The sequence below is a fragment of the Microbispora sp. CL1-1 genome, from assembly GCF_012034195.1.
Classification (GTDB): Bacteria; Actinomycetota; Actinomycetes; order Streptosporangiales; family Streptosporangiaceae; genus Microbispora.
In genome coordinates this window covers 345,361-430,151 of record NZ_JAATEK010000002.1, presented here as the reverse complement: position 1 = coordinate 430,151, position 84,791 = coordinate 345,361, and the positions used below count along the sequence as shown (strand labels likewise).

The following is an 84,791-nucleotide window of genomic DNA, read 5'->3' as shown; positions in this document are numbered from 1 at the left end:
TGGCCATCCAGAGGGTCAGCCGGGCTCGTCGTGCTGAAGCAGGGGCCGAGCCCGTGGGCCGACTGAACCACGGTCTGATGCGCGCTGTGGAGGATCCCGCGATGGCCGTGCCCGGCCCTGGTGGCCAAAAGTGCAGGTGGCGTAAATCAGTTGCCGTCCGCGATGCGCGTCGCCAAAGATTGCGGCCATGGCCACGACGCGACGAGCCGACATGTTCACTGCGGACGGCAAGCCGTCTGACGATGACCCACGTGAGAACGGACCAACGCTGGGCGATGAGCGCACGACGCTGGTCGAAGCCCTGCGTTGTGCGCGCCTCACGTTGGAGATGAAGTGCGAAGGCCTTGATGCCGAGGCCATGGCGCGGCGTTCCGTCGAGCCTTCGACGATGTCGCTCCTGGGGCTGGTGCGACATCTGGCAGAGGGGGAGCGTGCGACGTTCCGGGTGATGATGGCGGGACAGGACGTGCCCCGGCTTTTCACTTCGGACACCGACCGTGACGGCGATTTCGATGGTGCCGTTCCCGACCCGGAGATGGTCGCGGAGGCGTGGGCCGCATGGCGTGCGGAGGTGGACTTCGCCGAGCGCTTCGTAGCCGAGGCGCCCGGTCTCGATATCACCGGCGACGATCCCCTGAACCAGCATGGCAGCGGTGGAGGATCGATGTCGCTGCGCGAGGTGCTGGTCGGAATGATCTGGGAGTACGGCCGCCACATGGGTCACGTCGACCTGCTGCGCGAACGGATCGACGGACGCATAGGCCAGTAACGATCATATGCAGGGCCTGCCCGCGCGGGCCGTCATCGCCGTGAACGGGAACAGTGAACGGCATCAGGGTTGCCGGCCGTAGATATGCTCCCGGAGCATCTCTTCCGTTCCGAGGATATGGTCGACCACCTTCCAATACTCATTCAACCGAAAGGGAGGTCTGGAGCGGGATGGCCTGTCACCTTGTCGCGCTCTGCTTCGACGCGCACGACCCGCTCCGTCTCGCGCGCTTCTGGGCCGGTGTCCTGGGCTGGGAGATGGCCGACGATCCCCGGGAGGGCATCACGCTCCTGCCGGGCGATGACACCGGCTTCCGGATCCGCTTTGTTCCGAGTCAGGAGCAGAAGACCGGCCAGAACCAGGCGCACTTCGATCTGACGAGCACGTCCCTTGAGGACCAGCAGCAGACGGTGGCGAGGGCGCTCGAACTCGGCGCCCGGCACATCGACATCGGCCAGCGGCCGGACGAGGCTCACGTCGTGCTCGCCGACCCGGAGGGCAACGAGTTCTGCGTCATCGAGCCGGACAACCAGTTCCTCGCCGGCTGCGGATTCATCGGGGCGCTGGCGTGCGATGGTTCGCAGGAGGCCGGGTATTTCTGGTGCAAGGCGCTGGGCTGGCCGTTGGTCTGGGATCAGGACCAGGAGACCGCTGTCCGCTCGCCGCACGGCGGCCCGAAGATCACCTGGGGTGGTCCGCCGCTCATGCCGAAGACAGGGAAGGAGCGGCTGCATTTCGACCTCGCTCCACCCGCCGACGGTGATCAGCAGGCGGAGGTCGACCGTCTCATCTCCCTCGGGGCGACGCGCATCGACATCGGTCAGGGCGAGGTCGACTGGGTGGTCATGGCCGATCCGGACGGCCACGAGTTCTGCGTGCTGCCCCCGCAATAGACTCCGCGGCCCCTACCGCGCAGGAAAAACGGGTACGAACTTCGCCGGACCTGCCCTGCCCTCAGGCGGACCATTCCGGGCTGTCGTCGTCCGCGGTGACCTGCACCAGGCCCGTCTGATAGGCGATGACGACGAGCTGCGCGCGGTCGCGTGCCTGGAGCTTCGTCATGGCCCGCTGTACGTGGGCGCGTACGGTGAACGGGCTGAGGTACATCTGCTCGGCGATTTCCTGGTTGGACAGGCCGGTAGCGACCAGCGCCACCATCTCGCGCTCGCGCGGGGTGAGCTCGGCGAGCCGTTCGGACTGGCGGGGCCGACGTGCGGTGTTCTCCGGTGTCGCCAGGAAACGGGCGACCAGGGAGCGGGTCGCGGCCGGGGACAGCAGGGTGTCGCCGGCCGCGATGGTTCGCACCGCGTCCGCCAGGTCCTCGGCCCCGATCCCCTTGCCGATGAAACCGCTGGCCCCTGCGCGCAGCGCCTGCGCGACGTACTCGTCGGTCTCGTACGTGGTGAGGATCAGGATGCGGGAGTCCTGTAGCTCCGGATCGGCACAGATCTGCACGGTGGCGGTGATCCCATCCACCCCGGGCATACGGATGTCCATGACCACCACGTCCGGGCGCAGTTCCCGGGCGAGCCGGACCGCCTCCCGGCCGTCGGCCGCCTCACCGACGACCATGATGTCGTCGGTGCTGTCGAGCAACATCCGGAAGGCTCCGCGCAGCAGGGCCTGATCATCGGCGAGCAGGACGCGCAGCGTCATGCGACGTCCCCGCGCCGTGCGGCGTCGTCCGGCGCCTCACCGCTCGGCAGAGCTTCACCCGCCGGCCGTTCGGCGTCCGCCGTCGATCGAGCGGTCGCCGCCACACCCGTCTGCTCCCGGTCGACCGCCGCGGAACTTCGGGTCGTCTCCCGTGCCGGGCGAGGCAGTTCGGCGACGACACGGAATCCGCCCTCGGGCCGCCTGCCTGCGACAAGTCGGCCGCCGACCGCAGTGACACGTTCGCGTATCCCGATCAGCCCATAGCCGCCCGATCCCGCGGACGGGCCCGGGATCGTGTGGTCCCCCGGCCCGTCGTCGGTGATGGTGAGGGTCACGAGGTCGCGGGTCCAGGCCAGGCCCACCCGGGCCCGGCCGATACCGGCGTGTTTCGTCACGTTGGTCAACGCCTCCTGGATGATCCGGTAGGCGGTGAGGTCCAGGCCCGGCGGAAGTGTCCCCGCCGGCCCCTCCTCGTGCACCGATACCGTAAGGCCCGCACGGCGGAACGACTCGATGAGCGTGGGCAGCTGAGCCAACCCGGGCGCCGGTTCGGCGGGCTGGGCATGGTCCCCCGACTCGCGCAGCAGCCCGACCGTGGCACGCAGCTCGTCCAGCGCCTGGCGTGTCGTCTCCACCAGCTGCCGCAGGCTGGTGCGGGCCTGCTCGGGGCGGCTGTCGAAGAAGTGCGCGGCGACCGTGGCCTGTGCGTTGGCAAGGGTGATCTCGTGGGCCACGAGGTCGTGCAGTTCCCGGGCGATGCGCACCCGTTCCTCGGCCACGCGCCGGCGCGCCTCGCTCTCCCGGCTCTCCTCGGCCCGCAACGCGCGCTCCTCCACCGCCGCCAGGTAGGCACGCCGGTTCTGGGCCGAGTGCCCGAGCACGCCGGCCGCCAGCGGGAAGATGACCGTCGAGCAGGTCCTGGTGACCGTGGACCAGGACAGCGGTTGCAACACCAGCCCCGCTGCCATGAGGAGTGCGGCGGAGATGAGCAGGACCGCGGCCGTCGTACGCCGCTCGGCCCGGACCGCGATCGTGTACGCCGTGATCATGGCGGGGACCACTACCAACGGGGTCAGCATCAGGCCCGCGACCATCGCCAGCACGCTGCACAGCGTGGTGACCACCATGACGGGCAGCGGTGTCCTGTGCCGCAGCGGCAGCGCGGCACAGGACACCACGGCGAGCAGATACGCGGCGATCGGCGGCGCCGTCAGCGACTCGTCGCCCCGCACGACGCTGCCGAGCAGGAAGAGCACGAACGCCGCCGCCGTGATCACCGCCTCCCGCGACCGTTCTGCGCGCGGTCGCGGGAGAAAGCCCTTCAGGGTTGTCATGCCGGCTCAGCGTCCACCGACGGGGTTCGGGGTCGCCTCCTTGTCCGGCGCGGTCGTCTGCGGTGACAGGTAAGCGTCCAGCGACCGACCCTCGACATCGACGTTCGGAAGCACGCGTTCCAGCTTACGGGGCAGTTTCCAGGACCGGTCCCCGAAGAGGGCCAGCACGGCAGGGACGATGGCCATGCGAACCACGAAGGCGTCGAAGGCGACCGCGGCGGCCATGCCGAGACCCGTCGTCCGGATGTTGGTCTGGGCGATTCCGATGAACCCGGCGAAAACGCTGATCATGATGACGGCCGCCGCGGTGACGACGCGTCCGCTGTGCCGGAACCCGGTGACGATCGCGTCCTCGCTGGTCGCACCGTGCACGTACTCCTCGCGCATCCGGGAGACGAGGAAGACCTCGTAGTCCATGGCGAGTCCGAACACGACACCGATGACGAAGATCGGGATGATCGACATGACCGGTCCAGTCTGGTCGATGCCGAACAGGCTCGACGCCCAGCCCCATTGGATGACCGCGACGACGACACCGAACGCCGCACCCACGGACAGCAGGAAGCCGAGGGCCGCCTTGAGGGGCACCAGGATCGAGCGGAAGACCACCAGCAACAGGATCACCGCGAAGCCGATGATCACGGCCAGGTAGATCACGAGTGCACTGTAGATGGACTCGGAGACGTCGACGATCACGGCAGTACGGCCGGTGACCGCGATGGAGGTGTGCGTGTCGTCCTCCACGGCGTCGACGGCGCTGCGGATGTGATGCACCAGCTCCCTGGTCTCGGCCGTGTTCGGAGCGGACGCGGGGATCGCCGTGAGGACGGCCGTGTCCTTCGCCGGGTTGAAGACGGGGGCACCGACCGAGACGACCCCGTCCACGTCGCGTACGGTCCTGGCGACCGTGTCCGCCGCAGCCTGCGCGTCGGCGGCCCGCGAGGCGTCGACGACCACGGTCAGCGGCCCGTTGAAGCCGGGGCCGAAGCCTTCGGACAGCAGGTCGTAGGCCCGGCGCTGGGTGTTCGTCACCGGCTTGGACTCGTCGCCGGGGATGCCGAGCTCGAGACTGAACGCCGGTATGGCGATCACACCGAGGCCGATCACCCCCACCAGCAGCGCCGCGAGGCGTCGGCGCACCAGGAAGCGGGCCCAGCGGACGGCGATACCGGGCCGCTTTCCGTAAGCCGCGAAGGATCCGGCAGCCGCCGCGCTGGTGACGTCCCTGGCGAACGGTTCGTTCGCGACCGTGCCCCCGATGCCTGCGGACCGGCGGCCCCTGCCGCCGCGACCCACGCCCAGGCTCCTGCGGACCGCGCGAGGCAGCAGCCGGTCGCCGAGGAAGCCGAACAACGCAGGGACCAGGGTCAACGCGATGAGGACGGAGATGAGCACGGTGCCGGCGCTGGCCAGGCCCATCTTGGTGAGCTCGGGGATGCCGACGACGCTCAGTCCGGCCAGGGCGACGAAGACCGTCGCGCCGGCGAAGACGACGGCGGAGCCCGCCGTACCGACCGCGCGGCCTGCGGCCTCGGCCGGCTCCCTGCCCCGAGCACGCTCGTCGCGGAAGCGGGAGGTGATGAACAGCGAGTAGTCGATGCCGACCGCGAGGCCCAGCATGAGCGACAGGATGGAGACGGTGGAGGTCAGGCCCAGGGGCCGAGCCAGGGCGAAGATCCCCATGAGTGAGATGAGCACGCCGATGAGCGCGGTCATCAGCGGCAGGCCTGCCGCGATCACCGAGCCGAGCGTGAGGAACAGCACCACCGCGGCTACGCCGAGGCCGATGAGCTCCGTCGAAGCGCCTGTCTGCGGTTGCGTCAGCAGGGCCGTGCCGCCGAACTCCACGGTCAGCCCCGCGCCCCTGGCCTGATCCGCGGCGGCCTGGAGGGTCTGCTTGGCCTCCTGCGTCAGGTCGTCGGCGCCCACGGTGTAGTTGATCCGGGCGTACGCCATGGTGCCGTCCTTGCTGACGGCACCCGAGCTGAACGGGTCGCTGACCGAATCGACCTGGGCACTTCCCTCCAGCGTGCCGAGCGCCTTCTCGATGGCCGCCTTGTTCGCCCTGGCCGTCACCTGCCGGCCGTCCGATGCCTGGAACACCAGGCGGGCCTCGGCGGCCTCGGGGTTGGTCCCGGGGAACCGCTCCGCCAACAGGTCGAAGGCCTGCTGCGACTCGGTTCCGGGCATGCGGAGGGCCTCGTCCCCCGACGACGGTGCCCGCACACCGAGGAAGCCGACCACGAGGAGGACGCCGACCCACAGGACGCCCACGAGCCGGCGCCTTCGGAAGGCCCATCGCCCGACTCGGTAGAAGAAGACCGCCACCTGTCGTTCACTCCAGACATCGCTAGGCAGGTTGGGATATGCGTGCGATGCACGCGGCTTCCCACACTCGCTCGCGATGTCGGCCCGGACATCGTCTCCAGGACCCGTTCTCCCCTGGTGCACGCGGACCAGCACCGCACGGCTCCTGGTGCAGATGCACTACATGCCGTGCGGCCACGAGTTGTGTGTGCTGGCCCCGCGACAGCGCGAACGCGGCGTCCGGGTCCCTTCAGCGCAGGAAAAATGAGTACGAACTTCGCCGGATTCGCTGCGAAGCTGAGCGGTGTGGACGATACGCACACGGTGGTCCTCGTCGAGGGGCTCAGCGACAAGTCGGCCGTCGAGGCGCTGGCCGAGCGCCGGGGCAGGAGCCTCACGGCCGAAGGCATCGAGGTCGTCGCGATGGGCGGTGCCACGAACATCGGCGCGTACGTCGGAAAGTTCGGCCCTTCGGGCCGCGATCTCCGGCTGGCCGGTCTGTGCGACGCCGGGGAGGAGGGCGCCTTCCGGAGGGGGCTCGAGCGCGCCGGCTTCGGGTCCGATCTCACGAGAAGCGATCTGGAGGCGCTCGGATTCTTCGTGTGCGTGGCCGACCTGGAAGACGAGCTGATCCGCGCCCTCGGCACCGCCACGGTCGAACGGGTCGTGGACGCCGAGGGCGAGCTCCGTTCGTTTCGCACGCTGCAGAAGCAGCCCGGCTGGCGCGGGCGCAGCACCCACGACCAGCTCCGCCGGTTCATGGGATCAGGCGGCAGCCGCAAGATCCGCTACGCGAGCCCGCTCGTCGCGGCACTGGAGCCCGATCGCGTGCCGCGACCGCTGGACGCCCTGCTGGCCTACCTGTGAGTCCCCTCACGAACCGGTACGAGGGCTGATCGAGAAGCACGAGCCCACCACCGCGAGCGCAGCGTGGCACGGGAAGCGCATGGGGGCCGCCTGTACGAACGGCGGCGGAATTCCGGCCGTTTACGGATCGCCGGGGATGGGATCGCCCGGGAAGGGAATGAGCCCGTCGCCCCACACCGAATTCCCCATCAGCGCCAGCGCCAAGAAAATTCCCCCTCCGATCCCGGCGCCCAGCACGAGAGTCAGCACGACCAGCTTCACCAGCGCGTACGGAAAGCGCCGGGCCGTGCCCTGGGAATACGTCATATCGACAATCCTTCGTCATCGGTCCCGGCCGGTCAATCCTGCTCAATATCAACAGACCCTTGACCCGCGCTGATGCCGGGAGCGAAGACGAGGATGAAATCACAGGTCGATCGCGGTTTCGGGCGGGCTGATTCGCGCTGTCCCGATCCGGCTTCGCCGATGACGCTCGCGCCGGTCCCGGCCGGAACCGGCTTCGCTGACTTCTTCAAGGGCCTCGGACGGGGATAGGGGAAAGAATAACTCCGGAAAAGCGGTGTATACGGTGATTTTAGATGTTCATGGGGATCGTCACGGACCGGCTCGGGAATGCCGGAGGAGTGACCTCGCTCCGCCACCTCCGTGATTGTCTCGGCGAACTCGATGAGCTGGAGCGCGGCATCAAGCACGGCATCGACAGCATGTGCGGCAAGCTTTATCAGGCCATCGACTGGCAGCGGCGGTTCGAGGCCGATGTGTCGCACGAGCTGCGTACCCCGATCGCGGGACTGCGGGCACAGTTGGAGGAGGCCCGGCTGCATCCCGCCGAGATCGACGTGAACGGCCTGATCGAACGAGCGCTCAACGACGTGGAACGGCTGCATGCGCTGGTCGACGATCTCTACCTGCTGGCCCAGCTGCACGCCGCCGCGCAGTCGTCCGACCTGGCCATGCTCGACCTCGGCGATCTCGTGCAGAGCGAAGTGGCCCGGCGTACGGACAGGCACGACGTGAAGGTGCAGGCCGTGCGCGGGGCTCTGGTGCGCGGCGTGGACGCGCGGCTCCGCCGAGTGCTGTCCGAACTGCTCGACAACGCGCAGCGGCACGCCAAGTCGGTCGTGTTCGTCCATGTCCGGCGTACGGCCCACGCGGCGGAGCTTGTGGTGGCCGACGACGGCGACGGGATCGACGAGGAGGACCGGGAGCGCGTCTTCGATCGCTTCACCCGCCTCGACGCCGCCCGATCCCGCGACCGTGGCGGGACCGGCCTCGGCCTGGCCATCGTGCGGAACATCGTGAACGGCCACGAGGGCGAGGTGCACGTGGAGCGGTCATCGGCCGGCGGTGCCGCCTTCGTCGTCCGGCTCCCGCCGGCCTGACCGGTCGTCAGCACCACCCCCGCGTGTGTTCAGAAGATGTGGACGTGGCCTCCGGCGATTTCCGCGATGCGAACGGCCGCCTGGAAGGCTGTGCTCATGGGAGTCGTCACCGGCGCCGGGGCCGCGCGCCGCTGAAGACCGGCCCGTTCGAAAGGGAGCCGGCCCGCCGCGCCAAGCGGGTCGGCCCCCGGGCCGGCTGTGTCGCGTACCCTCCGGCAGCCCGAGCCGTCCGGGCTCAGGAGAACCGCTCGACGGTCACGGGAATCGGTCCCGCATGGCGCATCGCCGTCGTCAGCCGCCGCAGCAGCGGCCCGAGGACCTGGGCGGACGCGGTCCCCAGGTGGGCCGTGAGATCGAGGCAGCAGGCGACGCCGGGCCCTATGCGGCGCACCTCCCAGGTGAAGACGTCCGGGTCCGCGCGCAGTACGCCAGAGCCGACGATCCGGGTCCCCGGGTCGCCGGCCTCCCCGGCGGGCGTCACCACGTCCGCGAGGAGAGACAGGCGTGGCTCACCGGCGAACAGCACGCGGTAGACCCGCGTGTCGTGGAACCCGTCGGGGACGCTGGGCGGGGTGAGGCGCAGGGGAGGGGAGTCCGGCAGAGGCTGGTGGTCGCGGAACAGAGCCCGCAGCCGCGTCTCGCCGGGCAGTTCGCCCCCGCCGAGACCGTGGTAGGCGGCCTCGGCCTCGGGGCGGCTCACCGCGCGGACCCGGGCGCGCAGGCCGGGATCCTCGCGCATCGCGCGTCCGAAGGCAGCGGAACTCCACCAGTCGCCGGCGGCCGCCGTCCATCCGGCGGTGTCCAGGCCGATGGCCCTGAAGTCGTCGGTGAGCGTGAACTCCTCCACAACGATCGCCTCGGCCGGGGCTTCGTCCCCGTCCGCCGCCGGCGTGATCAGGTAGTAGTCGAGAGCCGCCTGTGCTTCGGCCGCGACGGTGACGGCCGCCCGCCCGCGCTCGCGTATGTCGCCGGTCATGGGCGCACCCTACTGACCTTCGGCCGTCGTCCGTACGGGCCTGGTCGGGCGGCCCGGCGTGCGACGGCGTACGGACGAGCCCGGTGCCTCACCGGAACCGTGCACGCGGGGGAGCGGGGCGGGAATCCCGCCCTCCCCATGTCTGAGTGGCCGCCCTCAGTCGGCACGGAAGGGGTCGTGCTCGGCGAGGAGCTTGTCGAGCCGGGCCTGGTCCACGCGGCTGAGGACGGTCGACTCCTCCTGCCGGTCCCGTACGCACTTGGCCAGCGTGAACGTCGAGGTCACCACGTACATCAGCCCGAGGGCGAGGAAGGAGCGCACCCATGTCGTGACCGGAAGGTAGAGGATGCCGACGGCCAGGCCCGCGACGGAGATCGCGAACGAGAGGATGGCCTGGACGTAGAAGGCGGTCGTCGTCGTGGGTTTCACCGGTTGCGTCATGATGCCATCGTCCGCGGCGTGCGGCTGCCGGACATGAGCGCCGATACTCAGTTACCGGTGAGTACGAGCACCCGCTCAGTGGTCCGGGTGCAGGGCGTTGCCGATGTACATGGCCGCGAGCATGGTGAACAGGAACGCCTGCAGGAACTGGATGAATATCTCCAGGCCGGTCATCACGACGGCCATGGCCACGCCGAGCAGGCCCACCGGGGCCCCGAGTGCCGTGGGCTGCTCGACGAGGAACCAGAATCCCACCGCGCTGAAGAACGCCAGCAGCAGGTGCCCCGCGAACATGTTCGCGAACAGCCGTACGGCATGCGTGAACGGCGCGGTGACGAACACGTAGAGCAGTTCGAGCGGCGCGTAGAGGACCAGGGCGAGCGGCTTCGGCAGGCCAGGCGGGAACATCAGGCTCTTGAGATATCCGCCGACCCCGTGGTGCCGGAAGCCGAGACAGAGCTTGATGACATACACGATCAGGGCGAACACCACAGGGAACGCGATGTGGGCGTTCACCGGGAACTGCACTCCCGGGACCACGCCCAGCAGGTTCCACAGCAGGATCACCGAGAAGAGGCTGAGCAGGAACGGCATCCAGCGCTCGGCGTCCTTGCCCAGGAACGGCCGGGCCACCTGGTCGCGGACGAACAGGTAGCCGTACTCGCCGAGGTGCTGCAGGCCGCGCGGCACGAGGGCCGGCCGCGCGAAGGCCCCCCACGCGAACGCGCACAGCAGGACCACGCCGACCGCGGCCAGCACCACGGGCTTGGTCAGCCAATATGGCGCGCCCGGCCAGAGCGGCGGGAAGTCGAACAGCTCGACACCGGGAGCCCTGAAGTCGTCCCTGGCGAGGATCGCGGGCATGGACAATCCCCTCGATGCGCGGCAAGAAACTGCGTATGCCGTACTCACTTTATCGAGGCGAGCCTACATACCGGGTACCGTGTACGCAATAGCGGCGACGACCCGCGAGACCTGCGACGATCCGGGACGACTGACGATGACGGGCCACGAGAACCTGTGGACGCGACCCGAGCGCCCTGCTCGCGGGCCGCGGCCGAGCTTCAGCCGCGCCGCCCTTGCCGATGCGGCGATCCGCATCGCCGACGCCGAGGGACTGGAGGCGATCTCCATGCGGCGGATCGCCGCCGATCTCGGCGCGGGCACGATGTCCCTGTATCGCTACGTGACGAGCAAGGACGAGGTGCTCGACCTCATGGTCGACACCGCGGTGCGGGAGTATCTGCCGGAGGACCAGCAGCCGCCGGATGACTGGGCCGAAGGGCTCCGCCTGCTCGCCTGGCAGGCCCGGCGCACCATGCTCCGCCATCCGTGGCTGGCGCCGCTGGCGGCCGCTCGACCGCAGGTCGGCCCGAACAGCGCACGCCTGATGGAGACCGCTCTCGGCATGCTCGACGGTCTCGGCCTGGGCATCGACGAGATGCTGACCTTCGTCGGCGCGGTCTTCGCGTACGTGAACGGCTACACCCAGGGCGAACTGGCCGAGGCCGAGGCGATGCGGCGGTCGGGGATGACCCTGCAGCAGCGGCTGGCGCAGCACATGTCCTTCGTGCAGTCGCTCATCGCGACCGGTGAGTTTCCCATGCTGGAGCGGATGACGAAGGAGGCCGGCCGGCGACTCCTGGGCGCCGACGACCGCTTCGCGTACGGCCTCGACAGGCTGCTCGACGGCCTGGCCGCCGGGCTGCCACCGCGCGGCGGCGCGGAAGACCCCGCAGGGTCACAGTGACACGGACGGCCGACCCCGGAGGCGGCCACGGTCTCGGACGCGGTTTCGCGATCGAGCGCGGTCGTGAGGGAGAGCGCGGTCGTGAGGGAGAGCGCGGTCGTGAGGGAGAGCGCGGTCGTGAGGGAGAGCGCGGTCGTGAAGGAGAGCGCGGCATCGGGGCGCGGGGGTCACGGGGCCGGGCGTGGTCCTGACGCGGCGGGGTCGGTCTCAGGGGGCCGGTTTCGGAGGCGGGCCCGGCCTCGGGGCGAGGCCTGCGGAGGTGCGGCTCAGTTCGGGGTGATCTCGTGGAGGCGGCAGACCTGCCGCCAGATGCGCGCGTCGAGCGTTCCCACCTTGTCCTGGAAGTCGCCGACGGGCACGCGGACCGGGCCGGTGAGGTCGAGGAAGCTGTTGTGGTCGGCGTCCGGGTCCCAGGTGCGGGTGGGGATCTCCACGTGGTCGGAGCGGTCGCTGCGATCCTGGCTTGTGATCTTCAGGACTTCGGCGCCGCCCCGGTGCGTCCTGAGCACCACGCAGGGGCGCACCTTGTGGCCCGGCCCGTCCTCGTAGGGCACGTCGGCCCACCAGATCTCGCCCGGACGCGGATCGGCCTGGGTGACCGCGCCGCCTGCGCTGCGCCCTCCACCCGGACCTCTGTCCGTGCCTCCGCTCGTGCCTCTGTCCGTGCCTCTGCCTGGGCCGCGACCCCGGCCTCCGTCGCGGGCCCCGGAGCCGGTGCCGGTGCCGCGCGTCGTGTGGGGGGCCGGACCGCCGCCGGGCCTGGTGCCCGGCCGCGTGGCCCCGGCCGGGGCACGCCCCCCGGGCGCCGTGGTCCGGCCGGCGCGGCCCGGCGAGGGACGCGAAGAGGGGCGCGGCGCGGACCGCCGCCGCGAGGTCCCCGGCAGGCGCCCGGTCATCCCGAGCACTCCCAACACGACCAGCACGGCCACGATCACACCCACCCAGATCATGGCCGACAGCCTACGGCTCCCCACGACCCCCTCCGCCAGGGGAGTCCACCGCCCCCGCCCGGCGCGCTCGGTTTCGCCTCCGCCCTGGGCGAGCCCGCTCCGGTAGCGGACTCGCCCACCCTCGCCCGGCGCGCTCGGTGTCGCCGTCGCTTCGGCTGAGCCCGCCTGGGCGGTGCGGGCGAGCGCGCGGCCTGGCGCCCACTCCCACCCGGCCGCAGGGTGGTCGAGGTCAGGAGCGGGCGTCCCAGGCGGCGAGGATGCGGGCCTCCTTGTCCGGGTCGATGCCGTGGCGCATCCGGCCGCCGAAGCTGCGCCGCTCCTCGGGGATGTCCTTCAGCCACTCCCAGGTGTCGCGGACGGTCTCCCGCACCGGCCTGCAGGTGAGACCCGCGGCGATGGCCTTGGCGGAGGAGTGCGTCCACACGCCCGGGTTGTCCGCCTCCGGGGCCCACAGCGGCAGCTCGGTCCACATCTCCACGCCCTGCTCCACCAGGAAGGCGTCGTCGACCCACACCAGCTCCGCGTCCGAGCCGGTGGCCTCCACGCAGTCGTTCAGCCAGTCGCCGTACGTCGTGTTGCCCTGCACCCCGCCCGTCATGTAGCGGCCGGTGGTGCCCTTGGCCGCATGGTCGAGGGCGAACGCCGCGATGTCCCGGGCGTCGATGAGCTGCATCGGGAAGGCCGGGTTGCCGGGTGCGAGCACCCGCCCGCCTCGGGAGATGCGGGTGAGCCACCAGGGCAGCCGGCCCACGTTCTCGTGCGGGCCGAGGATCAGGCCGGGCTGGATGACCAGCGCGCCGCCGTCGAAGTGCTGCTCGACCGCCCGCTCGCACCCGGCCTTCAGCACGCCGTAGTCGCCGAACTCGGCGTCCGCGTCCGGCGGGCACTCGTGGCGGGGGAAGGTCTCGTCGACGCCCGGCTTGCCGGGCCAGTCCGGATAGGCGGAGATGCTGGAGATGAACGTGTAGTGCGGAGCGTGCCCCGACAGCGTCCGTACGGACTCCAGGACGACGCGGGGAACGAAGCCGCACACGTCGATCACCGCGTCCCACTGCCTGCCGTCGGCGAGCCGCCGCAGGTCGTCGGTGCTCTCGCGGTCGCCGCGCACCGCTTCCACGCCGGGCAGGTCCGTCCCGCTCCTGCCCCGGTTGAACGTCGTGACCTCATGACCGCGCCGCAGCGCCTCGTCCACGATGGCGCGTCCGAGGAACACCGAACCGCCGATGACCAGAATTTTCATACGGTCAATCCTTGGCCCGCCCGCGTCGCACCTCCGCCCGGTTTCACGGTCGGCGGACATGATCCGCTGACAGCGAAGCCGGGCCGCTCGGCCCGGCCCGGCCCCGCCGTGACTCAGCCGGCGCTTAGCCGGAGCTCAGCCGGTGCGCAGCTCGGGGACCGGCGTGAAGCGTTCCTGCTCCAGCACGTGCACCCGCGCCGCGCCGATGTCGAAGTACAGGCCGGTGAGGTCCAGCTTCCCGGCCTGTACGAGGGTGTCCACGAACGGATGGGTCCGCAGATTGTCGAGCTGCTGGATGACGTTGATCCGGCAGAGCCGGTCGAGCGGCCCGGTGTCGTCGTCATGCGGCTCGGCGGCCACGAACCTGGCCAGGCTCTGCCGTCCGTGCCGCAGCCAGCTCCGCAGCGCGGGCAGGTCGGGCACCTCACCCAGCAGGGCGGCCATCGCGCCGCATCCCGAGTGCCCGCAGACCGTGATCGTGCGTACGCCGAGCACCTTCACGGCGTACTCGATCGTGGCCGCCACCGAGTCGTCGGCCGGGACGGCGCCGGCGCGCGGCACGAGATTGCCGATGTTGCGCAGCGTGAACAGGTCGCCGGGGCCGCTCGCGGTGATGATGTTGGGCACGATGCGCGAGTCGGCGCAGGTGATGAACAGGTGCGACGGCGACTGCTTGCGGGCCATGCGGTGCAGCACCGGGCGGACCATCGGCGCGGTCCTGCGCTGGAACTCCCGTGTCCCCTCCAGCAGATCGGGCACGCCCTGCGGCTCGCAGAGCATGGAGATGTCGTCGTGCTTCCCGCCGTCGGCGCCGATCACCGCGTAGGACCCGGCCGTAGCCAGGGAACGGGAGCGGCGCCGGTAGGCCCAGGGCAGCCACCAGCGGTCGTGCCGGGGCGGAATCCTGGCCGGGAACAGGCGGACGCCGTTGATCGCGGCGGAGTACCACTCGGCGTGCGGCTCGTCCACGTCGATCACGCCGCCGGTGCGTTCGTGCTCAAGCCGCCAGGCGTGCAGCGCCTCGAAGGCGGCGTTGTCCATGAAGTCGAGGTGCAGGTCGAGCTCGACCGCGGCCCCCGCGGGGATGCCGCGCAGCGCCTCGGTCAGCCGGGGCACGCCGAGGAACGTCAGCGACCCGGTGACGACGACCCGCCAGCGCCGCTCGCCCGTGGGCCGTACGTCGACGGAGACCCAGGCCAGGCGGCGCAGGGCGAGCAGGGCGGCCAGCCCGAGGCCGATCGCCACGCCCTCGGCCAGGCCGATCAGCACGACACCGGCCATCGTCACGAAGTAGACCGGCACCTCGCGGTGGTTGTGCAGGTTGCGGACGTGCCCGAGGTTGACCATCTGCACGCCGATGAACAGCAGCAGCGCCGCGAGCGCCTCCAGGGGGATCAGCGCGATCATCCAGGCGAAGAGCGCGGTGAAGAGCAGCACCCACACCCCGTGGAGCACCGAGGACCAGCGGGTGCGGGCGCCCGCCCGCGCGTTGGTGGTCGTGCGTACGACGACGCCCGCGACCGGAAGGCCGCCGAGCGCGCCGGACACCATGTTCGCCACGCCCTGCGCGGTGAGGTCGCGGTCGAGGTCGGCGCGGGGACCGTCGTGCAGGCGGTTGGACGCCACGCAGGTCAGCAGCGACTCGACTCCGGCGAGGAGGGCGACGAGGAGGACGGCTCCCGCGATCGCGTGCCAGTCGCCCTGCGGCATCACAGGTCCCTGAACGGAGGCGAACCCGCCCTGGAGGTCCACCTTCGTCAGATCCCAGCCCGACACCGCGGCCGTCAGCGTGGCGATCATCAGCGCGGCGAGCGGCGCGGGCACGGCGCGCAGCCGGGGGATCCGGCCCCACACGAGCAGGACCCCGATCGTCAGCACGCCGATCATGACGGCGTGCGTGTGGTTGTCGAGGATCTGGGCGGGAAGTTCGAGCACGTTCTCCAGCGCGGAGCGCCGCGGGGAACCGCCGAGCACGATATGCAGCTGGGACAGCGCGATCACCACGCCGACCCCGGCGAGCATGCCGTGGACGACCGCGGGGGAGACCCCGAGCGCCGCCCGCGCGACCTTCAGCCCGCCGAGCGCGAGCTGGAGCAGGCCGGCCATCACGGTGATGGCGCACGTGGCACGCCAGCCGTAGGTGTGGACCAGCTCGGCGACCACCAGGGACAGACCCGCGGCCGGCCCGCTGACCTGGACGACGGAGCCGCCGAGGGCGCCGGCCACCACGCCGCCGACCACGGCGGCGACGAGCCCGGCCGCCACCGGCGCACCGGACGCCACCGCGACGCCGAGCGACAGCGGCACCGCCACCAGGAAGACCACCAGCGATGCGGGCACGTCATGCCGGAGTACGGACATCCAGTTACCCGGCGTAATCGTCTCGTCACTGATTGTCATGGGCTGACAATAGGTCAGCCGCGGAGACGGTCACCAGGCAGGCAACGGGAATATCACCGGTAGTAGTCGGGATAATCGCTTTCCGGGTCGCGGTGGCGGCTGCCCCGCCGCCGCCCGCTCGCCGAGGTGGGGGCGTCGCCGTAGACCTCGTCGTAGGCGGGCCAGCTTCCGCCGGCGGCCGGCTGCTCGGGCCACGAGGGATGGGTGCCGCCGTATCCCTGCTGTTGCTGCTGGTCGTAGCCGTACTGGCTCTGTCCCGACGGCGCGTCATAGCCCGCCGACTCGTACGGCGAGGCGGTCGCGGAGCCCGGACCGGTCACCGTGTCGGAGGCGTCGATCGTCGCCCAGCCCGTGCTCACCTCGTACGACGGGGTGGAGGGCGCGGCGGGTGACGGCGGCTGCGAGCCGGCCGGGTAGGTGGACGCGTAGCCGTCGTAGGCGGGGGTCTGGTAGGTCTCCGCGTTCGGCCACGAGGACGCGCCGCGCGGCGGCTCCGGGTCGTCGAGCACGTCGCGGGCGTTCGGCCAGGAGGAGGAGCCCGTCGTGGGGGCCGCGGCGACCGGCGGGTAGCTGCCCGCGACCGGCCAGCCGGGGTCGGTGCCGCCGGTCTCGGGGCCGGTCACCGCCGGGTCGGGCGGGTACGACGCCGAGGCGTCGGCCGCGCGGAACGGGCCCGTCGCGGTGCGGGACGCGTCGTAGGCGTCGGACCGAGGGGTCTCGTAGCTCGTCGCCGCCCAGGCGTCGAAGGAGCCACCGGTCGCGCGGGGCGCGGGGTCGGCGAGGGCGTCGGCAGGAGAGGCGGCGGGCGTCGCGGCCTCGAACGCGCCGCTGGTGCGGGCCGGGTCGTACGAGCCGGTGGCGAAGGACCCGGTGGCCGGGATGGAGGAGGACGGCGTGTCGTAGCCGCCCGTCGCACGGACGTCGGAGGAGCCCGCGCCGCCCTGCGTGGCGAACGGCCCGGTGGCCGCGGGCGAGTCGTAGGAGGGAGCCCCGAACGGGCCGGTGCTCGCCGAGATCCCCAGGGGATCGGCGGCCGGCTGCGTGCCGTACGAGCCGGTCGCGGGGGTCGAGGGGAACGAGCCCGTGGAGCGCCGGGTGTCGTAGGAGGTGCCCGTCTGACCGGTGTCGCCACCGGCGGCCGAGGCGGCGGCGCGGCGGGCCGCGGCCCGCGACGACCGGCCGGACCTGCTCGGCCTGCGGGTGGACGCGCCCGGCGTGCCCGCGGCGCCCGGCGTGCTGGGCTGGGGCCCCGCGGCGGCGAAGGGATCGCTCGCCGCGGACGCGGCGGCGCCGCTCACGGCGGGGGAGTCGAACGGGCCGGTCGCGCGGTTCGCGTCGAAGGGACCGGTCGTGGGGGAGCCGGCCGGAGCCGCGGACGCGTCGAGCAGGTCGGGCGTCGGCGCGGAGAAGGTGACGGTCTTCTGGTCGGCGATGGCCGAGGCGGGGACGGGAGCGGCGGGACGCGCGGGCTCGTCGGCACCGGCGCGGCGGGGGCGGTTCGGACGGGAGGGCAGGGGAGCCTGCACGGTCGCGGCGTCGGGGTCGGCTCCCCGGGCCGTCGCGCCGGGCGCGCCGGTGGGCTCGTCCACCGGCCGGGGGGCGGCCATCTTCGCGGCGATCGTCCCCCCGAAGCCGCCATCGTCGGCGCGTACGCGCGACCAGTAGTCGTCGTCGTAGTCGTCGGCCTCGCCCCACTCGTCCACGCCGCGCTTGCCGCGGGCGGCGGCGGGCTGTTTGCCGCCGCGCTGAGCGGGACGCGCCGCCTGCCGCCCGCCGGGACGGGGGGCGGGACGCGGCGCGGGCTTCTGCTTCTCCGGCTCCTCGAAGGCGTCGAACCCCTTGGGGAAGCTCTCGAAGAACGTCTCCTCGGCGGGCCGCCGGGGCTTGGGGCCCTTGTTCTCGGCCATCGCCTTGATGCGCTCGGCGGAGAGAGCACTCTCCCTGCGGTTCATCGACCGCATGCCCAGCGCCACGACCAGCAGCACGAGAAGCACGACGGCGACAAGACCCGAAATGACCGCAGTCATAGCACCACCCTCAAGGCCATGGCCTTTCTGCGGCGCCGGTGAGATCGCGCGGCCATCGACGCGACCTGCCCCCTCTGGTCACCTGCGCTCAGCAATTGGATCCGATTCTGCTCGACCACAATGACCGTTGTCACACCCTAGGTGAAGATTGGTGTAGCACGACTACCTCCGGTGCTCAGCATGTCACTCGATCGTGTTCGCCGTGAGGCGCCCACGGGCGATGGTGTGACTCGCGATGCCCTCCAGGGTCTCCGCGAGGTCGGCGCCCTGCTTCAGGTCGAGCTTCGCGTTCAGTGCGTAGACAGTGAAACGGTAGCTGCCGTCGGCCCGGCATGGGGGCGCATAGCCCACCTTCCCGCTCGAGTTCCTGCCCTGCCGGGCCCCTCGGGGGACGTCGTTCATGCCCAGCTCGGTCGTCGCGGGGTCGATGTCGAACACCACCCAGTGCACCTCCGGGCCGCTGCGGGGACTGTTGTCGTCGACCACGAGGGCCACCGACTTGGCGCCCGACGTGCCCGACCAGCGGAGAGGCGGGTTGCCCTGCCCCCCCTTACAGGAGTAGTCGTCCGGCAGGGGGGCGCCGTCGCGGAACTGCGGGCTCGACACGTTGATGACGTCGAGGTTCCTCGGCGATCCCCCGCCCAGGATTCCGCAGCCCGACGCGGCCAGCGTGAGAGCCGTCACCGTGACGGCGGCTCGCGTGACCGCTGATTTTCTCGGCGATCCCATGCCCGATGATGCTACGCGGATTGGACAGGTGCCCCGACCGGATCGCGGTGATCCGTACCGATGACCGGCCTGTTGCGAGCCGCTGACCTCTGTGTTTGCCCGAATCGACTCGTACGGGTCGAGGACCGTCAAGTGGGGATGTGCGGCCCTGGGCGCCCTTATCCGCCACAATCTAGGCATGCAGGGGGACACGCCGGGATCGGGCATGAGCTTCGCCGTTCTGGGCCCCCTCGACGTACGGCGCGACGGGCGGCCGATCGAGGTCGGCGGGCGGCGGCTGCGAGCCCTGCTGACGCTCCTGCTGCTGGACGCCGGCCGCACCGTCTCCACCGAGGCGCTCGTGGCGGGGGTGTGGGACGACCGCCCGCCGAGCGGCGTGGGGAACGCCCTGCAGGCGCTGGTGTCCCGGCTGCGGGCCACGGTCGGCCGTGACCTGGTGGCCGGCGGGCCGTCCGGCTATCGCCTGGCCGTCTTCCCCGATCAGGTGGACCTCCATCGGTTCGCCCGCCTGGCGCGGAAGGGCGCCGCGGCGCTGGCCGCGGGCGATCCGGGCCGCGCCGCCGCCCTGCTGCGTGAGGCACTCGGGCTGTGGCGCGGCGCTCCGCTGACCGACCTGCCGTACGCCGAGGTCGAGGTGGCCCGGCTGGAGGAGCTGAGGCAGGCGGCGACGGAGGACAGGATCGAGGCCGAGCCGGCCCTGGGCCGGCACGCGGACCTGGTCTCGGAGCTGCGGCTGCTCGTCACGGCCCATCCGCTCAGGGAACGGCCGTAAGGGCAGCTCATGCGTGCTCTTTATGGGGCGGGCCGCCGGGTCGAGGCGCTCGCCGCCTTCGAAGAGGCCCGGTCGGTGTTCGCCGACCGGCTCGGGGCCGACCCCTCGCCCGCGCTGGCCGAGCTCCACCTCGCGATGCTGAGGGGCGAGCCCTCCCGGGAGGACACCCGGCCGCCCCCGGGTCTCACCCCCGCGTTCCAGGGACTTGCCGGGGTGGAGCAGGGGACTTCCCCCGTCGCGCAGGCGCCGCCGCGTGCCGCGCGCCGGGGCAACCTGAGGGCCCGGCTGACCAGCTTCGTCGGCCGGGACGACGAGGTCGGCAGGATCGGCGCGCTCCTCGCCGCCGACCGCCTCGTCACGCTGCTCGGCCCGGGCGGGGCGGGCAAGACGAGGCTGGCGGTGGAGTCGGCCGAGGCGATCGCCTCGCGGGTGCCCGGCGGCGTGTGGCTGGTCGAGCTCGCGCCGGTCAACGACGCGGCGGAGGTGGTGCAGGCCGCCCTCACCGCGCTCGGCCTGCGCGACACCGGCCTGGTGCCCGTGCGCGCCGTGCCCGCCATGCCGGGCGGGCCGGGCGGGGAGGCCGACCCGGTGGCCCGGCTCGTCGCCGCTCTGGCGTCGCGCGACACGCTGCTCGTGCTGGACAACTGCGAGCACGTGGCCGAGCCCGCCGCCGTGCTCGCCGACCGGCTCCTCGCCGAGTGCCCCGGCCTGCGCGTCCTCGCCACCAGCAGGGAGCCGCTCGGCATCACCGGTGAGAGGCTGTGGCCGGTCGGGCCGCTCGGCGCAGACCACGCCGTACGGTTGTTCGCCGAGCGGGCGGCCGCCGTACGGCCCGGCTACCTCGTGGACGGCGAGCGCGACGCCGTCGAGCGCATCTGCCGCGAGCTCGACGGCATGCCGCTCGCCGTCGAACTGGCCGCCGCCCGGCTCCGCACGCTGTCGGCCGGGCAGGTCGCCGAACGGCGCGGCGACCGGTTCCGCCTGCTCACCGCCGGGAGCCGTACGGCGATGCCCCGCCACCAGACGCTCCGCGCGGTCGTGGAGTGGAGCTGGGACCTGCTCGACGCCCGCGAACGCGTCCTCGCGGCGCGGCTGGCGGTGTTCGCGGGCGGTGTTCGCGGGCGGGGCCACGCTGGAGGCCGCCGAGCAGGTCTGCGAGGGCGACGTCGACGTGCTCGGCAGGCTGGTGGAAAAGTCGCTGGTCGTGTTCGACGGCGACCGCTACCGCATGCTGGAGACGATCAGGGCGTACGCCGCGGAGCGCCTGGCGGAGTCGGGCGACGAGCGGAACATGATCGGCTGCACGCTGAGGTCGATCAGCTCCATCGGGTTGTGCTTGATCTGCACCAGGCTGCGCCAGGCGAGCGTCGCCGTGTGACGCAGGGCCGCCCCGGCGCCCGGCCGGGAGGACACCGCGACAGCGGGCGTGGCGCGGGTGATCGTGGTCATCGTCTCTCCTCGTCGCTTCGTGCGTCCTGCGGCTCTCGTCGCGACCTCACGCCGCGGCTCCCGTGTCCTGCCCGTCGTCCGCCTCATCCGGGGCCTCGGCACGGTGGCCGGTCAGCGCGAGGTCGCGGACGACGCCCCACAGCTCTGTGCGGTTGCGCGGGTCGAGGCCGGTCGTCGGCTCGTCCAGGAACAGCACCTGGGGACGGCCCACGAGGCTCGCGGCGAGGTCGAGCCGGCGCCGCATGCCGCCCGAGTAGGTCTTGGCCGCCCGGCCGCCCGCGTCGGTGAGAGCGAAGCGGCCGAGCAGGCGGTCGGCCCGCCGCCGTGCCTCCGCTCTCGTGAGGCCCAGCAGGCGGCCGATCATCACCAGGTTCTCTACCCCGGTCAGGGTCTCGTCGACGGCCGCGTACTGCCCGGTCAGCCCGACGAGCGTACGCACCTGGTGCGCCTGCCGGACCACGTCGAACCCCGCCACGTGCGCCCTGCCTCCGTCCGGTCGCACGAGCGTCGCCAGGATCCGCACCGCTGTGGTCTTCCCGGCCCCGTTCGGGCCCAGGACGCCCAGGAGGCGGCCCCGCGGCACCTCCAGGTCCACTCCGTCGAGCGCCCTCGTCTCGCCGTACCGTTTCGTCAGCCCCTCGGCCTGGATCGCATATCCCATGGCGTCTCCTCCGTTCGTGTGCGCCTTCGCTGCGTCTCCGCTGCGTCCTCCACTGTGCGGAGCGGCGCTGACACCTCACTGAGGGCGGCCGCCGGCCGCTGACATATCGCTGACAGCGGCCGGCGGGCCTACGCGAACACGCAGGGGAGGGCAGCGAGGGGGTGCACGGCGTCGCCTTCGCCGCCGAGCTCACGCGGGCACACTCCGAGTCATGCGGGCGCGCTCCGCGCGGGTATGGCCCGAGCCATGCGGGCATGCTCCGCGCGGGTATGGCCCGAGCCATGCGGGCATGCTCCGCGCGGGTATGGCCCGAGCCATGCGGGCATGCTCCGCGCGGGTATGGCCCGAGTTCGCGGGCGTGCTCCGAGTCACGCAGGCGCGGCGCGCGTCACGCAGGTACGGGCTGCGCCGTTCCTCGCTTCGTGACCCCAGCGGGAAAGAGAGCGTGAGACGCGCGGTCCGCGCTGGTGCGATGAGCGCGCGTCCACGGGGGGACGGGAACCGGGCGGAAGAGGAACACCTGGTCGCGCTGCCCGGTGCACGACTGCTGGGCGAGCTCGGCGCCGGGGACCACGTCGGGCTCGCCGTACAGCGCTCCGAGGCACAGCCCGCTGTGCAGGGGGCGCAGTGCGAACCCCGCCCCGGCGGGCACCAGCACGAAGCGCTGGTGCCGGGCTCCGGTGCAGTTCTCGGGGGCGACCAGCGCGCCCGGGCCGCGCAGTGCCTCGTCGACCGTGAGGCAACCGACGCCCTCCTTGGGATGGTGCCACTGGATCTCGTAGGCGCCGCCGGCCGCCCGCAGATAGGTGTCGGGGACGAGATCCTGGCAGGGACGCTGCACGGCCAGTGGCCGGTCGGTCCTCCCGTTGCGTTCGCGTCCCTCCCCGAGGCACAGGTCACGGTCGGCGACGTGCAATGGGACGACGTGATACCACCCGTCGCGCGGGGGGCGCTTGCTTCCGGCCGTCGGGACGGCGAGGGAGGTGGCGGGCGGGGTGTGGTGCTCCTCGGGAGCGGCCGAGGGCCGCGCGTCGCCGCCGGCCCAGGAGATGCGCAGTTGCGCCAGGACCGCGCCCGTGGCGAGGAGCAGGACCGCGGCGACGGCCCCTGCCACGGTGAGCCGCCGCAGTGCCCGTGTCCCCAGCCGTACGGCTGCCGCGTCAGGTCCTGGCGGACCGCCCGCCCCGGCGGGTGCGGCGGGATCGGTCTGGGCTGTGGGATCGACCTCGCCTGCGATGTCGGCCTGTGCCCTGGGACTGGCCTCGCCTGTGGAATCGGCCTGGCCTGCGATGTCGGCCTGAGCCCTGGGACCGGCCTGGGCTCCAGGACTGGCGTCGCCTGGGGAATCGGCCCGCCTTGCGCGTTCCGCCTGGCGCGTGGAGTGGGCCCGCGCTGCGGGGCCGGTCCGGCCGGTGGGATCGGCTCGGGCCGTCGAATCGGCCTGGCGGGCGGTTCCGGCCTGGACCGTGTGATCGGCCTGGTCACGCTCGCCGAGACCGCCGGGGTCGGCGCTGCCGGCCTCGTCGCGCCGGACATCAGGGCGGGGCTTCTCCGGCGGTCCGGTCGGGCGGTTCCGGCCTACGGCCGTGTCGTGCGGATCGGCCGGGGGCACCATGCCTGCGGCCAGCCGTTTCCTGTGCGCCACCCAGCGCGCCGTCTCGGCCTCACCGAGCCCGCAGGCCCGTACGAAGGCAGCCACGAACTCCTCCCTGGGGAGGGTCGTGCGTCCGAGGGCCCCCGCGATCGTGCTGCTGGGCAGCACGTCTCCCGACGCCTTGGCTGCGGCCGTGAGCTGCCGGTAGGTCAGACCGGACCACTGGCGGAGACGGCGCAGCGCGGCGACGAATTCGGCGGCGGAGGCGAGACCGTCCGGCTGGGGAGGCGCGCTGAACGGCCCTGACACGACGATCCTCCCAAGCCACGCTTCGGCGTCGATCCGGGCGAAACACTAACAAAGATCTATGACGCGAGGCAGCCCCCCGAGTAAGCGCGCAGTCCGGAGAGCTGGAGGCGGCCCAGGAGCATGAGCAGGATCCTTGATGTCCTCGTCGGACATGTTCATCCCCGCGGGCGCGGGGCCGACTCTCACGCCATGGCGAAGAACGCCGACGTGCGCTGTTCAGCCCCGCGGGCGCGGGGCCGACGTCGTGGCAGTGAGCGACGCCCGCCCGGACCGGTGTTCATCCCCGCGGGCGCGGGGCCGACGCTCGTCCACCCGTTGAGCCATGTCCGCGGCCGTGTTCATCCCCGCGGGCGCGGGGCCGACACTTGCTGAGCTGCGGCTTGCTCTGTCGTTGTCCCCGGCCGCGCTTGGTCACGTACGGCTTGCTGCCGCCAGTGCCGTGGCCGGTGCCGACGACATGGTCGTGGTAGTGCCGGTAGCCGACGCTGCCGGGCTCGATGGTGCCGCCCGGGCGACGGCCCGGCGCGTGGGTGCACCAGACATGCGGCCTGTTGGCGCTCCGCGGCCGCCACGGGTCGATCGGCGAATCGAGCTTCGCCCCTCGGACGACGATCGACGCGTCGGCCGGCGCCATGGACATGAGGCCGAACGGCTCAGCCGTCCCGTTCTGCCGCAGCCCCTCCTGCCTGGCGACCGTCCGGGTGACGGTGAAAGGCCGCTCCGCCGGCCGACAGGTGCGCGGGCGCCTGCGGCGGTGGCCCCGTGACCGCCGCGTGCGCCGTCCGTGGAAGCGCGACCAGCGTGCGGGCGGTCACGACGGTGGTCGCCGGGATCACGCGTACGCGTGTCCACCGTGATCGTCGACGCAAGGTGAACCTCCATGGGGAAGGCCCCGAGCCCCGGCCGTACTCCGGAAGAGGGGGCGCAATACGGAAGATCCTCGATGGACGGGACACAGGACAAGATCCACGAATGTGCGGAACTGTTCCGGACGCCTCCACGCGGTCCGTGCCGCGTGGGATGCCACGAGGGGCGCGTCCGGTCCCGCCGCGAACCGAGTCTTCCCGGATACGAGTCCTGGGGGCGATGAGGACGCCGCGTGAAGAACATCCGGACCGGAACATGCGCCCGCTCAGGATCGTGAGCAGGGGCCCGGACAGACGGCGGAAGGCCGCTCGGCGAGTTCGCGAACCCGCCGACCGGCCTTCACACGTGGAGTCGTGACCACGCCGGTTCGGTGTGACGGCTCTCGATGTCAAGGAGAAGCGCCACGACCCGCCCGCGCACCAGCAGCAGGCTGTCGCGGATCAACCCCACGTGGGAAGCCCCCGTGTCCTGCGTGGTCAGTGCGCGGAAGCCACCGTGCCCTGTGCGGTCAGTGCGCGGAAGCGGCCGTGTCCTGCGCGGTCAGTGCGCGGAAGCGGCCGTGTCCTGCGTGGTCAGTACGCGGAAGCGGCCGAGTCCTGCGCGGTCAGTACATGGAAGCCGCCGTGTCCTGCGTGGTCAGTACGCGGAAGCCGCCGGGTCCTGTGCGGTCAGTCCTGCTTGCGCGCCCCGAACATGATCTCGTCCCAGGTCGGCACCGACGCCCGGCGTCCGCGGGACTTGCGGGGCCGCGGGGGAGCCGGCTTCGGCACGGGTGGCGCGGGCGTCTCGGGCTTGGTGTCCTTCGGAGCTTCCTTCTGCGTCTCCTTCGCCCCGTCCTTGGACGCGTCGCCGGTGCGCTGCGCCTTCCGCGCGTCCCCCGCCCGGGGCGCCGGAGCGGCGGCGGGAGCCTGCGCAGCGGGCTGTGCTGCGGGTGTCTGCGGCGCGGGCTGTGCTGCGGGTGCCTGTGCTGCGGGCGCCTGAGCAGCGGGCGCGGCCTCAGCCGCAGGCTGCGCGGGCGGCACGGCCTGTGCCGCTGGAACCTGGGCCGCTGGAACCTGGGCCGCCGGGGCCGCGGGCGTGGTGGCGTCCGCCGCAGGAGCGGCAGGCGCCGGAGTGGGCTTCGGTGTGGGCGCAGCAGTGGGCGCAGCAGTGGGCGCAGAGGCGGACGCCACGGTGCTTTCCGCAGCGCTCTCCGCAGGCGTGCTATCCGCAGGCGTGCTATCCGCGGGCGTGCTCGGCGCGGGCACGCTCGCCGCTGTCGCGTCGGCCGCGGGGCTCGCAGCGGGTTCCTTCGCGGACTCCGCCGGTGGAGCAGGCGCGGGCACGGTGACGGGAACGGCGGCGGCCGCGGACGCTTCGTCCCCCGCGTCGCCCCCGGCCGTGTCCGCGGCCGTGTTCGTGTCGGCAGCCATGACCGGGGCCGGGTCGGCGACCGGCTGCGAGGCAGGCGCGGCGGCCGGTCCCTCGGCCGCTGGCGCGGTCTCCGCAGGTGCGGCGGCCTCCACGGCGGCTTCCATGGCGGCTTCCACGGGAGCTTCCGCAGGGGCCTCTGCAGGGGCCTTCACAGCGGCCTTCACGGTGGCCTCCACGCTCTCGCGAGCGGCGGCGTGGGCCTCGGCGTTCTGGGCGGACGCCACAGCGGCCACGTCGTCCGTGGCCCCGGCGTCCGCCGTCCCCGAACCCACAGTCGGTTCGGCAGAGGTGCTCGTGGTCGTCGTCGCGTCCTCGGGAACCGCCCGCTCCACGGGTGCCGCCGGGGGCGCGGCCTCCTGCGCCTCATGGTGGGACGGCGCAGGAGCGACACCGGCTCCGCCGGTCACGGCGCCCTGCGCCGCATCCGCAGCGGCCTGCGCCGCGGCCTGCCGTCCCGCGATGTCCTGAGCGTCCGTACGGCCCGCGCCGTCCCCGGCGGGCGTACGCGGAGGAGCGGCCTCGGCCGCGGACGAGGTCTGGGCCGGGCTCTCCACCCTGGTCTCGGCGGCGGGCGGCGGGAGTGCCACATCGGGGCTCGCGATGAGCGACTGCGGCAGCCGGAAGGGCACCGGGGTCAGCTCGGGCCGGTACGCCGCGGGCTCGTCCGCGTACGGCTCGGGCCGCTCGGGGCGGCCGGTTTCCGCGCGCAGCGGCGGGCTCAGCCGCGGCGGCGGCACGGGCTCGGGAATCACGGCGGGCTCGGAGCGTACGGCGGGCACGCTGAGACCCGGCTCGTCGCGGCGGGGAGAGGGCTCCACGGGCAGCGGCGGCACCGGGGCGAGCTTGGACGCCAGGCGGGGCATGAAGGGACGCACGGTGGCGTCGTCCCGCTCGGGCTCGACGTATTCGGCGGCCGACAGGCGCATGGCCTCGTCGTCGTTGGGAGTGATGTGGCGGCGGCGCGGGTCGAAGAGCCACTCGGCGTGGCGGGTGTGGCCGTTCCAGACGAAGCCGAGCCGCACGCGCCACAGGTTGTCGTCGCGCTTCGCGGAGTCCCAGTCGATCTCGTCGGCGGGCACGCCGCGCCGGGTGAGCCGCTCGGCGACCAGGTCGCCGAGCGTGGGCCCGGGGGTCGTCTCGCCAGGCATGCGGACCGAGACCCGCTGGGCCTGCTGGGCCATGTATTCGCGTTCCTGGAGCACCGGCCCCTCGAACCAGCGGACTCTCTCCACCGGAATACCGGCGGTGGCCGCGATCTCCTCCGCCGTCTCGCCGGCACGAATGCGCGCCTGGATCTCCTTGGGACGCAACGGGCTCTCCACTTCGATCTCGTACTGGCCGAGACGGGAGAAGTTGCCGCGGACCGCAGCGCGGAGCCGGTCGTCGACGGGCAGCGTGAAGCGCGTGCCCCGCCCGGCCGTCGCCAGGACGAGGTACGTTCCGTCCTCACTTACCGCGACGAGACGGAGCTCCTGCATGCGAGTCCCTTCGTCGTCGTGCTCTGTCTTCCCCCGGACCCTTGAGTCTCTCGCGTGAGCCGGTTGCCTTCCAGCACCGTACCCGGCATGTCCGAACATCGCCTCGCCAGGGGGCGAGGCAGGTGTTGTGACGCCGGTCACATTTTTCGCGTTCACCTTTCCGCAACCTGTCGGTCGTGTGGGAGCGGCAGTCCGTGGACGGCGGCCGTGCCGCCGATCCGGCCCACAAGGCGAGAGCGAGGGTCGTGTCTCCTCAGGTGGTGCGCGCCCACCGCCCGTCCGTACGGCACGGGCGCGGCGCACGGCGACGTGACCGTGCCGTACGCCGTGCGGCCGGACCTGCGGGAGGGTCTCATTCCTGCTTGCTCCCTCGGGTTCGAGTGGCGCGCCGGGCTCAGGTGTGCCCGTGCTCCGCAATGTGCCTGCCCGAGGGCCGGCGCGGGCAACGCGACACGCGGAAGACGCCGGACCGTGGAGAGGGACTTTACGCGGGGATGGGGTCAGCCTTCCCGCGACGCGCCGAGCACCCGGTCGAGGTAATCGTTGGAGAACAGCCCGTCCGGGTCCATTTCGCGGCGGAGTGCGAGGAAATCGCCGAACCGCGGATAGACGCCGCGCAGGTAGTCCGCGTCGCGGGTGTGCAGTTTGCCCCAGTGGGGCCGGCCTCCCAGCCTGACCATGATCTCTTCCACGCCGTCGAAGTACGCCGGGTTGGGCGCCTGGCGGTAGACGTGGCAGGCGACATACGCCGAGGGCCTGCCGTACGCGGTGGAGAGCCATGCGTCCGAGGGCGGCGTGACCCGCACCTCGACCGGGAAGGTGATCGGCCAGCCCGCCCTCTCCACGAGGTCCCGCGTCTCCCGCAGGGCCTGGGCGAGGTGGTTGCGCGGGATGGCGTACTCCATCTCCAGGAATCGGACCTCGCGCACCGACGTGAAGATCTTGTAAGAGGTGTCGACGCACTCCGACGTGCCGAGCACGCGCGCGGAGATCCCGTTGATCGAGGGCACCGCGCCGGGGAAGCGGGCCCCGAGGGCGCAGGCCGCGCCGAACAGCGTGTTCTCCAGGAAGACGTTGTCGAGCCAGCGCTTGAAGGCGGCGGGCGGCCGGGCCGGGCCGGTGTCGCGGTTGTTGCGCTTGACCAGGCAGGTGTCGGTGTGGGGGAGCCAGAAGAAGTCGAGGTGGTCGTCGGCCTCCGTCAGGTCGTCCAGCGTGTCGAGGATCCGGCTGAGCGCCATCGGCTCGCGGCGGTTGCGCAGCAGGAACGCGGGCTCCACCCGGAACGTGACGGCGGTCAGCACGCCCAGCGCGCCGAGGCCGACCCGGGCCGCGTCGAACAGGTCGCCCTCGCGCACGGTCGTCACGGAGCCGTCGGCGAGCACCATCTCCAGCTCGACGACCTGGTCGGCGAGGCCGCCGACGTGCCTGCCGGTGCCGTGGGTCCCGGTCTGGATCGCCCCCGCGGCGGTCTGGGCGGTGATGTCGCCCATGTTGGCCAGGGCCAGGCCGCGCCGGTGGAGCTCCTCGTTGAGCGCGTGGAGCGGGGTGCCCGCGGCGACCTTCACCCACCCGTCGCCCGCGTCGAGGACGCCGGTGAGCGCGCCGGGCCGCAGGAGGATGCCGTCGGTGAGCGCGACCCCGGTGAACGAGTGCCCCGTGCCGGTCATGCGCACCCGCCGGCCCGTCTTCGCTGCGTCCCGTACGGCGTCGGCGACCTCGGCGGCCGACGCGGGGGTGCGGATCTCGGCGGGCCTCACGGACTGGTTGCGCGCCCAGTTGACGAAGGCGTCCATGCTCCTCCTCGCCCCGGCACAGTGCCCAAGGTGAAACTGTGCCCCGGGGGTGAACCGTGCCCCAAGGTGAAACCGTGCCCCGGGGCGAAACCGTAGCCCTGAGGTGAACATGAACACTACTCATGAGACGCCCCGCTGCCTACGGGCCGCTCAGTTCGTGTGCTGGTGACGCACCCGGACAAGCGCGGAGCCGGCGAGGCCCACGACCGCCGCGAGCAGCGCGCAGGCGTAGGAGAAGCCGTACGCGTTGGACGCCCCGAACGCGTCGGTCAGCCGTCCGCCCGCCCAGGAGCCCACGGCCACGCCGAGGTTGATCGAGGTGGTGACCCACGCCATGCCCTCGTTGAGCTGGGCCGCCGGGACCATGCGCTCCACCAGCGAGAACCCGGTGATGATGGTGGGCGAGATGGACAGGCCGGCGACGAACAGCGCCAGCGCCATGACCCGCACGTCGCGCATGAGCAGCACCGGTGTGAGCCCGGCGGCGAACAGCGAGAGCCCCCGGACGAACCGGGCGCGCAGGCTGATCTTCCAGTGCCGCGAGCCGTACCACAGGCCGGAGACCGCGCTGCCGCACGCGATCGAGGCGAGCAGCAGACCGGCCGCGCCCTTGCTGCCGTGCTCCTCCGCGAAGGCCACGGTGATGATGTCGACGGAGCCGAACACCGCGCCCATCGCCAGGAACACCGCCGACAGCAGCGCCACGCCCGGGATCGCGATCGGGGACCCGGCCGCCCCCCGGTGCCGTACGGCGGGCGGCTCGGTGCCGCGCATCGCGGCGAAGGCCAGCGTGCCCGACACGGTCAGCACGATCGCGGCGATCAGGCCCGCGTAGGGGTTGATCGCGATCGTGAGCGCGGTCACGAAGGCCGGGCCGCCGACGAAGATCACCTCGTCGGCCACGGACTCGAACGAGAACGCGGTGTGCAGCTTGGCGGGATCGGCGAGCACGTGCGACCAGCGGGCCCGGACCAGCGAGCCGAGCGAGATCCCGGTGGCCCCGGACACCGCACCGGCGGCGTACAGCGTCCACTCGGGCGTCCCGGAGTGGGCGCACAGCATCAGGGTGGTGAGCGAGCAGGCGTGCATCAGCACCAGCGGGACCAGCACCCGCGCCTGGCCGAACCGGTCAACCAGCCGCCCGGTGAGGGGCCCGGCCACGGCGACCGCGATCGAGAAGGTCGCCGCCACCGCCCCCGCCTTCGCGTACGAGCCGGTGATCGCGGTGATCAGCAGGATGACGCCGATGCCGAGCATCGACATGGGCGCCCGGCCGATGAACCCCGCGATGACGAAGCCCTTGACTCCGGGCGTGCCGAACAGCCCCCGATACGGCCCGACCATATTGTGTTTCCCCTTCGGCACTGTGCTCGGCACTGTCGTGCGTGTGCGTCCGGGCCGGCCGTACGACTGCGGCGGCGGCCCCGAGTGGTCCCGGGACACGCGGACGGCGTTTGTCTCCGGTTTGACCATCGCGTACCCGCTTATCATGAGGCAAGTGATTTTTCCGCACCGGGGGTGGAGGGTCTGAGGTGAGGTCGTCCACTCATTCCGCCTCCACACGGCTGCGCCCGATCGTGACCGGCCTCGCGGTCGTGATCTTCACTGTTATGGCCGCGGGCACCGCCTTTCTGGCCACCTGGCCGGGCGACGGCGCGCTCGCGGCCGGTGGCGGCCCGGCGGAGAAAGACCGCGCGCGGGGCGGCGATCCCCGTCCCGCCGCGCGGGCGACGGCGCAGAGCCTCGTGCCCGACCGCACGCTGCCGTCGAGCGCGCCCGTCATCGGCGGGCCCGGCGTGCAGGTCACGCTGCCGCACCTGATCGCGATCTCCCCCAAGCAGGTGCCGCAGAGCACGCTGTTGAAGATCGCCAAGCTGCGGCACGTGCAGAAGGTGGCGGTCGCCGACGGCGGCCAGGTGCGCGTGTCCGGCACGGCCCTGCGGCTGCTCGCGGTCGACCCGGCCACGTTCCGGTCGTGGACGCCGAAGAACGTGGCCGACCACCCGGAGGTGTGGAGCGCGCTGGCGCGGGGCGAGCTGGTCGCGGACCCGGCGGCGATCAAACGTCTCGGCATGGTGCTGGGCGCGGAATACCAGATCGACGGCGGCCCCAGGCTGCGCGTGGCGGCCTCGGCCTCGCTCGGGCTGCCCGGCGTGGACGGCCTGGTCAGCCGGGACCTGGGCCGCAGGCTCGGCTTCCCCTCCGGCGTCGTGGTGCTGGTGCACGGCGACGCGGCCAAGGTGAGCGACAAGTCGGTCGCGCGTCTGCTCGGCAAGAGCGCGCAGGTCGTGCGGGTCGGCGCGGCTGCCGTACGGCCGCGGCCGCAGGCGCAGGCGACCCCGGGACATGCCCTGGTGGGACGGCCCACGAGCTACCTGGACCTCTACCAGCGGTCCGCCACCGTCTGCCCCGGCCTGTCGTGGACCGTCCTCGCCGCCATCGGCCAGGTCGAGAGCGGCCACGGCCGCAACAACGGCCCCTCGTCGGCGGGGGCGCTCGGGCCGATGCAGTTCATGCCCGCCACCTGGAAGGCGTACGGCGTGGACGGCGACGGCGACGGCGAGGCGGACATCTGGAGCCCCTACGACGCCGTGCCGTCGGCCGCCAAATACCTGTGCGCCAACGGGGCCGGCGCGGGTGGCGAGAAGCTCAGGAAGGCCGTCTGGTTCTACAACCACTCCTGGGACTACGTGAACAAGGTGCTGTCGCTCGCCGACGCGTACGCCCGCGCGTACGCCTCCTGACGCGCGGGGGACCTGCGGGTCCTGACACGCGGGGGACCTGACGGACCTGCGGGCGGAGGGACCTGACAGCCCCTGCCGGCGGAGGGTCCCGCCGCGGCGGCCGCCACCGGCCGTTCCGTCGTGGAGCCGCTATTGGCCGGGGCGTGCGGCGGGCCGGACGGGGGCGGGGCAGCAGGTCGCCGCGCACGGGGCGGGCTCCGGCTCGGCGAGCAGCTCGGACACCATCGACACGAACCGCGGATGGGTGCCCGCGGTCGAGGCCCTGGTGAGGGCCATGCCGAGCTTCTCGGCCGTGGCCGCCGCCTCCACGTCGAGGTCGTAGACGACCTCCATGTGGTCGGAGACGAACCCGATGGGCACCAGGACGGCCGACGGCACACCCTCGGCGTGCAGCGCCTCCAGGTGGTCGCAGACGTCGGGCTCCAGCCAGGGCACCTGCGGCGGGCCGCTGCGGCTCTGCCAGACCAGGTCCCACGACCGCCCCTCGTCCACCTGCGCGGTCACCAGCTCGGCGGCCCGCCTGAGCTGGGCCTCGTACGCGCCCCCGGTGGGCCCGGCGGTGCGGGCCATGGAGACGGGGATGCTGTGCGCGGTGAACACGAGCCGTGCCTGCTCCCGGACGCCGGCGGGCAGCCGGTCGAGGGCCTGGCGGGTGTGGTCGGCCATCGCCGCGATGAAGCCGGGATGGTCGTAGTAGTGGCGGAGCTTCACGATCTCCGGAGCGCCGGGGACGGCGACACGGGCACGGGCGATGTCGTCGAGATACTGCCGGCACGACGAGTAGGAGCTGTAGGCCGCGGTGACGAAGGCCGCCGCCTTGCGGACGCCGTCCTCCTTCATCTGCCGGACCGTGTCCTCCAGGAACGGGTGCCAGTTGCGGTTGCCCCAGTAGACCGGCAGGTCGACGTCGAGCGCGGCGATCAGGTCGCGGCACTGCTGGTTGATCGGGCTGACGCCGCCGAACCCCTGGTAGTGCGCCTCGACCTCCAGCAGCCGCTCACGCGGCACGCCCCGGCCGCGCACGACGTTCTCCAGGAACGGCATGACGTCGTCGGGCTTCTCCGGCCCGCCGAAGGAGACGACGAGCAGGGCGTCGTATCCGTTGGTGCTCACCATGCGCCACACCTTACGCGGCGGGTACGACGGTTCCGTGCGCGCCTGACGGCTTGGGTGGTGCGTGCGTCAGAGAGTAGGTTCGAGCGGTGACCCAATTTCCGGACATCCGCGAATACACGGCTCTGCCGCGCGTGAACTCCCTGCGGCTGTCGCCCGACGGGACCCGGCTCGTGTCCGTGGTCCAGTCCCTCAACCCCGACGGCAAGTCGTACGGCACGGCGCTGTGGGAGATCCCCCAGGAGCCCGGGGGCGAGCCCCACCGGCTGACCCGGTCGGCGAAGGGCGAGGCGGGGGCCGAGTTCGCCCCCGACGGGACCCTGTTCTTCGTCTCCCGCAGGCCCGACGAAACGGTGAAGGAGAGCGGCGGCGAGACCGCCGCCCTGTGGCTGCTGCCCGAGCGTGGCGAGCCGGCGCGCGTGGCCACCCGCCCCGGCGGGGTCTCCGCTGTGCGGGCGGCCGGCGGCACGGTCGTCTACGCCTCCGAGGTGCTGCCCGGCGACGAGGCCACCGAGGAGGAGCGCCGCAAGGCCCGCGACGAGGCCGGGGTCAGCGCGATCCTGCACGAGGGCTATCCGGTGCGCTACTGGGACCACGACCTCGGCCCGGCGCAGACCAGGCTCTTCGCCGGCCGCGCCGGGGGCGAGGGCCTGGAGGACGTGCGCGACCTCACGCCGGAGCCCGGCGGCGCGCTGGACGGGCACATGTCGTTCGACGTCACCCCGGACGGCCGCACCGTGATCGCGACCTGGCGGGTTCCGCTGGGGAACGGCGACCTCCGCTGGGACCTCGTCGCGATCGACGCCGAAGACGGATCCCGGCGCACGCTCGCGACGTCCGAGGGGCACGACTTCATGGGGCCGATCAGGGTGTCGCCCGACGGGCGGCACGTCGCCTGCCTGCGGGAGCACCACGGCACCGAGGAGACGCCGATCGCGCTCGACCTGTGGGTGGTCGACCTGGCCACCGGCGAAGGGCGCGCGGTCGCCGAGGAGATCTTCCCCGGGTCTGTCGCGTGGGCGCCCTCCTCCCGGGAGCTGTTCTTCTCCGCCGACCACCGGGGCCGCAGGCCGGTCTTCCACGTCACCTTGGACGGCGACGTCACCAGGCTGACCTCCGACGACGGCGCTTACGCCGAGCTGTGCCCGGCGCCCGACGGTTCGGTCTACGCCCTGCGCGGCGCGATCGACTCGCCGCCGCGTCCGGTGCGCGTGGCCGCCGACGGGTCGGTGACCACGCTGCCCTCGCCCACGCCGCCGCTCGACCTGCCCGGCACGCTGACCGAGGTGACCGCCACGGCCGAGGACGGCACCGAGATCCGGGGCTGGCTGGTCGTCCCCGCGGACGCGACCGCCGAGAACCCGGCGCCGTTCCTGCTGTGGATCCACGGCGGCCCGGTGTCGAGCTGGAACGACTGGAGCTGGCGCTGGAACCCCTGGATCATGGCCAGGCACGGCTACGCCGTGCTGCTGCCCGACCCCTGCATGTCCACGGGCTACGGCCAGGACATGATCCGGCGGGGCTGGGGCGACTGGGGGCCGGTGACCCACGCCGACCTCATGGCGATCACCGACGAGTGCCTCAAGCGGCCGGAGATCGACGAGCAGCGGACGGCGGCGATGGGCGGCTCGTTCGGCGGCTACATGGCCAACTGGGTCGCGGGACACACCGACAGGTTCCGGGCCATCGTGACGCACGCCTCGCTGTGGAACCTCGACCAGTTCGCCGGCACCACCGACGGCGCCAACTTCTGGCAGCGTGAGTTCGGCGCTCCCGGGTCCGCCCGCTACGAGCGGCTGTCGCCCAACCGGTCGCTGGGCGACATCAGGACGCCGATGCTGGTGATCCACGGCGACAAGGACTACCGCGTGCCGATCGGCGAGGGCCTGCGGCTGTGGTGGGATCTTCAGCGCTCGGGGGTCGAGTCGAAGTTCCTCTACTTCCCCGACGAGAATCACTGGGTGCTCAAGCCCGGCAACGCGGTCGCCTGGTATGAGACGGTTCTGGCCTTCCTGGCGCAGCACGTCCTGGGCAAGGAGTGGACCCGGCCGCCGTCCCTGGGCTGACCGTTGAATGGCGGTACATCCTGGTTTGGGAGGATGTCACCCGTGCGGCCGGCGCCCCGCGCCGGCCGTTTCGGTGTGAGCACGTACGAGGAGGGGGCAGGCCAGGATGGACCAGCGGGAGGACCGGCATGACCGCGCGCGGGTGGAGGAGCTGCTGGAGCTGGCGACCGGCATAGCCGAGGAGGCCGGTCAGATGCTCCTTGCCAAGCGGCCCGCGCGACCGGAGGTGCTCGCCACCAAGTCGAGCCCCACCGACGTCGTCACGGCGCTCGACCGGGCCGCCGAGGAGCTGATCCGCGGCAGGATCGCCGAGGCCAGGCCGCACGACGCCGTCCTCGGCGAGGAGGGCGGAGACACCCCCGGCGAGGGCGTCGTCCGGTGGGTCGTCGATCCCATCGACGGCACCGTCAACTTCCTGTACGGCCTGCCCGACTGGGCGGTGAGCATCGGCGTGGAGGTGGACGGTGAGATCGTCGCGGGAGTGGTGCACAACGTGCCGCGCGGCGAGGTGTTCACGGCGTCGAAGGGCGGCGGCGCCTGGCTGAGGGGCGAGCGGCTGCGCTGCAACACCGGCGTCCCGCTGGCCAAGGCCCTCGTCGCCACCGGGTTCGGCTACGCGGCCGGCCGGCGCCGGGTGCAGGCCGAGGTGCTGGCGCAGGTGCTGCCCCAGGTCAGGGACATCCGGCGCGGCGGCTCGTGCGCGATCGATCTCTGCTCGGTCGCCGCGGGCCGGGTAGACGCCTACTACGAGCGCGGCACCAACTACTGGGACCACGCGGCGGCGGGCCTGATCGCCCAGGAGGCCGGGGCCCGCGTCGCCGGTCTGAAGGGCAAACCGGTCGGCCCGGACATGGCGCTGAGCGCGGCCCCGGGCCTCTTCGAGGAGCTGCACGACCTGCTCGTCCCCCTCGACCCCGAGCGCGACTGACGCGTTCACCCGGGCCGCGCCCTCTTCCCCGGCTACTCCTGCGCCCCGGCTTCTCCTCCGTACGAATGGCGACGCGGGAGCGGACCGGGGGGCGGGGAGCCGTCCGGGCATGGCTCGCGGCGGCCTGCCGGTCGGCCGCCCGGGCCGCTGTTCGATCGCGGCGCTCGACCGCGGCCTCGATCGCGGCGCTCGATCGCGGAGCTTGATCGCGTTGCTGCCTGGCGCCCGGGCCGGGCTCCGCGCGACGTCCTCGACCGCCGGCGTGAATTCGCGTCGAGTTCGAGAAGGGTTCGAGGAGAGTTCGGGGGAGTTCGGGAGAGTTCGGGGGAGTTCGGGGGAGTTCGGGGGAGTTCGGTGGAGTTCGCGGTGCGTTCGCCCTGGGTACAGGCGAGGGGGCCCGCCTTGCGGCGGGCCCCCTCGTCAGTTTCGGTTCCGGTCAGCGCTGGATGTCGATGCCGTGATCTTCGGCGAGGCGGTGCAGGTCCTCGATCTCGGCGGTGAGGGTGTCGGCGAGGAAGTCGTCCCCGCTCGTGGTGGCCTCTTCAAGACCCTTGTAGGCCTGGTCGAGCCTGGTTTCGATCGTGGTCGTGAACTCGCCCATCTCACCTTCTTTCTCAGGGGGCGAAACGTGTCACGGGGGCTCCGGCACGGATCCTGTGGAGAGGCGCGCCCGTCCCCGGCACACGACAATGGAGGGTGTCACGGGCTTTACCCATGTCCGGAGCGACCGTAAACCTGTGAATTTCTGTGCTCTACGTCACGTAGAGCGCGGGAACCGCTTACCGGCGGCTTACGCCGGGTGAGTCCACAATGAGGGGCCTCGTACCAGCTAGGAGGACTTGATGCGCGTGCTTGTGGTGGAGGACGAGCGGGTGCTCGCGGACGCGATCGCCACCGGCCTCCGCCGGGAGGCGATGGCCGTGGACGTCGCCTACGACGGTGCCGCCGCCCTGGAGAAGACCGCCTACATCGACTACGACGTGATCGTGCTCGACCGTGATCTGCCCAAGGTGCACGGCGACGAGGTGGCCCGCCGCCTGGTCGCCCAGCGGTCGGCCTCGCGGATCATCATGCTGACGGCCGCGGGCGACGTGGACGACAAGGTCGAGGGGCTGGAGCTCGGCGCCGACGACTATCTGGCCAAGCCGTTCGTGTTCATGGAGCTCGTGGCCCGGGTGCGCGCGCTCGGCCGCAGGTCCGCGCCGCCGCTGCCGCCCGTGCTCGAACGCGCCGGCATCCGGCTCGACCCCGGCAGGCGGCAGGTGACCAGGGACGGGGCCGAGGTCCACCTCACCAAGAAGGAGTTCGCGGTGCTGGAGGAGCTGATGCGGGCCGAGGGCGCCGTCGTCAGCCAGGAGGACCTGCTCGACAAGGCGTGGGACGAGAACATCGACCCGTTCACCAACGTGGTCAGGGTGACCATGATGACGCTGCGCAAGAAGCTGGGCGATCCACCGGTCATCGAGACCGTGCCCGGCGTCGGATACCGGCTGTGACGACCCGCGCCACCGCCATGTCCCGGGGGAGGGGGCCCTGTGAGCGAACCGCGTGACGCCTCCGAGAGGAGGACGCCCCAGATCCTTCCGCCGCCGGGGGAACCGGACGCCGCCGCGTCCTCGCCGGACGTGCCCCCGCCTGACCTGGCGGCTCCGGACGCGCCGGCTTCGGCCGGTGGCCCGGCCCCGGCGGGTCCCACCCGCCGGATGTCGAGCCCGATGGGCACCGGTCCCTACCGCAGCCAGGTGCCGCCGCCGCCCAGCGGCCCGCCCGCCTGGGACGGCCCGCCGCCCCTGGTCGCCCATCCGGTGCAGCGGGGCAACCTGCTCAACGAGATCAGGTCGCTGCAGAACCGCGTCAGCATCCGGTGGCGTCTGACCCTCACGTACGCCGCGCTGGTCTTCGTCGCCGGCGCGCTGCTGGTGATGGTCATGTACGTGCTGATCGGCCAGGCGATCGACATCGGCTGGCAGAGCGTGCCGCAGATCTTCCTGCCGCGCGGGAGCGTGCCGCAGGAGTGGATCGACGAGGCCAACCACCAGTTCGCCCAGTCGCAGGCGGAGGTCACCGCCGTGGCGCGGGCCGAGCTGCTGAAGCGTGCCCTGCTGGCCCTGCTGGGCGTGGGGATCCTGGCGCTGATGCTGGGCTATCTCGTGGCCGACCGGGCGCTGCGGCCCGTCATGAAGATGACGGCGACCGCGCGGAAGCTGTCGGAGACCTCGCTCGCCCACGAGCGCATCGCCCTCCAGGGCCCGGACGACGAGCTGAAGGAGCTGGCCGACACCTTCGACGCCATGCTCACCCGGCTCAACACCGCCTTCGACGCCCAGCGCAGGTTCGTGGACAACGCCTCACACGAGCTGCGGACGCCGCTCGCGATCAACCGTACGGTGCTGGAGGTGGCGCTGTCCGACCCCGAGGCGTCGGAGGATCTCAAGGTGCTCGGACGCACGCTGCTCGGCACCACCGCGCGCAACGAGCGGCTGATCGAGGGCCTGCTGCTGCTCGCCCGCAGCGAGCGTGAGCTGTCGGTGCGAAAGCCCGTGGACGTCCGGGAGGTGGCCAGGACCGCCGTGGAGCAGCTGGCCCCCTTCGCCGAGGAAGAGGGCGTCACGGTCGAGCACGACCTTCACCCGGCGGCCACGACGGGCGACCCCGTTCTCATAGAACGCTGCGTGTCCAACCTCATCGAGAACGGCATCAAGCACAACCTTGGCGAGTCCGGAAAAGTATGGGTCCGGACGGGAATTGTGGACGGGGGTGCCGTTGTTCAGGTCGCGAACACGGGACCACACGTTCCCGCGTACGAGGTGGAGAGCCTGTTCGAGCCGTTCCGGCGGCTGAATGCCGACCGGGTTCAATCCGCCAAGGGCGCGGGTCTCGGCCTGTCCATCGTGCGCGCGATCGTACGCGCGCACGGCGGAACGGTCGCCGCCGTCCCCCGCGACGGGGGTGGTCTCGTGGTGACGGTGCGTCTCTCCGGAGCCGGGGCGTCTCCGGGGACACCACAGTCGGCGCGCTGATGGAGCGTGCACGCCGTACATGTGGTTGGATGTGCCGTCGAACGCGGTGGGGATACCGCCGATACTGTGGTTTTCGCCATATTTGGCTAACCGCAGCCCCAGGTGGGATGCCCCTCGCGTGTCGGGAGGTTCAGTGTTCGTTCAAGCGGGTACCGAATGCACAATTTAGCGGCCCCCGCGGGCACAACACCGGCCTTCCGAGCGTTATCCACGCGCGACACAGGCGCAGGCAGATAGATGAGGGGGATGGAGTAGCAGATGGCTACCGACTACGACAGCCCGCGTAAGACCGACGACGATCTGAACGAGGACAGCCTTCAGGAACTCCAGGCGCGTAGGAGCGACAAGTCGTCGGGCAGCATCGACATCGACGAGACCGATCTGGCCGAGTCGCTGGAGCTGCCGGGGGCGGATCTGTCGAACGAGGAGCTTTCGCTGCGGGTGATTCCTCGGCAGGCCGACGAATTCACCTGCTCGCGGTGCTTCCTGGTGCACCACCGCAGCCAGCTGGCCTCGGAGAAGAACGGCCAGCAGGTCTGCCGCGAGTGCGCCGCCTAGGAGACCCTTGGGAGGGTCCGTGACTTCAGCAGCGGATGAATCGAACAACGAGGTAGCCGACCTTGTCGGCAAACTCGTCGCCCCTGAGGAGACGGACGGGGCCGAGCGGCGTCGGCTGCTCGGCCGCCTCAGCGGGGCCTTGGCAAGGTCCGCCGCGAAGACACGCGAACGCGGCGTCGGCCGGGGGCGATGGCTGGCCGACGTCTTCATGAACATCGCCCCGCGGTTACCGGTCAGGGACTACGAGACGCTGCGGGACCACCATTACGGGCTCACCGGCGAGCAGCTCGCCGACGATCTCGTCCGCACCGCGGCGAAGGCGACGACGGCGGTCGGCGCGGTCGGCGGAGCGCTCGCCGCGGCGGAGTTCGCCGCCCCGCCGCTCCTGCTCTCCGCGCCCGCCCAGATCGTGGCCGAGACGCTGGTCGTCGCGGCCATCGAGGTGAAGCTCCTCGCCGAGCTGCACGAGGTGTACGGCGTGAAGGTCCCCGGCAACGGAACCCAGAGGGCGGCCGCGTTCGCGCTCGCCTGGTCGAAGCAGCGGGGCGTCAACCCCCTCGCCCCCGGCTCGGCCACGATCGCACTCGGGACCGCCGCGAAGACCGCCCTGCGCAACCGCCTGATGCGCACGCTCGGCCGCCATCTCACCACCCTCGGCCCCTTCCTCACCGGCGCCGTGGCCGGCGGGGCGCTGAACCGGGCCGCGACCAGGAAACTCGCCGCCGCGGTGCGCGCGGACCTGCGCCGCCAGCGCACCCTGCCGCCGAGCTGACCGACGCCCCCGAACCGACCGTTCGAGGCCGTTCGAGGCCCCGTACCGACACCCGAGCCCGCGAACCGACACCTCCGACGCACCCGGGCCGACATCCCCGAGGCACCCGGGCCGACATTCCCGAGCCCGCGCAATCGACACCCCGGCAGACTTGGGCCGGCACCCCCGGCGCACCTCGCCGCCCGGCGGACGCCCCGGCGTCCGTCCCAATCGGCACTCTCCGGTCGCCCTGATCTTCCAGATAGAGAAGTGTCACCGATTGGTCTAAACCTCTTGGCGACCCTGTATGAGCTGCATGAGATCATTCTCACAGTGATGGGCGTGGATTGTGCATGTTCTTACGGGTATGGGGGGCACTGGTGACTTTCCGTATGGTGGTCACAGGCGACCACCTGGAGGGGATTCATGCGTGGCACCAGCTCGTTTCTGATCGTCGCGAACCGGCTGCCGGTCGATCGTGTGGGCGAGAACGAATGGCGGCGCAGCCCGGGCGGGCTCGTCACCGCCATCGCGCCCGTCATGCAACGGCGTGACGGGGCCTGGCTCGGCTGGACCGGGGCGGCAGGGGAGGAGCTGAAGCCCTTCGACCACGACGGGATGCACCTGATCCCCATCCCGCTGTCCCAGCTTGAGGTCGAGCTCTACTACGAAGGCTTCTCCAACGCCACGCTGTGGCCGCTCTACCACGACGTCGTCGCCACGCCCGTCTACTCGCGCGTGCTCTGGGACGCCTACCGGGCCGTCAACGAGCGGTTCGCCCGCGCGGCCGCGGACGCCGCCGCGCCGGGCGCGGTCGTGTGGGTGCAGGACTACCAGCTCCAGCTCGTGCCGGCGATGCTGCGCAGGCTGCGGCCCGACCTGAAGATCGGGTTCTTCCTGCACATCCCGTTCCCGCCGGGCGAGCTGTTCTACCAGTTGCCCTGGCGCAACGAGATCCTCGAAGGGCTGCTCGGGGCAGATCTCGTGGGCTTCCAGCGGCCGGGAGGCGCCCACAACTTCCTGCGGCTGTGCCGCCGGCTGCTCGGCCTGCCGCACCTCCGCAACGCGATCCAGCTCGAGGACCGGACGGTCCGCGCCGAGGCGTTCCCGATCTCGGTCGACTTCAGTGAGATGGACCAGCTCGTCCGCGAGCCCCGCATCCAGCAGCGGGCCAAGGAGATCCGGGCCGAGCTGGGCGATCCCGAGCACGTGCTGCTCGGCGTCGACCGGCTCGACTACACCAAGGGCATCGGCCAGCGGCTCAAGGCGTTCGGCGAGCTGCTCGACGACGGCGCGATCAAGCCGGACGAGGCGGTCTTCGTGCAGGTGGCCACGCCCACCCGCGAGCGGGTCGCCGAATACATCCGGCTGCGCAACGACATCGAGCTGAGGGTGGGGCGCATCAACGGCGAGCACGGCGTGCTCGGCCGCATGCCGATCTCGTATCTCCACCAGTCGTACAACAAGGAGGAGCTGGCGGCGCTCTACTGCGCGGCCGACGTCATGGTCGTCACGCCGCTGCGCGACGGCATGAACCTCGTCGCCAAGGAGTACGTCGCCTGCCGCCACGACCTGCGCGGGGCGCTCGTGCTGAGCGAGTTCGCGGGCGCGGCCGACGAGCTGCGCCAGGCGTACATGGTCAATCCGTACGACATCGCCGGCATGAAGCGGGCGATGCTGACGGCGATGCGGGCGACCCCGCACGAGCTGGCGCGCCGGATGCGCTCGCTCAGGCGCAGGGTCGCGACCTACGACGTGGACAGGTGGGCCAGCGACTTCCTGCAGGCCCTGGAGTCGGGGGAGCCTGCCGCCTCTAGGGAGTGATGTCCCGGGCGGCGTCCTTCCAGGAGCGCCACTTCTTCGCCGCCGAGCGCGTGACGACGATTCGTGTGATCTCCATGCCCAGGCCCATCACCACGGCGTACGCGATGGCCTCGCCGAGCCCGATCTCGGGGGAGTCGACGCTCGCCGGCGGCTTCTTGCCGGTCGCCCTCTCCCACGCGAACGCCAGAACCTTGCGCGAGCAGAAGCCGACCGCCAGGCCGAGCAGGCCGCCGACGATCCGCCACTGCATGTCGGGCTTGTCCGTCGCGCTGAGTTCGCGCTCGGCCTCCCGCGCCTTGTCCGCCATGATTCCTCCTCGATAACGACCTTAGTGTCTCCCCGCGGGGTGACGGTCCACGCCATACCATGTGGTGGCATGACCGAACAGCGACTCCACGCAGCCATGCCCGAGAAACCGACACTCGACGGCTTGGAAGCGGTATGGGTAGCGCGCTGGGAGGCCGAGGGCACCTACCGGTTCGACCGGTCCCGGAGCAGGGACGAGGTGTACTCCATCGACACCCCGCCGCCCACCGTCTCCGGGTCCCTTCACGTGGGGCACGTCTTCTCCTACACGCACACGGACACGATCGCCCGCTACCAGCGGATGCGGGGGCGCGAGGTCTTCTACCCGATGGGGTGGGACGATAACGGGCTGCCCACCGAGCGCCGCGTGCAGAACCACTTCGGCGTGCGCTGCGACCCCTCGATGCCGTACGACCCGGACTTCACGCCGCCGGAGAAGCCGGACGCCAAGCGGCAGGTGCCGATCTCGCGCCGCAACTTCATCGAGCTGTGCGAGCGGCTGACCGCCGAGGACGAGAAGGCGTTCGAGGAGCTGTGGCGCCGTCTCGGCCTGTCGGTGGACTGGTCGATGACCTACGCGACCATCGACGCGAACGCCCGGGCGGCGTCCCAGCGGGCGTTCCTGCGCAACCTCGCCCGCGGTGAGGCGTACGTCGCCGAGGCCCCGACCCTGTGGGACGTGACGTTCCGCACGGCCGTCGCCCAGGCCGAGCTGGAGGACCGGGAGTGGCCCGGCGCCTTCCACCGCATCGGGTTCGAGCGGCCCGGCGGGGAGATGGTCTGGATCGAGACCACCCGGCCCGAGCTGATCCCGGCCTGCGTGGCGCTGGTCGCCCATCCCGACGACGAGCGCTACCGGCCGTTGTTCGGCACCACCGTCCGCACCCCGGTCTTCGGGGTTGAGGTGCCGGTCGTGGCGCACCACCTCGCCGAGCCCGACAAGGGCTCCGGCATCGCGATGATCTGCACCTTCGGCGACGTCACCGACGTCACCTGGTGGCGCGAGCTCGACCTGCCCACCCGGCCGGTGATCGGCTGGGACGGCCGCCTGCTCCCCGAGCCGCCGCAGGGCGTGCCGGCCGAGCCGTACGCCGAGCTGGCCGGCAAGACCGTGCACAGCGCGCGCGAGCGCATCGTGGAGATGCTGCGCGAGTCCGGCCACCTGGACGGCGAGCCGCGCAAGATCCAGCGGCCGGTGAAGTTCTACGAGAAAGGCGACCGGCCCCTCGAGATCGTCACCACCCGCCAGTGGTACATCCGCAACGGCGGCAGGGACGCCAAGCTCCGCGCCGAGCTGCTGGAGCGCGGCCGGGAGCTGGAGTGGCACCCGCCGCACATGCGGGTCAGGTACGAGAACTGGGTGGAGGGCCTGGCGGGCGACTGGCTGATCTCCCGCCAGCGGTTCTTCGGCGTGCCGATCCCGGTCTGGTATCCGCTCGACGCCGACGGCGAGCCGGTCTACGAGGCGCCGATCGTCCCGCCCGAGTCGGCGCTGCCGATGGACCCGTCCAGCGACGTGCCGCCCGGCTTCTCGGAGGACCAGCGGGGCAAGCCGCTCGGCTTCGTCGGCGACCCCGACGTCATGGACACCTGGGCGACCTCGTCACTGACTCCGCAGATCGCCGGCGGGTGGGAGCGCGACGACGACCTGTTCCGCCGCGTGTTCCCGATGGACCTGCGGCCCCAGGCCCACGAGATCATCCGCACCTGGCTGTTCTCCACGGTCGTGCGGTCGCACCTGGAGCACGGCGGGCTGCCCTGGCGGCACGCGGCGATCTCCGGGTGGATCCTCGACCCCGACCGCAAGAAGATGTCCAAGTCCAAGGGCAACGTGGTCACGCCCATGGGCCTGCTGGAGGAGTACGGCTCCGACGCGGTCCGCTACTGGGCCGCGAACGGGCGTCCCGGCACCGACACGGCCTTCGACACCGGGCAGATCAAGATCGGCCGCCGGCTGGCCATCAAGATCCTCAACGCGTCGAAGTTCGTGCTCGGCTTCCGGTCCGAGGGCGGCGGCGAGGTCACCGAGCCGGTCGACCTGTCCATGCTGGCTTCGCTGGCGGCGGTCGTCGCCGAGGCAGGCGAGGCGTTCGAGGCGTACGACTACACCCGGGCGCTGGAACGGACCGAGCGCTTCTTCTGGTCGTTCTGCGACGACTACGTCGAGCTGGTCAAGGCCCGCGCGTACGACGGGGACGCCTCGGCCGTCGCGGCCCTGCGGCGGGCGCTCGACGTGTTGCTGCGGCTGTTCGCGCCGTTCCTGCCGTTCGTGACCGAGGAGGTCTGGTCGTGGTGGCGGGAGGGCTCGGTGCACCGCGCGCCGTGGCCGTCCCCCGAGGAGCTGCCCGAGGCGCGGCACGGCGATCCGGCGGTGCTGGAGGCCGTGGCGGAGGTGCTGCGCCGGGTGCGGCGGGCCAAGTCCGAGGCGCGGCTGTCGATGCGGGCCGAGGTCGCCCGGCTCACCGTGTCGGGCGCCCAGGCGGACCTCGTCCGGCAGGCCCAGGACGACCTGTGCGCGGCAGGCAACGTCGAGGAGTTCGTCCTCGAAGCCGGTGAAGGACCGCTCGACGCGGTCGCCGAGCTGACCTCGTGAGGCCGCCGAGCTGATCGTGTGAGGCCACCGCCGGCCGCCGTCGTCCCTCCGTCGGGACGACGGCGGCCGGCGAAGTTCTGGGACGTTCCAGGACGTTTCCGGGCGTTCCGGCACGTGCCCCGGGGGTTGCGTAGGGTTGAGGGCGAAACGACCGCCAGGCGCGCGTAAAACGGCTGCGCGTCCCGCCCGCCGACATGCCAGTCTGGATCCGTGATCCCGTCTAACCGCAGTACCACCGAGAGAGTCCCGCCGACGCTGGCGACGATGGCCGCGTGGAGCTGGCGGCTGCTGCTGCTCGGCGGGATGATCTACGTCCTGTGGCTGATCATCGACAGAATCAGCTTCGTCGTCATGCCGGTGGTCGTCGCGCTGTTGCTCGCGGCCCTGCTGCACCCGCTGACCCGGCGGCTGCGCGCCACCGGCCTCCGGCCGATCTATGCGACATGGATCACGATGCTGCTCGGCCTGGCGCTGATCGTCGGCATCGGGTTCCTGATCGGCGTGCGGGCGAACGAGGAGTTCCCCCGGCTGGTCCTGCAGATCCAGGTGACCGCGCGTAACGTGCAGGACTGGCTGCTCCACGGGCCGCTCCATCTGAAGGAGGCGCAGATCGCCGACTTCGTGGACCAGCTCAGCAGCCAGATCACCCAATATCGCACCCAGATCACCAGCACGCTGCTGAGCGGCGCCACCGCCGTCGTCGAGGTGCTCACCTCCATCGTGCTGATCCTGTTCGTCACCTTCTTCCTGCTGAAGGACGGCGACCGGATCTGGTCCTGGTTCCTGCGCGCCTTCGGCAGCGCCACGCCGCGCGTCGACGCCGCGGGCCGCGCGGCCTGGGCCACGATCTCCCACTACGTGCACGGCACGGTCGCGGTCGCGGCCATCCACGGGCTCGTGATCGGCGTGGTGCTCGCCGGGATGCAGGTGCCGCTGTGGGCGCCCCTCGCGGTGCTGGTCTTCCTGGCCAGCTTCATCCCGATCGTCGGCATCCTGTTCGCGGGCACCATCGCGACGCTGGTGACCTTCGGCTCCCGGGGCTGGTTCCTGGCACTGATCTTCGTGGGCATCCTCGTGGTCGAGCAGCAGCTGGAGAACCACGTGCTCCAGCCGCTCATCGTGGGCCGGGCCCTGGAGTTCCACCCGCTCGCGATCATCCTTGTCCTCGCGGTCGGCGGCGTGCTCGGCGGCATCGCGGGCGCCGTGGTGGCCGTCCCGCTCACGGCGGTCATCTATCGCGCGCTGCCCGAGCTGCGCCGCGGCCGGCCGCGCGCCATCGAGGCGGCCGAAGGCGGCCCGCCCGGCGCCGGGAAGCCGGGGACCGGGGAGCCGGGGACCGGAGAACCTGGAACCGGAGAACCTGGAACCGGAGAACCGGGTGCCGGGGACGAGCCTGCGCCCGAGGGCGTACCCCCGGGCCCGGAATCCGGCGCCATCGAGTCCGGTGCCGCGGAGAGCGGTGCCACGGAGCCCGGTGCCGAGGAGCCCGCGACCTCCCAGCCCGCCGCCTCCGACGAGGGCGGGCGGAAGCAGGAAACGGCGCGCCCGTCATCCGGCACCGGAGAGGCGGTGTCCCCCCAGCGCAACGGGTAGGGTCTTGCCTCATGAGCTGCCCTGCGCCGAACTCCGGACTGCCGAACTCCGGACTGCCGGGCCCGAGACGGGCCGCGGCCGCCGCTCGCGGGATCGAGGCCGCCCGATGAGCGTCGAGATCCTGATCCACCGGCTCGACCCGGACCTTCCGCTCCCGTCGTACGCGCATCCGGGCGATGCCGGGGCCGACCTGTACGCGGCGGAGGACGTGGAACTGCTGCCCGGCGAGCGGGCGGTCGTGCGGACCGGTGTCGCCATCGCGCTGCCGGACGGGTACGCCGCCTTCGTCCATCCGCGTTCGGGCCTGGCGGCCCGGCACGGTGTCACGCTGGTCAACGCGCCGGGCACGATCGACGCCGGCTACCGGGGCGAGATCAAAGTGACGATGATCAATACTGACGCGAAGGACCCGGTGCGGTTCCGGCGCGGCGACCGCATCGCCCAGCTCGTCGTCCAGCGGGTGGAGCGGGCGGCGTTCTACGAGGTCGACCGGTTGCCCGGCTCCGTACGGGGCACGAACGGGTTCGGCTCGACGGGGAGCTGACACCCCGGGGCCCGGGAACACCGGGCCACGATGCGAGGAGAGTGAGAGAAGTGTTGCGACGCCGGCGACGCGCGGAGGAGGAGACCGCACCAGCTTTCGTGCGGGAGGAGAGCCACGCCCCGGCGCGGACGACGGGCCCCTGGGACGCCGCGGACGACTACCCGGAGGCCGAGCGCGTGGACCTGGGGGGCCTGCGCCTGCCCGTAGGTCCCGGATTCGAGATCCAGCTCAGCATGGCGGGCGACCAGGTCGACGGTGTGATCGTCCTGGTCGAGGAGAGCGCCCTGCAGGTGAACGCCTTCGCCGCGCCCAAGCGCAGCGGGATCTGGGACGAGGTGCGCGCCGAGCTCGCCCGTGAGGTGGTGGCCGCGGGCGGCTCGGCCGAGGACCGCGACGGCCCGTTCGGGCCCGAGATCGCGGCGGAGGTGCCCGTGCAGAGCCAGGGACAGCCGCAGGGGCGGCAGCCGGTGCGTTACCTCGGCGTCGACGGGCCGCGCTGGTTCCTCCGCGCCGTGATCAGCGGCAGGGCGGCGGTCGACCCGGAGGCGGCGCGGACCCTGGAGGACGTCGTGCGCGGCATCGTCGTCGTGCGCGGCGACGAGCCGATGCCGCCCAAGGAGGCGATCCAGCTCCGGCTGCCCGCCGAGGCCCGGCAGGCCATGGAGGAGCAGCAGGCGTCCCGGCAGCAGGAGTTCCGGCCCTTCGAACGCGGTCCGGAGATCAGCGAGATCCGCTGATATCCGTCCGGGATGTGCCGGTTGACCGAATCGGGAGGCAAGCCCTGCCTGACCGTCCTTCTGGCCTCTGAGCGGCTCACGTATGCTGCGGTGGGAAACGACCGGCCTAGGCTGGAAGCCAGGACGACGATTCCCCGAAGGGGATCGCGAACGAGGAAACTGGGTGAGTGACCGATGGGCACGCCGGAGCCTGCCAAACGCGGCGGACTGCGGGGCTTCTTCCGACGGCTGACCACCAGCCAGGCCGAGCTGGAGGCCGCCGAGCTCCAGGAGGACCTGGAGGAGCAGGGGGCCACTCCCATCGCGCGGTGCGGTGAGCGCCAGCGGACGTGCGTCGCGGGCACGCTGCGCACGGTGACCCTCCGCCCGCGCGGCGGCGCGCCCGCCCTGGAGGCCGAGCTGTACGACGGGTCGGACGTGATCGACCTGGTCTGGCTCGGCCGCCGGAAGATCGCCGGCATCGAGCCGGGCCGGGTGGTGCGGGCCGAGGGGCTGGTCAGCGTCCAGGACGGCCGTAAAGTGATGTTCAATCCCCGCTACGAGCTACGCCCGGCCGGTGGCCCTTGATCTCTCAGGAGACCGTATGAGCACAGCGGACATGACGGCCCCCGCGGCGCACGCCACCGTCGAGGCGGCGGTGCGCGCACAGATGAGCAAGGCGCTGGGCGGCAAACGCGGGATCGTCGAGGCGGCCGTGCCCACACTCGCCTTCACCGGCACGTGGATGGGCACCCACGACCTGAAGACCTCGCTGATCGTCGGCATCGCCTCGGCGGTGGTGCTCCTGCTGGTGCGGATCGCGCAGCGGAGCACGCCGCAGTTCGTGCTCAACAGCCTCGTCGGCATCGGGATCGGCGCGTTCTTCGCGGCCCGCACCGGCGACGCCAAGGACGTGTTCCTGCCGGGCATCCTCTACAACGCGGCCTACGCCGCCGGCATGCTGCTGTCGATCGTGGTCCGCTGGCCGATCGTCGGCTTCCTGATCGGCTCGGTGACCGGCGACCCGACGGCCTGGCACAACGACAGCGCGCTGGTGCGGCTGTGCTCGCGGCTCACGTGGCTGCTCATCCTGCCCTGCCTGCTGCGGGTGGTGATCCAGCTGCCGCTCTACTGGGCCGACCAGGTGACCGCCCTCGGCGTGGCCAAGATCGCCCTGGGCTGGCCGCTGCAGGTCGCGGGGCTCGCCGCGATGGTGTGGGTGCTCGCCCGTGGCCGCACCCCGATCCAGCCGCCGCCGCAGCCGTCCGTCTGACGATCACGCGGAAACGGCTCAGGCCCCGGGCGCACCGCCCGGGGCCTGAGCCGTCCGCGGGTCAGGGACGTCCGCGGGTCAGGGACGTTCGTGTGCCGACAGCAGCTCGGTGAGCTCCTGCTCGACCTCCTGGCTGGCCACGAACAGCAGCTCGTCGCCGGCCTCCAGCGGGTCGTCGGCCGAGGGCACCAGCACCCGGCCCTCCCGCAGGATCGCCACGAGGGCGGAGTCCACGGGCCACGGCACCGAGCCCGCCCGCTGGCCGACCACCGGCGCGTCCTCGGCCAGCGTCAGCTCCACCAGGTTGGCCTGGCCCTGCCGGAAGGTCATCAGGCGCACCAGGTCGCCGACGCTGACCGCCTCCTCGACCAGGGCCGACAGCAGGCGCGGGGTGGAGACGGCGACGTCCACGCCCCACGACTCGTTGAACAGCCACTCGTTCTTGGGGTGGTTGACCCGGGCGACCACCCGAGGCACGCCATATTCGGTCTTGGCGAGCAGCGAGACCACGAGGTTGACCTTGTCGTCGCCGGAGGCGGCGATCACGACCTGGCAGCTGTTCAGCCCGGCCTCGTCCAGCGAGGAGATCTCGCAGGCGTCGGCGAGCAGCCACTCGGCCCGCGGCACGCTGTCGATCTTGATGGCGTGCGGGTCGATGTCGATGAGCAGGACCTCGTGGCCGTTCTCCAGGAGCTCCGCCGCGATGGAGCGGCCGACGGCTCCGGCGCCGGCGATGGTGACGCGCATCAGTGCTCCTCGTCGGACGGCGGGGCGGACAGCGTCTTGTTGATGCGGTCCATGTCGTTCTCGGTGGCGACCAGGTGGAGGATGTCCCCTTCCTGGACGACGGTCGCGTCCTTCGGCACGAGCGCCTCGCCCATGCGGTTGAGGAAGGCCACGCGTGCGCCGGTGACGTTCTCGATCTCCCTGGCCCGGACGCCGATCCAGCCCTGGTGGAAGGCAACCTCGGCCAGGACGACCGTGCCGGTCGGGTCGCGCCAGAGGGGCTCGGCGCCCTCGGGCAGCACCCGGCGCAGGATCTGGTCGGCCGTCCAGCGGACCGTCGCCACGGTGGGGATGCCGAGCCGCTGGTAGACCTCGGCCCGGCGGGGATCGTAGATGCGGGCGACCACGTTGTCCACGCCGAACATCTCGCGGGCCACCCGGGCGGAGATGATGTTGGAGTTGTCGCCGCTGCTCACGGCGACGAAGGAGGCGGCCGAGGCGATGCCGGCCTCTTCGAGAACGTCGCGGTCGAAGCCGATGCCCGTCACCCTGCGGCCGCGGAAGCCCGCCCGCAGCCGACGGAAGGCCTGCGGGTCGCGGTCGATCACGGCGACCGAGTGCCCGTTGTCCTCAAGGATGTGCGCCAGGGTCGAGCCGACCCGTCCGCATCCCATGATCACGATATGCATGCTCCCCCGCCGTGGGTTGTGGCGGTCTCCTAATGGAGACAGTATGTCGCCAGTGCCCCACACCGCATGACTTGGGAGCGGCACCGGGGGACTAGGCTCATCAGACGTGTCCAAGGTGCCAGATCTTGTCAAGCGGCTTCTCGTGGGGCGGGCTCTGCGGAGCACGGCGCTCCACCATCAGCTGCTGCCCAAGCGTGTGGCACTGCCGGTCTTCGCGAGTGATGCCCTGTCCTCGGTGGCGTACGCACCGCAGGAGATCCTGGTCATCCTGTCGATCGGCGGGGTGGGCCTCTACAGCCTCAGCCCGTGGGTCGCCGCGGGCGTCGTCCTCGTCATGCTCACGGTGGTCGCCTCCTACCGCCAGACCGTGCACGCCTATCCCAGCGGCGGCGGCGACTACGAGGTGGCGACGACCAACCTGGGCCCGACCGCGGGACTGACCGTCGCGAGCGCGCTGCTCGTCGACTACGTGCTGACCGTGGCCGTGTCGGTCGCCAACGGCGCCGACTACGTGGGCGCGACGATTCCCTTCGTCGCCGAGCACCGGCCCCTGGTCGCGGTGGCCATCGTCGCGCTGCTGACCGTCATGAACCTGCGCGGCATCCGGGAGTCCGGCGTCGCGTTCGCCGTCCCGACGTACGCGTTCATGATCGCCGTCATCGGGATGGTGGCGTGGGGCCTGTTCCGGCTGGTCGTGCTCGGCGACGAGCTGCGCGCGCCGACCGCGGACTATCACATACTCGGGCAGCAGACCAACCTCGCCGGATTCGCGATGGCGTTCCTGGTGCTGCGCGCCTTCTCGTCGGGATGCGCCGCGCTCACCGGCGTCGAGGCGATCAGCAACGGCGTGCCGGCGTTCCGCAAGCCCAAGAGCAGGAACGCCGCGACGACGCTGCTGATGATGGGCCTCATCGCGGTCGTCATGTTCAGCGGGATCATCTTCCTCGGCCTCAAGTCGGGCGTGAAGCTGACCGACCCGGCCGTCATGGCCACCCACGTCATCATCAACGGCCGGCCGGCCGGGCCCGGCTACTACCAGCAGCCGATCATCGCGCAGGTCGCCTCGGCCGTCTTCGGCCACGGCTCGTTCCTGTTCGTCGTGATCGCCGCGGTGACCGCCCTCATCCTGTTCCTGGCCGCCAACACCGCGTTCAACGGCTTCCCGGTGCTCGGCTCGATCCTCGCCCAGGACCGCTATCTGCCGCGCCAGCTCCACACCCGGGGCGACCGCCTCGCGTTCAGCAACGGCATCGTCATCCTCGCGGCGGGGGCCTGTCTGCTGATCTGGGCGTTCGACGCGGACGTGAGCAAACTGCTCAACCTTTACATCGTCGGTGTGTTCGTCTCGTTCACCCTCAGCCAGATCGGCATGGTCCGGCACTGGACCCGGCTCCTGAAGACCGAGAGCGACCCGCGGGCGCGGTTCCGCATGATGCGCTCCCGGGTGATCAACGGCTTCGGCGCCGTCATGACCGGGCTCGTGCTCGTCGTCGTGCTCGCCACCAAGTTCACGCACGGCGCGTACATCGTCTGCATCGCGATGCCGGTGCTCTTCCTCATGATGAAGGGCATCAGGCGGCACTACGACCGGGTCGCCGCGGAGCTCGCCGCGCCGGAGGGGCACGAGGCCGACGAGTCGCTGCTGCCCGCACGCAACCACGCGATCGTGCTCGTCTCCAAGATCCACAAGCCGACGCTCCGCGCCCTCGCGTACGCCAGGGCGACCCGCCCGTCGACGCTGGAGGCCGTGACCGTCAGCGTGGACGCCGACGAGGCGAACCGGCTCAAGGAGGAGTGGGACCGGCGCGGCATCGCGGTGCCGTTGAAGATCCTCGACTCGCCCTACCGGGAGATCACCGGTCCGGTGCTCGAATACGTGAAGTCGCTGCGGCGGCGCTCGCCGCGCGACGTCGTGACGGTCTACATCCCCGAATACGTGGTCGGCCGCTGGTGGGAACACCTCCTGCACAACCAGAGCGCGCTGCGGCTCAAGGGAAGGCTGCTGTTCAAGCCCGGGGTCATGGTCACGAGCGTGCCGTTCCAGCTCGCCTCCTCCGACCGCCTCAAGCGCCGCAGGGAGCCGTCCGCTCCCGGCGCCTCCCGCCGCTCTTACCAGCCGCCGTCGAAGAACTCGCAGATCAAGGCATGAACGACAGGAAAGAGGCCGACATGGGCGGCGCACGGCTCGAACTGACGGTGGACGCCGTCGCCAACGGCGGCTGGTGCGTGGGCAGGCACGAGGGCCGGGTGGTCTTCGTCCGGCACGCGCTGCCCGGCGAGCGGGTGGTCGCCGAGGTCACCGAGGAGACCGCGCGGTTCCTGCGGGCCGACGCGGTCGAGATCCTGCAGCCGTCGCCCGACCGGGTCACGCCGCCCTGCCCGTTCGCCGGCCCCGGCCGCTGCGGTGGCTGCGACTGGCAGCACGCGTCGCTGGAGGCGCAGCGCAGGCTCAAGGCCGACGTGGTCGCCGAGCAGTTCCGGCGTCTGGCGGGCCTCGACCTCAAGGTCGTGGTCGAGGAGGTGCCGGGTGCGGACGACGGCCTCGGGTGGCGCACCCGCGTACGGTTCGCCGTGGAGCAGGACGGCACGGCGGGGCTGCGGCGCCACCGGTCGCACGAGATCGAGCACGTCACCGGGTGCCTGATCGCGCACCCCGCCGTCGAGGAGATCGGCGCGGAACGCCTCGGCTGGCGCGGGGCCGCCGCGGTCGAGGTGGTCGCGGCCTCCGGCGGCGACCGCGCCGTGATCGTCGAGCCCGTCCCACGCCGCCGGGCGGACATCCCGGACGTGGACGCCGCGGTCCTGCTCGACGAGGGCAGGCGGGGCACCCGCGCGCTGCGCGGCCGGGCCTCGCTGACCGAGCGGGTGGGCGAGCGCGACTTCCGGGTCACCGCGAGCGGCTTCTGGCAGGTCCACCCGGGCGCGGCGGCCACGCTGCTCGGCGCGGTGCTCGACTTCGGCCGTCCCGAGCCGGGGGAGTGGGCGCTCGACCTCTACTGCGGCGCCGGTCTGTTCGCCGCCGGGCTCGCCGAGGCCGTCGGCCCCGAGGGCGCCGTGCTCGGCATCGAGTCCGAGCCGCAGGCCGCGCAGGACGCCCGGTTCAACCTGCGCGACCTCCCGCAGGCGCAGGTCGAGCGGGGCAGGGTCGAGGAGGCGCTCGACCGGCTCCGGATCGAGCGGGCCGATCTCGTGGTGGCCGACCCGCCCCGCGCCGGTCTCGGCCGTCCCGTGGTCGAACGCGTCGCCGGTCTGGAGGCCTCGCGCGTGGTGTACGTCTCGTGCGACCCGGCCACGCTGGCCAGGGACGTCGCCTGGTTCGCCGGGCTCGGCTATCGCCTGGAGGACCTGCGGGCCTTTGACCAATATCCGATGACTCACCATGTGGAGTGCGTCGCGCTGCTCGTCAGGGACTGATCCGCCGCACGGGCGGGGGCGGCCATGCCGGCCACCAGGAGGTCGGTCAGCCTCCGCACCGCCGCCTCCGTACGTTCGGGCGAGCCCGCGCGCAGGGAGGCGATGGCCGCCAGGCCGATCCGTACGTCCTCGATCGACACCTCGGGACGGACGTGGCCCGCGCTCCGGGCGCGTTCGATGAGCCGCTCCAGCCTCCGGACCTGTGCCCGGCGCTGCCCGGCGATCGCGGCGCCCGCGGGGTGGGAGCCGAGCAGCGCCTGGTTCAACCCGCGGTGCCGCACCTGGCCGTCGGCGAACCGGTGGATGGTCGCGCGCAGCGCCCGCCAGGGGTCGGGATCGTCCAGGGCGGCGCGCATCCGCGCGCGGCACGCCGTCGCCTGCTCGGCGAGCACGGCGGTGACGAGGTCCTGCCGCGACGGGAAGTGCCGGTAGACGGTCGCGACGCCGAGGCCGGCCCGCCGGGCGATCTCGTGCACGGGCAGGTCGAGCCCGTCCGCCGCGAACGCGGCGCGGGCGACCGCCACGAGATGCCGCCGGTTGTGCTCCGCGTCGGTCCGGGGTTTCCGAGTCAATGTCGTCTGTGCCCCTCTCGCTTCCGGCGATCCGAGACGGTCGCCGCCGTTCGCCCGCCTACCGTGGTCGGCGGCAACTCGGAACAGCCGGAAAGGTGATTATGTTCCCGGACGCGGAAATGTCTGCCGTGCACTTCGACCGGTTCGGTCCTCCCGAGGTCCTCGCCGTGGGAGGGTTCCCCGCTCCGCACGCGGGCCCCGGCGAGGTGCGGATCGCGGTCAGGGCCGCCGGGGTCGCACCGGTCGACCTCGCGCTGCGCGCCGGCACGTCGCCGTCGAGCGCGCGGCTCCCCCTGCCGCACATCCCCGGTGTCGACGCCGCCGGGGTGATCGACGAGGTCGGCGCGGACGTCACCGGGTTCGCCGCCGGGGATGAAGTCTTCGGCGCCGTCGACGTCTCGCGGCTGGGCGGCGCCGCCGCCGAGTTCGCCGTGCTGGCGTTCTGGGCCGCGAAGCCGCCCTCGATGTCGTGGGAGGAGGCCGGCGCCGCCGGCACGAGCGTCGAGACCGCCACCAGGGCGCTCGACAGGCTCAGCGTGGGCACGGGAACGACGCTCCTGGTCGACGGGGCCTCCGGCGGCGTCGGCGGCGTCGCCGTCCAGCTCGCGGTCGCCCGCGGCGCCCGTGTGATCGGCACGGGCCGCCCGGAGAACCACGCCTTTATCGCCGGGCTCGGCGCGGTCCCGGTCGCGTACGGCCCCGGGCTCGCCGGGCGCGTCCGTGATGTCGTGCCCGGAGGGGTCGATCTCGCGCTGGACGTCGCCGGCGCGGGCTCGCTTCGTGAGCTCGTCGCCATCACGGGTGCGCCGGAGTCGGTCCTCACCATCGCCGACTTCACCGGCCCGGAGCTCGGGGTCGCCGTCTCCCGTGGCGAGCTGGGCGGAGAGCCGGACGGACGGCACGGCCTCGTCGTCGCCGCCGCGCTGTCGGCGCAGAGGCGCTTCCGCGTCCCCGTACGGGCGGTGTTCCCCATGGACCGGGCGGCCGAGGCGCACGCGACCGCCGCGCGAGGGCCACGCCGGGGCAAGGTCGTCCTCATGGTCCCTCCCGCCCACGGCGAGCGCGGCTGAGGCAGGGCGGCACGGTCCCGGGGCCGAGGGCCTCGTCGCGGCACTCACCGGCCGGGGCGTACGGAGCTGATCACGCCCTTCGCGCCGGTCCGTCCGCTGGAGCGGTGAGGTCAGCGCAGGCGGGCGATGCCGTCGAGGATGAGGGCGATGCCGCTCAGGAACTGCTCACGGTCGTCGTGCTCGCGCATCTGGCCGGCGATCGCCCGTACGAACGGGTAGGCGTCGGCGTCGAGGTCCTGCCACGCCGCCGCCACGTCGCCGAGGAACTTCTCCCGGCCGACGTCGCCGGGGGCGCCGTGAGCGTCCCGCTCGAAGCGGACGTGCTGGCTGACCGCGCCCAGGATGTAGTGCACCAGGGTGGAAGTCGCGGAGAACCAGGCGGCCTGCGGCACCCCGAGCGCGCGAACCTGCCGTCCGATCCGTTCGAATATCCCTACCGTCACCGGGCCCGACGGCCGCCGTGCGAACTGGGTGGTCAACTGGGTGGCGAGCCAGGCGTGCTCGGCGATCGCGCCGAACAGGCTCAGCGCGGTCGCCCGGATCTCGTCCTCGGGCGCCGGGGAAGCCGGGTCGGTCCTGGCGGCCAGCGCGGCGGCGATCACGGTCTCCGTGGCGGCGTCCAGCAGCTCGTCGCGAGTGCCCACGTGGTAGTAGATGGCGCCGGTCCCGGTGGCGAGGCGCTCGGTGAGCGCCCGGACGGTCAGCGCGCCCTCACCGCCGTCGTCGAGCAGCTCGATCGCGCTTGCGATGATCTGCTCTCGCGACAGCACCTGCCTGCGCCGTACGGACTGCCGCGCTCGCGTTGTCATGAGCCGACCCTACGGCTTTTGGAGCGGTGCGCCAAAGTTGGAACAACGCTCTAACTCTGCGTGCGGGATCACCAGGGGCGTACGGGACTGGCGCCGGGCGTGACCTCGGGAAGGGCGGCGCCCGCGCCGGGGACCGGCGGCCGGGCCAGGATCCGCAGGACGTCGTCGGCCGGCCTGGCGCCCCGCAGGGACAGCCAGCCCAGGCCGTTGCGGGCCCGGTAGGCCGCCAGCCGCCCGGCCTCGCCGGGGCCGAGGTCGCCGGCGCCGGACAGGACCGGCGCGAGGCCCATCCGCCGCCACGCCCGGTCGGGCGGCACGTCGAGCGCCACGGCGATCTGGAGGTGCGCCGCCCGGGCCGCGACGGCCAGGTCGTGGAGGTTCGAGACGCCGGAGGCGACCGGCACGAGCAGGCCGACCGACTCGATCTCCACCCCCTCCTCGCGGGCCGCCCGCAGCATGCTCTGGTCGGCCGGCTCCAGACCATGCCGGGAGGCGGGAAGCGTGAACGTGATCCGCAGCGGGCGGCCGCGCGCCCGCGCCTCGCGCTGCAACCGGGCGACGGCGGCGGCGCGGCGGCTGACGGCGGCGGGCCCGGCCGACCCGCCGGCCTCGAAGTCGATGCCGGGAGGATCGAGCGCCGTCACGACGTGGCGGTAGGCCGAGAGCAGCCTGGCCGGGTTCTCGCAGGTGACGGCCAGCTCCTGCCCGTACGGCCCGCCGAACGTCGGCCACACCTCGCCGCCGTCTGCCCGCAGCCGTTCGATTCGGGCGGTGACGGAGCCCCCGCCACGTGGTCGCGCCCCCGCCCAGTGGGGAGCGCAGCCGCCCGGCCCGGCGACGATGTGACCGATGGTGAACGAGCGCACGCCCGCCCGCAGCAGTTCTGGGCGGGGTTCCCCGGAGGCGTCGAGGAATCCCCGATAAGGGGCCGCGGGCTCGTCGGCGGTGGGAGCGGCGGAGGGCGGGGCCGGCGAGGCGACCGTCTGGCGCGCGGCGACCAGCGTCTCCGGCACCGGGGAGGCCGGAGTCCGCTCACGGGTGGGCGTGGCCGTGACACCGGGCGTGGCCCCGGGCATCATCCCGGGCCCCGCGTTCCAGCCGGGCGGGGCGGCGGGCAGTGCCCACAGCGCCGCACCGGTGCTCGCGACGAGCGCGGTCGACGCCAGGAAGACGAGGGAGCGCGGGGGGCGGCCCGTTTCACGGGAATGACGTGCGGTGTCCACGCTCACCACCCTGAGTTGCGATGCGACCACGTTGCGCACAGGCGGCTCGCACTCTAGCAAGTCGAGGGCGCGGCAGCAGGGATAATGGACAGATGAAACTGAGGATTTTCACCGAACCCCAGCAGGGGGCGAGCTACGACGACCTGCTCACGGTGGCGCAGGCGGCCGAGCGGCTCGGGTTCGACGCGTTTTTCCGGTCTGACCATTATCTTCGGATGGGCGAGGGCGACCCCCTGCCCGGCCCGACCGACGCGTGGATCACTCTGGCCGGTCTCGCCCGGGAGACCTCGCGCATCCGGCTGGGCACGCTGGTGAGCGCCGCGACGTTCCGCCTGCCCGGGCCGCTGGCGATCAGCGTCGCGCAGGTCGACCAGATGAGCGGCGGCCGTGTGGAGCTCGGCCTCGGCACCGGCTGGTTCGAGCAGGAGCACACGGCGTACGGGATCCCCTTCCCGCCCCTGGGCGAGCGGTTCGAGCGCTTCGAGGAGCAGCTCGAGATCGTGACCGGGCTTTGGGCGGCGACCAAGCCGTTCTCCTTCATCGGCGCGCACTACCAGCTGGCCGACTCGCCGGGGCTGCCCAAGCCGGCGCAGCGGCCCCGGCCGCCCATCATCATCGGCGGCGGGGGCGCCAAGCGGACGCCGCGGCTGGTCGCCCGGTTCGCCGACGAGTACAACGTGCCGTTCCACCTTCCCGAGGACACCGCCGCGGCCTTCGACCGGGTCAGGCAGGCGTGCGACGCCGCGGGCCGGGAGACCGTCCTGCTGTCGGCGGCGCAGGTCGTCTGCGTGGGGCGGGACGAGGCGGAGATCGCCCGGCGGGCCGCCAACATCGGCCGCCAGGTCGACGAGCTGCGCGTCAACGGGCTGGCGGGCACGCCGCAGGAGATCGTGGACAAGATCGGCCGGTTCGCCGAGATGGGCGCCGAGCGTCTCTACCTGCAGGTCCTCGACCTGCACGACCTTGAGCACCTGGAGCTGATCGCGGCCGAGGTGCTTCCGCACGTGTGAGTACGGCGCTCGCGCACGTGTGAAAGCGGCGCCGGTGTGTGACACAGGGCCGCGGGGCGTCGGTGACCGTGCTGCCACACGTGTGAGAACGGCGCACGTGTGAGAACGGCGCATGTGTGAGAACGGCGCATGTGTGAGAACGGCGCTGCCGCACGGGAGAACCGTGCTGCCGCATGTGTGAGGGTGGCCGGCCCGCGGGACAGCGCTGCCACACGTGATTGAAGCCGCATGCCAGGAAAAGGCATAGCCGGTCGAAGGGGGCATCCGGCACACTTTGCCGGGTGCTCCTCACGATCTCGACCACTCTGCGGCCCGCGACGGACCTCGGCTTCCTCCTGCACAAGCACCCCGACCGGGTGCAGGAGTTCGAGCGGTCGTTCGGCACGGCGCGGGTCTTCTATCCGGAGGCGAGCGAGGACCGGTGCACCGCGGCGCTGCTGCTGGAGGTCGACCCGGTGCGCCTGGCGCGTTCACGGGGCTCGTCCTCACCCGACTTCTCCCTCGGGCAGTACGTCAACGACCGGCCGTACGCCGCGTCCTCCCTGCTGGCGTCGGCGCTCGCCGACGTGTTCCGTACGGCGCGGACCGGGCGGTGCAACTCCCGCCAGGACCTCGCGGACGGGCCGATCCCCCTGGAGATCCGCCTGCCCGCGCTGCCGTGCCGGGGAGGAGCCGATCTGGCGCACCGGCTGTTCGGGCCGCTGGGCTGGGAGGTCGACGCCGAAGCCGTGCCGCTGGACCCCGGTTTCCCCGCCTGGGGCGAGTCCCGCTACGTACGGCTCGCGCTGCGCGGGAACGTGCGCCTGGCCGACGCGCTCAACCACCTGTACGTGCTGCTCCCGGTGCTGGACGACGCCAAGCACTACTGGCTGGCGAGCGACGAGGTCGACAAGCTCGTCCGCGCGGGAGAGGGATGGCTGGCCGGCCACCCGGACAAGGGCCTGATCACCCGCCGCTACCTCGGCCGGCGATGGGCGCTCACCCGCACCGCCTTCGCCCGCCTCGCCGAACTCGGCGACGACGTGGAGGAGACCCTGGACCCGCCGGTCGAGGAGGAACCGGGCGCCGAGCCCGCTGCCTTCGCCGCACCGGTCGCCGACGTCGGTGCGACCGGACGGACGGAGCCTGTCATCGCCGAGCCTGTCATCGCCGAGCCTGTCATCGCCGAGCCTGTCAGCGCCGAGCCCGGCAATGCGGAGCTCCCCGTCGCCGGACTTGCCATCATCCGGCCCGCCGACACCGAGCCCGTCGACACCGAGCCCGTCGACACCGAGCCCGTCGACACCGAGCCCGTCGACACCGAGCCCGTCGACACCGAGCCCGACAGCGCGGAGCACCACGAGACCGAGCCCGACGACACGCAGAGCGCGTCCCCGCGCTCGGACGACGAAACCGGTGACGAGACCGGTGACGGGGCGGACGAGGGCCGGGTGCCGCTGAACACGCTGCGCCGGGAGGCCGTCGTGGCGGCGCTGGAGGAGATCGGCGCCCGCACCGTGCTCGACCTCGGCTGCGGCTCGGGGCAGCTGCTCACGGCGCTGCTGGCCAAGCCGTCCTTCACCAGGGTGGCCGGCATGGACGTGTCGGCCCGCGCGCTCGCGACAGCCAATCGCCGTCTGCGCACCGACCGGATGCCGGACGCCAAACGGGCGAGGCTGGAGCTGTTCCAGGGCTCGCTGACCTACACCGACGCGCGCCTGGCCGGATATGACGCCGCGGTGCTGATGGAGGTCGTCGAGCACGTGGACCCGCCGCGGCTGCCCGCGCTCGAACGCGTGGTCTTCGGCACCGCGCGGCCCGCACTCGTGATCGTCACCACGCCCAACGTGGAGCACAACGTCAGATACGAGCTGCTCGCGGGGGCACGCCGCCACCCCGACCACCGGTTCGAGTGGAGCCGGGCGGAGTTCGCCGCATGGGTGGCGGGCGTGTGCGAGACGTACGGCTACGCGGCCGATCTGCGGCCGGTTGGCGAGGACGACCCCGAGGTGGGGCCGCCCACCCAGATGGCGGTCTTCAGCAGGAGGGATGAGCGGCCGTGACCGAGATCAGCGTGCCGGAGCTGTCGCTGGTGGTGCTCGTGGGCATCTCCGGGAGCGGCAAGTCGACGTTCGCGGCCCGGCACTTCGCGCCCACACAGGTCGTCTCGTCCGACTTCTGCCGGGGCCTCGTCTCCGACGACGAGAACGACCAGACGGCCACGCCCGAGGCGTTCGAGCTGCTCCACCACATCGTGGGCATCCGCCTGCGCCGTGGCCTGCTCACGGTGGTGGACGCGACCAACGTGCAGTGGGAGGCCCGCAAGAAGCTCATCGAGCTGGCCAGATCCCACGACGTGCTCGCCGACGCGATCGTGCTCGACGTGCCGGAGGAGGTGGCGCGCGCCCGCAACGCGGCCCGTCCCGACCGGGCGTTCGGCCCTCACGTGATCAGCCGGCAGCGCAAGGAGCTGCGCCGGTCGCTCGGCAAGATCTCCAGGGACGGCTTCCGCCGGGTCCACGTCCTGCGCGGCGACGAGATCGACGACGTGACCATCACTTACGAGAAGGCGTGGACCGACAGGACCCACCTCACCGGGCCGTTCGACATCATCGGCGACGTGCACGGCTGCCGGGCGGAGCTGGAGTCCCTGCTGATCAGGCTGGGCTGGCAGGTCGGGCCGGACGGCGCCGTCCACCCCGAGGGGCGTACGGCGGTCTTCGTCGGCGACCTGGTCGACCGCGGCCCGGACACGCCGGGCGTGCTGCGGCTGGTCATGGGCATGGTCGAGGCGGGCACCGCGCTGTGCGTGGCGGGCAACCACGAGCAGAAGCTGGTGCGGGCCCTCGACGGCCGCAAGGTGCGGGTCGCCCACGGCCTGGAGCGGTCGCTTGAGCAGCTCGCCGCCGAGCCGGAGGAGTTCCGCGCGGCGGCCAGGACGTTCATGGACGGTCTCATCAGCCACTATCGCCTCGACGGCGGCAGGCTGGTGGTCGCGCACGCCGGGCTCAAGGAGGCCTACCACGGGCGGGCCTCCGGGCGGGTGCGGGCGTTCGCCCTGTACGGCGACACGACGGGGGAGACCGACGAGTACGGCCTGCCGGTGCGCTATCCCTGGGCGAACGACTACCGGGGCCGGGCCATGGTCGTCTACGGGCACACTCCGGTGCCCGAGCCGGAGTGGGTCAACAACACCATCTGCCTCGACACCGGCGTGGTCTTCGGCGGGCGGCTGACCGCCCTGCGCTATCCCGAGCGCGAGCTCGTTTCGGTGCCGGCCGAGAAGGTCTGGTATGAGCCGGTGCGTCCGCTGGCCGCCGCCACGCCCGCCCGCGACCCCGGCGTGCTGGACATCGGCGACGTGGACGGCACCCGCTTCGTGGAGACGCGGTTCGGCGGCCGGATCAAGGTCGCGGAGGAGAACTCCCGCGCCGCGCTGGAGATCATGAGCCGGTTCGCCGTGGACCCCCGCTGGCTGGTCTACCTGCCGCCGACCATGGCCCCGCCGGAGACCTCGGCGCTGGACGGCTACCTGGAGCACCCGGCCGAGGCGTTCGACGAGTTCGCGCGGGCGGGGGTGATCCGGGTGGTGTGCGAGGAGAAGCACATGGGCTCGCGCGCGATCGCCGTGCTGGCACGGACGCCGGAGGCGGCGGCCCGCCGCTTCGGCGTCGCCGACGGCAGCACGGGCAGCGTCTACACCCGCACCGGGCGGCCCTTCTTCGACGAGCACATGCAGGAGCTGGTCGACCGGCTGCGCGAGGCGGCCGCGCCACTCTGGGATGAGCTGGAGACCGACTGGGTGGTGCTCGACTGCGAGCTGCTGCCGTGGTCGGCCAAGGCGGAGGGACTGATCCGCGACCAGTACGCCTCGGTGGGCGCGGCGGCCCGGGTGGCGCTGCCCGAGGCGGTCGCGGCGCTGGAGATGGCGGCGGGACGTGGCCTGGACGTAGGCGCTCTGCTCGACCGCACCCGCCGCCGTGCCCGCAACGCTGCCCGGTTCCGTGACGCCTATGCCCGATACTGCTGGCCGGTCTCGGGCCTCGACGGCGTACGGCTCGCGCCGTTCCAGATCCTCGCCTGCGAGGGCCGGGCGACGGCGGCGGCGGAGCCGCACGAGTGGCACCTGAAGACGCTCGGCCTGATGGACTCGCCGCTCGTCACGCCGACCCGCCACCTCTTCGTCTCCCTCGACTCGCCCGAGGAGCGGGAGGCGGCGGTCGCGTGGTGGACGGCGCTGACCGAGGCCGGGGGCGAGGGCATGGTGGTCAAGCCCGCCGCCCACCAGGAGGGACGGGTGCAGCCGGGCGTGAAGGTGCGGGGCCGGGAATACCTGCGGATCATCTACGGCCCCGACTACACCGAGTCGCTCGGCGTGCTGCGGCGCAGGTTCACCGGCAGGAAGCGGTCGCTGGCGCTGCGGGAGCACGCGCTCGGCCTGGAGGCGCTGACGCGCCTGGCCGAGGGCGAGCCGCTGTGGCGGATCCACGAGGCGGTCTTCGCCGTGCTCGCGCTGGAGTCCGAGCCGGTCGATCCCCGCCTGTGAGACGGGACGGCCCCCCGGCACGGCTTCCCGCCCACGCTCGGGATCCGTACCCGGGGGCCGGGTTCAGGTGAGGGATCAGGCTCAGCGGGACTCGGCCGCGGCGGGCGCGTCCGCTCCGGGGGCGGCCGGCTCGGCCAGGTCCACGCTGTCGCGCAGCCGTACCTGCGGGAGGAACAGCACGGCGAGGATGCCGACGACCGCGATGCAGGCCGAGATCAGGAAGATGTGGCCGGTGGCGTCGCCGTATGCGGCGCGCACGATGGTGCGGATCGGCTCGGGCAGCGCCCCCATGTTGAGGCTGGCGCCGCCGCTGCTCTGGCCCGCCGGCACCGGGACGCCGGCCTTGGCCAGGCCCGTGGTGATGTTCTCGGTGACCTGGTTCGCCAGCACCGCGCCGAGGACCGAGACGCCGATCGTGCCGCCCAGCGAGCGGAAGAACGTGATCGCGCCGCTCGCGGCGCCCAGCTCGCGCAGCGGCACGGTGTTCTGCACGGCCAGGACGAGGTTCTGCATGGACATGCCGACGCCGGCGCCGACCACCAGCATCCCCGCGCCGACGACGACCAGCGAGGTCTCGTGGTCGACCATCGACAGGGCCGCGAAACCGAGCGCGAGCACGATCGAGCCGGCGAGGATGTACGGCTTGACACGTCCGCTGCGTGACACCATCCGGCCCGAGATCGTGGACGACACGAGCACGCCGAACATCAACGGAATGGTGAGCAGGCCCGCCTCGGTGGGGCTGTAGCCGCGGCCGATCTGGAAGTACTGACCCAGGAAGACCGCACCGCCGAACATCGCCATGCCGACGGCCAGGCTGGCGAGGATCGCGAGGGCCGGGGTGCGCCGCCGTACGACGTGCAGCGGGACGACCGGCTCGCGGACCACCGACTCCACCCAGACGGCGACGCCCAGCAGCACGACCGACGCGCCGACCATGGCGAAGGTCTGCCAGGAGATCCAGTCGAAGGAGTTGCCGACGAAGGTGACCCAGACGAGCAGGACGCTCACGCCTGCGGCGATGAGCAGCGCGCCGGGGTAGTCGACCGAGGTGCCGGGACGGCGGACCGAGACGATGTCGAGCGTGCGGTGCAGGACGATCAGCGCGATCGCGGTGAACGGGATCGGCAGGAAGAAGCACCACCGCCAGCCCAGCCAGGACGTGTCGGTGATCAGGCCGCCCAGCAGCGGCCCGCCGACCGTGGCCACGGCCATGACCGCGCCGAGGTAGCCGTTGTACTTGCCCCGCTCCTTCGGGCTGATCATCGCGGCGATGATCACCTGGACGAGGATCTGCAGTGCGCCCATGCCCAGGCCCTGAACCGCGCGGAAGGCGATGAGCATCGCCGTGTTCTGGGCGAAGCCACAGGCCAGCGAGGCGACGAGGAAGATGCCGATGGCGATCTCGAGCAGCAGCTTCTTGCTGAACAGGTCGGCGAGCTTGCCCCAGATGGGGGTCGAGGCGGTCGTGGTGAGCAGGGCCGCCGTGACCACCCAGGTGTACTGCGACTGGGTGCCGTTCAGCGAGCCGATGATCTGCGGCAGCGAGACCGACACGACCGTGCTGCTGATCATCGCCAGGAACAGGACGAGGAGCAGGCCGCTCAGCGCTTCGAGTATCTGCCGGTGGCTCTTGGCCCCCGTCTCCGGCAGCGTGGGTGCGCTCACGCGCAGCCTCCAATCGGATGGGTGAGGACAACTGCCTCAAGATTACATGCCCACTGGGCAACTTTGCCTGGTGGGCAACATTTTGGCGGCTAAGCTTGGCCCACGATGGAGACGACGGCGGGGCTGCGCGAACGGAAGAAGGCCGAGACACGGCAGGCGATCCACAAGGCCACGATGCGGCTCGCGGTGGAACGCGGGCTCGACCACGTCACCGTCGACGACATCGTGGAGGCCGCCAACGTCTCGCGCCGCACCTTCTCCAACTACTTCGGCAACAAGGAAGACGCCCTCCTGTACGGCGAGGAGCAGCGCATCCGGTCCCTGGTGCGGGCGGTTCGCGAACGGCCGGCGGAGGAGTCGGGCTGGCAGGCGCTGCGCGGCGCCGTACGCGACGAGCTGGAGGACGTGGGCGAGCCCGAGAGGGAGTGGGCGGTGCGCACCTCGCTGGCCAGGCGCCATCCGGCCCTGCTCGCCCGGCAGCTCGCCAACCATGCCGAGCTGGAACGGGAACTTGTGCAGGCGATCTCCGACCGAGAGGGATCGGGAGAGCCGGGCGCCGACCTCAAGCGCCGCATCATGGCCGCCGCATTCCTCGTCGCGTTGCGCATCGCGACCAACATCTGGATCGAGGAGCAGGAGGCCCGCCCGCTCTCCCAGATCATGGAGCAGGCCCTCGACGAGATAGCGCGGCCCTTCGCCTGAGCCCCGGGCCCCTCCGCTGGACGTGGTTTCCGCTGAGCCCGGACTCTCTATCGGCCCGATGTTCCGCCGGTCCCCGGGCTTCCGCCTGGGTTTCCGCCGGGCTCAGCCGGTGAACCGGGACAGGAACAGCGCGAGCCTGCGCTCGTGGAGCTCGCGCGGGAGCCGGCCGCCCCGCATGAGGGTCACCAGGCCGTGCAGGCCGGCCCAGAAGGTCTCGGTCAGCGCGCCCAGGTCGTCGCCGCGGGCGTGCGGGCGTACGGCCTCGGCCAGCTCGCCGAAGGCCGCCTGCAGGGCGGGCGGGGCCTCGGGAGCGGCCCACGGCAGGGCGACGATCTGGTTGAACATCACGTCGTAGAGCGCCGGGTGCCGGTCGGCGAAGGCGACGTAGGCCGCGCCGACGTCGGCGATGGCACGGTGGGCGTCCGCCGCCGCGGTCCGGGCCGCGCGCAGCTCCACGGCCAGGTCGGCGCAGCCCTCCACGGCGACGGCCGCCATGATCGCGTCCTTGCCCTTGAAGTGGCTGTAGAGCACCGGCTGGCTGTATTCGACCCGCTCGGCCAGCCGCCGGGTCGTCACCGCATCCCATCCCTCGGCCTCGGCCAGTTCGCGGGCCGCCCTGATGATCAGCTTCTCGCGCTCGGCGCGCTCGCGCTCCTTGCGTGACTGGATGGACATGCTCCGAACTCTAGCAGCGCTAGCGAATATGGCACTGCTCTGCTAGCGTCGATTTTGTTCCTAGCGCTGCTAGATCCCGGAGAGAGACATGCTCACCCCCATCGCGTACGGCCTCGCCGTCGTCCTCAACCTGTTCGTCGTGTACATCGGTGCCCGCTTCCTGCTCGTGCCCCAGGCGGCGGCCGCGGGCTACGGCGTCCCGGCCAAGAAGGACGGCGACGGCGCCTATCTGACGATCAAGGGCCTGCGCGACGGGACCTACGGCCTGCTGGGCCTGGCCCTGCTGGCCTTCGGCGGCGCCCGCGCCGAGGCATGGTTCATGCTGGTCGTCGCCCTGCTGCCCCTGGGCGACACGTTGATCGTGCTGTGCAACGGCGGCAGCCGGGCGGTCGCGTTCGGCATCCACTTCGCGACCGCCGTGGTCATCCTGGTCAGCGCCGCCCTGCTTTTCGCCGTCTGACCGGCGACGAGAGCGTCCCCGCGAGCGCCGTCGGCGGGCGGGCACGGTCGTCCCGCGCGGCTAGCATCACCGCATGGCCCCCACGAAAGCCGACCTGGAGGCGGCGCAGAACGCGACGATCGACGACGTGCTCGGCCCCGGGCTCGACGTGCTGTTCTGCGGGATCAACCCCGGCCTCTACTCGGCCGCGACCGGTCACCACTTCGCGCGGCCGGGCAACCGGTTCTGGCCCGCGCTGCACCTGTCCGGGCTCGTGCCACGCAGGCTCGCGCCGTCCGAGCAGCACCTGCTCCCGTCGTACGGGCTCGGCATCACCAACATCGTGGCCCGGGCGACCGCACGGGCCGACGAGCTGACCCCCGACGAGCTCCGCGAGGGCGGCGCCCGGCTCGAGCGGCTGGTCGCGGAGGTCCGCCCCCGCGTCCTGGCGATAGCGGGGGTGTCGGCCTACCGGGTCGCCTTCGCGCGCCCCGCCGCCCGGATCGGCCCGCAGGAGGAGACGGTCGGCGGGGCGGCGCTGTGGGTGCTGCCCAACCCCAGCGGGCTGAACGCCCACTGGAGGCTGGAGGCCATCGCCGCCGAGATGGCCCGCCTGCGCCCGCCGGTCTGACGGGCTCCACGGCCTGTGCCTGCCGGTCTGACGGGCTCCACGGCCTGTGCCCGCCGGTCTGACGGGCTCGACGGGCTCGACCACCTGTGCCCGCCATCGGCGTGACGGGCCTGACCGCCGCGGTCGGGGGCGGCCCGCTCGTGGGGCCTTTCCGCCCCGAGGCCGGTGCACCCCTCCGCTCCGTGCCCGATCCCTGTGCCGCGTGCCGGATTTCTGGGCCTCGCGTTTCTGGGCCTCGCGTTTCTATGCCTCGCGCCCGATCCGTACCTTGGCGGCCAGGAAGCCGGCGGCCTCGTCGAGCGCCTCGTCGGCCTCGTCGAGGTGGCCGAAGTGGTTCTGGAAGACGTGCGGCACCTGCGGCCAGACCCGCAGCGTGACCTCCACCTCGTCGGCGGCCGCACGCCCCGCGAGCCGGACGGAGTCGTCCAGCAGGAGCTCGTTCGAGCCGGCCTGCACCAGCAGCGGAGGCAGGCCCCGGAGGTCGGCGAAGACGGGGCTGGCCAGCGGCTGGGTGGCGTCCTGGCCGGCCAGGTAGGGGGTGGCGAACGCCTGGAGCGCCTCCGGCACGAAGATCGGGTCGGCGTCCTTCTTCGTGTGCATGCTCTCCCCGCTGAGGGTCAGGTCGGTCCAGGGGGAGAAGAGGACGGCGCCCGCGGGCTGCGGCAGACCGGCGTCGCGGGCCGCGACCAGGGTCGCGACGACCAGCCCGCCACCCGCCGAGTCACCGGCCAGCACCAGTTCCTCCGGCCGTACGCCTTCGTCGAGCAGTGCCCGATAGGCGGCCAGGCCGTCCTCGACCGCGGCGGGGAAGGGGTGCTCGGGGGCCAGCCGATAGTCGACGGACGTCGCCCGCGACCCCGCACGGCGTACCAACTGGGCGGTGAACCCGGCGTGCGTGCCGGGCGATCCCAGGATGTAGCCGCCGCCGTGGAAGTGGAGCAGCCGCCCGCGCCCGGCGCCGGCGGCCGGGGCCAGGTCGAGCGCGGGACGGCCGCCGAGCTCGGTCTCCCGCACCGTGACGTCGTCGGGCACGGGCCGGGTCAGGGCGAGGGCGAATCCGGCGCGCTGCTCCTCCAGGGTCGGGTTCGGGTGGACGGGGGCGTTGCGGTGCAGGGCGTCGACGGCCTCGCGCTGCTTGCGGGTCATCAGAACCTCCGGGGAGTCGATGGTGAAAGGATGCATTCCGTGGAATGCACGTGTGATCGTAAACCCGATTCCCAAGAAGATGATTCCTTGGAATCGACATGTTCGGCGGATGTGACCGACATCACTCGCCTGTTCACCGATCTCGTCCGCGTCGAGACCCGGCTGTACAACACGGTGAGCGACCGGCTGCGCGCCGAGCACGGCATCGGCCTGGGGCAGTTCGAGTTCCTGGACATCATCGAAGGCCGTCCCGGCTGCCGGGTGCTCGACATCGTGCGCGAGGTGGGGATCACGGTCGGAGCCGTGAGCAAGGCCGTCGACCGGCTCGAAAGCGCGGGCCTGTGCGTGCGCACGGCGCATCCGGACGACCGGCGGTCATCCGTCCTCAGCCTCACGCCGGAGGGCTCCCGGCTCCTGGCCGCGGCCCGCCCGACCCTGCGGGACGAGCTGGCCGCCCGCACCGCCGCCGTCCCGCCCGCCGAGCTCGCCCGGACCGCCGCCACGCTCGCCACGCTGCGCACGGCGCTGGAGGAGCACGGGCGGGACGGGGCCTGAGCCCTGCCCCGCCCGCTCATCATGCTCCGTCCCCCGGCCCGGCGACCGTCACCTGCCCTGCCGCCCCCGTCGTCGCTTCGTCCTGCCGTCCCCTGCCTGCCGTCCCCTGCCTGCCGTCCCTGCCCCGCCGTCACCTGTCCCGCCGGCGCGGCCGGGCGCGCCTCACGGGTGGCCGGGGCGGGACAGGATCCGCCCGGTGCCCGGCGGCGGCAGCCGTGCCACCTCGCGGTCGTGGAAGGCCACCATGTCCTCGGCGCCGGCGTACAGCTCCGCGACGGCTCGCGCGCAGTCCCCGACCACCCGGGTGTCGGTGATCCGCCGCCCGCCCACATGGGCGCCGATCTCGTCGTAGAGGATCTCGTACATCAGGTCCCTGTCGACGATCAGCAGCTCGGGCAGCGGAGCGCGGGTCTCCAGGCGGCGTACGGACCGGGCGTGCAGCGCCCGCGCCCGCTCGCCCGCCCGCGTGCGCGCCGCGAGCAGCACGATCTCCCACTGCAGGTAGGGCGTCGGCGGCATCTCGACGATCCGCAGCCGGCGCAGCTCCGCCCGGGGCGGCAGGTCGTCGGCGAAGCGCATCTCGGCCATCAGCGAGAGCGACCGGTCCCAGTCACCGCTCATCATGGCGACCCAGCTCGGGGTGTCGGGCTCGTGGAAGTGCTGGGCGCGTTCCAGCTTCCATACGACACCCTCCATCCGGCGCAGGTGGTCGTAGAGCTCGGTCCGGTACTCCACCACGGGAAGCACCTCTCCCGCGGCCTGTCTGACGTGCTCGAACGCTTCTCCGGGCATGAAGTCTCCTTCGGCCAGAAGCCGAATCGCTGGTCGGAGCGCGCCAGGCCCCGGCCCGGATCTGGAAACTGGCGCGCTTGGATCTTCCGCGGACGTCTGGTCAGTCAGTTCCCCGTCGAGTTGCTGCACACGGCCGTCTCCGCCGCGTCCAGCAGCCTGATCGTGATCTGCCTCGTCCTCGCCGTTCCTTCGGTCTCCTGCACCACCTCGGGTTCTGGCTCGGCCGGCTTCATCTCACCCTCCCGTTCGTCGGCGTGGCCGCAAACTCTCCCCCGAGGGCGACACGTCGATCGTTGGCCGCTGCCGATTCAGGGTCAAGGCCCAATCTCCGCGGACTTCTCCGACAGATCGAGCGGGGGCGGCAGCGGGGCCACCTCGCGTTCGAAGAACGGCATCAGGTCCTCGCCCTCGCCGTACAGGGAGGCCAGGGCGGACAGGCAGGGGGCGACGACCGCGGTGTCGGTGATCCGGCGGGCCCCGACGGCGGCCCCGATCTCGTCGTAGCGGACCTCGTACAGCAGGCTCGGGCCGAAGACCACCAGCTCGGGCAGCGGCGCCCGGGTCTCCAGGGGGGCGACCGCCGCCGCTCCGATCACTCTGATCTCCTCGCCCGCCGCCACCCGTACGGCGAAGATCTGCGCCTCCCACCGCAGGTAGGGAGTGAGGGGCAGCTCGACGACACGCAGCCGCCGGAACGGGGCCCGCTCGCGGTACATCGCGGTCAGCGGGGCCCGCATCTCCTCGATGAGCTCGACGGCCTTCGCCCAGTCGCCCGCGTCGGCGGCCCGCCAGCTCGGCACGGCCGGCTCGTGGAAGTGCTGGGCGCGCTCCAGCTTCCACACCACCTCCGACGCGTCGCGGTAGACCTCCTCGAACTCCGCCTGGTAGGCCGCCAACCCCAGGAACTCGCCGTCGGCGGCCCTGACGTCATCGAACACCTCGCTCGGGATCACGGTTCCTCCTCAGCAATCCGGCGGCACGGCGCGCCTTCGGGCCGTGCCTGCGCCACCACGTCGTGGCCCAGAGGACGTGGAACCCGGTGACGACCAGCACCGTGACCACGCCGTCCGCCGCGGCCACCCAGCCGGGCGGGTCGAGAAGTGCGCGCACGGCACCGGCGAGCAGGCCCAGGGTCGCCGGGACCGTCACCGCCGCGGCGAGCCAGAGGCACAGCGCGGTCCCGGCGACGAGCAGTGCGGTGTACGCCCGGACCCACCGGCCCTCGGCCCTGGGCAGCCGGGCGAGCGGATCGGCCGACCGGCGCAGCAGGACCCGGCGGCACACGTGCGCGGCGTACGCGACGGAGTCGCCGTACAGGTTCCGGCAGCCCGTCACGTCCTGCAGGACGAAGTAGAGGTCGGTGCGCATGAACACCAGGAACTGCGCCGACAGCATGACCAGCGCCGTCAGGGCGACGACCGACAGGGCCGGGTGCGGCCCCGTCGTCGCGGTCAGCAGGAGACAGACCGCGCACAGGGCGGCGTCCAGCGCCATGCCCGAGAGGTAGACCGTCAGCCGGACCCGGCGCTCCGCCAGCCAGATGCCCGACACCTCGGTCTGCGCCGTGAGGAACTGCAGACGGGTGCCGAACCTGATGCGCCCCGGCACGCCGGCGGCGCGAGCCGTGCACAGATGGGCCAGCTCGTGCAGGAGGATCAGCAGCCAGCCGGCCGCCGTTTGCCCCAGCAGGACCAGCGTCCCGTGGTCGCTCCAGAGCAGGTCCCGCCAGCCGGGCATCACGCCCGGCCGCAGCAGCGCCACCACCACACCGGCCAGGATCACGGCCGCCAGGGCGGCGTGCAGCACCGGATCGAGCGTCCACCGCACGTGGCGGGGCAGCAGCCGCGGAAAGGTGGGCGGCGGGGGAGCGGGCGCGGGAACGGGGTGGCCGTCCACCGCCGCCACCAGGCCCGCTCGCACCAGGCCGTCGACGAAGCCGCCCACGTTGATCCGGGTCCCGGTCTCCGCGCCGAGCCGGCGCTCCACCTCGGGGACCGTGGCCCCCTCCTGGAACAGGCGGATGACCCGCATGCCCTGCTCGGGCACGGCGATGACGTCCCCGGTCTCCACCCGTCCGACGATCCACTCCGCGCGATCCCGGCGTACGCCGAGGTCGTGCAGGATGACCCGGGTCGCCGTCATGACGAGTGACCTGCGGGGGGCACCGGGGCGGGCGCACGGCCCGCCCCGGTCCTGCCTGACGAATCACATCCCACTGCGTACGGCGCCTCGCCGCGGGTCACCCTTGGTGAACTCCTCGCGGAAACGGATTTTCCGGAGGGACCGAAATCGGTGTCCTTCCCGTGGCGATTCCGTACGCGCTTCCCGTGGTGATTCCGTACGCGCCCGGAATCGCCACAGATCCCGGAACCGCGGCGCAGCCCGGAAGTGCGGCGGATCCCGGGCGTGCAGCCGAGCCCGGAAGTGCGGCGGATCCCGGAAGTGCTGCGGGTCTCGAAACCATCACGGAGACCGGAACCACTGCAGGGCCCGGGGAACCGCTCGCGGAAATCCCGCGCCGGCACGGGCTTTCCGCGGGGCCCGGGAAAGGCGCCCATGGCTCCGTCGCGGCCTCCTCCGCCTCGCGATGCGTCCACCGGGAAACCCGCTCGTGGCGGGCGGCATGCGTCAGGCACCGCCGGACGGCCTCAGGTCGAGTTCCCCTGGCTGAAGGCCGTCGTCTCGATCTTGTCGAGCCTGCGGATCGCGATATCGGCCGCGATCGGCTCGACCTCTTCCTCCGGCTGGGTCTGGTTTTGCTCTTGAGGGGTCATCGGGCACCTTCTGTTGTGGATTTGTGTGGTGCGGACCTCGCGCGAGAAAACACCTAAATGTTCGGATGTTGCACATGATCGGTCAAGTCCTGTTTTGCGACTCGGCCGATGTCCGCTGAATTCCACAGACCGGGCAGCCGGGGCGAGGCGGATGCCGGACCCACACATGCTGGTCGGGTGCGATGAGGTTCAGCCCGACGACCGTTCCGATTGCGGGCTCGGGCACTCCGGTGATCAGCGAGATCACCGAATGGGCGACCAGGTGCCCCGACAGGCCGGCCGAGGCGGCGACCACGCCCGGTCCTCCGAGGTCCACCGGAAGGCCCGGCCTGCGGCGGCGCGCCTCGCCCGCAGCCAGGCACTCGTAGCAGGCGCCGCGCCCGGGTGCGAAGGTGCCCACGGTGACGAGCGGGCCGTTGTAGCCTCCGCCGACCCAGGGCACGCCGGCCCGCGCGCAGATCCGGTTGGCCCAGATCCGGATGCCCGGCTCCCTCGGCTCGTCGGCGCACAGCGCGAGGACGTCGGCGCCCGCCAGGATCGACAGCAGGTCGGCCTCGCTGCCGATCACCCGCCGCTCGCCCGTGACCTCGATGTCGGAGTTCAGCCGGCGCAACCTGCCGACGGCCACGTCCGCCTTGGCCCGGCCGAGGTCGTCCTCGGTGTAGAGGACCTGACGGTTCAGGTTCGACAGCTCCACCACGTCGGCGTCGACGCAGTGCAGGCGGCCGACGCCGGAGGCGGCGAGGGCCCACGCGGCATGGCTCCCCGTGCCACCGAGGCCCAGCACCACGACCCGGGCGGCGCGCAGCCGCACCTGCGCGTCCCACCCCTGCCGTCCAGGCACCAGGTCGACCTGCTGGAAGAACGCCCGGCTCCGGTCGTACCGGGTGCGCTCCCGTTCGGTGAGCTCGCCCGGCGCCGGAGCCGCGGCGTCCTCCACGTGCCCCGACGCGATGAGGGCGGCGACGATCCGCGCCGCCTGGGACGCGGAGACGCCGGGCAGGCGACGGCACACGGCCTCCGCGACGTCGTCGGGAGACCGGGTGCCGTCCATCAGGCTGAGCGCGGCCCACGCGCCCCCCGTCGGATCCCTGATCTCGGCGGCCAGCCCGTAGATCTCGCCGCCGATGCGTACCGTTCCGTCCTCGAAGCGGTGTGGCTCGTGCCTCCGCTTGACCCGTGGCAGCAGCACGGCTCCCGGTTCCTCCTCGGCAGGGGGTTGCGTGCGGTCCTACCGAGAAGTCATCACCTGGAGCTCCGATTCGCAATACCCGGAGTCAGTGTCGTGAGTAGGGCCCGTGACGGCGCCGGTGGGTCATGCCCAGCACCGCCCTCACCACCAGGGCGACGAACACGAGCTTGAGCACCAGGAACGGCGGCCACATCGGGCCTGCCATCAGGAGGACGATCGCGGCAACCGGGATGAGGAACATGGCCGGATGCGGACGGCGGTCGTGCCACCGCGGGGCCATGCCCCGTCCCCAGCCGCCCCGTCCCCAGCCGCCCTGTCCCCAGTTGCCCTGGGCCGCGGCCCACTGCGGTCCGCCGGGCCGGAGGGGGCCGTACGGACCGGGGCGAGCGCCCATGGGGGAGCCGGGAAAACCGGGCAGGCCGGCGGACGGGAAGCCCGCGTGCCACGGGCTCCCGGTCCGCGGGCCGCCGCCCGGCGCGCCCCCGGTCCGGGCGTCGCCCGGCCATGCGCCGGGCAGGTCGGCGGTCACCCGCCGGAGGTCCTCGGCCGTACGCGCCGAGAGCGTCGCGTCGAGGCGCTCGTCGAGCTCCTCGCGGGTGATGCGGCCCTGCGCGAACGCGTCGTGCAGCAGCCGCGTCACCTCGTCGCGCTCCCGGTCGCCGATCCGCAGCCCGCCGTGCGCGGGACCGCTCGGCGGGGTGCGGCCCGCCGACCCTGCCCTCGGCGTGCCGCCGTCGTGGCCGGCGTGTGCGCCGCCTGCGGCGGCGGGCTCGTCGGGGGAGACCATCGTCACTCCTCCACAGGGTCGCCGTCGGCGAGGATCTGGTAGAGCCGCCGCCTGGTCTCGGTCAGGACCTGCCGCGCCTGCCTGACCTGCCCCTCGGTGCCCGAGTGGGCGATCTGCACCAGCGCCGACGCCGCCTGCCTGGACAGGTCGAACAGCTCGTGGACGTTGTCGCCGATGTCCGGTGTCATCTCCTCCCAGGGCGCCCGGACCTCGTCACCGTGCTCCTCGACGTAGGCGCGGCCGGCCTCGGTGAGCTGGAACGTCTTGCGCCCGTCGGTCTCCTCGGCGCGCACCAGGCCCTCGTCGGTGAGCTGCTGCAGCGCCGGGTAGACCGCGCCCGGGCTGGGCTTCCATCCGCCCTGGCTGCGCTCGGCGATCTCCTGGATGATCTGGTAGCCGTTGCGCGGCTCCTCGGCGAGCAGGGCGAGGATCGCCGCCCGCACGTCACCGCGCTTGGCCTTCCTGCCCCGTCCGAAGCCCCGCGGGCCGAACGGGAAGTTGCCGCCCGCCCACGGCGGCCCGAACGGGCCCGGTCCGAAACCGCCCCACGGGCCGCGCCCCCGCATGCCGCCCCTGTGCCGGTGCTCGTGAGGGCCCCCGCCCTCGTGGTGTTCCTGCTGCCACATGGCCGCCCCCTTCGTGAACGCCTCGCGCATCGCGCGGCGCATCTCGTGTCTCAACCGGTGCTCGAACCCCGTGTGGGTCCCGGGCCCCCCGACCGCGTGTGCCCAACTCATCGCAGTGCCCCCTTCTGGCCGATTCGACTGGCTCACGATCTGTTCTCGATGGCTCAACGATATATCGCGATGCATCTTCCGACAATGCCCGGGTAAGAGTGACATAGCTCACGAGGAAGTTTTTCGAGTACAGGGAACAGGCCCCGAGACCGTAGCGTTATCTCTCACGAAGACGGGATCGTTCTGCTCTGAGAGGGCTGGGGGGTGCTCTTGGAGCGGGACGATCCCGTCTTTGTCATTTCCCGGCCGGCGCCTCGCCGACCGGCCCTGGTGGTGCTTCGGAAGCGGCGGCGCTCGGGAGGCCGGGTCACTCCGGCTCGACGGCGGCACCATGGCCTCGGTCGCGGTGTATGGGGGAGCGGTGTGCGGGGGAGCGGTGCACGGGGGAGACGGAAGCCCCGACGGGTTCTTCGTGAAGCTCGCGGGCTCCGTGGGCACGCTGACCATCACGCCGCCCAGACCGGGCGTCCACATGCACTGGACCGATTGGGACATCCGGTCCGGCGACGACCGGGTGGCCGTTCCCGACGCGTATCGGACCGTCCCCTTCGACCCGGCGGCCGGACCGGCGGCCAGCGTGGCGGCGTTCTACCAGGAGATCGCCCGGGCGATCGCCGAGGGGCGCCCCGCTCACCCTGACTTCCATGCCGCCGCCCGCCACCACCGGCTGCTCGCGGCGATCGAACGCGCGGCCGAGAGCGGTGGCATCGAGCGCGTCCCGTGACATGACCACGCGCGGCGGCTGCTCGCCGTGGCGGCGATCGGGGCGACACGCATCCGGAGGGGTGGGTGCTTCGCGGAATTTGTCGGTGCTTTGCCGTAGAGTCTCAAGGCGTGATCTTGTCATGATGGGGCACTCGCACGCCCTGAGCGGGGCGGCGGTGTGGCTGGCGGTCGCGCCGGGCCTGGTGGCACTGCCGGACGTGCTCGGGCATCCCGAGCTGGCGACGCTGACGGGGCCGATCCTGAGCCCGCCCGAGCTCGTCGCGGGCGCCGTGGTGTGCGCGGGCGCGGCCATGCTGCCCGATCTCGACCACCCCAGTGCCACGATCGCCCAGACGTTCGGACCGGCGACCTGGCTGATCAGCAAGGGCGTTAACTTCGTGAGCGGCGGGCACCGGCACGCCACCCACTCCCTGCTGTTCAGCGTGCTGGCCGGAGTGGGGGCACACCTGCTCGGCGCCCGCTACGCCATCGGCCGCGACATCCTGGTCGTGCTGATGATCGGCCTGGCCATCCGCGCGGTGGGCATCGGCGTGCCCGGCAAGACGCTCACCTCCGCGATCGTGAACATCGGCCTCACCGCGGCGCTGTTCGTCACCTTCCTGTCGCTCGGGGTCACCTACTCCTGGCTGGGCTTAGCCATCGGGGGCGGCTGCCTGGTGCACGTGATCGGCGACTGCCTGACCGAGCGCGGCTGTCCCGTCTTATGGCCGATCAAGGGCCGCTGGCTCCTGCCGTGGGACATCGGGATCAAGACCGGCAAGGCGTTCGAGAAACAGTTCCTCGGCCCGGCCCTGTCGATCGTGGTGATCGCGCTGTTCTGCCTGCGTTTGATGCCCGCCTGAGCGGGGACGCCGGACCGCCGGCGTCTATGCCCGGACGCTCCACGGCCGGCGCGGACGCGGGAACTTCCCGAAACCGAAAAATCCACATGATTGCCGACGTCAACAACGATGGCCGTCGGCCTACCCATTAGTAACTTGATGTCGAGATATCTTGAGGGATATCTTGATGTCGAGACATCCGCCGAGCCGCACAGGTTAGGGCAACCTAATTGTCAGGAGTGTCCCGTGCGTGCGGGAGGATGCACACGAAACCTGTGACTATCCCGGAACCCTGGGGAGGCGAACTTCGTGTCCGCGAACAGCTTCGGCAGCCGTGACACGCTGCGCGTCGGTGACGCGTCATACGAGATCTACCGGCTGGACGCCGTCGAGGGGTCGGCGCGCCTCCCGTACAGCCTCAAGATCCTGCTGGAGAACCTGCTCCGCACCGAGGACGGCGCGAACATCACCGCCGACCATATCCGCGCCATCGCGGGCTGGGACCCGAACGCCCAGCCGAGCGTCGAGATCCAGTTCACCCCCGCGCGCGTGATCATGCAGGACTTCACCGGTGTGCCCTGTGTCGTCGACCTCGCCACGATGCGCGAGGCCGTACGCGACCTGGGCGGCGACCCGGCGAAGATCAACCCGCTCGCTCCGGCCGAGATGGTCATCGACCACTCGGTCATCGTGGACTTCTTCGGCCACCCCGACTCCTTCCAGCGCAACGTCGAGCGGGAGTACGAGCGCAACCGCGAGCGCTACCAGTTCCTGCGCTGGGGCCAGACGGCGTTCGACGAGTTCAAGGTCGTCCCGCCGGGCACCGGCATCGTCCACCAGGTCAACATCGAGCACCTGGCCCGCGTCGTCATGACCCGCGACGGCAAGGCGTACCCGGACACCTGCGTGGGCACCGACTCCCACACCACGATGGAGAACGGCATCGGCGTCCTCGGCTGGGGCGTCGGCGGCATCGAGGCCGAGGCCGCGATGCTCGGCCAGCCGATCTCGATGCTGATCCCGCGGGTGGTCGGCTTCAAGCTGACCGGCAAGCTGCCGGCCGGCGCCACCGCGACCGACCTCGTGCTCACGATCACCGAGATGCTGCGCAAGCACGGCGTGGTCGGCAAGTTCGTGGAGTTCTACGGCGAGGGCGTCTCCAGCGTGCCGCTGGCCAACCGCGCCACGATCGGCAACATGAGCCCCGAGTTCGGCTCCACCTGCGCCATCTTCCCGATCGACGGCCAGACCATCGACTACCTCAAGCTCACCGGCCGCTCGCCGGAGCAGGTCGCGCTGGTCGAGGCGTACGCCAAGGAGCAGGGCCTGTGGCTCGACCCCTCGGCGCCCGAGCCCGTCTTCAGCGAGTACATCGAGCTCGACCTGTCGACCGTCGTCCCGTCGATCGCCGGGCCGAAGCGCCCGCAGGACCGCATCCCGCTGGCCGATGCCAAGTCGGCCTGGCGCGCGGCGGTCCGCACGTACGTCCCGGACGACTGCATCGAGGGCCCGGCCGACGAGGCGTCCGCCGAGTCGTTCCCGGCCTCGGACCCTCCGGCTATCGACCACGGCGGGGCGGGCGACGCGCCGCACCCCGTCAAGCGCAACGGCGAGCGGCCGCACCGGCCGACCCCGGTCACGCTGTCGGACGGCACGTCCTTCGAGATCGACCACGGCGTCGTCACGATCGCCGCGATCACGTCCTGCACGAACACCTCCAACCCGTACGTCATGCTCGGCGCGGCCCTGCTGGCGAAGAACGCGGTGGACAAGGGCCTGTCGCGCAAGCCGTGGGTGAAGACCTCGCTCGCCCCGGGCAGCCAGGTCGTCACCGGCTACTTCGAGCGGTCGGGCCTCCAGCCCTACCTCGACAAGCTGGGCTTCAACCTCGTCGGCTACGGCTGCACCACCTGCATCGGCAACTCCGGCCCGCTGGAGCCGGAGATCTCCGCCGCGATCCAGGAGAACGACCTCGCGGTCACCGCCGTGCTGTCGGGCAACCGCAACTTCGAGGGCCGGATCAACCCCGACGTCAAGATGAACTACCTGGCCTCGCCGCCGCTCGTCGTGGCGTACGCGCTGGCCGGGACCATGGACATCGACCTGAACAACGAGCCGCTCGGCGTCGGCGTCGACGGGCAGCCGGTCTTCCTCAAGGACATCTGGCCCGCGCCCGAGGAGGTCGCGGCGGTGGTGTCGGAGTCGATCAGCCAGGACATGTTCAAGCGTGACTACGCCGACGTGTTCAAGGGCGACGAGCACTGGCGGTCGCTGCCGATCCCGACCGGCGACACCTTCCAGTGGGACCCGGAGTCGACGTACGTCCGCAAGGCGCCGTACTTCGACGGCATGCCGGCCAAGCCCGAGCCCGTCACCGACATCCGGGGCGCCCGGGTGCTGGCCAAGCTGGGCGACTCGGTCACCACCGACCACATCTCGCCCGCGGGCTCGATCAAGGCCGACACCCCGGCGGGCCGCTACCTGCGCGAGCACGGCGTCGAGGTCAGGGACTTCAACTCGTACGGCTCCCGCCGCGGCAACCACGAGGTGATGATCCGCGGCACCTTCGCCAACATCCGGCTGCGCAACCTGCTGCTGGACGGCGTGGAGGGCGGCTACACCCGCGACTTCACCAAGGGCGGGGAGCAGGCGTTCATCTACGACGCCTCGCAGAACTACCAGGCCGCCGGCATCCCGCTGGTCGTCCTGGCCGGCAAGGAGTACGGCTCGGGGTCGTCGCGTGACTGGGCGGCCAAGGGCACCGCGCTGCTCGGCGTGCGCGCCGTCATCGCCGAGTCGTACGAGCGCATCCACCGGTCGAACCTGATCGGCATGGGCGTGCTGCCGCTGCAGTTCCCCGAGGGCGAGAGCGCCGAGTCGCTGGGTCTGACCGGCGAGGAGACCTTCGACATCGTAGGTGTCGAGGAGCTCAACGCCGGCTCGACCCCCGCCACCGTCACCGTGCGGGCCGGGGACGTCGAGTTCCAGGCCGTGGTGCGTATCGACACCCCCGGCGAGGCGGACTACTACCGCCACGGCGGCATCATGCAGTACGTCCTGCGCTCCCTGCTCGCCAAGAGCTGAGGGCTCGTCAAGAGCTGACATCTCGGGAGGTCCGGGCCGGCAGTGAGGCTGCCGGCCCGGCACCGCGCCTTGGAACGTGGCCCCGTGCAAGGCGGAAGTCCCCGCCAGGCAGGCGCGCGCTGCCGGCCTCTCGGGGCGCAGAGGGGTACGGAGGCCGCTCCGGGCGGCTCGCCTACGCCCGGATGAGGTGAGTCAGGACGACACGCATCTTCTCGAGTGACGGCTCCTCCACCCAGCCGATCCTCCTGGTCAGGCGCTGCACGGACATGGCGCGGAACTGCTCCACCATCGCCCAGCACCGCTTGTCCAGGCCCGTGCCGGGGGCGATCTCGATGTGGCTGGGCCAGCCGCGCTCAGTGGTGGTCAGCGGCACGGTGAACACCAGGCCCATCCGCACGTCGTTCATGGCGCGGCCGCTCATGACCACCACCGGCCTCGGCCCGCCCTGTTCCCGGCCCGTGGGCTGACCGTAGTCGGTCAGCCAGAGGTCACCGCGCGTTATCCGCATCGTGCTCCTTCGGTGGCAGGTGGGAGGACCAGTCCTCCGGCTCGAGACCGTCTTGAGCGGCCCGGTCGAAGACGGCTGTCTCCGCCAGGTGGTCGGCCCAGCCCGCGGGGTCCTCTCGCCGGGTCCGCTCGACCGCTGCTCGCAACTCCTCCCAGAATTTCCTGTGTTCATATTCGGCGACGGCGTCGTCGATCACTGCTGTCATGGGTCTGCCTTCCTGCTTTGCGATCGCCGCGAGCTTGTCGCGAGTAAGAGTGCTGACCCGGATCGTCGTGTGGCGTTGCTCGCTCCCCATACGGCGAGGCTACGATCCTGTCTACAAAAAGCGCTATGGCGATGTCGCCACGTAGGAGACTACGAGGGCGTTGATTACTCTCGCGACAACTTTCGATTACTGACGGTGATTGTCTGAGTTATCGGGTCCGGATAACCGGTTGCCGGGCGGCAGCGGGGCGTCGCTAGGGTCCCTGCCCATGGATCACGACGTGGTGTTGCTGCTCATCGGGGGAGTGGCCGTCTTCATCGGGGCGGTCGTACAGGGCGGGGTGGGGTTCGGGCTGGGCCTGGTGGCCGCGCCCCTGATCACGTTGCTCGATCCGTCGGTCATGCCGGGGGCGGTCCAGGTCGTCAACCTGACGATGCCGCTGTTCACGCTGGCCAGGGAGTGGCGCAGGGCCGAGTGGCGGGGAGCGGGGTGGGCACTGCTGGGCCGGCTGCCGGGCAGCGCGATCGGTGCTCTCGTGGTCGTCTACGTGAGCACGACGACGCTCGGCGTGCTGGTCGGCGTGATGGTGCTGGTCGCGGTCGTGCTGACGGCCCGCGCGGTGTCCGTGCCGCGCAACGGCGCGACGCTGACGGCCGCCGGGTTCCTCTCGGGGATCACCGGCACGGCCACCGGGATCGGCGGGCCGCCGATCGCGCTGGTCTACCAGAGCGCCCGGGGTCCGCAGATCAGGGCCACGCTGGCGCTGTTCTTCTGTGTGAGCGCCGCGCAGTCGCTCGTCATCCTCGCGCTCCTCGGCAGGCTCCCGGGACGCGCCCTGGCCGGTGGGGCGGCGCTGGTGCCGTTCGTCCTGCTCGGTTTCGCGGCCTCCGGGCCGCTGCGGCGTTATCTGGACGGCGGGCGGGTCCGCACGGCCGTCCTGGCCGTGGCCGCCGTCTCCGCCTGCGCGCTGCTCGGGCAGAGCCTCGCACACTGAACCCACAACACGGCCCACAACCGGGCCCACAACCGGGCCCACAAGAGGGCCCACAACCGGGCCCACAACAGGGCCCACGACCGGGCCGTACGGCAGGCAGGCCCGCGGAGACCACCCGCGGGTCGGTGTGGACGATCGCGTACTCGGTCCAGGCGTTCCCCGCGGCATCGGCGGGGCCCGCGTCCAGCGGCGCCATCGACAGCGCCTGCGTCGCGGGAACCGTGAGGAGCGTCGCCGTTCCCCGCGCTCGCCCCTGCCGTCTCGGGGAACAGGTTTCGGCCGAACCGGAAAGGGTCACGGGGCGTCCCTGCCGACGTAGGAGTCCCAGGGTCACGAACGTCACGATCACCTGTGGAACCGGGCGGACCGAAACGTCGCCGGATGTTGATCCTACGTTTCTTCATTGTTACCGCGAACAACAAACGTTACCGTCCTGTGTCTTTCACCACCTGGGCTTTGGGCTTACGTTGTCTCAAACAACATTCCCTGGAGCGGTGAACGCCGTGACCCGGCCCTGCCGTACCGGGTGGCCAAGGTGCCTGCAACCCACAAGATCTGCCCAGACGGCGGGAAGGGGCACCGGCTCGGCCGCACCCCCTCATAGACCCCCAGTCATAGAAAGGACCCACGCATCATGCGCAAGGGGATCCTCAGCATCGGCGCCGCCGCCGCGGCGCTCACCCTCGGTCTCACCGCCTGCGGGGGCGAGAGCGGTGACACCTCCGCGGACGCCAGCGGCGCCCCCTCGGCCGCCGCCGGCGACGCCAAGCCCGGCAAGATCGGCGTCATCCTGCCGGACAGCAAGTCCTCCGCCCGGTGGGAGACCGCCGACCGCAAGTACCTCCAGGAGGCCTTCGACGCCGCGGGCGTGCAGTCGGACATCCAGAACGCCCAGGGCGACAAGACCGCGTTCCAGACGATCGCGGACCAGATGATCACCAACGGCGCGACCGTCCTGATGATCGTCAACCTCGACAGCGGCACCGGCAAGGCCGTGCTGGACAAGGCCAAGTCGCAGGGTGTCGCGACGATCGACTACGACCGCCTCACGCTCGGCGGCAGCGCCTCCTACTACGTGTCGTTCGACAACACGGCGGTCGGCAAGCTGCAGGGCGAGGGCCTGGTCAAGTGCCTGACCGACAAGAAGGCCGACAAGCCGATCGTCGCCGAGCTGAACGGCTCGCCGACCGACAACAACGCGACGCTGTTCAAGCAGGGCTACGACAGCGTGCTGCAGCCGAAGTACGACTCCGGCGAGTACAAGAAGGGCCCGGACCAGTCGGTTCCCGACTGGGACAACACCCAGGCCGGCACGATCTTCGAGCAGATGCTCACCCAGGAGCCGAAGATCGCCGGTGTCCTCGCCGCCAACGACGGTCTCGGCAACGCCGCGATCTCGGTGCTGAAGAAGCAGAAGCTGAACGGCAAGGTCCCGGTCACCGGCCAGGACGCCACCGTGCAGGGCCTGCAGAACATCCTCGCCGGCGACCAGTGCATGACGGTCTACAAGGCCATCAAGAAGGAGGCCGACGCGGCCGCCCAGCTCGCGGTCTCGCTGGCCAAGGGTGAGCAGCCGCAGGTGAGCGGCTCGGTCAAGGACACCGAGGGCAACCGCGACGTCCCGTCCGTGCTGCTGGAGCCCCAGGCCATCTTCTTCGACAACGTCAAGGACGTCGTGGCCGACGGCTTCGTGAGCAAGGACGAGCTGTGCACCGGCGAGTTCGCCGACAAGTGCACCGAGGCCGGCATCAGCTAAGCACCATCCATCCACCGGGTGCGTACGGCGACGCGGACCCCCCTTAGCGGGTGACGTGCTGAGCCGCGACGAGCACCGTGCGGGGCGCCCTGTCCGGACAGGGCACCGTTCCGACCAGGCACAGGGCGCCCCGCACCGCCCGGAGCGACGAGAGGCGGCCCGGACAACGGCGCCGTACCGGCCCCATCGATCTACGGAGTAGCCCATCGTGTCCCAGGGACCGATCCTGGAACTGCGCGGCATCAACAAGAGCTTCGGCCCCGTGCAGGTCCTTCACGACGTCGCCTTCTCGGCCTACCCGGGTGAGGTGACAGCACTCGTCGGCGACAACGGCGCCGGCAAGTCGACGCTGGTCAAGTGCATCGGCGGCATCCACCCGATCGACTCGGGCGAATACTTCTTCGACGGCGAGCGGGTCCACGTGAGCGGGCCCAGGGACGCGGCGGCGCTGGGCGTCGAGATCGTCTACCAGGACCTCGCCCTCTGCGACAACCTCGACATCGTGCAGAACATGTTCCTGGGCCGTGAGCGCCGCAGCGGTCTGGTCCTGGACGAGGACACGATGGAGGAGATGGCGGCCAAGACGCTGGCCGGCCTGTCCGTCCGCACCGTCAAGTCGCTGCGCCAGCACGTCTCCAGCCTGTCCGGCGGCCAGCGGCAGACCGTGGCGATCGCCAAGGCCGTGCTCTGGAACAGCAAGGTCGTCATCCTCGACGAGCCGACCGCCGCCCTCGGCGTCGCGCAGACCGCCCAGGTGCTCGAACTGGTCCGCCGCCTGGCCGACAAGGGTCTCGCGGTGGTGCTCATCTCCCACAACATGAACGACGTCTTCGCCGTGTCCGACCGGATCGCGGCGCTGTACCTGGGACGGATGGCCGCCCAGGTCAAGGCGTCCGAAGTGACCCACGCGCAGATCGTGGAACTGATCACCTCCGGGCGCAGCGGGGAGCTCGGGCTCAAGAACGGCAACGGAGCGGCATCATGACAACCGAAACGCTCCCCAAGCAGGAGAACGCCGAGTCGTCGCTCGGCGTGCACGTCAAGGGCTATCTCGAGCGGATCAAGGGGGGTGAGCTGGGGGCCCTTCCCGCGGTCTTCGGCCTCATCATCCTCTGCGTGGTCTTCTCGGTCCTGCGCCCGGCCTTCCTCTCGGCGGTCAACTTCGCCAACCTCTTCACCCAGGGCGCGGCGGTCGCCGTCATCGCCATGGGCCTGATCTTCGTGCTCCTCCTCGGCGAGATCGACCTGTCCGCCGGTTTCGCGAGCGGCGTCTGCGCGGCGGTGCTCGCCGTGCTGCTCACCCTGCAGGGCTGGCCCTGGTATCTCGCGGTCCTGGCCGCGATGGTCACCGGCGCGGTCATCGGCCTG

General features: G+C 71.9%; 75 protein-coding genes, 2 pseudogenes and 1 CRISPR repeat array (1 of these 78 running past the window's edge). Of the genes and pseudogenes, 38 read left to right on the top strand and 39 right to left on the bottom strand.

Annotated features, from left to right (window positions below; genetic code table 11):
- Positions 1–211: 211 nt before the first annotated feature.
- Positions 212–769, top strand: a complete 558-nt coding sequence (locus tag HCK04_RS04310) for a DinB family protein (protein ID WP_205829795.1) — start codon at positions 212–214, stop codon at positions 767–769.
- A gap of 170 nt (positions 770–939) precedes the next feature.
- Positions 940–1,662: a VOC family protein gene (locus tag HCK04_RS04305; RefSeq protein ID WP_142645534.1), complete on the top strand. Its 723-nt coding sequence runs from the start codon at positions 940–942 to the stop codon at positions 1,660–1,662.
- 61 nt (positions 1,663–1,723) lie between these two features.
- On the opposite strand, the gene HCK04_RS04300 is transcribed toward HCK04_RS04305, so the two are convergent.
- The 3 genes from HCK04_RS04300 to HCK04_RS04290 are packed head-to-tail and all read right to left on the bottom strand — an operon-like array spanning position 1,724 to position 6,033.
- Positions 1,724–2,425, bottom strand: a complete 702-nt coding sequence (locus tag HCK04_RS04300) for a response regulator transcription factor (protein WP_142645533.1) — start codon at positions 2,423–2,425, stop codon at positions 1,724–1,726.
- Entirely contained in the window at positions 2,422–3,759 is a 1,338-nt protein-coding gene (locus HCK04_RS04295) for a sensor histidine kinase (RefSeq protein ID WP_142645532.1), read from the bottom strand. The genes HCK04_RS04300 and HCK04_RS04295 overlap by 4 nt, the downstream gene beginning before the upstream one ends.
- Positions 3,760–3,765: 6 nt before the next feature.
- Positions 3,766–6,033 (bottom strand): MMPL family transporter, encoded by a 2,268-nt coding sequence (locus HCK04_RS04290; RefSeq protein WP_260617104.1) that lies wholly within the window; start codon positions 6,031–6,033, stop codon positions 3,766–3,768.
- Positions 6,034–6,372: 339 nt separating this feature from the next.
- On the opposite strand from HCK04_RS04290, the gene HCK04_RS04285 reads away from it, so the two are divergent.
- Positions 6,373–6,933: a TOPRIM nucleotidyl transferase/hydrolase domain-containing protein gene (locus HCK04_RS04285; protein ID WP_142645530.1), complete on the top strand. Its 561-nt coding sequence runs from the start codon at positions 6,373–6,375 to the stop codon at positions 6,931–6,933.
- A gap of 120 nt (positions 6,934–7,053) precedes the next feature.
- On the opposite strand, the gene HCK04_RS04280 is transcribed toward HCK04_RS04285, so the two are convergent.
- Positions 7,054–7,239, bottom strand: coding sequence for a hypothetical protein (locus tag HCK04_RS04280; protein WP_142645529.1), 186 nt, complete (start codon positions 7,237–7,239; stop codon positions 7,054–7,056).
- A 278-nt stretch (positions 7,240–7,517) separates the two neighbouring features.
- Between HCK04_RS04280 and HCK04_RS04275 the strand changes: the two genes are divergently transcribed.
- Positions 7,518–8,315 (top strand): ATP-binding protein, encoded by a 798-nt coding sequence (locus HCK04_RS04275; RefSeq protein ID WP_168065628.1) that lies wholly within the window; start codon positions 7,518–7,520, stop codon positions 8,313–8,315.
- A gap of 235 nt (positions 8,316–8,550) precedes the next feature.
- Here the strand turns inward: HCK04_RS04275 and HCK04_RS04270 are convergent, their stop codons facing one another.
- The 3 genes from HCK04_RS04270 to atpB all read right to left on the bottom strand — a co-directional run bounded on the left by HCK04_RS04270 (position 8,551) and on the right by atpB (position 10,596).
- The gene (locus HCK04_RS04270) at positions 8,551–9,291 is read right to left on the bottom strand and encodes a hypothetical protein (protein ID WP_142645527.1); all 741 of its coding nucleotides are present in this window, start codon (positions 9,289–9,291) and stop codon (positions 8,551–8,553) included.
- Positions 9,292–9,447: 156 nt separating this feature from the next.
- Positions 9,448–9,732, bottom strand: coding sequence for a YiaA/YiaB family inner membrane protein (locus tag HCK04_RS04265; protein WP_142645526.1), 285 nt, complete (start codon positions 9,730–9,732; stop codon positions 9,448–9,450).
- Positions 9,733–9,807: 75 nt separating this feature from the next.
- The gene (atpB, locus tag HCK04_RS04260) at positions 9,808–10,596 is read right to left on the bottom strand and encodes a F0F1 ATP synthase subunit A (RefSeq protein WP_205829793.1); all 789 of its coding nucleotides are present in this window, start codon (positions 10,594–10,596) and stop codon (positions 9,808–9,810) included.
- 79 nt (positions 10,597–10,675) lie between these two features.
- On the opposite strand from atpB, the gene HCK04_RS04255 reads away from it, so the two are divergent.
- Entirely contained in the window at positions 10,676–11,482 is an 807-nt protein-coding gene (locus HCK04_RS04255; protein WP_205829792.1) for a TetR/AcrR family transcriptional regulator, read from the top strand.
- A gap of 266 nt (positions 11,483–11,748) precedes the next feature.
- On the opposite strand, the gene HCK04_RS04250 is transcribed toward HCK04_RS04255, so the two are convergent.
- From HCK04_RS04250 to HCK04_RS04230, 5 genes are all read right to left on the bottom strand, one after another.
- Positions 11,749–12,432: a type II toxin-antitoxin system PemK/MazF family toxin gene (locus HCK04_RS04250; RefSeq protein WP_205829791.1), complete on the bottom strand. Its 684-nt coding sequence runs from the start codon at positions 12,430–12,432 to the stop codon at positions 11,749–11,751.
- A gap of 229 nt (positions 12,433–12,661) precedes the next feature.
- Complete coding sequence (locus HCK04_RS04245; RefSeq protein WP_142645524.1) at positions 12,662–13,672, bottom strand: NAD-dependent epimerase/dehydratase family protein; 1,011 nt, start codon at positions 13,670–13,672, stop codon at positions 12,662–12,664.
- Between the two features lie 135 nt (positions 13,673–13,807).
- Positions 13,808–16,072 (bottom strand): SulP family inorganic anion transporter, encoded by a 2,265-nt coding sequence (locus tag HCK04_RS04240; RefSeq protein WP_142645523.1) that lies wholly within the window; start codon positions 16,070–16,072, stop codon positions 13,808–13,810.
- A 53-nt stretch (positions 16,073–16,125) separates the two neighbouring features.
- Entirely contained in the window at positions 16,126–18,099 is a 1,974-nt protein-coding gene (locus tag HCK04_RS04235; protein ID WP_142645522.1) for a hypothetical protein, read from the bottom strand.
- Between the two features lie 183 nt (positions 18,100–18,282).
- Positions 18,283–18,828: a YbhB/YbcL family Raf kinase inhibitor-like protein gene (locus tag HCK04_RS04230; RefSeq protein WP_142645521.1), complete on the bottom strand. Its 546-nt coding sequence runs from the start codon at positions 18,826–18,828 to the stop codon at positions 18,283–18,285.
- 178 nt (positions 18,829–19,006) lie between these two features.
- On the opposite strand from HCK04_RS04230, the pseudogene HCK04_RS41970 reads away from it, so the two are divergent.
- Positions 19,007–19,678 (top strand): annotated as a pseudogene (locus HCK04_RS41970) (AfsR/SARP family transcriptional regulator); the annotation flags it as partial.
- On the opposite strand, the gene HCK04_RS41965 reads toward HCK04_RS41970, so the two are convergent.
- Entirely contained in the window at positions 19,621–20,349 is a 729-nt protein-coding gene (locus HCK04_RS41965; RefSeq protein WP_240970998.1) for a hypothetical protein, read from the bottom strand. The pseudogene HCK04_RS41970 and the gene HCK04_RS41965 sit on opposite strands and share 58 nt — an antisense overlap.
- Positions 20,350–20,711: 362 nt before the next feature.
- Between HCK04_RS41965 and HCK04_RS41960 the strand changes: the two genes are divergently transcribed.
- A complete protein-coding gene (locus HCK04_RS41960) occupies positions 20,712–20,978 on the top strand; it encodes a hypothetical protein (RefSeq protein WP_240970997.1) in 267 nt (88 codons plus the stop codon).
- Between the two features lie 189 nt (positions 20,979–21,167).
- On the opposite strand, the pseudogene HCK04_RS04220 reads toward HCK04_RS41960, so the two are convergent.
- The 5 genes and pseudogenes from HCK04_RS04220 to HCK04_RS04200 all read right to left on the bottom strand — a co-directional run.
- Positions 21,168–21,710: pseudogene (locus HCK04_RS04220) on the bottom strand (ATP-binding cassette domain-containing protein); the annotation flags it as partial.
- 388 nt (positions 21,711–22,098) lie between these two features.
- Entirely contained in the window at positions 22,099–23,613 is a 1,515-nt protein-coding gene (locus HCK04_RS04215) for an XRE family transcriptional regulator (RefSeq protein WP_142645520.1), read from the bottom strand.
- A 152-nt stretch (positions 23,614–23,765) separates the two neighbouring features.
- A CRISPR array of direct repeats spans positions 23,766–23,979; the repeat unit is 28 nt; unit sequence TGTTCATCCCCGCGGGCGCGGGGCCGAC.
- A gap of 1,169 nt (positions 23,980–25,148) precedes the next feature.
- Positions 25,149–27,371: a septation protein SepH gene (sepH, locus tag HCK04_RS40920; RefSeq protein WP_205829790.1), complete on the bottom strand. Its 2,223-nt coding sequence runs from the start codon at positions 27,369–27,371 to the stop codon at positions 25,149–25,151.
- 500 nt (positions 27,372–27,871) lie between these two features.
- Positions 27,872–29,164: a D-arabinono-1,4-lactone oxidase gene (locus HCK04_RS04205; RefSeq protein WP_142645519.1), complete on the bottom strand. Its 1,293-nt coding sequence runs from the start codon at positions 29,162–29,164 to the stop codon at positions 27,872–27,874.
- A 150-nt stretch (positions 29,165–29,314) separates the two neighbouring features.
- Entirely contained in the window at positions 29,315–30,508 is a 1,194-nt protein-coding gene (locus HCK04_RS04200) for an MFS transporter (RefSeq protein WP_142645518.1), read from the bottom strand.
- Between the two features lie 188 nt (positions 30,509–30,696).
- Between HCK04_RS04200 and HCK04_RS04195 the strand changes: the two genes are divergently transcribed.
- Positions 30,697–31,908 carry a lytic transglycosylase domain-containing protein gene (locus tag HCK04_RS04195; RefSeq protein ID WP_260617102.1) on the top strand — a complete coding sequence of 404 codons (1,212 nt, stop codon included), beginning with the start codon at positions 30,697–30,699 and terminating at the stop codon, positions 31,906–31,908.
- A 129-nt stretch (positions 31,909–32,037) separates the two neighbouring features.
- On the opposite strand, the gene HCK04_RS04190 is transcribed toward HCK04_RS04195, so the two are convergent.
- On the bottom strand, positions 32,038–33,024 hold the full coding sequence (locus HCK04_RS04190) for a ferrochelatase (protein WP_142645517.1): 987 nt from the start codon (positions 33,022–33,024) through the stop codon (positions 32,038–32,040).
- Positions 33,025–33,110: 86 nt separating this feature from the next.
- Between HCK04_RS04190 and HCK04_RS04185 the strand changes: the two genes are divergently transcribed.
- Both HCK04_RS04185 and HCK04_RS04180 read left to right on the top strand, forming a co-directional pair.
- Positions 33,111–35,087 carry a S9 family peptidase gene (locus HCK04_RS04185; protein ID WP_142645516.1) on the top strand — a complete coding sequence of 659 codons (1,977 nt, stop codon included), beginning with the start codon at positions 33,111–33,113 and terminating at the stop codon, positions 35,085–35,087.
- Positions 35,088–35,193: 106 nt separating this feature from the next.
- Positions 35,194–36,015 carry an inositol monophosphatase family protein gene (locus HCK04_RS04180; RefSeq protein WP_142645515.1) on the top strand — a complete coding sequence of 274 codons (822 nt, stop codon included), beginning with the start codon at positions 35,194–35,196 and terminating at the stop codon, positions 36,013–36,015.
- A gap of 436 nt (positions 36,016–36,451) precedes the next feature.
- On the opposite strand, the gene HCK04_RS04175 is transcribed toward HCK04_RS04180, so the two are convergent.
- Positions 36,452–36,616, bottom strand: coding sequence for a hypothetical protein (locus tag HCK04_RS04175; protein ID WP_167530612.1), 165 nt, complete (start codon positions 36,614–36,616; stop codon positions 36,452–36,454).
- 241 nt (positions 36,617–36,857) lie between these two features.
- Here HCK04_RS04175 and HCK04_RS04170 point away from each other — a divergent pair, with 241 nt between their 5' ends.
- The 5 genes from HCK04_RS04170 (at position 36,858) to HCK04_RS04150 (ending at position 42,168) form a co-directional block, all read left to right on the top strand.
- Positions 36,858–37,511, top strand: coding sequence for a response regulator transcription factor (locus HCK04_RS04170; RefSeq protein WP_142645514.1), 654 nt, complete (start codon positions 36,858–36,860; stop codon positions 37,509–37,511).
- Positions 37,512–37,550: 39 nt separating this feature from the next.
- Positions 37,551–39,035 carry an ATP-binding protein gene (locus tag HCK04_RS04165; protein WP_260617101.1) on the top strand — a complete coding sequence of 495 codons (1,485 nt, stop codon included), beginning with the start codon at positions 37,551–37,553 and terminating at the stop codon, positions 39,033–39,035.
- A 258-nt stretch (positions 39,036–39,293) separates the two neighbouring features.
- The gene (locus HCK04_RS04160) at positions 39,294–39,593 is read left to right on the top strand and encodes a DUF4193 domain-containing protein (protein WP_030505490.1); all 300 of its coding nucleotides are present in this window, start codon (positions 39,294–39,296) and stop codon (positions 39,591–39,593) included.
- A 19-nt stretch (positions 39,594–39,612) separates the two neighbouring features.
- Positions 39,613–40,365 (top strand): hypothetical protein, encoded by a 753-nt coding sequence (locus HCK04_RS04155; protein ID WP_260617100.1) that lies wholly within the window; start codon positions 39,613–39,615, stop codon positions 40,363–40,365.
- Between the two features lie 405 nt (positions 40,366–40,770).
- Positions 40,771–42,168: a trehalose-6-phosphate synthase gene (locus tag HCK04_RS04150; RefSeq protein WP_142645513.1), complete on the top strand. Its 1,398-nt coding sequence runs from the start codon at positions 40,771–40,773 to the stop codon at positions 42,166–42,168.
- On the opposite strand, the gene HCK04_RS04145 is transcribed toward HCK04_RS04150, so the two are convergent.
- On the bottom strand, positions 42,158–42,475 hold the full coding sequence (locus tag HCK04_RS04145) for a DUF4235 domain-containing protein (protein WP_142645512.1): 318 nt from the start codon (positions 42,473–42,475) through the stop codon (positions 42,158–42,160). The two genes, HCK04_RS04150 and HCK04_RS04145, sit on opposite strands and share 11 nt — an antisense overlap.
- Before the next feature lie 69 nt (positions 42,476–42,544).
- Between HCK04_RS04145 and valS the strand changes: the two genes are divergently transcribed.
- From valS to HCK04_RS04115, 6 genes are all read left to right on the top strand, one after another.
- Entirely contained in the window at positions 42,545–45,067 is a 2,523-nt protein-coding gene (gene valS, locus HCK04_RS04140) for a valine--tRNA ligase (RefSeq protein ID WP_142645511.1), read from the top strand.
- A gap of 264 nt (positions 45,068–45,331) precedes the next feature.
- Positions 45,332–46,660 (top strand): AI-2E family transporter, encoded by a 1,329-nt coding sequence (locus tag HCK04_RS04135; RefSeq protein ID WP_142645510.1) that lies wholly within the window; start codon positions 45,332–45,334, stop codon positions 46,658–46,660.
- A 106-nt stretch (positions 46,661–46,766) separates the two neighbouring features.
- The gene (gene dut / locus HCK04_RS04130; protein ID WP_142623350.1) at positions 46,767–47,204 is read left to right on the top strand and encodes a dUTP diphosphatase; all 438 of its coding nucleotides are present in this window, start codon (positions 46,767–46,769) and stop codon (positions 47,202–47,204) included.
- Between the two features lie 50 nt (positions 47,205–47,254).
- A complete protein-coding gene (locus HCK04_RS04125) occupies positions 47,255–47,941 on the top strand; it encodes a DUF3710 domain-containing protein (protein WP_142645509.1) in 687 nt (228 codons plus the stop codon).
- Positions 47,942–48,115: 174 nt separating this feature from the next.
- On the top strand, positions 48,116–48,508 hold the full coding sequence (locus tag HCK04_RS04120; protein ID WP_142645508.1) for an OB-fold nucleic acid binding domain-containing protein: 393 nt from the start codon (positions 48,116–48,118) through the stop codon (positions 48,506–48,508).
- Positions 48,509–48,524: 16 nt separating this feature from the next.
- A complete protein-coding gene (locus HCK04_RS04115; protein WP_142645507.1) occupies positions 48,525–49,193 on the top strand; it encodes a DUF3159 domain-containing protein in 669 nt (222 codons plus the stop codon).
- Between the two features lie 78 nt (positions 49,194–49,271).
- Here HCK04_RS04115 and HCK04_RS04110 read toward each other — a convergent pair whose 3' ends face one another.
- Both HCK04_RS04110 and HCK04_RS04105 read right to left on the bottom strand, forming a co-directional pair.
- Entirely contained in the window at positions 49,272–49,940 is a 669-nt protein-coding gene (locus HCK04_RS04110) for a TrkA family potassium uptake protein (RefSeq protein WP_142645506.1), read from the bottom strand.
- On the bottom strand, positions 49,940–50,608 hold the full coding sequence (locus HCK04_RS04105; protein WP_142645505.1) for a TrkA family potassium uptake protein: 669 nt from the start codon (positions 50,606–50,608) through the stop codon (positions 49,940–49,942). The genes HCK04_RS04110 and HCK04_RS04105 overlap by 1 nt, the downstream gene beginning before the upstream one ends.
- A 106-nt stretch (positions 50,609–50,714) precedes the next feature.
- On the opposite strand from HCK04_RS04105, the gene HCK04_RS04100 reads away from it, so the two are divergent.
- Together HCK04_RS04100 and HCK04_RS04095 are read left to right on the top strand one after the other, a co-directional pair.
- Positions 50,715–52,757: an APC family permease gene (locus tag HCK04_RS04100; RefSeq protein WP_142645504.1), complete on the top strand. Its 2,043-nt coding sequence runs from the start codon at positions 50,715–50,717 to the stop codon at positions 52,755–52,757.
- A complete protein-coding gene (locus tag HCK04_RS04095; protein WP_240970912.1) occupies positions 52,754–54,022 on the top strand; it encodes a class I SAM-dependent RNA methyltransferase in 1,269 nt (422 codons plus the stop codon). The genes HCK04_RS04100 and HCK04_RS04095 overlap by 4 nt, the downstream gene beginning before the upstream one ends.
- On the opposite strand, the gene HCK04_RS04090 is transcribed toward HCK04_RS04095, so the two are convergent.
- The gene (locus HCK04_RS04090; protein ID WP_142645503.1) at positions 53,983–54,594 is read right to left on the bottom strand and encodes a TetR/AcrR family transcriptional regulator; all 612 of its coding nucleotides are present in this window, start codon (positions 54,592–54,594) and stop codon (positions 53,983–53,985) included. The genes HCK04_RS04095 and HCK04_RS04090 overlap by 40 nt on opposite strands.
- Positions 54,595–54,713: 119 nt before the next feature.
- Here HCK04_RS04090 and HCK04_RS04085 point away from each other — a divergent pair, with 119 nt between their 5' ends.
- Positions 54,714–55,664 carry an NADP-dependent oxidoreductase gene (locus HCK04_RS04085; RefSeq protein WP_142645502.1) on the top strand — a complete coding sequence of 317 codons (951 nt, stop codon included), beginning with the start codon at positions 54,714–54,716 and terminating at the stop codon, positions 55,662–55,664.
- A 110-nt stretch (positions 55,665–55,774) separates the two neighbouring features.
- On the opposite strand, the gene HCK04_RS04080 is transcribed toward HCK04_RS04085, so the two are convergent.
- Together HCK04_RS04080 and HCK04_RS04075 are read right to left on the bottom strand one after the other, a co-directional pair.
- A complete protein-coding gene (locus HCK04_RS04080; protein ID WP_168065626.1) occupies positions 55,775–56,473 on the bottom strand; it encodes a TetR/AcrR family transcriptional regulator C-terminal domain-containing protein in 699 nt (232 codons plus the stop codon).
- 68 nt (positions 56,474–56,541) lie between these two features.
- Entirely contained in the window at positions 56,542–57,696 is a 1,155-nt protein-coding gene (locus HCK04_RS04075; protein WP_142645501.1) for a hypothetical protein, read from the bottom strand.
- A gap of 92 nt (positions 57,697–57,788) precedes the next feature.
- On the opposite strand from HCK04_RS04075, the gene HCK04_RS04070 reads away from it, so the two are divergent.
- The 3 genes from HCK04_RS04070 to HCK04_RS04060 all read left to right on the top strand — a co-directional run bounded on the left by HCK04_RS04070 (position 57,789) and on the right by HCK04_RS04060 (position 63,231).
- Positions 57,789–58,706, top strand: a complete 918-nt coding sequence (locus HCK04_RS04070; RefSeq protein ID WP_142645500.1) for an LLM class F420-dependent oxidoreductase — start codon at positions 57,789–57,791, stop codon at positions 58,704–58,706.
- 281 nt (positions 58,707–58,987) lie between these two features.
- On the top strand, positions 58,988–60,748 hold the full coding sequence (locus HCK04_RS04065) for a 3' terminal RNA ribose 2'-O-methyltransferase Hen1 (protein ID WP_142645499.1): 1,761 nt from the start codon (positions 58,988–58,990) through the stop codon (positions 60,746–60,748).
- Positions 60,745–63,231 carry a polynucleotide kinase-phosphatase gene (locus HCK04_RS04060; protein WP_142645498.1) on the top strand — a complete coding sequence of 829 codons (2,487 nt, stop codon included), beginning with the start codon at positions 60,745–60,747 and terminating at the stop codon, positions 63,229–63,231. The genes HCK04_RS04065 and HCK04_RS04060 overlap by 4 nt, the downstream gene beginning before the upstream one ends.
- An 81-nt stretch (positions 63,232–63,312) precedes the next feature.
- On the opposite strand, the gene HCK04_RS04055 is transcribed toward HCK04_RS04060, so the two are convergent.
- Positions 63,313–64,899, bottom strand: coding sequence for an MDR family MFS transporter (locus HCK04_RS04055; RefSeq protein ID WP_260617099.1), 1,587 nt, complete (start codon positions 64,897–64,899; stop codon positions 63,313–63,315).
- A 105-nt stretch (positions 64,900–65,004) separates the two neighbouring features.
- On the opposite strand from HCK04_RS04055, the gene HCK04_RS04050 reads away from it, so the two are divergent.
- Positions 65,005–65,601 carry a TetR/AcrR family transcriptional regulator gene (locus HCK04_RS04050; RefSeq protein WP_142645497.1) on the top strand — a complete coding sequence of 199 codons (597 nt, stop codon included), beginning with the start codon at positions 65,005–65,007 and terminating at the stop codon, positions 65,599–65,601.
- Between the two features lie 102 nt (positions 65,602–65,703).
- Here the strand turns inward: HCK04_RS04050 and HCK04_RS04045 are convergent, their stop codons facing one another.
- Entirely contained in the window at positions 65,704–66,276 is a 573-nt protein-coding gene (locus HCK04_RS04045; protein WP_142645496.1) for a TetR/AcrR family transcriptional regulator, read from the bottom strand.
- A gap of 88 nt (positions 66,277–66,364) precedes the next feature.
- Here HCK04_RS04045 and HCK04_RS04040 point away from each other — a divergent pair, with 88 nt between their 5' ends.
- Positions 66,365–66,736, top strand: a complete 372-nt coding sequence (locus tag HCK04_RS04040; RefSeq protein WP_142645495.1) for a DUF4267 domain-containing protein — start codon at positions 66,365–66,367, stop codon at positions 66,734–66,736.
- Positions 66,737–66,809: 73 nt separating this feature from the next.
- Positions 66,810–67,346 carry a G/U mismatch-specific DNA glycosylase gene (gene mug / locus HCK04_RS04035; protein WP_142645494.1) on the top strand — a complete coding sequence of 179 codons (537 nt, stop codon included), beginning with the start codon at positions 66,810–66,812 and terminating at the stop codon, positions 67,344–67,346.
- 243 nt (positions 67,347–67,589) lie between these two features.
- On the opposite strand, the gene HCK04_RS04030 is transcribed toward mug, so the two are convergent.
- Positions 67,590–68,492, bottom strand: coding sequence for an alpha/beta hydrolase (locus HCK04_RS04030; protein ID WP_142645568.1), 903 nt, complete (start codon positions 68,490–68,492; stop codon positions 67,590–67,592).
- Positions 68,493–68,603: 111 nt separating this feature from the next.
- Between HCK04_RS04030 and HCK04_RS04025 the strand changes: the two genes are divergently transcribed.
- The gene (locus tag HCK04_RS04025; RefSeq protein WP_142645493.1) at positions 68,604–69,047 is read left to right on the top strand and encodes a MarR family transcriptional regulator; all 444 of its coding nucleotides are present in this window, start codon (positions 68,604–68,606) and stop codon (positions 69,045–69,047) included.
- 162 nt (positions 69,048–69,209) lie between these two features.
- On the opposite strand, the gene HCK04_RS04020 is transcribed toward HCK04_RS04025, so the two are convergent.
- The 8 genes from HCK04_RS04020 to HCK04_RS03995 form a co-directional block, all read right to left on the bottom strand.
- On the bottom strand, positions 69,210–69,839 hold the full coding sequence (locus HCK04_RS04020; RefSeq protein WP_142645492.1) for a DUF6879 family protein: 630 nt from the start codon (positions 69,837–69,839) through the stop codon (positions 69,210–69,212).
- 104 nt (positions 69,840–69,943) lie between these two features.
- Positions 69,944–70,072, bottom strand: a complete 129-nt coding sequence (locus HCK04_RS43370) for a hypothetical protein (protein ID WP_260617098.1) — start codon at positions 70,070–70,072, stop codon at positions 69,944–69,946.
- A gap of 81 nt (positions 70,073–70,153) precedes the next feature.
- Positions 70,154–70,792 carry a DUF6879 family protein gene (locus HCK04_RS04015; protein ID WP_142645491.1) on the bottom strand — a complete coding sequence of 213 codons (639 nt, stop codon included), beginning with the start codon at positions 70,790–70,792 and terminating at the stop codon, positions 70,154–70,156.
- Positions 70,767–71,981, bottom strand: coding sequence for a hypothetical protein (locus tag HCK04_RS04010; protein WP_142645490.1), 1,215 nt, complete (start codon positions 71,979–71,981; stop codon positions 70,767–70,769). Before HCK04_RS04010 ends, HCK04_RS04015 begins: the two co-directional genes overlap by 26 nt.
- Positions 71,982–72,487: 506 nt before the next feature.
- Positions 72,488–72,613: a hypothetical protein gene (locus HCK04_RS43365; RefSeq protein ID WP_260617097.1), complete on the bottom strand. Its 126-nt coding sequence runs from the start codon at positions 72,611–72,613 to the stop codon at positions 72,488–72,490.
- Between the two features lie 82 nt (positions 72,614–72,695).
- The gene (locus tag HCK04_RS04005; RefSeq protein ID WP_185948914.1) at positions 72,696–73,805 is read right to left on the bottom strand and encodes a ThiF family adenylyltransferase; all 1,110 of its coding nucleotides are present in this window, start codon (positions 73,803–73,805) and stop codon (positions 72,696–72,698) included.
- An 85-nt stretch (positions 73,806–73,890) separates the two neighbouring features.
- Positions 73,891–74,592 (bottom strand): DUF1707 domain-containing protein, encoded by a 702-nt coding sequence (locus HCK04_RS04000; protein WP_142645489.1) that lies wholly within the window; start codon positions 74,590–74,592, stop codon positions 73,891–73,893.
- Positions 74,593–74,594: 2 nt separating this feature from the next.
- Positions 74,595–75,329, bottom strand: a complete 735-nt coding sequence (locus tag HCK04_RS03995; RefSeq protein ID WP_240970910.1) for a PadR family transcriptional regulator — start codon at positions 75,327–75,329, stop codon at positions 74,595–74,597.
- A gap of 232 nt (positions 75,330–75,561) precedes the next feature.
- Here HCK04_RS03995 and HCK04_RS03990 point away from each other — a divergent pair, with 232 nt between their 5' ends.
- From HCK04_RS03990 to HCK04_RS03980, 3 genes are all read left to right on the top strand, one after another.
- Positions 75,562–76,053: a hypothetical protein gene (locus HCK04_RS03990; RefSeq protein ID WP_142645488.1), complete on the top strand. Its 492-nt coding sequence runs from the start codon at positions 75,562–75,564 to the stop codon at positions 76,051–76,053.
- Positions 76,054–76,174: 121 nt separating this feature from the next.
- Positions 76,175–76,897 (top strand): metal-dependent hydrolase, encoded by a 723-nt coding sequence (locus HCK04_RS03985; RefSeq protein ID WP_142645487.1) that lies wholly within the window; start codon positions 76,175–76,177, stop codon positions 76,895–76,897.
- Between the two features lie 288 nt (positions 76,898–77,185).
- Positions 77,186–79,960: an aconitate hydratase gene (locus HCK04_RS03980; protein ID WP_142645486.1), complete on the top strand. Its 2,775-nt coding sequence runs from the start codon at positions 77,186–77,188 to the stop codon at positions 79,958–79,960.
- A 172-nt stretch (positions 79,961–80,132) separates the two neighbouring features.
- Here HCK04_RS03980 and HCK04_RS03975 read toward each other — a convergent pair whose 3' ends face one another.
- Positions 80,133–80,468: a type II toxin-antitoxin system PemK/MazF family toxin gene (locus tag HCK04_RS03975; RefSeq protein ID WP_205829787.1), complete on the bottom strand. Its 336-nt coding sequence runs from the start codon at positions 80,466–80,468 to the stop codon at positions 80,133–80,135.
- Positions 80,449–80,763 (bottom strand): hypothetical protein, encoded by a 315-nt coding sequence (locus HCK04_RS03970; protein WP_142645485.1) that lies wholly within the window; start codon positions 80,761–80,763, stop codon positions 80,449–80,451. Before HCK04_RS03970 ends, HCK04_RS03975 begins: the two co-directional genes overlap by 20 nt.
- A gap of 178 nt (positions 80,764–80,941) precedes the next feature.
- On the opposite strand from HCK04_RS03970, the gene HCK04_RS03965 reads away from it, so the two are divergent.
- The 4 genes from HCK04_RS03965 to HCK04_RS03950 all read left to right on the top strand — a co-directional run.
- Positions 80,942–81,667: a sulfite exporter TauE/SafE family protein gene (locus tag HCK04_RS03965; RefSeq protein ID WP_205829786.1), complete on the top strand. Its 726-nt coding sequence runs from the start codon at positions 80,942–80,944 to the stop codon at positions 81,665–81,667.
- Between the two features lie 634 nt (positions 81,668–82,301).
- A complete protein-coding gene (locus HCK04_RS03960) occupies positions 82,302–83,423 on the top strand; it encodes a sugar ABC transporter substrate-binding protein (RefSeq protein ID WP_142645484.1) in 1,122 nt (373 codons plus the stop codon).
- A gap of 208 nt (positions 83,424–83,631) precedes the next feature.
- Entirely contained in the window at positions 83,632–84,408 is a 777-nt protein-coding gene (locus tag HCK04_RS03955) for an ATP-binding cassette domain-containing protein (protein WP_030505450.1), read from the top strand.
- Positions 84,405–84,791, top strand: the 5' portion of a protein-coding gene (locus HCK04_RS03950) for an ABC transporter permease (protein ID WP_142645483.1). It continues 861 nt past the right edge of the window; the window shows 387 of its 1,248 coding nt (coding positions 1–387); it begins with the start codon at positions 84,405–84,407; its stop codon lies beyond the right edge, outside the window. The genes HCK04_RS03955 and HCK04_RS03950 overlap by 4 nt, the downstream gene beginning before the upstream one ends.

Coding starts and splice junctions, on each gene's coding strand:
- HCK04_RS04310 (WP_205829795.1), top strand. CDS start 212: ATGTTCACTGCGGACGGCAAGCCGTCTGACGATGACCCACGTGAGAAC.
- HCK04_RS04305 (WP_142645534.1), top strand. CDS start 940: ATGGCCTGTCACCTTGTCGCGCTCTGCTTCGACGCGCACGACCCGCTC.
- HCK04_RS04300 (WP_142645533.1), bottom strand. CDS start 2,425: ATGACGCTGCGCGTCCTGCTCGCCGATGATCAGGCCCTGCTGCGCGGA.
- HCK04_RS04295 (WP_142645532.1), bottom strand. CDS start 3,759: ATGACAACCCTGAAGGGCTTTCTCCCGCGACCGCGCGCAGAACGGTCG.
- HCK04_RS04280 (WP_142645529.1), bottom strand. CDS start 7,239: ATGACGTATTCCCAGGGCACGGCCCGGCGCTTTCCGTACGCGCTGGTG.
- HCK04_RS04275 (WP_168065628.1), top strand. CDS start 7,518: ATGGGGATCGTCACGGACCGGCTCGGGAATGCCGGAGGAGTGACCTCG.
- HCK04_RS04270 (WP_142645527.1), bottom strand. CDS start 9,291: ATGACCGGCGACATACGCGAGCGCGGGCGGGCGGCCGTCACCGTCGCG.
- HCK04_RS04265 (WP_142645526.1), bottom strand. CDS start 9,732: ATGACGCAACCGGTGAAACCCACGACGACGACCGCCTTCTACGTCCAG.
- atpB (WP_205829793.1), bottom strand. CDS start 10,596: ATGCCCGCGATCCTCGCCAGGGACGACTTCAGGGCTCCCGGTGTCGAG.
- HCK04_RS04250 (WP_205829791.1), bottom strand. CDS start 12,432: ATGATCTGGGTGGGTGTGATCGTGGCCGTGCTGGTCGTGTTGGGAGTG.
- HCK04_RS04245 (WP_142645524.1), bottom strand. CDS start 13,672: ATGAAAATTCTGGTCATCGGCGGTTCGGTGTTCCTCGGACGCGCCATC.
- HCK04_RS04240 (WP_142645523.1), bottom strand. CDS start 16,072: ATGACAATCAGTGACGAGACGATTACGCCGGGTAACTGGATGTCCGTA.
- HCK04_RS04235 (WP_142645522.1), bottom strand. CDS start 18,099: ATGACTGCGGTCATTTCGGGTCTTGTCGCCGTCGTGCTTCTCGTGCTG.
- HCK04_RS04230 (WP_142645521.1), bottom strand. CDS start 18,828: ATGGGATCGCCGAGAAAATCAGCGGTCACGCGAGCCGCCGTCACGGTG.
- sepH (WP_205829790.1), bottom strand. CDS start 27,371: ATGCAGGAGCTCCGTCTCGTCGCGGTAAGTGAGGACGGAACGTACCTC.
- HCK04_RS04205 (WP_142645519.1), bottom strand. CDS start 29,164: ATGGACGCCTTCGTCAACTGGGCGCGCAACCAGTCCGTGAGGCCCGCC.
- HCK04_RS04200 (WP_142645518.1), bottom strand. CDS start 30,508: ATGGTCGGGCCGTATCGGGGGCTGTTCGGCACGCCCGGAGTCAAGGGC.
- HCK04_RS04190 (WP_142645517.1), bottom strand. CDS start 33,024: ATGGTGAGCACCAACGGATACGACGCCCTGCTCGTCGTCTCCTTCGGC.
- HCK04_RS04180 (WP_142645515.1), top strand. CDS start 35,194: ATGGACCAGCGGGAGGACCGGCATGACCGCGCGCGGGTGGAGGAGCTG.
- HCK04_RS04175 (WP_167530612.1), bottom strand. CDS start 36,616: ATGGGCGAGTTCACGACCACGATCGAAACCAGGCTCGACCAGGCCTAC.
- HCK04_RS04170 (WP_142645514.1), top strand. CDS start 36,858: ATGCGCGTGCTTGTGGTGGAGGACGAGCGGGTGCTCGCGGACGCGATC.
- HCK04_RS04160 (WP_030505490.1), top strand. CDS start 39,294: ATGGCTACCGACTACGACAGCCCGCGTAAGACCGACGACGATCTGAAC.
- HCK04_RS04150 (WP_142645513.1), top strand. CDS start 40,771: ATGCGTGGCACCAGCTCGTTTCTGATCGTCGCGAACCGGCTGCCGGTC.
- HCK04_RS04145 (WP_142645512.1), bottom strand. CDS start 42,475: ATGGCGGACAAGGCGCGGGAGGCCGAGCGCGAACTCAGCGCGACGGAC.
- valS (WP_142645511.1), top strand. CDS start 42,545: ATGACCGAACAGCGACTCCACGCAGCCATGCCCGAGAAACCGACACTC.
- HCK04_RS04135 (WP_142645510.1), top strand. CDS start 45,332: ATGGCCGCGTGGAGCTGGCGGCTGCTGCTGCTCGGCGGGATGATCTAC.
- dut (WP_142623350.1), top strand. CDS start 46,767: ATGAGCGTCGAGATCCTGATCCACCGGCTCGACCCGGACCTTCCGCTC.
- HCK04_RS04120 (WP_142645508.1), top strand. CDS start 48,116: ATGGGCACGCCGGAGCCTGCCAAACGCGGCGGACTGCGGGGCTTCTTC.
- HCK04_RS04115 (WP_142645507.1), top strand. CDS start 48,525: ATGAGCACAGCGGACATGACGGCCCCCGCGGCGCACGCCACCGTCGAG.
- HCK04_RS04110 (WP_142645506.1), bottom strand. CDS start 49,940: ATGCGCGTCACCATCGCCGGCGCCGGAGCCGTCGGCCGCTCCATCGCG.
- HCK04_RS04105 (WP_142645505.1), bottom strand. CDS start 50,608: ATGCATATCGTGATCATGGGATGCGGACGGGTCGGCTCGACCCTGGCG.
- HCK04_RS04095 (WP_240970912.1), top strand. CDS start 52,754: ATGAACGACAGGAAAGAGGCCGACATGGGCGGCGCACGGCTCGAACTG.
- HCK04_RS04085 (WP_142645502.1), top strand. CDS start 54,714: ATGTCTGCCGTGCACTTCGACCGGTTCGGTCCTCCCGAGGTCCTCGCC.
- HCK04_RS04080 (WP_168065626.1), bottom strand. CDS start 56,473: ATGACAACGCGAGCGCGGCAGTCCGTACGGCGCAGGCAGGTGCTGTCG.
- HCK04_RS04070 (WP_142645500.1), top strand. CDS start 57,789: ATGAAACTGAGGATTTTCACCGAACCCCAGCAGGGGGCGAGCTACGAC.
- HCK04_RS04050 (WP_142645497.1), top strand. CDS start 65,005: ATGGAGACGACGGCGGGGCTGCGCGAACGGAAGAAGGCCGAGACACGG.
- HCK04_RS04045 (WP_142645496.1), bottom strand. CDS start 66,276: ATGTCCATCCAGTCACGCAAGGAGCGCGAGCGCGCCGAGCGCGAGAAG.
- HCK04_RS04040 (WP_142645495.1), top strand. CDS start 66,365: ATGCTCACCCCCATCGCGTACGGCCTCGCCGTCGTCCTCAACCTGTTC.
- mug (WP_142645494.1), top strand. CDS start 66,810: ATGGCCCCCACGAAAGCCGACCTGGAGGCGGCGCAGAACGCGACGATC.
- HCK04_RS04030 (WP_142645568.1), bottom strand. CDS start 68,492: ATGACCCGCAAGCAGCGCGAGGCCGTCGACGCCCTGCACCGCAACGCC.
- HCK04_RS04020 (WP_142645492.1), bottom strand. CDS start 69,839: ATGCCCGGAGAAGCGTTCGAGCACGTCAGACAGGCCGCGGGAGAGGTG.
- HCK04_RS43370 (WP_260617098.1), bottom strand. CDS start 70,072: ATGAAGCCGGCCGAGCCAGAACCCGAGGTGGTGCAGGAGACCGAAGGA.
- HCK04_RS04010 (WP_142645490.1), bottom strand. CDS start 71,981: ATGACGGCGACCCGGGTCATCCTGCACGACCTCGGCGTACGCCGGGAT.
- HCK04_RS43365 (WP_260617097.1), bottom strand. CDS start 72,613: ATGACCCCTCAAGAGCAAAACCAGACCCAGCCGGAGGAAGAGGTCGAG.
- HCK04_RS04000 (WP_142645489.1), bottom strand. CDS start 74,592: ATGGTCTCCCCCGACGAGCCCGCCGCCGCAGGCGGCGCACACGCCGGC.
- HCK04_RS03995 (WP_240970910.1), bottom strand. CDS start 75,329: ATGAGTTGGGCACACGCGGTCGGGGGGCCCGGGACCCACACGGGGTTC.
- HCK04_RS03985 (WP_142645487.1), top strand. CDS start 76,175: ATGATGGGGCACTCGCACGCCCTGAGCGGGGCGGCGGTGTGGCTGGCG.
- HCK04_RS03975 (WP_205829787.1), bottom strand. CDS start 80,468: ATGCGGATAACGCGCGGTGACCTCTGGCTGACCGACTACGGTCAGCCC.
- HCK04_RS03970 (WP_142645485.1), bottom strand. CDS start 80,763: ATGGGGAGCGAGCAACGCCACACGACGATCCGGGTCAGCACTCTTACT.
- HCK04_RS03965 (WP_205829786.1), top strand. CDS start 80,942: ATGGATCACGACGTGGTGTTGCTGCTCATCGGGGGAGTGGCCGTCTTC.
- HCK04_RS03960 (WP_142645484.1), top strand. CDS start 82,302: ATGCGCAAGGGGATCCTCAGCATCGGCGCCGCCGCCGCGGCGCTCACC.